At 42.8% G+C, this 115,343-nt stretch carries 109 protein-coding genes, 2 pseudogenes and 1 CRISPR repeat array (1 of these 112 running past the window's edge); of the genes and pseudogenes, 84 read left to right on the top strand and 27 right to left on the bottom strand.

Going from position 1 to position 115,343, the window contains the following annotated elements; genetic code table 11:
* Positions 1-110 precede the first annotated feature (110 nt).
* The 3 genes and pseudogenes from DFP79_RS13555 to DFP79_RS13565 form a co-directional block, all read left to right on the top strand.
* Positions 111-623 (top strand): SEL1-like repeat protein, encoded by a 513-nt coding sequence (locus DFP79_RS13555; RefSeq protein ID WP_133504486.1) that lies wholly within the window; start codon positions 111-113, stop codon positions 621-623.
* Between the two features lie 202 nt (positions 624-825).
* The gene (locus tag DFP79_RS13560; protein WP_133504487.1) at positions 826-1,677 is read left to right on the top strand and encodes a tyrosine-type recombinase/integrase; all 852 of its coding nucleotides are present in this window, start codon (positions 826-828) and stop codon (positions 1,675-1,677) included.
* A 5-nt stretch (positions 1,678-1,682) separates the two neighbouring features.
* A pseudogene (locus tag DFP79_RS13565) lies at positions 1,683-2,786 on the top strand (IS91 family transposase); the annotation flags it as partial.
* A 367-nt stretch (positions 2,787-3,153) separates the two neighbouring features.
* Here DFP79_RS13565 and DFP79_RS13575 read toward each other — a convergent pair.
* Positions 3,154-3,291 (bottom strand): annotated as a pseudogene (locus tag DFP79_RS13575) (IS110 family transposase); the annotation flags it as partial.
* Positions 3,292-3,409: 118 nt separating this feature from the next.
* On the opposite strand from DFP79_RS13575, the gene DFP79_RS13580 reads away from it, so the two are divergent.
* The 4 genes from DFP79_RS13580 to DFP79_RS13595 all read left to right on the top strand — a co-directional run bounded on the left by DFP79_RS13580 (position 3,410) and on the right by DFP79_RS13595 (position 5,297).
* Positions 3,410-3,868: a hypothetical protein gene (locus tag DFP79_RS13580; RefSeq protein WP_133504488.1), complete on the top strand. Its 459-nt coding sequence runs from the start codon at positions 3,410-3,412 to the stop codon at positions 3,866-3,868.
* 167 nt (positions 3,869-4,035) lie between these two features.
* Entirely contained in the window at positions 4,036-4,341 is a 306-nt protein-coding gene (locus DFP79_RS13585; protein WP_133504489.1) for a hypothetical protein, read from the top strand.
* 117 nt (positions 4,342-4,458) lie between these two features.
* Entirely contained in the window at positions 4,459-4,902 is a 444-nt protein-coding gene (locus tag DFP79_RS13590; RefSeq protein WP_133504490.1) for a GNAT family N-acetyltransferase, read from the top strand.
* Positions 4,903-4,943: 41 nt separating this feature from the next.
* Entirely contained in the window at positions 4,944-5,297 is a 354-nt protein-coding gene (locus DFP79_RS13595; protein WP_133504491.1) for a VOC family protein, read from the top strand.
* Positions 5,298-5,648: 351 nt separating this feature from the next.
* Here DFP79_RS13595 and DFP79_RS13600 read toward each other — a convergent pair whose 3' ends face one another.
* The gene (locus DFP79_RS13600) at positions 5,649-6,224 is read right to left on the bottom strand and encodes a DoxX family protein (protein ID WP_133504492.1); all 576 of its coding nucleotides are present in this window, start codon (positions 6,222-6,224) and stop codon (positions 5,649-5,651) included.
* Between the two features lie 477 nt (positions 6,225-6,701).
* On the opposite strand from DFP79_RS13600, the gene DFP79_RS13605 reads away from it, so the two are divergent.
* The gene (locus DFP79_RS13605; RefSeq protein WP_133504493.1) at positions 6,702-7,130 is read left to right on the top strand and encodes a GFA family protein; all 429 of its coding nucleotides are present in this window, start codon (positions 6,702-6,704) and stop codon (positions 7,128-7,130) included.
* A 184-nt stretch (positions 7,131-7,314) separates the two neighbouring features.
* Here the strand turns inward: DFP79_RS13605 and glnK are convergent, their stop codons facing one another.
* Complete coding sequence (gene glnK, locus DFP79_RS13610; protein ID WP_133504494.1) at positions 7,315-7,653, bottom strand: P-II family nitrogen regulator; 339 nt, start codon at positions 7,651-7,653, stop codon at positions 7,315-7,317.
* A 127-nt stretch (positions 7,654-7,780) separates the two neighbouring features.
* On the opposite strand from glnK, the gene DFP79_RS13615 reads away from it, so the two are divergent.
* Positions 7,781-8,155: a hypothetical protein gene (locus DFP79_RS13615; protein ID WP_133504495.1), complete on the top strand. Its 375-nt coding sequence runs from the start codon at positions 7,781-7,783 to the stop codon at positions 8,153-8,155.
* Between the two features lie 79 nt (positions 8,156-8,234).
* Here the strand turns inward: DFP79_RS13615 and hemE are convergent, their stop codons facing one another.
* The 3 genes from hemE to DFP79_RS13630 all read right to left on the bottom strand — a co-directional run bounded on the left by hemE (position 8,235) and on the right by DFP79_RS13630 (position 10,796).
* On the bottom strand, positions 8,235-9,335 hold the full coding sequence (gene hemE, locus DFP79_RS13620; RefSeq protein ID WP_133504496.1) for a uroporphyrinogen decarboxylase: 1,101 nt from the start codon (positions 9,333-9,335) through the stop codon (positions 8,235-8,237).
* A gap of 161 nt (positions 9,336-9,496) precedes the next feature.
* Positions 9,497-10,315 carry a DUF2927 domain-containing protein gene (locus DFP79_RS13625; protein WP_133504497.1) on the bottom strand — a complete coding sequence of 273 codons (819 nt, stop codon included), beginning with the start codon at positions 10,313-10,315 and terminating at the stop codon, positions 9,497-9,499.
* Entirely contained in the window at positions 10,257-10,796 is a 540-nt protein-coding gene (locus DFP79_RS13630) for an NUDIX hydrolase (protein WP_133504498.1), read from the bottom strand. Before DFP79_RS13630 ends, DFP79_RS13625 begins: the two co-directional genes overlap by 59 nt.
* 367 nt (positions 10,797-11,163) lie before the next feature.
* Here DFP79_RS13630 and astE point away from each other — a divergent pair, with 367 nt between their 5' ends.
* The 46 genes from astE to DFP79_RS13860 all read left to right on the top strand — a co-directional run bounded on the left by astE (position 11,164) and on the right by DFP79_RS13860 (position 56,828).
* Entirely contained in the window at positions 11,164-12,210 is a 1,047-nt protein-coding gene (gene astE / locus DFP79_RS13635) for a succinylglutamate desuccinylase (protein ID WP_133504499.1), read from the top strand.
* A gap of 61 nt (positions 12,211-12,271) precedes the next feature.
* Positions 12,272-13,417 (top strand): zinc ABC transporter substrate-binding protein, encoded by a 1,146-nt coding sequence (locus DFP79_RS13640; protein ID WP_133504500.1) that lies wholly within the window; start codon positions 12,272-12,274, stop codon positions 13,415-13,417.
* Between the two features lie 96 nt (positions 13,418-13,513).
* Positions 13,514-14,491, top strand: a complete 978-nt coding sequence (locus tag DFP79_RS13645; RefSeq protein WP_133504501.1) for a KpsF/GutQ family sugar-phosphate isomerase — start codon at positions 13,514-13,516, stop codon at positions 14,489-14,491.
* Positions 14,492-14,557: 66 nt separating this feature from the next.
* Positions 14,558-15,415, top strand: a complete 858-nt coding sequence (gene kdsA, locus DFP79_RS13650; protein ID WP_133504502.1) for a 3-deoxy-8-phosphooctulonate synthase — start codon at positions 14,558-14,560, stop codon at positions 15,413-15,415.
* A complete protein-coding gene (locus DFP79_RS13655; protein ID WP_133504503.1) occupies positions 15,415-16,005 on the top strand; it encodes a KdsC family phosphatase in 591 nt (196 codons plus the stop codon). The genes kdsA and DFP79_RS13655 overlap by 1 nt, the downstream gene beginning before the upstream one ends.
* A gap of 14 nt (positions 16,006-16,019) precedes the next feature.
* Entirely contained in the window at positions 16,020-16,793 is a 774-nt protein-coding gene (kdsB, locus tag DFP79_RS13660) for a 3-deoxy-manno-octulosonate cytidylyltransferase (protein WP_133504504.1), read from the top strand.
* 46 nt (positions 16,794-16,839) lie between these two features.
* Positions 16,840-17,583 carry a hypothetical protein gene (locus DFP79_RS13665; protein WP_133504505.1) on the top strand — a complete coding sequence of 248 codons (744 nt, stop codon included), beginning with the start codon at positions 16,840-16,842 and terminating at the stop codon, positions 17,581-17,583.
* A 168-nt stretch (positions 17,584-17,751) separates the two neighbouring features.
* On the top strand, positions 17,752-18,684 hold the full coding sequence (locus DFP79_RS13670) for a type II secretion system protein N (RefSeq protein ID WP_133504506.1): 933 nt from the start codon (positions 17,752-17,754) through the stop codon (positions 18,682-18,684).
* Between the two features lie 16 nt (positions 18,685-18,700).
* A complete protein-coding gene (gene gspD, locus DFP79_RS13675; protein ID WP_133504507.1) occupies positions 18,701-20,572 on the top strand; it encodes a type II secretion system secretin GspD in 1,872 nt (623 codons plus the stop codon).
* A gap of 74 nt (positions 20,573-20,646) precedes the next feature.
* Positions 20,647-21,234: an LPP20 family lipoprotein gene (locus DFP79_RS13680; protein ID WP_133504508.1), complete on the top strand. Its 588-nt coding sequence runs from the start codon at positions 20,647-20,649 to the stop codon at positions 21,232-21,234.
* 278 nt (positions 21,235-21,512) lie between these two features.
* Positions 21,513-21,908: a flagellar basal body rod protein FlgB gene (flgB, locus tag DFP79_RS13685; RefSeq protein ID WP_133504509.1), complete on the top strand. Its 396-nt coding sequence runs from the start codon at positions 21,513-21,515 to the stop codon at positions 21,906-21,908.
* Positions 21,909-21,910: 2 nt separating this feature from the next.
* Entirely contained in the window at positions 21,911-22,360 is a 450-nt protein-coding gene (flgC, locus tag DFP79_RS13690; protein WP_133504510.1) for a flagellar basal body rod protein FlgC, read from the top strand.
* A 10-nt stretch (positions 22,361-22,370) separates the two neighbouring features.
* Entirely contained in the window at positions 22,371-23,081 is a 711-nt protein-coding gene (locus tag DFP79_RS13695) for a flagellar hook assembly protein FlgD (RefSeq protein WP_133504511.1), read from the top strand.
* 13 nt (positions 23,082-23,094) lie between these two features.
* Positions 23,095-24,768, top strand: a complete 1,674-nt coding sequence (locus DFP79_RS13700) for a flagellar hook protein FlgE (protein ID WP_133504512.1) — start codon at positions 23,095-23,097, stop codon at positions 24,766-24,768.
* Between the two features lie 155 nt (positions 24,769-24,923).
* Entirely contained in the window at positions 24,924-25,661 is a 738-nt protein-coding gene (gene flgF / locus DFP79_RS13705; protein ID WP_133504513.1) for a flagellar basal-body rod protein FlgF, read from the top strand.
* A 24-nt stretch (positions 25,662-25,685) separates the two neighbouring features.
* A complete protein-coding gene (flgG, locus tag DFP79_RS13710) occupies positions 25,686-26,471 on the top strand; it encodes a flagellar basal-body rod protein FlgG (protein ID WP_133504514.1) in 786 nt (261 codons plus the stop codon).
* Between the two features lie 18 nt (positions 26,472-26,489).
* Positions 26,490-27,158 carry a flagellar basal body L-ring protein FlgH gene (gene flgH, locus DFP79_RS13715; RefSeq protein ID WP_133504515.1) on the top strand — a complete coding sequence of 223 codons (669 nt, stop codon included), beginning with the start codon at positions 26,490-26,492 and terminating at the stop codon, positions 27,156-27,158.
* A 34-nt stretch (positions 27,159-27,192) separates the two neighbouring features.
* A complete protein-coding gene (locus tag DFP79_RS13720) occupies positions 27,193-28,287 on the top strand; it encodes a flagellar basal body P-ring protein FlgI (protein WP_133504516.1) in 1,095 nt (364 codons plus the stop codon).
* Positions 28,288-28,301: 14 nt separating this feature from the next.
* The gene (gene flgJ, locus DFP79_RS13725) at positions 28,302-29,318 is read left to right on the top strand and encodes a flagellar assembly peptidoglycan hydrolase FlgJ (RefSeq protein WP_133504517.1); all 1,017 of its coding nucleotides are present in this window, start codon (positions 28,302-28,304) and stop codon (positions 29,316-29,318) included.
* A 120-nt stretch (positions 29,319-29,438) separates the two neighbouring features.
* Positions 29,439-31,418: a flagellar hook-associated protein FlgK gene (gene flgK / locus DFP79_RS13730; protein ID WP_133504518.1), complete on the top strand. Its 1,980-nt coding sequence runs from the start codon at positions 29,439-29,441 to the stop codon at positions 31,416-31,418.
* Positions 31,419-31,429: 11 nt separating this feature from the next.
* Positions 31,430-32,644 carry a flagellar hook-associated protein FlgL gene (gene flgL, locus DFP79_RS13735; RefSeq protein ID WP_133504519.1) on the top strand — a complete coding sequence of 405 codons (1,215 nt, stop codon included), beginning with the start codon at positions 31,430-31,432 and terminating at the stop codon, positions 32,642-32,644.
* A 17-nt stretch (positions 32,645-32,661) separates the two neighbouring features.
* Positions 32,662-34,203: an HD-GYP domain-containing protein gene (locus DFP79_RS13740; RefSeq protein WP_133504520.1), complete on the top strand. Its 1,542-nt coding sequence runs from the start codon at positions 32,662-32,664 to the stop codon at positions 34,201-34,203.
* Between the two features lie 210 nt (positions 34,204-34,413).
* Positions 34,414-35,232 (top strand): flagellin N-terminal helical domain-containing protein, encoded by an 819-nt coding sequence (locus tag DFP79_RS13745; protein ID WP_133504521.1) that lies wholly within the window; start codon positions 34,414-34,416, stop codon positions 35,230-35,232.
* A gap of 486 nt (positions 35,233-35,718) precedes the next feature.
* Positions 35,719-36,534 carry a flagellin N-terminal helical domain-containing protein gene (locus DFP79_RS13750; protein WP_133504522.1) on the top strand — a complete coding sequence of 272 codons (816 nt, stop codon included), beginning with the start codon at positions 35,719-35,721 and terminating at the stop codon, positions 36,532-36,534.
* A 60-nt stretch (positions 36,535-36,594) separates the two neighbouring features.
* Positions 36,595-37,044: a flagellar protein FlaG gene (locus DFP79_RS13755; protein ID WP_133504523.1), complete on the top strand. Its 450-nt coding sequence runs from the start codon at positions 36,595-36,597 to the stop codon at positions 37,042-37,044.
* Positions 37,045-37,080: 36 nt separating this feature from the next.
* Positions 37,081-38,475: a flagellar filament capping protein FliD gene (gene fliD / locus DFP79_RS13760; protein WP_133504524.1), complete on the top strand. Its 1,395-nt coding sequence runs from the start codon at positions 37,081-37,083 to the stop codon at positions 38,473-38,475.
* A 19-nt stretch (positions 38,476-38,494) separates the two neighbouring features.
* Positions 38,495-38,878, top strand: coding sequence for a flagellar export chaperone FliS (gene fliS / locus DFP79_RS13765; RefSeq protein WP_133504525.1), 384 nt, complete (start codon positions 38,495-38,497; stop codon positions 38,876-38,878).
* 20 nt (positions 38,879-38,898) lie between these two features.
* Entirely contained in the window at positions 38,899-39,213 is a 315-nt protein-coding gene (locus DFP79_RS13770) for a hypothetical protein (RefSeq protein ID WP_133504526.1), read from the top strand.
* A gap of 2 nt (positions 39,214-39,215) precedes the next feature.
* A complete protein-coding gene (locus tag DFP79_RS13775) occupies positions 39,216-41,300 on the top strand; it encodes a motility associated factor glycosyltransferase family protein (RefSeq protein ID WP_166637711.1) in 2,085 nt (694 codons plus the stop codon).
* 10 nt (positions 41,301-41,310) lie between these two features.
* Entirely contained in the window at positions 41,311-42,336 is a 1,026-nt protein-coding gene (gene pseI / locus DFP79_RS13780) for a pseudaminic acid synthase (protein ID WP_133504528.1), read from the top strand.
* Positions 42,318-43,298, top strand: coding sequence for a PseG/SpsG family protein (locus tag DFP79_RS13785; RefSeq protein WP_133504529.1), 981 nt, complete (start codon positions 42,318-42,320; stop codon positions 43,296-43,298). Before pseI ends, DFP79_RS13785 begins: the two co-directional genes overlap by 19 nt.
* A complete protein-coding gene (locus DFP79_RS13790; RefSeq protein ID WP_133504530.1) occupies positions 43,298-43,831 on the top strand; it encodes a GNAT family N-acetyltransferase in 534 nt (177 codons plus the stop codon). The genes DFP79_RS13785 and DFP79_RS13790 overlap by 1 nt, the downstream gene beginning before the upstream one ends.
* Positions 43,832-43,839: 8 nt before the next feature.
* Positions 43,840-44,079, top strand: coding sequence for an acyl carrier protein (locus DFP79_RS13795; RefSeq protein WP_133504531.1), 240 nt, complete (start codon positions 43,840-43,842; stop codon positions 44,077-44,079).
* Positions 44,079-44,828, top strand: a complete 750-nt coding sequence (locus DFP79_RS13800) for an SDR family NAD(P)-dependent oxidoreductase (RefSeq protein WP_133504532.1) — start codon at positions 44,079-44,081, stop codon at positions 44,826-44,828. Before DFP79_RS13795 ends, DFP79_RS13800 begins: the two co-directional genes overlap by 1 nt.
* Before the next feature lie 8 nt (positions 44,829-44,836).
* The gene (locus DFP79_RS13805; RefSeq protein ID WP_133504533.1) at positions 44,837-46,174 is read left to right on the top strand and encodes an AMP-binding protein; all 1,338 of its coding nucleotides are present in this window, start codon (positions 44,837-44,839) and stop codon (positions 46,172-46,174) included.
* A complete protein-coding gene (locus tag DFP79_RS13810) occupies positions 46,174-47,235 on the top strand; it encodes a LuxE/PaaK family acyltransferase (protein ID WP_133504534.1) in 1,062 nt (353 codons plus the stop codon). Before DFP79_RS13805 ends, DFP79_RS13810 begins: the two co-directional genes overlap by 1 nt.
* Positions 47,225-48,352, top strand: coding sequence for an acyl-CoA reductase (locus DFP79_RS13815; RefSeq protein WP_133504535.1), 1,128 nt, complete (start codon positions 47,225-47,227; stop codon positions 48,350-48,352). The genes DFP79_RS13810 and DFP79_RS13815 overlap by 11 nt, the downstream gene beginning before the upstream one ends.
* 61 nt (positions 48,353-48,413) lie before the next feature.
* A complete protein-coding gene (locus DFP79_RS13820; RefSeq protein ID WP_133504536.1) occupies positions 48,414-49,367 on the top strand; it encodes a thiamine pyrophosphate-dependent dehydrogenase E1 component subunit alpha in 954 nt (317 codons plus the stop codon).
* Positions 49,351-50,421 (top strand): alpha-ketoacid dehydrogenase subunit beta, encoded by a 1,071-nt coding sequence (locus DFP79_RS13825; protein WP_208111440.1) that lies wholly within the window; start codon positions 49,351-49,353, stop codon positions 50,419-50,421. The genes DFP79_RS13820 and DFP79_RS13825 overlap by 17 nt, the downstream gene beginning before the upstream one ends.
* Positions 50,422-51,600, top strand: coding sequence for a DegT/DnrJ/EryC1/StrS family aminotransferase (locus DFP79_RS13830; protein ID WP_133504537.1), 1,179 nt, complete (start codon positions 50,422-50,424; stop codon positions 51,598-51,600).
* Positions 51,600-52,538 carry an NAD-dependent epimerase/dehydratase family protein gene (locus tag DFP79_RS13835; protein WP_133504538.1) on the top strand — a complete coding sequence of 313 codons (939 nt, stop codon included), beginning with the start codon at positions 51,600-51,602 and terminating at the stop codon, positions 52,536-52,538. The genes DFP79_RS13830 and DFP79_RS13835 overlap by 1 nt, the downstream gene beginning before the upstream one ends.
* A complete protein-coding gene (locus tag DFP79_RS13840) occupies positions 52,531-53,472 on the top strand; it encodes a GDP-L-fucose synthase family protein (RefSeq protein ID WP_133504539.1) in 942 nt (313 codons plus the stop codon). The genes DFP79_RS13835 and DFP79_RS13840 overlap by 8 nt, the downstream gene beginning before the upstream one ends.
* The gene (locus tag DFP79_RS13845) at positions 53,462-54,781 is read left to right on the top strand and encodes a glycosyltransferase family protein (protein ID WP_133504540.1); all 1,320 of its coding nucleotides are present in this window, start codon (positions 53,462-53,464) and stop codon (positions 54,779-54,781) included. The genes DFP79_RS13840 and DFP79_RS13845 overlap by 11 nt, the downstream gene beginning before the upstream one ends.
* A complete protein-coding gene (locus tag DFP79_RS13850; RefSeq protein ID WP_133504541.1) occupies positions 54,778-55,737 on the top strand; it encodes a hypothetical protein in 960 nt (319 codons plus the stop codon). The genes DFP79_RS13845 and DFP79_RS13850 overlap by 4 nt, the downstream gene beginning before the upstream one ends.
* 5 nt (positions 55,738-55,742) lie before the next feature.
* A complete protein-coding gene (locus DFP79_RS13855; protein WP_133504542.1) occupies positions 55,743-56,147 on the top strand; it encodes a hypothetical protein in 405 nt (134 codons plus the stop codon).
* A 15-nt stretch (positions 56,148-56,162) separates the two neighbouring features.
* Positions 56,163-56,828 carry a class I SAM-dependent methyltransferase gene (locus DFP79_RS13860; RefSeq protein ID WP_133504543.1) on the top strand — a complete coding sequence of 222 codons (666 nt, stop codon included), beginning with the start codon at positions 56,163-56,165 and terminating at the stop codon, positions 56,826-56,828.
* A gap of 41 nt (positions 56,829-56,869) precedes the next feature.
* Here the strand turns inward: DFP79_RS13860 and DFP79_RS13865 are convergent, their stop codons facing one another.
* The 6 genes from DFP79_RS13865 to DFP79_RS13890 are packed head-to-tail and all read right to left on the bottom strand — an operon-like array spanning position 56,870 to position 63,657.
* Positions 56,870-57,751 (bottom strand): hypothetical protein, encoded by an 882-nt coding sequence (locus DFP79_RS13865; RefSeq protein ID WP_133504544.1) that lies wholly within the window; start codon positions 57,749-57,751, stop codon positions 56,870-56,872.
* Complete coding sequence (locus tag DFP79_RS13870) at positions 57,738-59,294, bottom strand: sulfotransferase domain-containing protein (RefSeq protein ID WP_133504545.1); 1,557 nt, start codon at positions 59,292-59,294, stop codon at positions 57,738-57,740. Before DFP79_RS13870 ends, DFP79_RS13865 begins: the two co-directional genes overlap by 14 nt.
* The gene (locus DFP79_RS13875) at positions 59,291-60,199 is read right to left on the bottom strand and encodes a hypothetical protein (protein WP_133504546.1); all 909 of its coding nucleotides are present in this window, start codon (positions 60,197-60,199) and stop codon (positions 59,291-59,293) included. The genes DFP79_RS13870 and DFP79_RS13875 overlap by 4 nt, the downstream gene beginning before the upstream one ends.
* A 3-nt stretch (positions 60,200-60,202) precedes the next feature.
* Positions 60,203-61,081 (bottom strand): hypothetical protein, encoded by an 879-nt coding sequence (locus DFP79_RS13880; RefSeq protein WP_133504547.1) that lies wholly within the window; start codon positions 61,079-61,081, stop codon positions 60,203-60,205.
* Between the two features lie 16 nt (positions 61,082-61,097).
* Entirely contained in the window at positions 61,098-62,018 is a 921-nt protein-coding gene (locus DFP79_RS13885) for a hypothetical protein (RefSeq protein WP_133504548.1), read from the bottom strand.
* Position 62,019: 1 nt separating this feature from the next.
* Positions 62,020-63,657 (bottom strand): sulfotransferase domain-containing protein, encoded by a 1,638-nt coding sequence (locus DFP79_RS13890; protein ID WP_133504549.1) that lies wholly within the window; start codon positions 63,655-63,657, stop codon positions 62,020-62,022.
* A gap of 534 nt (positions 63,658-64,191) precedes the next feature.
* Between DFP79_RS13890 and DFP79_RS13895 the strand changes: the two genes are divergently transcribed.
* Genes DFP79_RS13895 through DFP79_RS13905 form a run of 3 tightly spaced genes read left to right on the top strand, consistent with a single transcriptional unit; the run spans position 64,192 to position 67,411 of the window.
* Positions 64,192-65,706 (top strand): B12-binding domain-containing radical SAM protein, encoded by a 1,515-nt coding sequence (locus tag DFP79_RS13895; RefSeq protein ID WP_133504550.1) that lies wholly within the window; start codon positions 64,192-64,194, stop codon positions 65,704-65,706.
* Complete coding sequence (locus DFP79_RS13900) at positions 65,706-66,422, top strand: sugar phosphate nucleotidyltransferase (RefSeq protein WP_133504551.1); 717 nt, start codon at positions 65,706-65,708, stop codon at positions 66,420-66,422. Before DFP79_RS13895 ends, DFP79_RS13900 begins: the two co-directional genes overlap by 1 nt.
* Positions 66,419-67,411, top strand: coding sequence for a GHMP family kinase ATP-binding protein (locus tag DFP79_RS13905; protein WP_133504552.1), 993 nt, complete (start codon positions 66,419-66,421; stop codon positions 67,409-67,411). The genes DFP79_RS13900 and DFP79_RS13905 overlap by 4 nt, the downstream gene beginning before the upstream one ends.
* Here DFP79_RS13905 and pseF read toward each other — a convergent pair.
* Genes pseF through cysC form a run of 4 tightly spaced genes read right to left on the bottom strand, consistent with a single transcriptional unit; the run spans position 67,393 to position 70,777 of the window.
* Positions 67,393-68,097 carry a pseudaminic acid cytidylyltransferase gene (pseF, locus tag DFP79_RS13910; RefSeq protein ID WP_133504553.1) on the bottom strand — a complete coding sequence of 235 codons (705 nt, stop codon included), beginning with the start codon at positions 68,095-68,097 and terminating at the stop codon, positions 67,393-67,395. The genes DFP79_RS13905 and pseF overlap by 19 nt on opposite strands.
* Positions 68,094-69,269 carry a UDP-4-amino-4,6-dideoxy-N-acetyl-beta-L-altrosamine transaminase gene (gene pseC / locus DFP79_RS13915; RefSeq protein ID WP_208111441.1) on the bottom strand — a complete coding sequence of 392 codons (1,176 nt, stop codon included), beginning with the start codon at positions 69,267-69,269 and terminating at the stop codon, positions 68,094-68,096. The genes pseF and pseC overlap by 4 nt, the downstream gene beginning before the upstream one ends.
* Positions 69,262-70,257 carry a UDP-N-acetylglucosamine 4,6-dehydratase (inverting) gene (gene pseB, locus DFP79_RS13920; protein WP_133504554.1) on the bottom strand — a complete coding sequence of 332 codons (996 nt, stop codon included), beginning with the start codon at positions 70,255-70,257 and terminating at the stop codon, positions 69,262-69,264. Before pseB ends, pseC begins: the two co-directional genes overlap by 8 nt.
* Positions 70,250-70,777, bottom strand: coding sequence for an adenylyl-sulfate kinase (gene cysC / locus DFP79_RS13925; RefSeq protein WP_133504555.1), 528 nt, complete (start codon positions 70,775-70,777; stop codon positions 70,250-70,252). Before cysC ends, pseB begins: the two co-directional genes overlap by 8 nt.
* A gap of 185 nt (positions 70,778-70,962) precedes the next feature.
* Here cysC and DFP79_RS13930 point away from each other — a divergent pair, with 185 nt between their 5' ends.
* From DFP79_RS13930 to DFP79_RS13955, 6 genes are all read left to right on the top strand, one after another.
* Positions 70,963-71,589 (top strand): NUDIX domain-containing protein, encoded by a 627-nt coding sequence (locus DFP79_RS13930; RefSeq protein ID WP_133504556.1) that lies wholly within the window; start codon positions 70,963-70,965, stop codon positions 71,587-71,589.
* A complete protein-coding gene (locus DFP79_RS13935) occupies positions 71,579-72,562 on the top strand; it encodes an acetyltransferase (RefSeq protein ID WP_133504557.1) in 984 nt (327 codons plus the stop codon). Before DFP79_RS13930 ends, DFP79_RS13935 begins: the two co-directional genes overlap by 11 nt.
* A gap of 48 nt (positions 72,563-72,610) precedes the next feature.
* Entirely contained in the window at positions 72,611-73,069 is a 459-nt protein-coding gene (locus DFP79_RS13940) for a DUF1249 domain-containing protein (RefSeq protein ID WP_133504558.1), read from the top strand.
* Positions 73,070-73,138: 69 nt separating this feature from the next.
* On the top strand, positions 73,139-73,720 hold the full coding sequence (locus tag DFP79_RS13945) for a YqiA/YcfP family alpha/beta fold hydrolase (RefSeq protein WP_133504559.1): 582 nt from the start codon (positions 73,139-73,141) through the stop codon (positions 73,718-73,720).
* Between the two features lie 110 nt (positions 73,721-73,830).
* A complete protein-coding gene (gene parE / locus DFP79_RS13950; RefSeq protein WP_133504560.1) occupies positions 73,831-75,729 on the top strand; it encodes a DNA topoisomerase IV subunit B in 1,899 nt (632 codons plus the stop codon).
* A 122-nt stretch (positions 75,730-75,851) separates the two neighbouring features.
* On the top strand, positions 75,852-76,460 hold the full coding sequence (locus DFP79_RS13955) for a UPF0149 family protein (RefSeq protein ID WP_133504561.1): 609 nt from the start codon (positions 75,852-75,854) through the stop codon (positions 76,458-76,460).
* On the opposite strand, the gene DFP79_RS13960 is transcribed toward DFP79_RS13955, so the two are convergent.
* The 3 genes from DFP79_RS13960 to DFP79_RS13970 all read right to left on the bottom strand — a co-directional run bounded on the left by DFP79_RS13960 (position 76,454) and on the right by DFP79_RS13970 (position 80,928).
* Positions 76,454-77,065, bottom strand: a complete 612-nt coding sequence (locus DFP79_RS13960; RefSeq protein ID WP_133504562.1) for a rhomboid family protein — start codon at positions 77,063-77,065, stop codon at positions 76,454-76,456. The genes DFP79_RS13955 and DFP79_RS13960 overlap by 7 nt on opposite strands.
* On the bottom strand, positions 77,041-79,578 hold the full coding sequence (locus tag DFP79_RS13965) for a reprolysin-like metallopeptidase (RefSeq protein ID WP_166637712.1): 2,538 nt from the start codon (positions 79,576-79,578) through the stop codon (positions 77,041-77,043). The genes DFP79_RS13960 and DFP79_RS13965 overlap by 25 nt, the downstream gene beginning before the upstream one ends.
* Positions 79,579-79,731: 153 nt before the next feature.
* Positions 79,732-80,928, bottom strand: a complete 1,197-nt coding sequence (locus tag DFP79_RS13970; protein WP_133504564.1) for an amino acid aminotransferase — start codon at positions 80,926-80,928, stop codon at positions 79,732-79,734.
* A 381-nt stretch (positions 80,929-81,309) separates the two neighbouring features.
* Between DFP79_RS13970 and DFP79_RS13975 the strand changes: the two genes are divergently transcribed.
* The 9 genes from DFP79_RS13975 (at position 81,310) to cas6f (ending at position 91,978) form a co-directional block, all read left to right on the top strand.
* On the top strand, positions 81,310-82,500 hold the full coding sequence (locus DFP79_RS13975; RefSeq protein ID WP_133504565.1) for a methyltransferase: 1,191 nt from the start codon (positions 81,310-81,312) through the stop codon (positions 82,498-82,500).
* 131 nt (positions 82,501-82,631) lie between these two features.
* Complete coding sequence (locus DFP79_RS13980) at positions 82,632-83,495, top strand: BrxR family transcriptional regulator (RefSeq protein WP_133504566.1); 864 nt, start codon at positions 82,632-82,634, stop codon at positions 83,493-83,495.
* A 127-nt stretch (positions 83,496-83,622) separates the two neighbouring features.
* Entirely contained in the window at positions 83,623-84,600 is a 978-nt protein-coding gene (gene cas1f / locus DFP79_RS13985) for a type I-F CRISPR-associated endonuclease Cas1f (RefSeq protein ID WP_133504567.1), read from the top strand.
* Positions 84,597-85,727, top strand: coding sequence for a CRISPR-associated endonuclease Cas3'' (locus DFP79_RS17990; protein ID WP_208111442.1), 1,131 nt, complete (start codon positions 84,597-84,599; stop codon positions 85,725-85,727). Before cas1f ends, DFP79_RS17990 begins: the two co-directional genes overlap by 4 nt.
* 27 nt (positions 85,728-85,754) lie before the next feature.
* Positions 85,755-87,992 (top strand): P-loop NTPase family protein, encoded by a 2,238-nt coding sequence (locus tag DFP79_RS13990; protein ID WP_208111443.1) that lies wholly within the window; start codon positions 85,755-85,757, stop codon positions 87,990-87,992.
* 8 nt (positions 87,993-88,000) lie between these two features.
* A complete protein-coding gene (csy1, locus tag DFP79_RS13995) occupies positions 88,001-89,281 on the top strand; it encodes a type I-F CRISPR-associated protein Csy1 (protein WP_133504568.1) in 1,281 nt (426 codons plus the stop codon).
* Positions 89,278-90,273, top strand: coding sequence for a type I-F CRISPR-associated protein Csy2 (csy2, locus tag DFP79_RS14000; protein WP_133504569.1), 996 nt, complete (start codon positions 89,278-89,280; stop codon positions 90,271-90,273). The genes csy1 and csy2 overlap by 4 nt, the downstream gene beginning before the upstream one ends.
* Positions 90,274-90,313: 40 nt before the next feature.
* Complete coding sequence (gene csy3 / locus DFP79_RS14005) at positions 90,314-91,357, top strand: type I-F CRISPR-associated protein Csy3 (protein WP_133504570.1); 1,044 nt, start codon at positions 90,314-90,316, stop codon at positions 91,355-91,357.
* A 15-nt stretch (positions 91,358-91,372) separates the two neighbouring features.
* Positions 91,373-91,978, top strand: coding sequence for a type I-F CRISPR-associated endoribonuclease Cas6/Csy4 (cas6f, locus tag DFP79_RS14010; protein ID WP_133504571.1), 606 nt, complete (start codon positions 91,373-91,375; stop codon positions 91,976-91,978).
* A 130-nt stretch (positions 91,979-92,108) separates the two neighbouring features.
* Positions 92,109-94,837: direct repeats of the CRISPR family, unit length 28 nt; unit sequence GTTCGCTGCCGCACACGCAGCTTAGAAA.
* 45 nt (positions 94,838-94,882) lie between these two features.
* Here cas6f and DFP79_RS14015 read toward each other — a convergent pair.
* Positions 94,883-95,581 (bottom strand): pirin family protein, encoded by a 699-nt coding sequence (locus DFP79_RS14015; RefSeq protein ID WP_133504572.1) that lies wholly within the window; start codon positions 95,579-95,581, stop codon positions 94,883-94,885.
* Positions 95,582-95,736: 155 nt separating this feature from the next.
* Between DFP79_RS14015 and DFP79_RS14020 the strand changes: the two genes are divergently transcribed.
* On the top strand, positions 95,737-96,645 hold the full coding sequence (locus DFP79_RS14020; RefSeq protein ID WP_133504573.1) for a LysR family transcriptional regulator: 909 nt from the start codon (positions 95,737-95,739) through the stop codon (positions 96,643-96,645).
* Between the two features lie 42 nt (positions 96,646-96,687).
* The gene (locus DFP79_RS14025; protein ID WP_133504574.1) at positions 96,688-97,617 is read left to right on the top strand and encodes an AEC family transporter; all 930 of its coding nucleotides are present in this window, start codon (positions 96,688-96,690) and stop codon (positions 97,615-97,617) included.
* Between the two features lie 93 nt (positions 97,618-97,710).
* Here the strand turns inward: DFP79_RS14025 and DFP79_RS14030 are convergent, their stop codons facing one another.
* From DFP79_RS14030 to DFP79_RS14050, 5 genes are read right to left on the bottom strand one after another with little or no spacing between them, the layout of a single operon-like run.
* Positions 97,711-98,754 carry a Gfo/Idh/MocA family protein gene (locus DFP79_RS14030; protein ID WP_133504575.1) on the bottom strand — a complete coding sequence of 348 codons (1,044 nt, stop codon included), beginning with the start codon at positions 98,752-98,754 and terminating at the stop codon, positions 97,711-97,713.
* A 37-nt stretch (positions 98,755-98,791) separates the two neighbouring features.
* Positions 98,792-99,481 (bottom strand): YceH family protein, encoded by a 690-nt coding sequence (locus tag DFP79_RS14035; protein WP_133504576.1) that lies wholly within the window; start codon positions 99,479-99,481, stop codon positions 98,792-98,794.
* A gap of 3 nt (positions 99,482-99,484) precedes the next feature.
* Positions 99,485-100,288 carry a sterol desaturase family protein gene (locus DFP79_RS14040; protein WP_133504577.1) on the bottom strand — a complete coding sequence of 268 codons (804 nt, stop codon included), beginning with the start codon at positions 100,286-100,288 and terminating at the stop codon, positions 99,485-99,487.
* Positions 100,289-100,323: 35 nt separating this feature from the next.
* Positions 100,324-100,773, bottom strand: a complete 450-nt coding sequence (locus DFP79_RS14045; RefSeq protein ID WP_133504578.1) for a DUF1801 domain-containing protein — start codon at positions 100,771-100,773, stop codon at positions 100,324-100,326.
* A gap of 59 nt (positions 100,774-100,832) precedes the next feature.
* On the bottom strand, positions 100,833-101,978 hold the full coding sequence (locus DFP79_RS14050) for a MalY/PatB family protein (RefSeq protein ID WP_133504579.1): 1,146 nt from the start codon (positions 101,976-101,978) through the stop codon (positions 100,833-100,835).
* 384 nt (positions 101,979-102,362) lie between these two features.
* On the opposite strand from DFP79_RS14050, the gene betI reads away from it, so the two are divergent.
* From betI to galU, 6 genes are all read left to right on the top strand, one after another.
* Positions 102,363-102,944 carry a transcriptional regulator BetI gene (betI, locus tag DFP79_RS14055; RefSeq protein WP_133504580.1) on the top strand — a complete coding sequence of 194 codons (582 nt, stop codon included), beginning with the start codon at positions 102,363-102,365 and terminating at the stop codon, positions 102,942-102,944.
* A 65-nt stretch (positions 102,945-103,009) separates the two neighbouring features.
* A complete protein-coding gene (locus DFP79_RS14060; RefSeq protein WP_133504581.1) occupies positions 103,010-103,942 on the top strand; it encodes a choline ABC transporter substrate-binding protein in 933 nt (310 codons plus the stop codon).
* A 240-nt stretch (positions 103,943-104,182) separates the two neighbouring features.
* Entirely contained in the window at positions 104,183-105,028 is an 846-nt protein-coding gene (choW, locus tag DFP79_RS14065; RefSeq protein WP_133504582.1) for a choline ABC transporter permease subunit, read from the top strand.
* 3 nt (positions 105,029-105,031) lie between these two features.
* A complete protein-coding gene (choV, locus tag DFP79_RS14070) occupies positions 105,032-106,228 on the top strand; it encodes a choline ABC transporter ATP-binding protein (RefSeq protein ID WP_133504583.1) in 1,197 nt (398 codons plus the stop codon).
* 248 nt (positions 106,229-106,476) lie between these two features.
* Complete coding sequence (locus DFP79_RS14075; RefSeq protein WP_133504584.1) at positions 106,477-107,763, top strand: MFS transporter; 1,287 nt, start codon at positions 106,477-106,479, stop codon at positions 107,761-107,763.
* A gap of 260 nt (positions 107,764-108,023) precedes the next feature.
* Entirely contained in the window at positions 108,024-108,854 is an 831-nt protein-coding gene (gene galU, locus DFP79_RS14080) for a UTP--glucose-1-phosphate uridylyltransferase GalU (protein WP_133504585.1), read from the top strand.
* A gap of 102 nt (positions 108,855-108,956) precedes the next feature.
* On the opposite strand, the gene DFP79_RS14085 is transcribed toward galU, so the two are convergent.
* Positions 108,957-109,745 (bottom strand): inositol monophosphatase family protein, encoded by a 789-nt coding sequence (locus tag DFP79_RS14085; protein WP_133504586.1) that lies wholly within the window; start codon positions 109,743-109,745, stop codon positions 108,957-108,959.
* A 404-nt stretch (positions 109,746-110,149) separates the two neighbouring features.
* On the opposite strand from DFP79_RS14085, the gene DFP79_RS14090 reads away from it, so the two are divergent.
* Complete coding sequence (locus DFP79_RS14090; protein ID WP_133504587.1) at positions 110,150-110,869, top strand: RNA methyltransferase; 720 nt, start codon at positions 110,150-110,152, stop codon at positions 110,867-110,869.
* A 94-nt stretch (positions 110,870-110,963) separates the two neighbouring features.
* Here DFP79_RS14090 and gndA read toward each other — a convergent pair whose 3' ends face one another.
* Positions 110,964-112,487 carry an NADP-dependent phosphogluconate dehydrogenase gene (gene gndA, locus DFP79_RS14095; RefSeq protein WP_133504588.1) on the bottom strand — a complete coding sequence of 508 codons (1,524 nt, stop codon included), beginning with the start codon at positions 112,485-112,487 and terminating at the stop codon, positions 110,964-110,966.
* Between the two features lie 445 nt (positions 112,488-112,932).
* On the opposite strand from gndA, the gene DFP79_RS14100 reads away from it, so the two are divergent.
* The gene (locus DFP79_RS14100; RefSeq protein WP_133504589.1) at positions 112,933-114,489 is read left to right on the top strand and encodes a phosphoenolpyruvate carboxykinase; all 1,557 of its coding nucleotides are present in this window, start codon (positions 112,933-112,935) and stop codon (positions 114,487-114,489) included.
* 163 nt (positions 114,490-114,652) lie between these two features.
* A protein-coding gene (locus tag DFP79_RS14105) for a TatD family hydrolase (RefSeq protein ID WP_133504590.1) crosses the window boundary here: on the top strand, positions 114,653-115,343 show its 5' portion. It continues 77 nt past the right edge of the window; only the first 691 of its 768 coding nucleotides appear in the window; it begins with the start codon at positions 114,653-114,655; its stop codon lies off the right edge, out of view.

Consider the following 115,343-nt stretch of genomic DNA (forward strand, 5'->3'; position numbering starts at 1 on the left):
TAAACAGCGGTGGCCTAACCTTGAAATCGAGGAGTGGTAGCCATTAACAAGTACATGCACAGCGACTCGTAAACTCGCGCGTGCTGTAAGCGTTATACGCAAGGAGAAATATGCGAGTTTTATTCGGAATAGTATTTCTAACCTTTTCCGTATTAGCTATAGGAAAGGAGAAGTGCGATCTAGAGTCAATCGGACTCGATTATCAATCTAGTGATATAGAAGTATATTTCTATACAGGTACATGTCATTACCGAAACGAAGACTACGGTTTAGCTGTTAAGAACTGGGAAAAATTGTCCCTTATTAAAGAGAATTCTGCTAAGGATGAGGAGCTGAAGATTGATGTCCTTAACAATCTCGGATATATGAAGTTCTTTGGCTTTGGAACACCAAAGGATCAAGATACAGCTATCAACTATTGGAAAGAAGCTATTTTGCTCGGTCATTACGAGGCGGAATATCACTTATGCCACGCATATGCAGATAAAAAAGAGCCTACATTTAATCTCGCTAAGGCAAAGAAGCATTGTGAAAAAGCCAAGTTAATTTATAAAGGCCAAGATGAACCTGATAAGGATATATTGTCAGATATAGAAACCTATCTTAATCAAATAAACGAGTAGGCGTATAACAAAGCCATCGTAGGGACTTCTTTTACGTCGCTTTGTTTATGTGCTTGAATAGCACATAAACAAACCAACTTCAAAGTCGCCCCACATGGCGGCGTTGAACTAAGCCGCTTCGCGGAGCGTTCTTTGAATACCCAAAATTAGCCGTTAGCGACCAAACTTAACTGTCCTGTTAATTCATTATAGGAGAGTTCATATGTCTGCGTTACATCAAAAAATCATCGATACAATGACCCTTGAAGGGTTATCTCCCCTGACTCAAAAGGCCTATCTTTATCAGATTGGTGAAGCCTCACGCTATTTTAACCTACCGCCCGACCGTATTCGGCGGGCAGATATACAGCGTTATATCCTACACCTTATACGGGATCGGGGCTGGAGTTGGTCAAGTTGCCGACAGAGTGTTCATGCTCTGAACTTCTTGTACCAGAAGGTGCTGTCTAGAAACCGTTTAAGAGTTGCTTTACCTCACCCCAATAAACAACAGCGTATTCCTGATCTTCTTTATCCAAACGAAGTACTTCGAATGATCTCAGCCTGCGAACGAGGAAAGGCGAAAGCAGCGATGATGCTGGCTTATGCCACAGGTATGAGAGCGGGAGAGGTAGTTAGGCTTAAAGTGCCTGATCTCGATGGTAGAAACAGCAGCATTAAAATCAGAGAAGGAAAGGGAAAGCGAGATCGCTACGTGTTGTTTCCAGAAGGGCTCAAAGCTCCCCTTAGAGAATACTGGAGGGTGTTTCGTCCGACAGATTATGTTGTTTACGGATTGGATAAGGATCGAAAAATCGATACCTCGACTCTGAGACGAGGTCTTAAGCTTGCAGCGCAACAGGCAGAAATAAATAAAGAAGTACGTTTTCATAGTTTGCGCCATGCGTTTGCGTGCCATCAACTATTAAGAGGCATGCCTCTTCCCAGACTTCAGATATTACTCGGTCATCAGGCCATCCAGACTACGTTCAGGTATTTACAATGGATTGCCATGATGGACCTAAAGGAAGAGTCGTCAGAAGACTTATTGAGACCTCTGGAGACAACGCAATGAAAGGTATGGAAAAGGTTAACCTTGCTCAGCTGGTTCAGCATTGTCGACAAAACCAAACCCTATGTGCAAGCCCACGGCAATGGCAGGTGCTTCATCACATTGAAGACTGCCGAACTGAAAAGATGGGAACAGGACAATACGAATGCCATCATTGTGGGTATCACTGGTACTGGCATCACAGCTGTCGAGATCGTCATTGTCCTCAATGTCAGACCAAAGCGAATGAAGATTGGGTAAGAAAACAAACAGAGCGAAGTGTGCCGGCGCCGTACTTCCATATCGTGTTTACTCTGCCTCATCAGCTCAATGAATGGATCAGCCAGCATGATAGAGTCATTTACCACGCCTTGTTTCACTCAGCTTGGCAAACCTTAAACGTGCTCGCGATTCGAAAATATCATGGTAGAGCAGGGATGACGGCCGTGTTGCATACTTGGGGGCAAACGTTGGCACGACATGTTCATCTGCATGCACTCGTGCCAGCCGGTGTACTGGGGACGCAATCTTGGAAGCGAGTCAACAAGTCGTATTTTTTACCCGTCAAACTGATGTCGAATCGATTTAGAGGGCTCATGGTGAGTCAGCTACGTGAAGCACACAAGCAAGGCGAATTGGAAGGTGTTACACAGCAACAGCTTACTTCTAAACTAAATGAACTTATGTCTGTTCCTTGGGTGGTGTATTGCAAATCCGCACTGGAATACCAAGAGACCCTGAACCGCTACCTTGCTCGTTATACGCATCGTATTGGCCTGAGTAATCACCGTATTCAGTCTTGGGATGGCGAGCATGTTCGCTTATCGTACAAAGACTACCGAACGAATACACAAAGCCAGATGACACTTACTCCCGAAGAGCTGCTAAGGCGGTTTTTGCTTCACGTTCTGCCAAAACGCTTCATGCGAGTAAGACACTATGGCTACATGTCGAATGCGATCCGACGAAAGAGCCTATTAAAAGTACGAGAGCAAGACACGCCCCGTCCTGAAAAAGATAAAAAGGAGCCGGAAGAAAAAAGCACCCAGCAGGAGTCTCCGGTAACGGGATGTCATTGCCCAGCTTGTGGGGATTCATCCGCTCACTACATAGGTGACGTCACCTCGAACCGTTGGAAGCGAGAAAGATTAAGAACAGGTAGCTTACTGGACACCCACCTAGTTTTTTTGATCTTGTTGACCTCACCGGACGCGTTGTTCGGGAGGATAAAAGAGGGTCAATCGATCTATCACTTTCGCCTATTTTACAAAGAGTGGGCATTTCTCACGAAAACTGGATAACGATTGCAACTCAGTTCGAATCAACCTCAAGCAGTATTGTAGGAGCGGAAGCGAGCTTAAAGGAATATTCGCACTCAAATCCTAAAGCCAGAGTAAACCGAAGGTGCACAAGGCTACTCGCGTAAGGTTTTAAATCGATAGATTTGATTGTGGAGCAGGAAAGTGTTTCGTGATTCTATGTAGTGGATGTCTTGCGTGTTTTGTTAATGGTTATTTTGGCACTAGAGATACGGCTGAAGTGGATGGGTTGAGCACCTCGTTGTTCTTCAATATAAGCGATTTCGACAAACTCTTTGTGAGTGTCCAAACCGATAAATAATATGCTATGGTCAGACATTCTAGCCTCCATTATTTAGTTGTATAAACACTAATTATGGCTCTGGTTTTACACTAACCCACGGAATCGGAGGCTAGCCCTCGTGAGGAGTCATTATGTCTATACCAAGGAGGAGTAAGTGAAGAAGTTTCTCAAGATTGTTGGAGTAGTAGTTGTTGTGATTATAACAACATTCGCAATTCTGGCTTTTTTGATGTTTAACAGCATCTCAGATACTAACGAAAAGGCAATTCCATTTATTGAAGAGAGTATGCCGTTAGTAACGACATGGAATATGGATAACTTTGGTGAGTTACTAACCCCAGAAACTTTGCAAAACCTAAGATCTGAAAGAGGCCAAAAAGTCATAACTTCTCTCTCAAGAATCGGAGACTTGAAAAGTTTCAAAAAGCCCACTTTTGTTAAATCCACCTCAAGCGCAAATTCTGAAGGAACAGGAGGGAAAACAGCCATTTATACGGTGGAGGCTGAGTTTGAGAATGGTCAAGGTTTGTTTACTTTTACGCTATTGGAATCAGAGTCAGGTTATCTAATTCACGGGATACATCTTAACTCAGACTTTTTTATGGAACAGTAGTGGTAAATTGGTATAACAAGGCAATAAACGAGGACGCATTGTCACTGCGGCAGGTTTTCAACGTGTCGTGAATACAATGGATTAAGCAGTTTTAGGCTGGTCACGGCTAACAAGTCAATGTTGTCGGACTCGCTAACATTCGCTACAAATTGAAGCGTTAGGTGCCTATGATAGATCTGCACAACAAAGTTCTTCTAGTGTCTCTTAAGCACATAGATGAAAACGAAAATGTAAGATATGACACATTCTTTGGCGTTGTTAATATATTTAATGACAATACTGTTGTTGTTGTTGATAAAGTTGGTGGTGGTCAAATCGATTTGCCATATGCTGATAGCCATTTCGAGCCTGCGACGGATGAGTGGTACGAGCTTAAAAATGGTGATTGGTCCGACGAAATTGATTTCATCGTCCAGATGGATGTTTTTGCAAATGATATTGCTTACGATAAATATGGTGCTAAAAACACCTAACAAGCGCCTCAACAAAGGACGTAAAAAGCTTGGCTTGCGCCACTTCGTTCCTAATTTTAGCCAAGCATTTTACGCCTGTTAGGCGGGCTTTAGCTGTATATGTCATGGGAGGTTAAAGTGGACGAATATATTGCGCTTGATCTGCTTACTCTATCCAAGCTTTCTGAAGAGGCAGATAGGCCGATAGATGTAAGTAAATATAGAGCTGCATTGGCTTTGGCAAAACACGCTGGTCTACTATTCGAATGTCGAAAAAATAGCGAACTTCGAGGTTACTTTACACTCCGAGAGCTAACCAAGGGCCTGTGGTTTGTTCCAATGTTTGTTGTGCATCCAAACCATCGAAACAAAGTGGTGTTTTGGTCGCTATTCTCACAGTTGAAGACATTCATAACTAAGCATCATGTGGTTACCTTGATAAGCAATGTTTATCGTAATAATGAGTTGTCTAATAACTTTCACAAGAAACTTGGTTTTTTGGTTACACGTGAAAATGAGCGTGGGTTTGAGTATACGCTCGAAATAAACGAGACGTTGCGAAAAAAGTGGCAAGAAGTTTAGGAAATACAAGTTAATTTGGCGTTATGTGGCAGGGAGGAGCTATGACCCCAGTAGCAGTTCTTGTTTATGTCCCCGATGTGGAGGCAGGGCTTCAGTGGTATCAGCAAGCGTTCCCAGAAGCTGTTCCAACTCATCTTCCAGACTTTGATTTCACGATACTCGATGTAAACGGGTTTTCTCTTGAAATCGTTCAATCTGATAACAAGGTTTCTGAGGGTAAAAAGGGAACTGTACTCTATTGGTCTGTGAGTGACTTTTCTGTTGCATTATCTCGTTTCGAAGCGCTTGGAGCCTCTTTATATCGTGGTCCAATGGAGATCGAAACTGGGCTCTCTATGTGCCAACTCGAAGATCCCTTTGGAAACTTAATCGGTCTACGTGGGGCAACCACATAACATAACAAAGCGTTTAAGAATTTGATTGTAGGGCTGAAAAATGTTCCGTGATTCTATGCAGTGGGTGTCTGTTAGTATGCATGATTTCTTTAAATAAGGTTAAGGATGTCAAAAAACCTTAAATGCCAAATGTTTGGTTTTTTACATGTTATTTTCTCAAAGTAGAAAGCTCAGGCTTACAGTAAAAGAAAATATAGGAAAGTTATTAATCTGAGAGTATTTAATTGTTGGTAAATAAAAATATTTGACCTTTTTCATAGAAAGATCCAATCCAATAGGGAGTCTTTCTATGAAAAAGGTAGAGCCGTTAACAGGCTAACTAATTATCGTGACCTAAATTCAGATAATAAATCAGAATTGCTTCTTCATCAGACGATCTATAGAGAAATAGCCACCACCAAATGCCGCAATCAGTAATGTTCCTACCGTCCAAAATAGAGAGGCTAAATAGGCTTTTAGTTGCACTAAATGCAGAAATTTAACGCCACCATCACTCAATCTTGAAATGCCTTCTGGAGTGAAAAAATCGCTACCTGCTTGAAGGGCTTCTATGCCTGCTGGTGTTAAAAACGCATGACCATAAGGGTGCGAAAAGTGAAACCACAAAGTGATTGCCAACATCACGGCATTGGCGATCGCAACAGGTCGAGTAAGAAAACCTGCAACAATAAACATCCCTCCAAAAAACTGCATAACCGCCAATAAAGGTGACCACAACCAACCTGGATAAAAACCAAGATGTTCGACAAAACCGACTTGAGCGAAAGGGTCGAGTATTTTTGGCCAGCCTTCAATAACCAACATTCCCCCAAAGATAATACGGAATATTAACCATCCGTAAGGTTGGGCAAACTGATTATATAAAGTACTCATAATAGGCAAAAACAAACGTTCCTCGCTACTCTGAAATATTGATACGTTAGACATATCCTTTCCTCCTTATAATTAATACTTGTAATGAGATTAGCACTTGGCCTTTGAAAAAATACTGATTCAAATCAAAAATTCCAGATGCAATTTATTGTTTGAAAACATACTGATTCAAATCAAAAAATCTAGATGCACTTTATTGTTTTAAAACGTTTTTTGATTTCTTAACACGGTTTAATCTGATTATTAAAGTGTTTACAAAAGGGCGAAGTTGGCCTAAAAATATGAGGGATATGTAAACTGTTTTTGCGTAATACAGGCGGCCATAACTTTGCTTTATTGGTTAAGTTGCATCAAAAAAGGAGCGGCTCGTTTGCAGTGGATCACGGCTCCAGTTATCTAGCAGGCTCACAGGTTATATGAGTCATTAAATACTGGTAAAAGCACGTGACATTTTTTATACATACAACGCTTAACAAGGCCAAGCACAATCGTGCAATGCGGTGTTAAGTGTAAGGGTTACAAGTGACTAATATGATCGGAAAATGTCTTTGTGGAAAAGTCCAATTTGAGATACTTAGGGAGATGCCAAACCTCTACCAATGCCACTGCTCTCTGTGTAGAAAAGTAACGGGTACTTCGGCAAATGCCGCTACATTTATAGAGCTAGAAGAATTTAATTGGCTGAGCGGCCAAGAACATATTCGATCATATGTTAAAGATACGGGGTTTCGCTCAGATTTTTGCCTCTCATGTGGTAGCCCTGTTCCCAACGTGCTCACGAATACCGATATGTATTGGGTTCCAGCGGGGTTGCTGGAAGAAACAGACGGGTTTAAAGTCGTTCAGCATATATACTCAGAATCTAAGGCGCACTGGGATGTGATTTGTGGTGGTGAAGAACACGCAGAAATGCCAAGCTTAGAATCGCTTAACAAGGCATTGAAGCAGACAAGCAGCTAAATGCCGCGGTTAGCCATGAGTAAAACAGACCACCCATAACTTTGCGTTAATAACCGACGGGGATGCTCAATACGTCGGTTTAGCACCTCCCCCTTACTTAAGAGGGAGGCTGGGAGGAAGCGTATAAACACTGGATTTAAAAGTTGAACCTATTCACAAGAAACGCAGCAAGCGTAAAGAGCACTTAGACTGCGTCAGATCCTGTTTCACCGGTACGTATACGTATAATTTGTTCTAGGCTAGTAACAAAGATCTTACCATCGCCAATCTTACCTGTATTCGCGCTTTTTTGAATGACTTCAATTGCGTGATCAACTTCATTGTCGTCTACAGCAAGTTCTAATTTCACCTTAGGAAGGAAGTCGACAACATATTCGGCGCCACGATACAGTTCGGTATGTCCGCGTTGTCTGCCAAACCCTTTTACTTCGGTTACAGTGATACCGCTGATTCCTATTTCTGACAGTGCTTCACGAACTTCGTCTAATTTGAACGGCTTCACAATCGCTGTGACTAACTTCATTACCTATCTCCGAGATATCCAAAAATTATGCAGTTAAAAATATCACTCAATTTAGGACTTCGCCACCAAAGTTAATACATTGAACTATATTTAATGCCTGAAGGATAAAAATAATAGAGATAGAGCGATGAATCACAGCGAATTTATCAAGTTTGAAGCAGGGATTGACGACTTTGTTGGCGATCTTAAGTCAGAGCTAAAACAGAATGCATTACAACTGACCAAAGTGTCGGTTCCTCAATGTTTGGCCAGCTATCGGGTGGCGAATACGAAATGTGATGCACATCTTAGATTGGTGTTAATGGGGTATCCCGAGGGAGGTGCGATTGCCCGAGTCTCATGGCTGGGTGTTAAAGGACAAGAACGGACGTGTTGTTATGTAAACGATGTATTTGAAGCGGTCACGTTAAAAGCAAACGGTCGATGGGCAAAAAGTAAACGCAACCCGAGGGAGAGTTGCATGAGAGAGCTGGCCTGTCTTTTAGAGGAAAGACAACGGTAAAAAAGCAGTCAGTCTGATATGGCGGTTTCAATTAACCGCCATATCAGCGTACTCAGAATCGATATATGAACTTTGAATGCTAAAGATCGTTAAGCGAGTCTAGGTCGTCGTATTTTGTTTCGTGGTATTGGCGACCAAGTTCGTGAACCGCATCAATGAGGTATTTCGGGTGGTCTGGATTAACAAACTGGTGAATACCATGGCCAAGGTTAAAGACATGGCCTGTGCCTTGACCAAATCCTTCGAGGACTAGACCGACTTCTTTTTCGATGACATCTTTGTCGGCATACAGTACGCAAGGATCAATGTTTCCTTGAAGTGCGACTTTGTCTCCTACTCTGGCACGAGCTTCTGCTATGTCAGTCGTCCAATCCAACCCTATTGCGTCTGGGCCTGTCGCTGCCATATTTTCAAGCCATTGACCTCCGTTTTTTGTGAACATAATAACAGGGATTTTGCGACCTTCATGTTCACGAATCAATCCATCCATGATTTGTTTCATGTACATTAACGAGAATCGCTGATACATCGGGCCGCTTAGTACGCCTCCCCAAGTATCAAATATTTGAACCGCTTGTGCGCCTGCCTTAATTTGCCCATTTAGATAATCGGTTACGGATACCGCTAGCTTGTGCAATAAAGCATGTAATACGTCGGGAGTCTGATACATCATGGCTTTAATATGACGGAAATCTTTGCTGGATCCGCCTTCAACCATGTAGGTAGCAAGTGTCCATGGGCTGCCGGAGAAGCCAATCAATGGAACTCGACCATCTAGAGCATTACGAATTGTGGTGACCGCTCGCATTACATAGTCTAAATCAGACACGGTGGCGATAGGCAAAGCATCAACGTCTGCTTTTGTGCGAACTGTGTGTTTGAACTTTGGACCTTCGCCCGTTTCGAAGTACAAACCCAGACCCATAGCGTCTGGGATGGTGAGGATGTCTGAAAATAAGATTGCTGCATCCAGTTCGTATCTTTCTAATGGTTGAAGTGTGACTTCACACGCAAAGTCCTGATTTTTGCATAAACTTAAAAAGTCTCCTGCAGTGGCGCGCGAGGCTCTGTATTCAGGGAGATAGCGTCCGGCTTGGCGCATCATCCATACTGGGGTTGTATCTACTGGCTCTTTTAAGAGTGCGCGTAGAAAACGGTCATTTTTAAGCTCAGGAAACATTCAATCACTCCGACTATTGCGTACTCTTAAGTGGTTGTTTTAAGAGTCGCCAGAAAAATATGTCGGCATTTTACCGTAACGACATAAAAAAGCAGAAAAATAATAATAATTTATGACACAAATTAAGAGTATCCCCATTATTTTTCAAAAAGTATGCGGTTTTATTCTCCAAGGTAGCGTTTTAGGCTGTACTCTTGAACCTTACTAGTGGCTTCTTCAATGTCTCTAGTTTGGTGCAGATCTCGCATTATGAGAGGGAGAACGGCTTTGGTTTGGTTGACATTAAGCCCGGTTGTGAGCCTTGGTGAGTACAATGTACGCAGTAATAGATAATCAAGTGGGCTGAGATATTGATCCGTACTTACGTCATTAAATATGGAAGGGTACACCTCATTGGAGTCGTTGGGTAAACCAAGAAGTTGAGTGATCTCTTCAACAATACAATCAAGAAATCGTGCTTTTTGTCGTGCATAATCGACGGGTATGATGATGACTCCTTTGACAATTTCTCTGCTTTTATTCAGCGAGAAATTACCGAGACAGACGGCTTCATTTAGCGCTTTTCTAATTCTGTTAGGGTCACCAATATATTGCCTTACTTTGTCTTCCATTTGCTTGTAATAGGTGAAAACGGCAAATAGATTGGCCTCATTACGGTTTAGAGTGAAGTCAATGGGAACACCGGTAATATGAGACAGATGTTGTGCATGGACACTTAGGAGCTCTTTTTGAAAGGCAGAGTCGCCTGCATTACTGTCGAAAAATATCTTGATGGGTTGCTCCCAGCGAACCAGTTTGGGGTTCGCTGTTTCCTTGTATTCTCGCTCCAGAGCAATTTTTATAAAGCTACTTTCGATGTATGAATCGTGCTGCCATCGTTCGATAGAGGCTGCGTTATTTGAAAGTAAGCACGCCCATAAACTACAAAGGGTCAGAAGGATGGGCTTGAGTGTGTTTTTCTGCGTATTGTTTAAAAGCATCGAGAGAGTCCGGTGTGAACGACAACCCTTCAGGGTTGCTGAGAATAAAATCAACCGACATCTCTTCAACCGCAGCGACTTCTTTGGGTTGAAGTGTCAGTTCCCCGTGTTTTCTTTTGTCATAGCAGGCAGTGTAAAGCTTTCCCCATATTCGATAGCCTTCACCTTCGGTAAAAAATACACCTTGCGAAGTTAATGGGATGGATATGCCTAACTCTTCTTCTAGTTCTCTTGTTGCGCACGATTCATAGGTTTCACCACTCTCAACGACGCCGCCTGTCGTGATGCCAAAATAACCGGGACAAAATGCTTTATCGTCGGTTCTTTTTTGAACAATTAGTGTGTTTTGAGGTGTAAAAACTAAAACGTAAGTTACTCTGTGAATATCGACGCCAAATCTCATTTTCTGACGAGATACTTCGCCTATCACGTTATTTTCTTTATCAACCAGTGCAATGATTTCTTCTTTAGCTGATGTCAATGTTAAGTCACTATTAATGTAGGTTGAGATCTTTGCACGACGATTACGCTCTCCAATACATTGTTCAAAATAGACTTGTCTTGGCTTTACTCGTGACTTCGTGCAATGGTCTCAGGTTGTATTTGTTGTTTAGGCTTGTCGGAGTGATCATGATTCACTTTTTCAGCACGTCTTTCTAAAGAGTATATATATTTGGCAAATATTGAAAGGAAACGGGCTTACGGAGTGTTGAGAATTTACTTTCTATAGCGCTGATTTTGTCTGCTTTCCTAATTGCGACAAAGATTTATGTCAAATCTACCAGAGTGTATGTTGCAGAGTTGGAATTTTGTAGGATTTATATCTCTGATTACTTGGAGCGTTTTTAATGTTGTATCCCAATAATGATTTTCTAAAGTATACGCTCGAAAACCCTGAAAATTGTGACCATAACGTTGGTGTATTTAATCATTTTGATGTCATTAAGGATGCGCCGGGCGTGTTGCGCTTCGAGCCAAATTTGACGGCAAAACCTGTTGAGGATGCTAAGCCAATCAGTTTGGTTTTATCAACCGGGATACACGGTAACGAAACAGGGCCAATGGAGCTGGTCAATGATGTGGTTAAGGATATCCTGAACACAAAGCTTAGGTTAGCGGTACGATTGTTGGTGATCGTGGGTAACCCTTACGCTGCGCTAAAGGGAACGAGGTTTTGCGATGTAAATTTAAATCGTCTCTTTTTGGGCGCCTATGAAAAGTATTCGGGGCTTGAAGTTGCAAGAGCGATTGAGCTTGAGAGGTGCGTCACGCAGTTTTTTGAAAAAGCGCCTCAAGAGCACGTTAGGCTACATTACGATTTGCATACGGCGATCCGAGGCTCGAAATACAAGAAGTTTGCTGTTCACCCGTTTGTTAGTAAGCGGCATTATGACCCTTCTCAGTTCTCATTCTTAACGGCGTGCGGTATCGATGCGTTACTGCTATCACATCAACCCACTACCACTTTTTCATATTATAGCTATGCGATGCATGGCGCTCATGCATTCACTGTTGAGCTTGGTAAAGTGCAACCGTTTGGTTGCAACGACTTGTCGGAGCTTAAGCACATAGACGCCGGTTTGAGGGCTCTTATTGAAAAGGCATGCTTGGTTCAGAGTGATGAAAAACCGATGAAAGTCTTCAAAATCATCGACGCACTTATAAAAGATTCGGAAAATTATCGGTTGAATATTGATGCAGAAGCGGAAAATTTTACCTTGTTCGATAAAGGTACTGTGCTGGCCCAATCAGAAAAGGGAATGTATCAAATAGAGCAAGCGGGGGATGCCATAGTATTTCCGAATACAAATATACCGTTAGGCCAGAGAGCTGGCCTTGTTGTTCGTGAAGTAAAAAATAAGGATCTTTTTTGTGAACCTAGGGTTGGGGCTTGAATTGCCAGAATAAAAAACGTAGTGTTATGTTATAACGTTTGAAAATATCTGGAGTGTTAACATGAAAAAAGCATTTGCCGCATTAACTGCAATGGGTTTATCTAGCGCGGTGATCGCGGATCCTATCGTGGTTACGAGTGTAAAACCCGTGAGCATGATTGTTTCAGCAATTGCGGGCGATCACGCAAAAGTTGAGCAAATAGTATCGAATAATGCTTCTCCACATGATTTTGCACTTCGACCTTCTGATCTTCGAAAGCTCTCTAATGCTGATTCTATCGTTTGGGTCGGCCATTCTTTAGAGCACTTTTTAACGAAACCCATTGCGAATTTAGGTGAATCTAAGGATATAGAGTGGATGGATTTAAAAGGTGTCCATCTTCAAAATTTTGGTGAAAAACACGAGCATCATCATGACGAAGACCATGATGAACATCACGAAGACCATGATGAGCATCACGAAGACCACGATGAGCATCACGAAGACCACGATGAGCATCACGAAGACCACGATGAACATCACGAAGACCACGATGAACATCACGAAGACCATGATGAACATCACGAAGGCCACGATGAGCATCACGAAGACCATGATGAGCATCACGAAGACCATGATGAACATCACGAAGACCACGATGAACATCACGAAGGCCATGATGAACATCACGAAGACCACCATCACGATCACAGTGGGGTGAACCCTCATGTATGGATGGATCCTCACAACGCGATAGTGCTTGCCGAGGCAGTAAAAGATCAGTTAAGTAAAATTGATCCAGATTCCGCTTCTTATTACGAAGAAAACTTCCATGAATTTGAGGAAAGCGTAGAAGCTGCTGAGCACAATCTTGAGCACGAGCTTGAGGATGTAAAAGAAGTGCCTTATGTTGTTTTCCATGACGCGTACGGGTATTTCGAATCCCACTTTGGTCTTAGCAACGCGGGTGCAATTACATTGAGCCCTGAACGTAAACCGGGTGCGAAAACGGTCGCGGATATTCGAGAGCGCATTCAAGATCACCAAATACAATGTATTTTCAGCGAGCCTCAATTTAGCCCTGCCATTGTTGAAACCTTGATTGACGGCACAGACGTTAAGACTGCGGTATTAGACCCACTTGGCGGAGATGTGAAAATGGGCACGAATGCATACATTGCATATCTTAAATCGTTAGAAAGCGCATTTATAAGCTGTCTAAAATAGTTTATTTTTAAACGCAATAGCCAAGACCCAATTCGCCTAGTCGAGTTGGGTCTTGGTCTGTATAATACCGCCAACTCTAAAACCATGAGATGGCTTATGAATCCTAGCTCTCAAGCATTGCGTTTAAGCGATGATGCAATTCTCGACAGTGCCAGAATTACTCTGGATACCCAGGCAAAGGCGCTAACTGGGTTGTCTCAACGAATTTCAAACGAATTTTCACAAGCGGTCAAAATGATATTAGCCACGACAGGGCGTGTCATTGTGTGCGGCATGGGGAAATCAGGCCTAATTGGCAAGAAGATTGCGGCCACCCTAGCCTCTACTGGAACGCCTTCGTTTTTCCTCCATCCTGGAGAAGCTTTTCATGGCGATCTAGGCATGATTCAGCAAGAAGATCTTGTACTTCTAATCAGTTACTCCGGTGAAACGGAAGAAGTTATACGTTTGCTCCCTTCCTTGAGTAATTTTGGTAATCCTCTTATAGCGATTGCTGGAAACCCTTCCTCTACTTTGGCGACTCATTGTCAGTGTTTTTTAAACATCGCCGTAGATCGAGAAGCTTGCCCAAATAATTTAGCACCCACTACGTCCACTACACTTACGGCTGCAGTTGGTGATGCGCTTGCTGTAGCGTTAATGGAATGCCGAGATTTTCAGCCGCAAGATTTTGCACGTTTTCATCCTGGTGGGAGCTTAGGTCGAAAGCTGCTGACTCGCGTAAAAGATTTAATGCATAAAGAAAATTTGCCAACTTGTCCTGCTGATATGCCGTTATCGGAGGCTATATCTGTTATGACAGCAGGGCGAATGGGCGTTGTATTGATTCAAGATAATGACCGCATTGAAGGCATTTTTACTGACGGAGATCTGCGTCGAGCTTTGCTAAAAAAAGGCGAGAACATTATGTCGAAGCCTATGTCAGATTTGATGACAGCAACTCCGAAAACGATTCATCAAGATGTGATGATCGTTGAAGCGGAAGAACGAATGATCGATGAGAAGATTACATTACTTGTTGTCGTGAACGATTCTGAATCTGTTGTTGGGCTATTAGAAATTTACGATCGCTAGTTGACTGTCGGACGACGGCAGCTTCCTAACGAATTCACCCAGTTTTATATTTTTAGAGAATTAACCATGGCTCAAACAAGCAAAGTAATTCGAATTGGCAACAAGGTAGAAGTTGCGAACCATCTACCATTTGTACTTTTTAGTGGCGTAAATGTGTTGGAATCTCGCGATCTGGCAATGCGCGTTGCGGAAGAGCATGTGAAAGTAACAGAAGAATTGAATATTCCTTATGTATTCAAAGGATCATTCGATAAAGCAAACCGTTCGTCGATCAACTCTTTTCGAGGCCCAGGCTTAGAAGAAGGGTTGAAGATCCTTGAAGAAATCAAAAACACCTTTGATGTTCCCGTGATAACAGACGTTCATGAGGTTGAGCAGTGTGCTCCGACTGCCGAAGTGGCTGACGTTATCCAATTGCCTGCATTTTTATCTCGTCAAACGGATCTAGTAGTTGCGATGGCGCAAACAGACGCTGTCATTAACATTAAAAAAGCTCAGTTCTTAGCGCCGCATGAGATGAAACACATTTTGACCAAATGTCAGGAAGCCGGAAACGATCAATTGATGTTGTGTGAGCGTGGCACAATGTTCGGGTATAACAACTTGGTGGTTGATATGCTGGGCTTTGGAGAAATGAAGAAGTTTGATTATCCTGTGATGTTTGATGTAACTCATGCATTACAACGACCTGGCGGTCGTTCTGACTCCGCAGATGGTCGTAGGGCACAAGTAACTGAATTGGCTCGTGCTGGTATGTCTCTTGGGTTAAGCAGCATGTTCCTTGAAACTCATCCATCACCGAACGAAGCGCGATGTGACGGCCCATGTGCATTGCCACTTGATAAGCTGAGCGCATTTCTTAAGCAAATAAAGCAACTTGATGAGTTGGTTAAAACTTTCGAAGAATTGGATACGAGCGCTTAATGGACACACAGCTTCTTTCGCAGTACCACGAAATTTCCGAAGACCCTTCGTTGATAGAGACACTTCGAAGCGTATCTTTGGTGATTTTTGATGTGGATGGCGTTTTAACGGACGGCGGGCTTTTGTATTCAGAATCAGGGGAATGCATTAAGCGTTTCAATGTCAAAGACGGCGTGGCGATGAAGTTGCTGCCTAAGTGGGGCGTAGAGGTTGCGGTTATTACGGCAAAAGATTCTGCCCCGCTGCATAAGCGCATGAAAGATTTGAATGTAAAACATTTTTACCCCGGGTGTCATGATAAAGCGGCCGCATTTACTGAGCTAAAAAGCAAACTTGGTGTAGAGTCTCAAACGGTTGTTTACATTGGAGATGACGTAATTGACTTGCAGGTAATGCCGTTGGTTGGAATGTCTATTTGTCCAAACGATGCGCATTTGTTAGTGAGACGTCATTGTGATTTGACGTTAAAGGCCGCGGGTGGCACTGGTGCTGCGCGTGAACTGGCGGATTTGATTCTGGCAGCAAGGATGCCTTTAGAAGATGCCTATGAATTAGCGATGCAACCTGCGTTCGAAGCAAAAGAGAATTAAGAGACTTTTACATCATGAACAACGACCTTCCAGATTTTCACATTGTCATACCTGCGCGTTACGATTCGCAGCGTTTCCCTAAGAAATTGCTGCAAGATTTAGGGGGCAAGCCCGTTTTACAATGGGTTTTTGAGCTTGCTACCAAAGCAGGGGCAAAGAGCGTTACTATCGCTACGGATCATGACTCTATTTATGACGCAGCGGTGAAATTTGGCGCAGACGTTTTGATGACACGAGATGATCATGAAAACGGAACAGAACGACTTGCAGAGGTTGCAATCGCTAAAAACTGGGGCGATTCTGAAATTGTGGTCAATGTACAAGGTGATGAGCCTTTTTTGCCGATTGAGCTGATTCACAGAGCCGTTGCCGCGTTAGCGAAGGACTCGGTGTCTGAAATGGCGACCGTTGCTTGTAAGATTGAGCGTTCAGACGATCTCTTTAATCCCAATGTTGTAAAAGTCGTTCTTTCTGATAATGGTCGAGCGCTGTATTTTAGTCGTGCTCCGATACCGTGGAGTCGAGAAGATTTCACTATGTTGCAGGTGCCTGAATCATTGTCAGACGACTATGCCGCCTATCGGCATGTTGGGCTGTATGTGTACCGTGTTGGGCTTTTATCTCGCTATGCGAGTATGGCTGTGTCTCCTTTGGAAAAGTGGGAAAAACTAGAGCAGTTGCGCTTTTTACATCACGATGTAAGTATACAAGTAGCGATTGCAGAGTCTCTTCCGCCACATGGCGTAGACACAATTGAAGATCTTGAAAAGCTGCGCTTAGAGCTTTAATAAGCTCTAAATCTTGGTAGCGAGAAAGAACGAAAAGGAAGCAGTAATGATCTCTCGTAGAGTAATAACACATACTATATGGGTTGCTCTGGTGTTGTGTGCGTCAGTTGCTTGGTATTTGCCACTGAATTACTGGTATCCCTTGATTCAGGGCGTTGCCCCTGCGAGCGTCTCTATCCAGTCTTTAGATGGGCATTGGTGGCAAGGAAAAGCGCGACTCACGATTCCCAATTTAAAGGGGAGTGTTGATATCAGTTGGAATGGATTGCCATTTCTAAAACAAGCTGACGTTCAAGCTGAGCATAACCGATTTCAGATACTGGGTGACGTTCAGGCGACGACAGAAGGTTTCTTATTAAACATCGACTATGCCCGAATCAACGCAGATATCGCCAACTCCGCATTGTCCGCACAAAAGGTGGGATTGTCTGGTATGCCCATTTACCTTGATAAATGGCAGCTAAACTGGGAGTGGGGGGCAATGATCCCGGTCTCTGTCTTTGGTGAAGGCAAATGGGATTCTGGCAGCATATTCTTTAAAAATGGCAATCGCTCTCAACAAGCAAACGTAGATCATTGGCAATTGTTAGCAAGCACTTCAGCAAAGCAGCCACGCTTTGGTTTACTCAATGCTTCCAGCGAGAAAATGATCGATGTAAAAACGCTTGAGAACAATGAGGTTGAGCTGTCAATAATGCCCAGCTTTTTGAAAGAGCTTGGTATTAAGTGGAACGGAGATCCTAGTTATCCTGCATTTGTGCTTGTTCAGCCAATTGGCTTTACCATGTAACCGTGTTAATGCTCAGCTTTATAATTTAGTTGTAAAGTATTGCTCTTGATCGTTTATAAATTATCGACATGTTTGAAAGATGGAAGTAAAGTGGTTTCAGTTAAGATGGCTCTTAGAGTCAGTGATATCAAGCTGCAACTGGGAATAGTAAGTTGAGGATTAACTAACGTGTTATCGTTGCTCATAAATGCAACTAAATCGATCATGATTTTTAGTAGCGTCACGCTCATCGCATGGCAAGCTGGTAAGTGGGTGACTGTCGGCACGGTTGGCCATGATGAATTATACTTGCCAAAAGTTTACGAACCTACGCGACAATCGAACGAGAACTCGATTCCTACACCCTCAAAAGATATGTTTGGTGTGCTTCCTACTGTTAAAAAAGAAGCATCATTAGACAAAACAATTAAAAAGACTAAATTGAATTTGCTCCTTAAAGGAGTATTTCCTGCGTCAGAAAAGTCGAACGGAATGGCTATTATCACGTCAAAAGGCGCGAAAGATACGCTGTACAAAGTAGGCGAGAAAATTTCTTCAAATGTTAAATTAAACGAAGTCTTTGATTCATACGTTATTATCGAGCGCTCAGGCGTAAAAGAGAAACTTACCTTTCCAGATGCGTCCAACAGTCTGTTTACATCTAGCTCAGACGGCGAAACCTTACCTGCAATTACACAAAATCGTGCTCAGTCAGCTGTGCTGCCCGGAAGCGCAAGGTCGGCCTATCAATCTATGTCAGGTGATGTGAAAGAGTATGATCAATCATCGAAACGACGCGACCCGTTAATCGAAGATTTGAATCAAATGACAGTAAAAGAATTGATCGATAACTATGAGAGTAAATTTACACAAGACCCTCAAGGCTTACTAAATTCAACAGGGTTAGAAGCAACAGGCAGCTCTTATAAGGTTGTCGCTGGCAGTCCCTTAACTCGCATTGGGTTGAAAGTGGGAGATGAGATAGTTTCAGTTAACGGTAAAACGGTCGGTAATGTATCTCAGGATGCTAGTTTGGCCAGTGTAATGCGATCTCAAGGGGTCGCTCGTATTGAAATGCGTCGCGGAGCACGACGCTTCTTTGTCAATTATCCTGTGAGATAGGAAAAGGATCGTATCTGTGATTAATGTAGTAAAGAGAGCGTTACTTGTTTCGCTATTGTGTCCGATATTGGCTTTTGCGCAAACTTGGAAAGTTAACCTTCAAGATGCGGATATAAATTTGTTCATCCGACAGGTGTCTGAAATTACCGACAAGAGCTTTATAATCGACCCTCGGGTAAAGGGTAGAGTCACCGTTATTTCTAATGCGGATCTAGATAAAGATTCAGTGTTTAAACTGTTTTTATCGGTTTTGTCGGTTCATGGGTATGCTGCGATCGAATCCGATGAAGGAATTAAAATTTTACCTCAAAACGTGGCTAAGCAAGGTGGTTTGACATTTGATAAAGATGGTCGGACTGCCGGTGAGCTTTTGGTTACGCGCGTTATCCCAATTACGAATGCGGTGGCTTCAGAACTTGTTCCTATTCTACGTCCTCTTATTCCTCAATACGGACACCTTGCCGCAGTAAATGAAGTGAACGCTCTGATTATTAGTGATCATGCGGCCAATATTCGAGAACTAGAAGACATCATTTCTCGTTTGGACAGCACGGTAGAAGGCCAAATACGTGTCGTTAAACTACAGCATGCTTGGGCAGGTGATCTGATCGAAATGCTGAGTCAGCTTGTGGAAGGTGCAGAATCAGGTAATGGTAGAAAGAGCTCTAGTTCTAATTCGAGTAAAATTATTGCGGATGAGCGTACAAACCGATTGGTGCTAAAAGGAAAAGAAGCGACATTGGATCAGATAGAGGGGTTGATACAGCAGTTGGATCAGCCGTCTGATTCTACCACTCGTTTGAAAGTAATACCGCTTCGCTATGCGGATGCAAAAACGACAGCAGAGCTTATCACGGGATTGCTCAGCGCTGAAAAAACAGCTCAAAACTCAGAAAGACCTGAAAGCTCTTTCGTTCAGGCTGATGAATCCTTGAATGCGCTTGTAGTCAGCGCAGAGCCTAATGTGATGGCTGATATAATGGGAGTTCTTACGGAATTAGATATTCCGAGAGCGCAAGTGTTAATCGAAGCCATCATTGTTGAAGTTAAGATGGAAAGCTCAGATGCGCTGGGTTTTCAATGGTTGTTTGGCGATACATCTGATTCGACGACGCCAGTTTTAGGTACTAATTTTAGTGCCGCTGGTGGAAGCTTGAGTGATATTGCGACATCGGTTGTGGCAGGTACGCCAACGTTATCTAACGGCATAACCGTGGGAGCGGCGTCGTTTAACAGTGACGGTGATTTGAATATGGCGGGGATACTGCAGGCCATACAGAGCAATTCCAACTCAAACTTGTTGTCTACCCCTAAAATTATGACACTTGATAATCAAAAATCTAAAATTCTTGTAGGGGAGACTCGTCCGTTTCAAACGGGGGGATATTCTGATTCCAGTAGCAGTGCTTTTGTGACCACGTCCCGTGAAGACATCGGTTTGACCTTGGAAGTAACGCCTCATATCAATGCAGACAATGAGGTTAAAATGGAAGTGAGTCAAATCGTAGAAGCCGCCTCGCCAGAAGCAAGTTCTCTGGGTACGATTACTACCAAACGAGAAATCGAGACAACGGTTATTGCAGGTAACCGTAAAACCATCGTTCTAGGTGGATTAATAGAAGATAATGTTGTTGAAGTTGAACAAAAAGTACCGTTATTGGGAGATATTCCAATTCTTGGGGCGCTGTTTAGAAGTACGTCCTACGAAAATAATAAGAAAAATTTGCTGGTTTTCATTAGGCCAACTATATTGCGCAATGCTGTTGATGCGGAGCAAATGGCGCAATCAAAATACAATTCGTTTAGATCAATTGAGCTTCAGATGCCAATTGAGGCGACGCGTGCAGATTCATTAGACGGTTTGTTTAACAATCCGTTGGTTCAATAATAGTCTTTGTGGTTTAGTATTATGCTATGAGCATAATTCAATGATTAACGGTGCTTGCATAGAGGGATATGGAAATGAAATTAAAGTTTTTGGGTTTGGGCCTTGTTGCTCTTACTGTCGTTGCTTGTAGTTCAACAGAAGTTAAAGAAGAAGCTGCGCCTGTAGCCGCTTGTATTTTTGCTGATGGCTCAAATCAAGCTGCGCCTGAGTGGGTGTGTGGTGCTCCTATTGAAGGTATGAGTTTGTCGGCCGTCGGATACAGTGAAAAATCAGCTGCGGGCTACAACTATATGAAGCAAATGGCAGCCACATCTGCGCGAGTTGAGTTGGCACAAGTGTTGAGTGTTGATGTTCAAAATATGGTGAAGCAGTATGTGGAAACCACTGGAGCAGGTGAATCAGAAACAGTGGATCGCGTAAATTCTGTAGTGACTAAGCAGATCACTGAGCAATCATTAATCGGCTCTCAGGTCGTGCGTCAAATGCCTACGCCATCAGGCGGTATTGTTGTCGCAGTAGGTTTGGACCCTGAACAGGCGGGTTCACTTTCTGAGTCGATTCTGCGTACATCAATGAAGAATAACGCCGCTTTGTTTCAAAAAATTCAAGCTGAAAAAAGCTTTGATGAGTTAGCCGCAGAAATCGCGAAACGCCAATACTAAGATGTGACTCTCAGTGGCACTTTGCCATTGATGTTGTATCCGAAATTTTCTATAAGCCTTGTGGTGATTCCACAAGGCTTTTTTATTGCCGCTTTTTGCCACTGTATTCATTTAATCTGTTGCCGCTTTACCGTTTTTATATCTACTTAATGCGATAAGTCCGCATGAGCAGTGGTTTTTGGAAATTGGCATTTTAATTGCTTTGTTAAAGATAAAATTCGGTTTAGAACCTATTAGAAAGTCATAAATTGGCTGGTTTAGATAAATTTGAGGGTAGTATGGCAATCACATTTCAACAAGCTTTTGCAGGACATGATGAAACGCTTAAGTTTCGCAGTGCAAGAGCATCTGTTTTAGCGAACAACATTGCGAATGCAGATACCCCTCATTACAAAGCCAGAGATATTACATTTGATTCTATGCTGCAAAGCGAAGTTAATCGTTTGGATTTAGCGGGCAGTGATGATCAGCATATCGCTGGCTCTAGCACATTTGGAACAGATGATGCTTTGCTCTATAGAAACCCAAGCCAACCGTCGTTAGACGGCAATACAGTTGATATGCAGCGAGAGCAGGCAGAGTTCGCTCAAAACGCATTGCAGTTTGATACCAGCTTTTTGTTTTTAGAACGAAAAGTGAGTGGTATGAAAAAAGCAATTTCTGGAGGTCAATAATCATGTCATTAAATAATATTTTTGCGATTTCCGGTTCTGCAATGAGCGCACAAACGATTCGTTTAAATACTGTTGCCAGTAATATTGCAAACGTTGACAGTGTTGCTAGCTCTGTTGATGAAACGTATCGCGCACGCAAGCCTGTTTTTTCTGAAATGATGGAAGAGTCTATGCGAGCTCGTGGGTGGCGAGATGTTTCAGATGATGATCTACAATCTGGTGTGGGTGTGCATGTCGCAGGGATTGTTGAATCCGATGCGCCCTTGAATCCACGTTATGAGCCGGACCATCCAATGTCGAATGAAGAAGGCTATGTGTTCTACCCGAATGTTAATCCAGTCGAAGAGATGGCCGATATGATGTCCGCAACACGCTCTTTTCAGACTAATGTTGAAGTAATGAATTCTGCGAAGAGTATGATGCAAAAAATGCTGACTCTTGGGCAGTCCTAGGAGATAAATAATGGCTGATACAACTGCAACAACGGGGCTGAATTCGTTAATTTCGCAATACGGTACTGATTCGGCAAAGATTAAAGCGGGTATTACGACGGACTCTAGTGCAGAGACATCGTCAAGTGATTCGCTTGCTGACAAAAATGTGTTTATGGAGCTTTATATCGCTCAATTGAAAAACCAAGACCCGACTGAGCCTCAAGAGACGGGAGATATGGTTTCTCAGATGGCGGAATTTAGTTCACTAGAGCAGCTGACAGAAATGTCTTCGAGTCTTACCTCTATGTCAGAGGCTTTGGTGTCCAGTCAGGCGCTGACTGCTTCAACGTTGGTGGGTAAGTATGCTTACGTTGATCAAGATACTATTTCATACGATGGAAGTAATTCCGCTAGTATTAAGGTGTCTATTCCAACCGACTCAACTTCTACTTCTATCAGTATTACTGATTCTAGTGGTAATGTAATAAGAAGCGGCAGTCTTGATTCTGATGGTAAGTATACGTGGGATGGTAAAGATGATGCAGGAGAAGATGTTGCTGCGGGTGATTATAATATTGTCGCAACCTCAAAAAATGTGTCGGGTGAATCAACTCAATTGACAGCGCAAGTTGCCAGTCGAATTAACGGTGTTAGCTTAAATGGTACTGATGGTACATCACTGAATATTAATGGTTATGGCACACTAAAATTAACAGATACAATCGATATCATCGGTTAAGCGGAGAATTGTTATGGGTTTTAATACAGCACTTTCAGGAATTAAAGCATCCGCTGACTATTTAGGAGTCACGGGTAACAACATAGCGAACGCTGATACAACGGGCTTTAAAAAATCTCGAATTGAATTTGGTGACTTGTACAATACCAATGTTATAGGTTCAGGCAGTAGTAATACCATTGGTAGTGGTGTCAGTGTGAATAACATTGCACAAGATTTCTCTGCTGGTAACTATAATGATACAGGGAATAATCTTGATGTAGCTGTAGATGGCAGTGGTTTCTTTGTTATCGACGAAGGTGGTGTGCAAACCTACTCCCGAGCTGGCGATTTTAAGTTAGACGAAGATGGTAACCTAGTTACTAATGATGGTGGCTTTGTTCAAGGTTACAATGCGGTAAATGGTGCTATTGGTGGTACATTAGAAAACCTACAAGTGCCTACTGAACGTATAGCGCCTCAGGCAACGACAGAAGTAGATATTCAGGTGAACCTTAATTCATCGGATGAAGATGTACCGGCTTATATTGCTCAGTCTTTTGATCCGACTGATCCTGATACTTATACTTATGCTCAAACAACAACTCAAACTGATGGCGCGGGCGATCAGCATGTAATTACACTGTACTATGCTAAAAGTGAAGACCCAAATACTTATCAAGTCTATGCAACTGTTGGTGGTGAGCTTCAAGATTCTACAGGTACAGATTGGCTTGCTGCGGATACATTTGTTACATTCGATGATGCTGATGGCACGACTAGTGGTACGGCATATTCCGCAATATACAGTGGTAACACTGGGCCGGGGGTGGGGGATATTGGTACAACCTTAGCTTTCACAATTACTGGTACTGATGACGACGGCGATACGCTAACACGAACGTTTGATCCCGCTGTAGCGGGTGACGTAACAACTCCTGAAGGTAATGCTCGGGAAAGCTTTGATCCAGATGATCCTGAAACATATACCTACAATAACACTAATACAATTTATGATTCATTGGGTGAGTCGCATACTATAGGTTACTATTTTATCAAACAGGGTGAGAATAACACTTGGGAATTAAAGGTGACCGTTGATGGTGAATCAACGGATTCAGATGGAAACCTCTTTTTGCCTGAGGATACCATTGTTCAGTTTGATTCAAGTGGTAATTTGACTGGGACTTTTACAGGCTATGAGCCTTATACAACGCCAGTGCCTGCAACGGATTTAACTATAACAGGCTGGGATCCAACAAACTTAGCAGGTGAGATAGAGCTTTCGTTTACGGATTCAACTCAATATGCAATTACGAGTACAGATACGTTCGGGCAAGACGGGTATGCGGCAGGTGAGTTGCAAGGGGTGAGCTTCGACGAGGATGGGTATCTGATTGCTACTTATACTAATCAGCAAACAGCAACGTTAGGGCAGATCGCGCTAGCAACCTTTGATAATACGGATGGGTTGTCTCCTTCTGGCAATACAGGTTGGGTGGCAAGCTCTAGTTCTGGGGCGGCAAATATCGGCAAGCCGAATACAGGAACTTTGGGAAGTATTAAAGGGGGGTCGCTTGAGGAATCAAACGTTGACTTGACCTCCGAGCTCGTTGCGTTGATTGAAGCTCAGCGAAATTACCAAGCGAACTCTAAGACGCTAGAAACAGAAAATACTGTAACTCAGACGATTATTAACCTTCGTTAAGCTCTAAACGTTTTATATCGAAGAAATTTAAACCGGCGAAAGCCGGTTTTTTTATGTCTATGGTTTGTTTTTAAAGTGTTTTTTAAAGATGGCATGGGTTTTGAATAATGTATTGTTAATTGTTCGATAGATAACACTGTTAATTGGAGTACGTGATGGATAGAGCTTTGTATTTGGCCATGAGTGGAGGCACTCAAGTGATGAATGCACAAGGTATTCACGCGAATAATTTAGCCAACGTCGCAACGACAGGTTTTCGAGCAGATTTTGAACAGGCTCGTTCTATGCAGGTTAATGGTGATTATTACCCTTCGCGGGTGTACGCAATGACAGAGAACCCCGGAACAAGAATGGAAAGAGGGGTGATGATTGAAACGGGTCGGGATATGGATATTGCGATACAAGGCGATGGTTTTATTGCCGCTATGGATGAGACAGGCCAAGAAGTATACACACGTGCTGGAGACCTTCAGCTAACGCCTTCTGGACAGCTTGTTACCGGAACGGGGTTGCCTGTTCTTGGGAGTGCTGGCCCCGTTTTCCTTCCGCCTTTGGATGCGCTGCATGTTGGAGCGGATGGAACTATTTCGTTTATTCCTCAAGGTGGCGATGCGACACAAACGACATCAATAGGGCAAATTAAACTTGTAAATACGGACGCTGAAAACCTTACCAAAGGAAATGATGGGCTTCTTAGAACTAAGAATGGTGAGCCTCTCGATGCAGATAACAATGTAAAGGTGATTTCTGGCTTTCTTGAAGGCAGTAATGTTAACGCCGTAGAAGAAATGACGGAAATTATGGAACTTGCCCGTCGTTTTGAGATGAATATTAAAGTGATGGATTCCGTTAGACAAAACGCCACAGCATCGGCGAAAGTCTTAGAGCGCTAGTAGAATTAAATAGGTAGTAGACATATGCAAACAGCACTTTGGACAGCAAAAACCGGCTTAACGGCAATGGACAAACAGCTAAGTGTAATATCTAACAACTTAGCAAACGTATCCACAACAGGCTTTAAAAAAGAACGTGCGGTGTTTGAAAACTTAATGTATCAGACGTTAAGAGCGCCTGGCGGCCTGAGTGCACAAAACACTGAATTGCCGTCGGGTTTGCAAGTGGGAGCCGGAGTTCGAGTTACGGGCGTGCAAAAAAACTTCGCTGAAGGTGAGTACAATGTTACCGATAGAAACTTGGATGTTGCCATTCAAGGGGCTGGTTTTTTTCAAATAACTCGAAATGACGGTACGACAGCCTATACACGTGATGGGTCATTTCAATTGAATAACCAAGGCCAGATGGTTGATTCCACTGGTAATCTTCTTGATCCTCAAATATCGTTTGATGCGGACGTCGTTGATATCACGATAGGTGAAGACGGTACGGTCTCTGTTCTTCGTGCTGGTGAAACAGACCAAGAAGAGGTCGGGTCGATTACCATTGCCAACTTCATTAATCCCGCGGGTTTGTATTTCTTGGGCGGAAACCTCTATGAAGAAACATCCGCGAGTGGTGCGCCTATTGTCGGTGTTCCAGGAGAAGATGGGCTTGGAGAGCTTGGTCAAGGAATGCTTGAATCCTCTAACGTAAACTCAGTGGAAGAGCTTGTTACTATGATTACAACCCAGCGGGCTTACGAAATGAACTCTAAGGTCATCTCAACGGCGGATGGTATGCTTGGATTCGTGACTCAGCAATTATAATAATTACGGGCTAGATAAATGAATCGTTATAATTCTCTTTTACTCGCTATTCCTATCTTATTAGCTGGCTGTGCGGCTGTTGAGCCTGCACCCAAAGCAGACGATCCTTTTTATGCGCCAGTTGTACAACCCACCCTGAAATACTCAAAATCGGCGGATGGCGGTATTTATCAAGTGGGAATGGGGGATGTGTTTTTTGGCGATAAGAAAGCGCGAAGTGTAGGGGATATTCTGACGGTGACTTTGTCTGAAAGCACCAGCTCGACTAAAAGTAATGCTGCAAACCTGAGTAAAGAGTCTTCCGCTACTATTGGGAACCCTACCATTTTAGGGGTGCCAATTGGCTTAGATACAACTGTGCCTTCTATTACCTCCGAATTCGCGGGAAGTGCAGACGCAAACCAAAGCAATAGTTTAGTGGGCAGTATTACGGTAACGGTGTTTGAAGTGTATCCTAATGGTTTGCTTGCTATCCGTGGTGAAAAGTGGATTACTCTGAATCAGGGGGAAGAGTATATACGCTTGTCTGGGTTGGTCAGAGAAGAAGATATTGGAGCGGATAATACGGTACAATCTAATCGACTGGCTGATGCACGAATTGCTTATTCTGGTACGGGCGAATTGGCTGCGGGCAGCGAACAAGGATGGTTGACCCGATTTATAAATTCAAAATGGATGCCTTTCTAGCAACGATATACTAAACGAGATTTCGGCAATGATAATGAGATACTGTGTACGCCTTACCCTTTTCATTACTCTGTTGGTGTCACAGTTGTCATTGGCCGATAGAATAAAAGACATAGCTTCTGTCGCGGGCGTGCGTGAAAACCAGCTATTTGGTTATGGTTTGGTGATAGGTCTTAATGGCACTGGTGACAATACTGATTTTACGGATCAAAGTTTTCTGAGTATGTTGAACCAGTTCGGGATTAATTTGCCTGCTGGAACGAACGTTGACGCGGACAATGTTGCAGCGGTTTCCTTGACCACAACGCTTCCTCCTTTTTCTAAACCGGGTCAGCAAATTGATGTGACCGTATCCTCATTGGGCAATGCGTCCAGTCTTCGAGGCGGGACTTTATTGCTTTCAGCGCTAAAAGGAGCTGACGGTGAGGTGTATGCGATAGCGCAAGGAAATCTCGTTGTTGGCGGTTTAGGAGCTCAAGGCGCTGATGGCTCACGATTGTCGATTAATATCCCTACGGTCGGGCGCATACCCAACGGAGCATCGGTTGAAAAAGTTGTTCCAAGCAGCTTTAACCGTGGTGATACGCTTACTTTCAATCTTAATAGGCCGGATTTCACCACCTCAAAACAAGTTGCCGATAAAATTAATGGGCTTTTGGGGCCGGGAGTGGCGACGACGCTGGATGCGACTTCCATTCGTGTGACAGCCCCGCGAGATCCCTCTCAGCGAGTAACGTTTCTTTCTATATTGGAAAATTTGGAAGTTGAAGTGGGAGAGGAACGGGCAAAGATCGTCATAAATTCACGTACCGGCACAATTATAATTGGCCAGCATGTAAAAGTATCACCAGCGGCTGTGACTCATGGTAGCCTGACGGTAACCATCAAAGAAAACCCTGAAATTGGTCAACCAAATGCTCTCGCGGGTGGTGAGACTATTTTAGCGCCTCGTACTGAAATAACGGTGGATGAAGACAGTGGACATATGTTTGTGTTCGATCCAGGAGCATCGCTTAACGACATTGTAAGAGCGGTCAATCAAGTGGGTGCTGCGCCTGGGGATGTGATGGCGATACTTGAAGGGCTGAAACAAGCCGGTGCAATTAATGCAGATTTGGTGGTCATTTAGGCTGAGGTGAGCAGATGAGTCGAATTGGTGCTAATGAATTTTTTGCGGATTTTTCATCGCTGGCGAAATTAAAAACACAGTCGAAAAAAGACCCTGATGCCGCGTTAAAGCAGGTAGCAAAAGAGTTTGAATCCATTTTTATCAATATGATGTTTAAGAACATGCGCAGTGCCAATGAAAATATTGGTACTGATTTGTTTAGTTCGAGCCAGATGAAACATTACCAAGAAATGATGGATTCACAAATGTCCCAAAACCTTGCCAATAATGGCGGTGTAGGGCTAGCGGATGCACTTATTCGTCAGCTGTCTAGATCCAGTGGATTAGAAAAAGCGGACGACGCAACATCGTCAACGAGTTCAGATTCCGATTGGTTAGCGCAATTAAATAAAATTGACTCAGGGCAACTGAATACGATGATCAAGCTCGCTGCGGATAATGCAGCGAGAGATGCGCAAAGCAATAGTGCTCGCCAAGCAGATAGTGTTTCGGGGAGCGAACTTAGAAATAAAACATCTTTGGATGAGCCGTCAAATACTTCAATTCCTGTAAAAGAGGTTGTTTTTGGTTCTCCAGAAGCTTTTGTTGAGCAGTTGTGGCCGCTAGCTAAACAGGCAGGAGAGACTATCGGTGTTGATCCGAAAGCAATCCTAGCGCAAGCTGCTTTAGAGTCAGGATGGGGAAAACACCCAATCGCGAAAGACGATGGCACGGCAAGTTTTAATCTTTTTGGTATTAAGGCGGATTCGAGGTGGTCTGGCGATAAAGCGGTCGTAAACACTTTGGAATACCGTGATGGTGTTGCTAAGCAAGAAAAGGCAGCCTTTAGAGCGTATTCTTCTTTTGAAGACAGTTTTAATGACTATGCGGACTTCTTGAACGCCAGTGAGCGGTATAAAGATGCCCTTCAGGCCGGAGATGATGCCGCAATGTTTGCCGCTTACTTGCAAAAAGGCGGGTATGCAACCGATCCTAATTATGCGAACAAAATTCAAAATATCCTTTCAAGTAAATGGTTTAACAGTCTTTAGCCTATGATTAGGCAGCTTTCGCATCTTAGGATTAAAGTGTTTAAAAATTGGTAAAGTAATTGCATAGCATACCGATATAGTGGTTATCAGCCGCGTTAAATTGCTTTCAGAGGTTTTGCTATGGGTACCAGCCTATTAAACATTGGTCTTTCCGGTCTTCAATCCAGTTCGGCTAGAATATCAACGGTAGGTCAAAACGTTTCTAATGTTGATACCGAAGGCTACAATCGACAAGAAACCTCCACCAGTAGCGTTTTAGGTGGAGGGGTTAAAATAAATGATACCTCTCGTCTGGTCGATCAATTTCGTAATCGACAAGTCTGGTCTGATAACTCTCAGCTTAATTATTACAAAACCTATTCTTCCATGATGGACAATATGGACAATGTTGTTGGAGAGGATAGCGTTTCACTAAATACTTATTTGAGTCAGTCGTTCACTGATTTACAGACTGCAAACAGTGACCCTAGTTCAAGCTCCGCTAGGAATACAGCGTATTCTAGTTTTGAGGGACTTGTTGAGCGATATAATGAGATGGCCTCGATCATCGAAGATCAAAAATCAACAGTGGATAAACAAATTACTGCTGTCGTTGATGAGGTCAATGAAATAACCAGCCAAATTTCTAGCTTGAATACTGAAATCCTGAAGCAAGAAACTCAAACGGGTACGACTGCAAATGAATTGAGGGATCAGCAAGAGCTGCTTGTGACGAATTTGTCGAGCTATCTTGAAGTTGAAGTGTCATATGATGACAGTGATTTAATGACAGTAAAGCTTGCTGGAAGTACGCCGCTTGTTCTTCAGGGGCGCTCTAACGATATTTTGCTAGAGAATGAATCATCGACCTCGGATAGCTTAACTTTAAAGGTTGATTTTGGATCTCATGAGGTGGGAGGTTCGACAGAAGATATCGGTGGAGGGTTAGGCGCGCTTATTGATTATCGTGATGAGTTCAGTCAAGAGGCTGAGCGTACATTGGGGCTGCAAGCTTTAGTCTTGGCGGATTCTCTAAATGCTCAAAATAACCTTGGCCTAGATGCAGATGGTAACTACGGTAACGATCTGCTGTCGACTGGTGAAATCGCAGTGGCAGCTAGTGATGATAATGGGTTTAGTAGTGGTGATATTAAGGTAAGAGTTACTGAAGGTGCTTCGAATGAGCTGACTTTGAACTCGTACGAGCTTGAAATGATTTCGAGCACTCAATTTGTTGTGAATACCTATGATTCAAATGGAAAGGTGGTCGAACAATCTGACATTGTGGATACGACAACAGCGACACCGAATTCGGATGGCTATTTCGAAGTTGACGGTTTCGGAATTGAAGTAGAATTTGATGCTGGAGGAACTTATTCAACGGATGATAAGTTCTCCTTTATACCTACTGAAAGCGCTGCTAAGAATCTTGAATTGACGGCAGTTAACGGTGACGATTTCGCACTTGCTTCTCCTATTTCTGTATCTAAATCGTCTTCTAACTTATCTGATGTCGAAATCAGTATCTCAGCAATCACCAACTTAGATCCTGCAACTTCTGGGTTTAGTGCTAGCGAAGGGCTGGATGCATCAGCTCCTCAGTCTATTGTCTTTACGCCAGACAGTTCTACCTATGAAGTTCGAGACGGTGCAGGAAATACTTTAGCGACTGTCGCTGGCGTTACGGACTATACTAACCTTCTTGATCAGGCGGGTCTTGCAGACAGTGCGGGTTATGATATCTCCGTATCTTCGGCTCCTAAAGCTGGAGATGAGTTCACCATTGAATTCAATGTGGACAGCGAGAACGACAATTATAATGGTTTGTTGCTAGCCGAGGTTCAAAATGCGTCTTTGGTAGAGGGAAGCGCAACGTTAACAGAGGCTTACTCATCTTTTGTGACAAGCGTTGGTAGTTTAACGTCGACTTTATCGTCTAACGAGGCTGCAGCTGAGACTGTGTATAACCAGTCGGTTAACAGTAAAGATCAGATTTCAGGTGTTAGCTTAGATGAAGAAGCGGTTAATCTTCTTCAATACCAACAATCTTATTCAGCCGCTGCTCAAGTTATTTCGGCAGCTAGAACGACATTCGATACACTATTAAGTGTAGTGGGTTAAAGGAGATCGCTATGAGAGTGACTAATCACACAATGTATACGCAAACGGCGCAGTCATTGCTTAAAGCGAATGAACGCTACCTTAAAATTAATGAAAAAATTGCTGAAGAATCCAATATCGTACGCCCAAGTGACGATCCTAATGGGGCTGGGCAGGTACTGAACTATCAAGCAGAAAATGCACTCAATGATCAATATGAAAAAACAATGACGTTGGCAAAAAATGCACTGGATTATGAAGAAGTGTCATTGGAAAGCTTAAATACGTCTATGGATAGCGCAAATGTTTTGCTAATACAGGCTCAAAACTCAGCATACAGCACTGCAGACCTTAGCTCTATAGCAGATGAGCTTTCTTTGATTGTTGAGTCTATGGCTGATTTAATGAACTCCAAGGATGCTGGCGGTAACTATATATTCTCTGGTTCTGATTCTTCTAGCCCTACTATGTCATTGAATGGGTCAGGGGAGTATGTATATGGTGGGAATGAAACGCAAAATAAGGCTCAAATTGCCGACGGTGTTTCAATTCCTGTCAATGATACTGGAAAAAAGATTTTTCAAGATGTCTGGACTCGCAACACATTTTCAGCTTCTGTTACAGCGGGCGGTGCTACATTAACGTCGTTGGTTGATGATCAGGATGCTTACAATCGATTTGTTGATGAGAACTATGATGCAATAACACCTGCAAATAATACTTATACCCTCACAAGTACAGTAGGAACGCCGAATTCATATAGTTTTACGGACGCAAGCGGAAATGTAGTTGATTCCGGTACCTATCAGGATGGAAACGAGATCAACGTTAATGGAATGTCGTTTTCTTTGGATAGTGCAGGGGCGACAGTGTCTGTGACGCTTGATACGCCTACACGAGATAATGTTCTCAATGAGTTGAATGATACGATATCTGTATTACAGGACCCTAATGCAACTGATGCAGAAAGAACGGCTGCGTTGAGGAACGCTACTGAGAGCATAGAGAATACTCAAGAGACTGTGGGTACGGCGATATCAGAGGTTGGCTCTAGAAAAAATACAATTAGTAGTCGAGAAAGTTATATAGCGTCAAAAGAAATTTCAAATGAACTTGCGATGAATGAAATTGCTGGAATAGATGTGAGTGAAGCGGCGACTGAGTTACAGTCGGCTAACTCTGCAATCAGTGCGACTCAATCTTTATTTACACGACTTGCAAACTTGTCTTTATTTAATAGTCTTTAATTTTTTAGGGATTTTGTGTGTCGATAAAAGATGTAGATCATTGTTTCGGAGTAGACATAAATTTTGGATATTTCGATTTATCTGAGATTTTAGACGCTATCAGAATAAAAGATGATGTGCTGAAGGATTCTCGAGTCACAGGCTTGGTCAAGAAACATTCAAAAAAACATCAAATTGTTAACGTTGTTATGCGTCAGGTGGCGCTAGATGAACTGAAACCTTTGTTAAATGATTCCTTTCTATCTTATGACCCTTATTTTAAAGAATCATCTATTGCCGGATCTCAGCGAGAGCGAAGATATGACGCTGAAGAGCGGTTTTTGCTTTTATGCCTCTCTATTGCAATGGGGAAGTCTGTCCGAAGTATACGTCGTCTAAACAAACGTTATAATTCCAGCTATCTGCGTGAGATGTATCCAAAAGGCGTAAGTCTTTATCGTTATCTTAGAAGGATGCTAAATGATCAAACTCGAGATTACATAATGGATTACAAATCGGGTAAATACGATGAGCTGCCTCAAGAGGACGCTGTAGAGGGTGCTCCCCGAACGCGAGAAGTGAATAGCGATACTGAAGAGATGTCTTCAGATTCTCAGTCGGCAACTGTATTAGCAAAAGAAAAGGTTATAAGAACTTTACCTTTCAGAGAAGAGGTAGACTCTGCGTCAGATTTGATGGAAGAGGGTTTGAGGCTGATCCAAAGCCTTTTCGAATCTGTTCGTCGTGGAGATGTATCAGAGTTAGCCCAACTCGAGCAACTATGTAAGAAAATTGACCATTCATATCGCCGCAACCCCTACGCACTATTGGTTTTAAGGCACATCAAAAATTCAGATAACTACTTAGCACAACATATGATGGGAGTAGCCGTTTTGTCTTGTCACATGGGGCACGAGTTGGGGTTGTCTTCGGATTATATACAGGCCATTACGTTAGGCGGATTGCTAATGGATATAGGTAGATCAAAACTACCTAAAGAAATGATGAATAAGGCTTCAAAGCTGACGGAGATGGAATTAGGACTCTTTCATAAGCATATTGATTTTGGGCAAAGAATTTTGTCAAGGTTTGAAAAGTTACCAAAAGTTGCTTATCTCATGTTAGCAGATCATCATGAAAAGCCTGATAGCACAGGCTACCCTAAAAACAAAGAAGGCTCTGAAATAAGTATTTACGGAAAGATTGGTGCGATTGTGGATGCCTATGATGCGATGACGTCAGAACAGACTCACAAAGCTTCAATGGGAGCGATAAAAGCCCGCCAAATTTTGTTAAAGGAAAGTGGAGTGTCCTTCGACAAAGAAATTACGGCTGTATTTATTAGGAGTATAGGCGTTATTCCGGTGGGCAGCTGTGTTCAGCTATCAAACGGGAGGATTGGTTTTGTTATGACTCTTAACAAAAAAAAGGAACCGTCCTTAGTGCGTCAGGTTTACAGCTTGTCTAGCAACACATTGATGTCTGCAACCGATATGCAGGTTGATGTAGTGGACGTAGAAGTTGTCAAAGAAGTTAACCCCTCCAACTTTAATATTCAATTTACTCGCTATATTTTCTAATATTTTCTAAAGATATTCTCCTAGTTGACGATAAATTTTTCATCGAACTAGCATGTCTAATTTTCGCGATAGAAAATCTAAAAAAAGTTAAAAAAACGTTAAAGCTTTTTTAAGATGATCCGATAAATAGAATATGCAAAGGGCAACCAAATAACTAACTAAATCAAACGGTTGCTATAAAGAAAAGATTCAAATTCTAGGAGAATTATCATGGCTTTATATGTAAACACAAATACCTCTTCTTTGAATGCTCAGCGTCAACTTACCAACTCTGGTAATGCGTTGGACACTGCATATCAGCGTTTGTCTTCTGGTTTGCGAATTAACAGTGCAGCAGATGATGCGGCAGGGCTTCAGATTTCAAACCGTTTGACTTCACAGATTAATGGTTTGAATCAAGCTGCTCGTAATGCAAATGATGGTATATCTCTAGCTCAAACAGCAGAGGGTGCGATGGATGAAACAACAAGTTTGCTTCAACGTATGCGTACCTTGGCTGTTCAATCTGCGAATGGCTCCAATACTGATTCTGACCGTGTTGCAATTCAAGAAGAAATTACACAGCTAACCGCTGAAATTAACCGAATTGCTTCTACCACAACGTTTGGTGGACAAAATCTTTTGGATGGCACTTACAGCGGTGTTTTTCAGGTGGGTGCAGACGCTAACCAAACGATTTCTTTTGCGATCGGCGGAGCGGACCTAAGTACATTGGGGGTTGCGACGCCATCTGTTTCAACTGCTGCTAATGCTCAACAACTAATTTCAGATATTGATAGTATGATCAGTACTGTAGACAGTACTCGTGCTGAATTAGGTGCCGCTCAAAACCGCTTCACTTCGACAATTAATAATTTGACAAACATTTCTGAGAATGTTTCTGCTGCACGTTCACGTATTCGTGATGCGGATTTTGCGACAGAAACTGCGAACTTAACAAGTGCTCAGATTCTTCAACAAGCGAGTTCGACAATATTGTCTCAGGCGAATCAACGTCCTCAAACTGCCTTGTCTTTACTGGGAGGCTAATTTTAAAAAATAAAAGCGGCATAAAAGCCGCTTTTATGAAGAGATAATTCGAATACGGGAGGTAAGAGGTTTAGGCGATCGTATTCGAATCTTTTCGCTTCTCTCTCCTAGAAGTGATTTTGGCTAAGTGTTGGCGCACTTAGCCTTTTTTATGGGGATATTATCTCCATACGTAATTTCTTTTGCACCTCTCGTGCCAACCTTTTATAGAGGTTGAAAATCTATATCTGACTTTGGTTTAGGGTTGGAGGCAGGTGATTTTTTATATTTCTAAGTTACTGATATGAAAAAGGTTGCCAATCTATATGGATATTTTTTGCCTCATTGGGCAAAAAAAAGTCTTTTTTTTCTAAAGCTATCTATTTTCGGGTCGTTATCTTTAATAAGAGGATTTTAAATTTGTGTATATTTTGGAGGTTGGCGCCTTCGATACACATAACGAGTCTGTTTTTACAGACTTAAAATGGCGAAAATTAGGAGGCTGTTATGGCTTTATACGTAAATACTAATACTTCATCATTGAACGCTCAGCGTCAATTGACGAATTCGGGTAATACCCTCGATACTGCATACCAGCGCTTGTCTTCTGGTTTACGCATAAACAGTGCGGCAGACGATGCAGCGGGTTTGCAAATTTCTAACCGTTTAACTTCACAGGTTAATGGTTTAAACCAGGCTGTGCGTAATGCGAATGATGGTATCTCTCTTGCTCAAACGGCAGAAGGTGCAATGGATGAAACAACCAGTATGCTTCAACGTATGCGTACTTTGGCTGTTCAGTCTGCGAACGGATCTAATACTGATTCTGACCGTCAAGCATTGCAAGAAGAGATTGGTCAGCTAGCAGCGGAAATCGACCGAATTGCTTCTACCACAACTTTTGGTGGTCAAAATTTGCTTGATGGTAGTTATACTGGCAGTTTCCAAGTTGGTGCAGACGCTAACCAGACGATTTCTTTCGCGATCTCTGGTACGGATATGAGTACTTTGGGTGTTGGTTCACCTTCGGTTTCAACCGCTGCGAATGCTCAGCAGTTGATTACAGATATTGATAGTATGATTAGTACTGTAGACAGTACTCGTGCCGAACTTGGTGCAGTACAAAACCGTTTTACTTCTACTATTAATAACTTGAGCAACATCTCTGAGAATGTATCGGCTGCTCGTTCTCGAATTCGTGATGCTGACTTTGCGACAGAAACTGCCTCGTTGACTAGCGCGCAGATTCTACAACAGGCTAGTTCAACAATTCTATCTCAGGCTAACCAGCGTCCTCAAACTGCGCTATCATTATTGGGTTAATTGGGTAGTTCTCAAAAGCTGGGGCTGCGCTCCAGCTTTTTTGTTTTGTAGGAGGTTAAAATGTCTATTAGTTCAGATGTGTCTAAACAGGCCTTTAGTCAATTGCAGGCTTCTCAAGAAGCTCAGGCTACAACGGCTAGAGACTTTAAAGAAGCTTATAAACGAGACTCTCAAGTAGTTCAGAAAACAGCCGATACAGATCATACCGCATCGGATAATAAAGAATCGGGTGAAAATCATACAGGTGACGAATCTAGCAATATTTCTTCTCAGCTTGAAGATCTAAAAGCTGAAGAAGTAAATCAAAAAATGCGTCAACTTAATGTTTCGATTTCGTTTGAAACCTCCGAAGATGGTGAAAGCAATATTGTAAAAGTTCTAGATAGGGAAACTGGCGAAACAGTTCGCCAAATTCCAACGGAAGAATTTTTAAAGATTTCAAAGAGAATCGATGAGATTTTTGATGAAGTAAGCGACCTGAAAGGTAGCTTGGTTAATAGTGAAGTATAATTTAGCCTAGATGTTCAAATTGAAGAGAGAGGGCTTATGTCAGTTTCGTCGTTAGGAGTTGGGTCTGGTTTAGATCTGCAGGCTTTACTCGATAATATGGTAAGTGTTCAACGTGACACAAAAGTTTCGGCATATAATGAAAAGATCAGTGACTATAAGTCTGAGGTCTCTGCTTATGGTGCGATAAAATCTGCACTCGAGACTTTCCAAGAAACGGCAGACAAGTTAAATGATACTGATTTGTTTACTGGACGAACTGCATCGCTTACTCAGCCAGACTCTGGAGACTTAGTTTCTGTAACAGCAAGCGAGGATGCTTCCAATGGATCTTATGAAATATCTGTATCTCAACTTGCGCAAGGTAGCCGAAGTGTTAGTGGAAGCGGATTATTCTCATCAACTGATGACGTAGTAAGTGCAATAGGAGGGGATTTAACCTTCACCGCTGGATCCGAAACATTTACTGTTTCTGTTGGAGCTGGAGCTACGCTTTCTGAACTTCGAGAACAAATAAACGACGACGAAGATAATTTTGGTGTTTCTGCAAACCTTGTGGATGATGGGAGTGGAAATGTTTACCTCACATTAAATTCAAGTGTTACAGGCAGTGGTAATGATTTGGTTGTTACAAATACTGACGAAACGCTAGATTCAGTTTCATCAGTTGCTACAGGTACAGGGAGCGCTGGTTTAAGTATTGGGTCAGAAGATGGTGCTCAGGATGCTATTATTACGGTTGATGGGATTGATATAAACAGTGACTCAAATACCTTTGAAAACGCTATATCAGGGCTTACTATTAAGGCGTTAGCTGAGTCTGAAACGGGCAGTGATAGTAGTTTAGAGACCGCATCTGCCTCTATTGATTTCGATACAGATTCAGTTCAAGAGACGCTTGAGAGCTTTGTTGAGTCTTACAATTCACTTTTATCGACATTCGAAAAATACACAGGGACAGGTGATATATTAAATGGAAGTAGCCTTGTACGAGGTATGGAATCGGCCCTTAACTCAGATCTAATGACTACGTTTGATGATGCAGGTAGTTTATCATCCATATTTGATATCGGCATAGAGATGGATGACGATGGTAGCTTATCTCTAAATTCAACTGATTTTGAAGAGGTAATGGAGTCTAGCTTTGATGATGTAGTCACTCTATTTGCTGGAGACACCGGGATTGCTAACATCATGTCTGAGTATTTGGAGGATTTTACAGGATCTGGGGGGCTTGTTGAAAGCTTAAGTAGCTCTGCTCAGGAGTCCGCCGACGATACACAAGAGACCCTCGAATCTTTTGAATATCGTATGGATTTATATGAAGAACAATTAAAAACAAAGTTTTCGAATTTGGATACGTTGCTTGCAGGTCTCAATAACAGTGGTACGGCTTTACTTACAAGCCTAAGTAACTTATCAAATCAATCTTAAGCTTTAGAAAGAGGTGAAAATGTACGGAAATAAGGGCATCCAAGCTTACAAACGAGATTCTCTAAAGTCTGACTTGGCGAGTGCTAGTCCTCATAGGATTATTCAGCTTCTTATGCAGGGTATTCTAGAACGAGTGGCGCTAGGGAAAGGGTGTATTGAACGTAAAGATTTTCAAGGGAAATCGGCTTCCCTTGGCCGAGCGATTGAAATTATAAACTCTCTTAGAGATGCTCTTGAACGGGATGCTAACCCCGAATTGGTTGATAACTTAGATGCATTGTATGAGTATATGATAGACCGTATTCACGCCGCCAGCCTTGAAATGAACACCGAAATTTTAGACCATGTGTCAAGCCTTATGCTAGAAATAAAAGGTGCTTGGGATCAAATTGCAGACGCTTAACTCGTTCTGTCGGGGAGTTTATGTACGTATTAAATAAAGATTTACCCGATAAAATCAAAAAACTGTATGCTTTCCATGAAAATTTAGTTAACGCGTTAATAGAAGACAACATTTCGAAAGCGAATGAGATATCCAAATTTATAGATGTTGAACTAAGGTCTATATCAAGTGAGCAGCTTCGTCGATATGAAAATGAGCTACGTCTCTACCTTGAACAACACTTGAAAATAATCCAATCCGTTGAAAAGCTTCGCTCTGAGAGTTTAAAAGAGCGTGCCGAGTTGTCAAAAAAACGAAAATCAGCTGGTAGCTATATGGAAACAAAAAAGCTATGAACATGAATCACTCTAGTACTAGTAAAGAACAGCTTATTAAGCGTTTTCATCAGGGCGTAGAGCTATTAAAAGATAACGATCAGGTTTTTACTGACCGATACATTCGAAATGTCGAAGTTTTCAAAACCTATTTTCCAGATATTTATCAGGTGATGGACGGTTACTCTCCTATCAAGAAATCGGTGTTTCTTGAGGAAGATGGAGGCCTAAATTTATTTGATACCGAAAACGAGACTGTTTTGTTTACAGATCAGCCATTCTCGATGGTTATTGATAACGTTAAGGCACAACTAAAAAAACCTCATCGGACGGAATTAAAGATAGGGAAGGGCTCTAATAAAACCCGTCATGAATTTTATATGGATAAGTTCTCTGCGTATTTGGATAAATCTTATGATGAGGTTTCCGCACAAGAAAGTATGCCGGAATATGTCCCTTCTATGCTCATGTTTGGCCTCGAATTTGGCTATAACCTTTATTTCCTGTACCAAGAAGTAGACATACAGAACTTATACATATATGAGCCGGATTTAGATTTTCTCTATTATTCTTTGTTTACGATAGAGTGGCTGGATATTGTCGAAAAGGCGAACCAATTAGACGCTAGGATACATTTATCAGTAGGTATTACAGAACAGGAATTTGTCGACAAATATTATCCTTATATATTTAGAAAAGGGCTTTATTTGGCGCCGGTTACTTACATGTACTTTTCTCTATCATTTAGAGAAATGAAAGATGCCGCAAAAACTTTTTCGGAACAATACGCTCGGCAGGTCTATGGTTGGGGTTTTTTTGACGATGCGATGATTGGCGTTTCTCAATCGATTGCAGCGCCTTCAAATAAAGAGTTTTTTACATCTCATTATCAACCTAATGATCGCTCTTTACGTGATATTCCTATTTTTATTGTCGCTAATGGACCGTCACTCGATCAAAATATAGATTTTATTCGTCAACATCGAGACTCGGTAATATTGGTATGTTGTGGAACAACAATCAATACCTTGCATAGATTAGGTATTAAGCCTGATTTTCATGTTGACGTAGAAAGGATGCGAATTACTGTTGATAAGATTGAGTTAGTGCCTGAAGAGTTTCGAAAAGGAGTTGCGGCACTTACGGCGAATGTTATTCATCCGGATTTCTATAAGTTATTTGACCGTGTAGGAGTAAGTTTAAAGCCAGGGGAAGTCGCATCGACTATTATGCAGAAGTTAGCGAAGAGTTCTGATCTCGAGTTACCCTTGCTATTTAATTCCGCTCCGATTGTGGCAAATACCGCACTTGCGTACTTTACAATGATGATGTTCAGGAATATCTACCTTATTGGTGTGGATTGTGGTTTCAAGGATAAAGATCATCATCATTCTATTCACAGTGGCTATTATAAAGATGGAAAAAATACTCATTTAATACATTACTATCATAGACGCCTTGACGAAGTTGAAGGGAATTTTGGTGGTGTTTTTTATACCGACTTTGTTTTTGGAAATTCCAAACTTTATTTGGAAACAGCTGTAGCATATGCAAAAAAGACGGACAGAATGTTCCGCTGCTATAACATGTCTGATGGTGTAAAAATTGAAGGTAGCATCCCTCTTAGGCCAATTGACTACCTCCCTTCTTCCCCCTTAAGGGATAGAAAAAGCATAATTGATAAGATATTTAGTACGCATTTTACTGGTAGTGAAAGCTTAGGAAGTTTATCAGAAGAGTTTGCTAGAATGGAGAGTGAGCTAGATTCATTATTTGCTTACATGAAGTCTGGTTGGGTGGACAGTGAGGATTTAAGTCGGGCTGCTGTTATGAGGCGTTTGGCGGAATTTAATGACTCAATAGGCAACTACTACAATACAGACTTCCATGCTATATATGAGTTAGTTATAGGTTCGTTCACTTACTTCGCATGTTATATGTCACTATTTCTATATCAAAATGAACATGATTCATCTGTGCTTGAGGATACTCAGGTTATGTATGACCATTGGTGTGATTTTGTTGATGAAATGAAAGAAATGTTTCATGACGTCCACGAGTTTATAGACAAAGGTGACAGCGCTTTAATGGCGAAATATAACGCGTAGAGAAAAGTAAATGTTACTAGATATCAAAGGTCCATTTGTAATTGCCGAACTATCCGGTAATCACGGCAAGAGCTTCAATGTTGCGAAGCAGATGATTTACGCCGCCTATGAGTCTGGGGTGGACGCAATTAAGCTGCAAACCTATACGCCAGATACAATGACACTTAATGTATCGACAGGTGATTTTCTCATTGGCGAACAAGATAGTCTTTGGAAAGGACGAAACCTTTACGATTTGTATGGCGAAGCAGCAACACCTTGGGAGTGGCATAAAGAGCTATTTGATTATGCGAAGTCTCTTGGTCTTATTGCGTTTAGTTCACCCTTTGACTTGAGCGCAGTCCAGTTTCTAGAAAGCTTGGAGGTACCGTTATATAAAGTCGCTTCATTTGAGCTTACTGATCTTCCTTTAGTGAGGGCGATTGCTAAAACCGGTAAGCCAACTATTATGTCGACAGGTATGGCTAGTATTGACGACATACAAGATGCGGTAAATGAGTTTCGTAAATTTAGTGAAGCTAAGCTCACGCTTTTAAAGTGCACTAGTACCTATCCTGCAAGAGTTGAAGATACCAATCTTCTGACTATTCCTGATTTAGCGAAGCGCTTTGGTTGTGACGTTGGCCTATCTGACCATACTCGTGGTATTGGAGTGTCCGTTGCCTCTATCGCATTAGGGGCAACTGTTATAGAAAAACATTTTGTCTTAGATAGAACCGCGGGAGGCGTGGATGCCGAGTTTTCAATGGAGCCCGCCGAAATGAAGTTGCTTGTAGACTCTGTTAAGCAGGCATATTTTGCGTTGGGCTCTGTTCATTATGGTGGTTCTGAGGCGGAACAAGCGGCTAAAAAGTATCGACGCTCTATCTATATTGCTAAGGATATTAAGGCTGGAATGGAACTGACGTCAGATAATATCAGAATCGTACGCCCTTCTTTGGGCCTTGCTCCTAAGCATTGGGACGAAGTGCTTGGGCGCAAAGTGTCTAAAGACCTACAGGTAGGACAAGCATTGTCGTGGGATCTTCTGGAGTAAGTGTCGTTATACGTGCCGATGCATCTCAAAGCATTGGCATGGGGCACAGGGTTAGGTGCTCTGTACTAGCGGATGTTTTTAAAAGAAAGGGCGCCGATGTACGTTTTGTTACTCGGCCAGACTGCGTTTATGATGAAGCTGATTTGCTTATAAAAGACGAAGCGTCTTGGCTTTCTATTTCATCGCAGGCAGACATCGCTGTCGTTGATCACTATGGATTTGATCGAAATATGATTGCTCAAACTTATGAGTCCCAACCGAACATGCTTGTTCTGGACGATAATAATAACCGTGGTGCTCTAGATGCGCGATGGTTGTTAAACCCACTCACCCTTTCCTATAACACTTCCCGTATTCAGCACCCCTTTGTTGGCCCTAAATATGCGTTGCTGCGGCCTCAGTTTGCAGTGCTTAAAAATCTCAATGTAGAGCGTCGAAAACTACTCTTAACGTTCGGTGGAAGCGACCCATTAAACCTGACGCTTCCATTTATTAAATCATTGTTAAGAAAAGGCTTTTCTTCCAACGACATGCTCGTTATGGTAGGAGGATTAGCTGAGCAGAGAGATCTTATCTGTTCACTTTGCGATGAGCGCTCCATTGAGCATTATGTCGATACGTCTCGTGTTGCTTCTTTGATGTCCATTAGTCGGTACGCATTGTCTGCTGCAGGCGGCACATTGTTTGAATTAGCCTGTATGGGGGTTCCTAGTTACTTTATTCAAGTTGCTAGAAATCAAAAAGAGGCTCTGCAGGAGCATACAGCATTGGGGTGGTGTACCTCGGCAGACTTTTCTCAAGGTTTTAGCGACGAGGATGTTTCAAATGTCGTTGATGGTGTTATGTTGAACTGGAATCGTCCTACCATATCAGACCAAGAGAGTATCGCGCGTTGTGCCGTTGATGGAGTGGGTTCTTCTCATGTTGTTAACCAGATGTTATCAAATTTAAGAGATAATTAATGAATTCGTTCTCGCGCTATCAAATTTTATTTCGACCTGTCGTTAAAGAAGATATAGAGCAGTTGAGGCTTTGGCGAAATCGAGAAGACATCCGTTCTGTGATGGCAAGTGATAGTGTTGTAAGTGAAGAGCAGCAGTCTGTTTGGTTTGCCTCGCTTAGCTCGTCGTCTAAAGTGCACTTTAGTTTGAGCTTTCGTGGTGAACTAATCGGTTATGCAAATGTGACCTTTAAAGACAACCTTGCTGAAACCGGGTTGTATATTGGCCACGATAAATATCGAGGTACATTTTTATCTTTTTGTGTCGGCTTCGGTTTAAGTGAGTGGTGCTTCGAACAATCGAATATTGAAGAGATTAAAGCGACGGTTTTATCGACGAATGAGGCGGCTTTGAGGTACAACGAATCTCTGGGTTATCAAAAAAAGAAAGAAGAAGGTGGGTGGGTGTATTTAACGAAGTCCCTGACGGAGCTTGAAGGGGCTAAACTAAAGTTATCCTCCCTCCTAGAACGTTTCAATGATCAAAAATCATAAGTAATAAGATGAATAATACACATAAATTAGTAAGCGCATTTGAAAGTAGTTTGAATATTGAAGCAGGCCTTGTTGTTGATTCACTTGAGTACAATACAATACCTCAATGGGACTCGGTCGCTCACATGGTGCTAATCGCTGGGCTGGAGAAAGAGTTTGGTGTGTTGTTTGATATGGACGATATTATCGAAATGAGTTCAGTAAAAATAGCAAAAGAACTTCTCACGAAGCATGGAATTGAATTTTAATGGGAGAGCATGCTCAGAAATTGGGAGCGTGTGTCCTGATTACTGGCTCGACAAGCGGTATTGGCCTCGCATTGGCTGAGTTGCTTTCGGGATTAGGTTATGTCGTTGCGATAAACTCAAGGTCGTCCTCCGCCTGTGAAGCGCTGGCAAAAAAGTTAAATGGCATTGCTCTTCCATTTGATGTAACTGATTCAGCTCAACTGGATCTCAGTTTTAGATTGCTTCATCAACAATTGACTAAAAATAGCATTGAGCTGAAAGGCTTTGTTCATTGTGCTGGTAGTATGAATTCTGCACCATTGCACGCTATTAAGGCAGACAGCCTGAACACACTTTATCTCGAACATATTGAGTCGGCAGTGATGCTGTCCAAATGGGCGTCGAGACTGATGATCAATGTCGCTGACGCCGCAATGGTTTTCATGTCGTCTATCGTTGCAAAACAAGGTAGTGAAGGTCAAGTAGCTTACTCTACAATAAAGTCTGCGGTTTCGGGATTGGTGGCGTCGCTCGCAAAGGAGGTTGCGCCCTACGGCATCAGAGTAAACGGTGTTGAACCTGGCGTTATCGATACTCCGTTGATTCACGAATTAAGTGAAGAGCGTCGATTAGATATCGTTAATAACACACTTTTACAGCGATTAGGTTCACCCGAAGACGTGGCAAGTGTTATACAGTTTCTCCTTAGCGAGCAGGCAAAGTTTGTTACCGGACAAATGATTGCTGTCGATGGCGGTTTAAAACTTTGAGGTGATGTGTGAAGTTGCTTGAAAGGGTTACTCAACATAGTGGTACTGCTTTAATTCTGGAAGACACAAAAGTGTCTTATTCAGAATTAAATGCGCTGATTGCCTCTGAAGAGCGAAATGTACAAGCTGGTGAAGTCTGTGCGTTGGTTATGAGAAATAATCTCAAGTCAATCGTCTCCTACTTAGCCTGCTTGAAGACAGGCGCACCTGTTATTTTATTGAATGACTATAACCAGTTGCAGAATATCCAAGACAGTCTTTCCCCCGATAGAGTATTTGATGGTAGTATTTGGAAAGAGCTAAGTTCAAGTATAAAGTCTCAGCCTCATCCTGACTTGAGGCTTTTACTGTCTACATCTGGCAGTACTGGGTCGCCAAAAATGGTGAAGTTATCAGGTCAGAATCTTGATGCGAATGCTGATTCAATTTGCGATTACTTATCAATTTCTTCATCAGACAGAACGATTACATCACTGCCTTTAACCTATTCTTTTGGTTTGTCTTTATTGCATAGTTACTTGTGGGCTGGTGCCAGTCTTGTGGTGACAGAGGCTGCAATTACTGAACGTAAGTTTTGGCAAGCAATGAAGGCGTACAATGTCACGTCTTTTTCTGGAGTGCCTTTCCATTACGAGACGCTTTTAAAACTTCGGTTCATATCAATGGATCTGCCGCATTTAAAGGTTCTCACTCAAGCCGGAGGAAAACTCAATAATTCGTTACTTGAACAGTTTGCCCAGTATGCTGAGGAAACGGATCGTCGTTTTTTTGTGATGTATGGCCAAACCGAAGCGGCTCCCCGTATTGCTTATTTACCTCCCGAGAATCTCATAGATAAAATTGGCTCGATCGGAAGGAGCATCCCAGGTGGACACCTTTATTTAATTGATGATGACGGTAGTTTGATCGAAGACGATAATGTTGAGGGAGAACTAGTGTATGAAGGGCAAAACGTCATGATGGGCTATGCTTCTAGTCGTCATGAACTTGAGTCTGTACCAGACTACAAGCCTCTCAAAACTGGAGATCTGGCTTACAAAGATAATGACGGTTTTTTCTTCATACAAGGGCGAAAAAAACGCTACATAAAAATGCAGGGGCGTCGTTTTGGGCTAGAACATCTTGAACATTTACTTCATGTAATAAGTGTTACTGCTATTTGTATTGGTCAAGAAGATTGTTTACGAGTTTTTACTGTAAACGAAAATATGAAAGAGAAAGCGAAAGAGCTATTGCTCTCAATGTCTATTCATCCGATGTACTTTAAAATTATTGTACTTGATTCGATTCCCCACAAAACAAATGGGAAAGTCGACTATCAGGTGTTGAACGGGTACCTGAAATAATGCAGGACTGGACCGAAATTAATCCACTGCACCTATCGCGTGTAGAGAAAAAAGCCTGGTTATTACCTCAGTTAAATCAATTAACACAATTACATTCAGAAAATTGCGAACGTTACGCAAATATCTTGAACGGCACAGGGCTGCCGCTTGTTGCGAGTGAATTTGATGACGTACCTTATCTAGCGGCTAGATTGTTTAAGCTTCTTCGCTTATCTAGTGTCGAAGAGGGTGATGTTTTTAAAACGTTAACGTCCTCCGGAACAACATCGCAGGTTAAATCGCAAATCGTCTTAGATAAGCAAACTGCCAGCTTGCAGACAAAGGTGCTGGTCAAATTATTATCATCGATAACAGGAAAAAGTCGCCGGCCAATGTTGTTAGTAGATCGACAAGGTCTTACTAATGATAAAAGCGGCTTCTCCGCGCGAGGGGCAGGTGTTCAGGGGTTGTCTTTTTTGGGGCGAGATCATACTTATGCCTTGAATGAAGATTTAACGCCAAACTGGGAGCGGATAGATCAATTTATCGAGAAGTATAAAGGTCAGTCTGTACTTATTTTTGGGTTTACCTTTATGGTTTGGCAATACTTTGTGACGGAGCTGTTAAATAGAGGAGATCGATCGCTTTTTGATAATGCCATTTTGTTTCATTCCGGAGGGTGGAAGAAGCTACAGGACAAAGCGGTTGATAATCACACGTTTAAATCCACAACACGCGAAATTCTTGGTGAGTCGGCAGCGATACATAACTTTTATGGCATGGTTGAGCAGATAGGCAGTGTGTTTGTTGAATGCAGTCATGGGCACCTGCATGCTTCTGCATATTCCGATATTATTATAAGGAATCAAAACACGTTGGAACCTGCAGCATTTGGAGAGCAGGGTCAGATTCAAGTTATGTCGTTTATTCCTCGGAGCTATCCTGGACACAGTATTTTGACCGAAGATCTTGGGCGACTTCTTGGTGAGGATGATTGCTCATGTGGTTGGAAGGGGTGCTACTTTGAAGTGATAGGTCGCCTTCCAAAGACAGAGATTCGAGGATGTAGTGATGTCTTCTAATATAACGTTGTTTGCGGGTAGTCAAAAGGTAGAAGATCGCTCGAGTGCGGTCATTATGCCTTTTGATTCTAGTCGAGTTTTATTTCTTTCGCAGTTGTCAGAGGCTTTGCTCCAAGGCAACTACAGTGCTCCATTAAAGGCGTTAGGTTTTTGGCTGAGAGAATCACAAATCAAGGCGTGGAAAGAAGAATATAAGCCAAATGATCATTTACTATTAGCGCCAATTGGCCGCGTCTTTATTGTCTCCCCTTCAAATGTCGAAGGTCTGTTTGCCTATAGTTGGTCGCTTTCTTATTTGATGGGTAACCAAACTATTGTTCGTGTTAGCGCAGCTATTACCTCAGACCAAAAAAAACTTTTTGACCTGTTTAATCTGATTGACGAACAGACGAATGGTGAAGCACTAAATAACCAAGCCTTCCTTAGCTACGATAAACACAGCGACTGGACACGAAAATGCTCAGATTGGTGTCAATTCAGAATGCTGTGGGGAAGCGATCAAAGTATTGAAGATATAAGACGAGTAACGCTACCTGCTCAGAGTCAGGAGAGGGTGTTTCCAGATCGCTATTCCATCAGTGTTCTACACCTTGAAGAACAAGACATTCCAATTATTTCAGGTTTAGCAGAAAGTTTTGCGAGAGATGTTATTACCTTTCAGCAACAAGCTTGTGCGTCTCCAAAGTGGGTGATTTGGTATAGGACATCTAAAAAAATACAAACCCTTTTTTGGGACGCAGTAGAGAAATTTATTGTCGGCAGTTTTGCGAAAAACGAGACTTTCATGTCTGCTCAATACTTATGCGCATTTGGTGCTGAAGTTGAAAGAGTAGGGGGTTTGTCTATTGTCAATTATAGAGAAATTATTAATGATGGAGTGGCTCTTCGTGGAGTATTAGGCCAGTTTGATCAAAGCTGTATTTCAGAAATTGGTCGTGCGTTTCCTCAAAACCTCCAGAGCATTTCCCATTATGGGTTATCTCATGAATCCAAATTGGAGTTGTCTAAAACGTCTCAGGTTAGTCAATTCTGTAGACTTGGCGAGGCACTAACATTTACAAAAAATTGGGATGGGGTTGATTTAATTACAGTTTTTTCAAGAAAAGTGAGATTATAACTAAATATTTTATTTAGTTAGTCGATATTCTATTTTATAGAAACTTAAAACGAGAGCAGTTATGGCACCTTATTCATCCATAGAAGCACGGCTCTACGCTTCCATTGCATTGACTCGAAGAGTAGAAGAAATTATTGCGGATATATATCCGAGTGACAAAATTAAAAGCCCTGTCCACTTAGCCATTGGGCAAGAATACATTGCATCTTCAGTAATAGACCACTTACGTGAAAGTGATTTCGCTGCTGGAACATATCGTGGTCATGGTGTCTACCTATCCAAGGGAGGAGATGTGAACGCGCTAATGGCCGAGCTTTATGGAAAGAAAACAGGCTGTGCTAAGGGGCGAGCTGGGTCGATGCACCTTGTGGATTCCTCTAAAGGCGTTGTTGGAATGTCTGCCGTTGTTGGAACCGGAATCCCTGTTGCTGTAGGGCACGCATTGGCTATTAAGCAGCAAGGCAGAGATGATGTCGTTGTTGTATTTATGGGAGATGGTGCAACCGAGGAAGGTTGTTTTAGCGAGAGCATTAACTTTGCTGCCCTACAGAAATTACCAATTTTGTTTGTGGTAGAAAATAACCGCTTAGCTATTCACGAACCTCTAACTAAGCGCTGGGCTGCGGACACCTTGACCGAGCGTGTTGCTACTTATGGCATTCCTGCGAAGAGGTTTAAAGAACCAGATGTCCTTGCTATTCACGCTCATGCAGGAGATCTTATCGATACAATTAGGAAAGGAGCGGGTCCTGCTTTTATGGAGTGCCATACTCATCGTTGGTTTGAGCACGTTGGCCCAAATGAGGATTACGATCAAGGCTATAGAAGCCTAGAAGAAGGTAAGGAATGGCGAGCTAAAGATGTCTACGTCACATTGGGAAAACAACTGTCGAAAGATGAGAAATATCGCATTGATAAAAGCATTGAGGAACAAGTAATGGCGGCAGTTGAATTTGCCGAAAACAGTTCATTCCCATCGCCAGAGGAGTTGTATGACTATGTCTATGCTAACTAGTCGTAGCGCACGAGTCTTAAAATATTTCGAGGCGTTGTCTGAAGGTGCATACCAGGCGATGGAAGAAGACAGTCGAGTTTTTATGATGGGGCTTGATATTGACGATCATAAATCGATCCAAGGCTCTACAAAAGGCCTATTAGACAAGTTTGGCTCTGAGCGTATTTTTACTACTCCTCTGTCTGAAGATGCTATGACGGGGGTCGCAATTGGTGCCGCGATGGCTGGGCAGAGGCCTATACATGTACATATTCGCATGGATTTTCTATTGTTATGTATGAATCAATTGGTAAATATTGCGGCTAAGAGCCACTACATGTATGGCGGAACAGTTCAGGTACCGATGGTAATTCGAACCATGATTGGTAAATCATGGGGGCAAGGAGCGCAGCACTCACAGGGGTTGCATTCTCTGTTCGCACATATCCCTGGAATGAAGGTTGTAGCCCCGTCCAATGCATACGATGCGAAAGGGCTTACAATTCAAGCTGTTAGAGACAATAACCCAGTTTTGATTATGGAGCATCGACTGCTCTATGGAAGTGAAACTGTTGTGCCTGAAGAAGCTTACGCTGTAGAGTTTGGTAAGGCTCGAGTGATGCGAGAGGGCAAAGACCTGACCATTGTTGGCGTATCTAATATGGTAAACGAGGCCTACCGTGCTGCTGAATTATTAGCTGAACAAGGGATTGAAGCAGAGGTAATTGATCCTGTTACTATTTCCCCCCTCGATTTTGAAACCATTGAAAGATCCGTAAATAAAACAGGTCGTTTGCTCGTAGTAGACAATGCTTGGTTGAATTGCGGCGTATCTGCTGAAATCGTCGCTCGGGTTGCTGAAAGTGAAATAATAGAGGTGAAGCCCAAAGTTAGGCGGATGGGATTTGCTGAAACAACTTGCCCAACAACGCCAACATTAGAAGATGCTTTTTATCCAAATCCTAAAACCATAGCAATGTCTGCATATCGGCTAGCTACAGGAGAAGATGGTTGGATACCTGATAGCAAGCGCTGTGAATTAGCATATCAATCTCAGTTTAAAGGACCGTTTTAAATGTCATACGATTTGGCTGCCCCCTCATGGGGGCAAGAAGAGTTAGATGCTCTACAAACTGTAATGGATTCAGGTTTTTTTACCATGGGTCCTAAAGTTGCGGAGTTTGAACGTAAGTTCGCCGATTACCATGGAAAAAAGTATGGAATCATGGTGAACTCCGGCTCTTCTGCGAACTTAATTTCAGTGGCTGCGTTGTTTTTCACCAAAGAAAACCCTTTGCGACAAGGCGATGAGGTATTAGTACCTGCTATTAGTTGGGCTACGACTTATCATCCTTTGCAGCAGTATGGATTAAAAGTACGTTTTGTCGATGTTGAGTTGGAATCCTTGAATATGGATGTAGCTCAAATTGAACGGGCAATAACACCGAACACTAAAATGATTCTTGGTGTAAGCATCTTAGGTAACCCCGCAGCGCTTGATGTCATGCGAAGTCTTGCTGATAAGCATGGTCTGTACTTTATGGAAGACAATTGCGAGTCGATGGATGCAGAGCTGAATGGTAAAAAAGCAGGAACATTTGGTGATTTAAACACTTTTAGCTTTTTCTTTTCTCACCATATCTCGACTATGGAAGGAGGAATGATTCTTACCGATTCGCAGGAACTGTATGAATTATGTCGTAGCCTCAGAGCACATGGTTGGACTCGAGATTTGCCAGAAGATTCAATATTGTTCGAGCGTTCGGGCGATGATCTGTTCGAAGCGTATCGTTTTATTCTTCCTGGGTATAATGTTAGGCCGACTGAACTGAATGCAGCAGCAGGGCTTGAGCAGTTGAAAAAATTGCCTGATTTCACGAAAGCGAGACGTAAGAATCTAAAGTTATTCCAGTCGTTATTTGAACATGATGATCGGTTTATAATCCAAAAAGAGAATGGCAGCAGTTCGTGTTTTTGCTTCACAATCATCTTGAACCCCGAAAAAAAATTAGATCGAAAAACTATTTTCAAAGCGCTGTCTGACAACAAAATAGGTTTTAGAATTATCACAGGTGGAAATTTCCTTAGGCATGATGTACTCAAGTACTATGACTACAGTGAGGCTGCGCCTATAGTCAACGCTAATATTGCCCATGATTATGGTTTCTTTGTTGGTAATCACCCTTTCGATCTTAGCTCTGAACTAGAGTTGCTATATCAAGTTCTAGATCGCGCAGCACAGGAGAGTATGTAATGTCGCAGAATATTTTAATCACAGGTGGTGCGGGGTATCTTGGTTCTATTTTAGTACCTCGACTACTTGAACTTGGACATAAGGTGACTGTGCTTGATAATTTTATGTTTGGGCAGGATTCCTTAAATGCAGTGGCGGCGAATCCAAACTTCAAAGTTGAACGCGGAGATTGTCGAAACGAATCAACAATGAAATCATTGGTAAAAATGGCTGACACGGTTATTCCTCTTGCCGCTTTGGTCGGCGCTCCATTATGCTCCCGTGATGAAATTGGTACAGTAACAACTAATCGCGATGCTGTTGTGATGCTTACTAAACTGCTAAGTAAGAATCAAAAAATCCTGATGCCTATAACCAACAGTGGTTATGGAATCGGCGAGTCAGGGAAGTTTTGCACCGAAGAGTCGCCTCTTCGCCCTATTAGTCTATATGGAAGATCCAAAGTAGAAGCGGAAGAAGCGGTACTTGCACATGGATCTGCTATTAGTTTTAGATTGGCGACTGTCTTTGGTTTTGCGCCTCGAATGCGACTAGATTTGCTGGTTAACGATTTTGTCTATAGAGCAGTAAAAGATAGAGCATTGGTGTTATTTGAATCCCACTTTAAACGCAACTACATTCATATTCGAGATGTAACGAAGGCATTTGTTCACGGACTAGAACACTTCGATAGCATGTCTGGTGAAGCTTACAACGTTGGACTATCTGATGCGAATTTGTCTAAGTGGGAGCTTTGTGAGCGAATTCAAAAGCAAGTACCCGGTTTCACTTTTTTAGAGGCACCTATCGGAGAAGATCCAGACAAGCGTGACTACATTGTTTCGAATGATAAGATCGAAGCAACAGGGTATACGCCTGATCATTCTCTTGACCAAGGAATTGCCGAGTTAATAAAAGGGTATACGATGATATCCAACTCTAAGTTTAGTAATGTCTGATTTTTTTGACTTGGCTGGAAAGCGTGTTTACGTAGCTGGCCATACAGGGTTAGTGGGTGGAGCGCTTATCAAAGCGCTCAAGACGTACGATATTGAGCTTATTCTTGCATCGAAACAGGAATTGGATCTTCGGGAGCAAAATCGTACTCGAGAGTTTATTTTTGATAATAGGCCAGATGTTGTTTTATTGGCAGCTGCTAAAGTTGGAGGAATTGAGGCAAATCGGACTCAGCCTGTCGATTTTTTGTACGACAATATTATGATTGCGACTAATGTTATCAAGGCTTCGGCGGATGCAGGTGTGGAACGCTTAATGAATCTCGCCTCAAATTGTTATTATCCACGTAATGCAACGCAGCCGATCCTAGAAGAAAGTTTGTTGACCGGTCCTTTTGAACCGACAAATGAAGCTTATGCGACAGCAAAACTAGCCGCAATGCGTCTTACACAATACTATGCGTCTCAATTCGGTAAGTCCTTTTTTACCTTGGTGCCGACTAGTTTGTATGGCCCTGGTGATCATTTTGATGATGCCCGCGGACATGTCATACCTGCTCTCATAAATCGGTTTCACAAAGCGAAGGAAAGTAATACTCCAACAGTTACACTCTGGGGATCTGGTGCACCAACACGGGAGTTTTTGTTTGTGGATGATGCTGTCAAAGGAATGTTATTTTTCCTCCAAAATTACTTTGAAAAAGAAGCGATCAATCTTGCTGGAGGGAAATCTGTTTCTATTCGAGAGCTTGGAGAAAGCATCTCATCGATCGTAGGATATGCTGGAGAGTTAGTGTGGGATACGTCTAAACCTGATGGCATGCCGCATAAATCTCTAGATAGTGAACGATGTTTTTCTTATCGCTGGCGTCCTGAAACGTCATTAGTTAATGGATTGAAAGAAACCTATCGATATTATCTTAAACATGCTGACTAAACCTAGAACATTTTTTGCTATTCATCGCTTCGAGTCAAAGTCTTATGAAGACTCAGCAGGGAAAATAGAAATACGAGAGCCTATGGTTCAATCAGGGCGACTTGGAGAACATGAAACATTTCATTTTGGCTGGGATGAGATAGATTGTCTTGATTTAATAAATCAATCTATTAAAGTCGCAAAGGCTCAAGCAGGCAATGCTCCAGTTGTTATTTATGGCGCAGGAGCTCATACGACTCAGCACTGGTATCTTTTCTCATCGCTCAATATTGTTGCTGTCGCAGATAAAAATGAGTCGCTTTGGGGAAGTTTTTTAAAAGAAAAGCCAGTTATAAGCCCTAAACAAATTTCGGATTATTCGAATCATGTTGTGATCTCTAGTAGAGCATATGAAGAAAATATTCGAGATGAATTGCTGAAAGCTTATCCTACTCTGACTCTTTTCCAGTTGTATGGCAATGACTATATGGAGAAGCGTTTGGTGCTTTGGGCAAATACATTGCGCGAAAAGGTACTGCGGTTTCAGCCTGATTTGCTTGTTCATACGCCTACGCACGTTAGAGAGAACTTGCCATCGCAATTCTTTCTTGAGTTGAAACAGCAAGTTCCAAATATGAAAATCCTAACAGTATGGTGGGATTATGATGAAACGAATATTGAAGCTGGTTATCTTGAATACGAGCGTCAGGTATTAGAGTACGCTGATTTAGTAATAGAAAACTCTAATGGTACGCGATTAGAACGCATGCATAGAAATGAAGCACCTTACTGTTCGCACCTAAATTCTGAAAAGGTTATTTTTCACCCTAGCTGGTTTGATCCTAGTTTGTTTTATAATAGTGGTGAAGAAAGAGACATTGATATTGCACTTTTTGGCAGTCGAGTTGGAGAAAGAGGAAGGTGGATTGACTTTCTTGAGGACACGTATGGAGATAGGTTTAGGCATATTGGTGGAGTTTCAGGAGAGCATCGTAATCCAATTCCTATATCTGAATACGCGGCTTTGCTAAGGCGTACCAAGGTAGTAGTAAACACGCAAACTTACTCTTTTCGAAGTCAATGTAAAGGGAAGGTTCGGGAAACACTGCAGTGTGGCGCCATCCTTATGGAGGAGGAAAATAGCGAGACACCATTAGCATTTCCAAATGATGATTCTATCCTATACTTCGATAGTTTTGAGGGGCTTAGGGATAAGATCGACACCTTAATTGAGCATTATTCGAAATACAAGCAGCCTCGCAATGAGATTAATTGGGTCGCATGGACTGAATATCTACTAGAAAACCTGTTTGGAAGTGAGAATTTATGATGTCAAAAGAAACACTAATGGTTCGTTTTCCGAACTTCTTTAGACAGTGCAACTTTCACTGTCCATATTGTACTGCCGATGTTGGGGCTGACAATATTCGTTATAAGTGGCCTTATAGAGATAATCATAGAAAAATTTTAGAAAATCTTTTGAAGCTCGATAAAATGTTAAATATCCGTTTAGGTCCTGCTGGTGAGTTTTTTGTTAGTAAAGATTTAGTGGAGGATGCTCGATGGTTGACACAACAGAGCAACGTAGAAGCAGTAAATCTAATAACGAATATGGGCTTTACAGAGAAACAATATAGTAAATTTTTCGAAGGCTTTAATCTTGATAAGGTTGCACTAACAGTTTCATATCACCCTACTGAAATAAAAGATACAGACGTTTGGAAAAAAACGATACTTACATTAGCTGAGAAAATGCCTGTATCTATTGTGCTTGTTGCTTATCCTCCGTTGGTGCATATGTTGCCAATGATCCATGAAGAGTTAAAAGAATTAAATATTCCTATATCGGTTAATGGTTTTATTGGTAGCTTTCAAGGTGAAGTATACCCTTATGCTTATACTGAAAAACAAAAAGAATTCTTAAAAGATATTAGCTTTTCTAGACATGAATATGAATTCTGGATTAATGGAATAAAGCCAGGCTTATGCAATGCCGGATATAAGTCAATATTCATTGATATAAAAGATGGAAAGGTCTATTCGTGTGGAATGCCAAAGAATATTTCACTTGGAGAGCTATTAGATGGACCAAATATAGATCTATTAGACGGGCCTTTACCTTGTATGAATAGTAAGTGCATGTGCGATTCAGAAAATTATAATCCGGTCGTGTTTGATGAATACTATGACCGTACTGGAATTGCATTGCGACAATATGAATACAAATTCAAAGAAATAGCGATGGAAAACCCACTTATGGATGAATGGAATATAGCTTATTGGTAGCAATCATGAATGAAAATTTATTCCCCCCAATTGAAGATGAATTTATCGAACTTACTGAGTTTTTTTGGTGTTTGAAATCTAAGGCCCTAGAGAATGATTTTCTAAAAAAAAGTATTGAAAAATTCGGAGTTAGTATAGATAAAAAATACCCTATTCTTCCAAAAGACAAAGACTCCTCAGATGTTTGGCAAGATTATATGCAACGTTGGGAAGAAAACGAAAGAGAAGTGAGTGTACTTTTCTCTGAATATGTCGCAGCCCATAAATTTTCAGAAACCTCTGTTGAGGATCGGCTTTGGAGAGACTTCTCTTTAAGAGACGATTGGCCTACTTGGGTATTAATTAATTATCGCCAGATGCTAAAACACTATTCTAAATCGACAAATTACATAGAAATTAACAGTATATAATGAGAGGGGTTCAAAATGGATATTCATGCGATTGCAGATGACCTAGACAATTGGGTTACGAATCACCCTTGGGCCAAAGGAGGGTATGTAGATCCGAGTTCTACTCGAGAAGAGAGAATTGCATATCACTCCAACAAAAGTAGCACAAACCCAATTCAACAAGTGAGAGAAGAGATTCTCGGTTTAGTCGAAGTAATGCTTGGTTTGAAAAAAAGGCAAAAAATTGTTGAAATTGGTTTTGGGGAAATTGGTGGAACACATCGACTTTTTAAACAGCTTTTCGATGAAGTTCATACTATAGAAGTTAGAAATGATGTTGTGGATAGGCATGTGCATGAGCAAATGGAAGGAGAGCTTGGGAACAGTCATTTTTATATTGGTCCTTCCAATGATCCTGATAACTATTTGAATGTTTGTAGAGCTGTTGTACAGTGCGATGCGCTATTTATTGATGGGCATCATTCTCGAAATATAGTCGAATCTGATTGGCGAATGTATCATCATCTTGTGAGGGAAGGCGGGATTATTATTTTTCACGATACCATTGTTGATTTTGAAGGAGAACGAGAAGTAGCCGGTCTAGTTGAGGATCTTAGTCATGGAAATATCAATGGCAGGAAACATGAGTTTTCTCATATTCATAAATCTGTTGACGTAGGTATAAGCTACTATATTGTCTAGAGCTATTTTGGGAGGTGTACTAAAGCATCTCCCTGATTTAGTTAGTCAAAATAATCGTACTGAAACGTTAGGTCTGGCAGCGCATATCCAAGTGTTTTTAAAAAAACGTATAGTTCTTTAGACATCACAGAAGTAAATCCTTCTTTTTGCCAGTCGTGCCAAGATTCGAAGGAGTGATCTAAGTGCGAAGATGTACTCTTATGTTGATTGATCGCACCAGAATCAATAAGAGGTCGCATATCTTCAGTTGAGTACTTTAAACCAGTGATGTCTTCACAGGTTTGTATAGCGTACATGATATCAGTGGTCATTTTCTCCATTTGAATCGTGCGCATCAACGGACCGTATCGTCTTAAGTCTTGGGCTAGATTAAACAAAGTATAACAGCTAGTGAAAAATGCTTTTTGTTCTATACTGTGTTTATCAAACCACTCCAGTTCTAACACGTGTGGGAACCTTGAACAAAATAACTCGAAAAATGTAGAATAATGAGTGCTTAACTCTGGAACTGCTTCTGCTTGAATCACACCACTCATATGGCTTTTTATAAACTGGAAGGGGTTCCGAACTAGGTGAAAAACCTTAGGTGATATAGCGTTGAAGTCCTCCTTATAATAGAGTTCACGCGGTACAAAGGTATGTACGTTGCCGAAAACTGCTTTACTAGGAAAGCTTCGTTCGTATATAGCATAGAGCTCAGACAGTGACAGTTTTTTTAACTCAAGGTTTGTTCTTCCTCTTGTTAGAGGGTCCAATCTTTCGCCTGAAATTCCACGTGTTCTTTCCGCTTCAAAACAGCCTTCAATTACGGAATCTATTTCGTATGTTCCGTGGGCAACGAATACATCGCTATGAGTAGACAGCGCAAAAGCGAGCCATCTGCTTGCGGAATATCCATAACTAACAACGCTAAATCGATTCATGATGTACCTCATTCCAAATGAGCTGCTTTATAAAGTGGTTTCTTTTTGCAAAAGAGATCATGCTTTCTATCGTCGCTTCATGAGTCGGTATCGCAAACACTTTTCCATCAAACGAGGCTAACTCTTGTGATGTGTGGATTTTTTTGTTCTTAAGAATTAAACCAGCCTCCAATTGGTCATAAAGCTGGACATTTTCTGCTTCAAGTATACCTCTAGGAAGTGCTCGTTGCAGGTTTTCGAAATCATACGAGATTCCCCAGAGCGCAATAGAGGCATGCTCTTTGAGGTTTGAGACAAGTTTTTCGATAAATTCAGAGGTGTGTTCGTTTTGATTGCTCATATTATTGTTGTTCAGCTTTTTGAAGGCGTGATCAATAAGGTCTGAACTCGATGAGGTTAGTTCTACGAATAAGCTGTCGTCATTAAAGGTTGCGCGCTCTATTTTGCTGTTTTTTTGCCATGTTCCCGTATAAAACTTGTACTTTGATACATCTATATTCGATTTGTTGAATGCAAAAGTCGCGAGCATTTCATCTCTGACGACTAAAGGTGCTCCGTTACGAATACTTTTTGAGATGATTTTCTGTTTTTCGTTATAGTCGCTTTCGCGAAAGTGCTCTATTTTTTGGTATCCAAGTTCGTCGAGTATGTGATTAAAGCCGTATGACTTAAAAAGCTCAAGATGTTCGTTAACGAGATTATGTTTCCAGTCCCCAATCACGCCTTTATTGACCCTAAAATTATGTCGATGATAAAGAAAGGTGTTCTTGTGGTCCATCGATTTCCATATAGATGCTTTTTGTTCTAGTGTAAGCAGAACACCAAGATACTCACAGATACCAGAAATAGTCATTATTGGATCTGTAATAAGCTGTTCCCAATGGACACAATAATAATTTTCTTTTATATCGAGAAATTCATCCCAATACTTTTTTTGATGCGATATTAACCCTTCACACAGTTTTAAGTCAGAGAATTTAGACAGAGATATTGATAATCGAATACTCTCTTCATCTCCTAAATGCTGGTTACTTTGAATGTACTCGCTGCTTAAGGCGTTAATGGAATGATTCGCAGAATTAAATATGTCTAAAGGATTTCGAATGCTAGCGAAGTGGAAGTGATTTTTACTTAGATTTAAAAGGGTCCTCGGATATTCGTGAGAATGTAACGTATCGCTACGATAGGCGAGAACAGAGGGAACTTTGTGTGTAATGAGGATATCGCCTTTCCCCATAATTCCAATATACTTTCGGACAAAGTAATTTCCCTCGCTGTCGAACCACTGAGGACCTCCGTTGATGCTTCTAAACTCACCGTTTATGATGATATCTTTTTCATCATATCCGGATTTGGAAAGTGCATCGAGGTAGCAATTATAAAGATTTAAATCGTTATCATTGAGAATGTTTTGTGCGGCTTGTCGCTCTTCGCAATCATTTAGTGAGCCAGAAATTAGTTTGATTTTATGAATGATAGAATTAAGCAGGGCGTAGCCAGATCTCGGCTGTCCAGACAGGATAATACGTTGCTCTATGCTCATAAACCGCTACCTTCTATGATTCTTTGAACTTCCGTCAACATTGAAAATGCGGACTGATAGCCAATGCTTAGCGCTTTAGCTCTTTCGTTATAATTGCCTTTTTCGTATTCTTCTACGCAATAATCAATAAAGTTGCCTGAAGCGGTTAAGGTGAAGTCCTGTATATCCGCTCTGATATCTGTTTGTTCACTTACGAGCAATGACTCATTAATTAAATGGTAAAAAAAACGCGATTGAGATGGATAGGGCCATTCACGAAATTGTTTTAAATTTAGGCAGATTTTAGCGCGCGAGATCAAATCATTTCTATGGAATGGAGCCGTTAAAGCATGCACTGACTCGACATAAAATCCACGTTCCTTTAATTCATTTATGATCGTAGTTCGGTACTCTGTCTTTGCTCCAGTGAAGAGGAAATCAATATTCTTTTGCTCATCACTTCTATGTATAACTTGCTTAAAATTAGGTACATAATAATGCGGGAAATAAAGCACTGGAATAGAAAGATTGTCTTCATAGTCTGATTTAGCAACATCACTAAAATGCCATATTGCACTGGCGTATTGACACGCGTCTAAAAAATTATTGTACCTTTCAGACCAGTATTCACTATCGAAGTAGTAGGAACTGCCATCTTGAAAAGAAAAGTTGTTGAACGTATTTTTCGTCAAGAACTCAGTACCGACTATGATAAGCCTTCCATCATTTTTGACTAAATGATCAATTTTTCTCACATATTCAGCGTCAAAATTCTCAATTACTACATTAACGTGACCGGGACAAAGCTCTTTCTCAATATCCGCAATATGCCCTGCTAACTCCAAAGCACTTTTAATTAGCAAAAAGGTATCGCCTACATTGATACCGAAATTCCAGTGATTACCGTATATGAGCTTGAAGTGCATTTTCTATCCTAAAAAATCTAGGTTGTATCCATTCTTTTTATAAATACATAAATCACTTTCATCTAAAATATGATGAAATATATCTTTCTGTAGTTTAGTCCAGTTTGTGTAGGTATCTTCTGCCTTACTACTGGCTTTTCTTCTATGAGAGTTGAGAGCGCCTCCAGAGATAAAGCTTTCCAGTGACTGATAAGAATATTGAAGTCCCGTAATCATTTCACAATATTTCTTAAGGTATTCAATATCCGATGTCATCTCCTCCATAAGAATGTTGTCAATGACTCCCTCAAAGTTGTGTAGGTCTTGCTGTTGTCGTTTTATGGTATAACAGCTTAAAACATGTCCTCGGTGTTCCATGTTATTACTATCAAAGTCTGGAAACTGCTCTGGAAAGGACTCGAACTCTTCTAAAAATTGCTTCTCAAAAAATGAGGAGTAATGATTGTGTAGTTCTTCTGCAAATAAATGGGCGTCAGTGACGAGTTTCGTATGAGATGCAATATAGTTGATAGGGTTTCGGATCAAATTAAAAACAGTCAAATCCATTTCATGGATCTCGGGCTTATTGTAGAGTTCATGTAAAACAAAGCTATGAACGCATCCATAGTTTTCGAAGCCCGGGAACTCTGTTTTAAAGTGTTCATATAGTTCTTTTAGAGGCGTTGTCTTTATAAAGCGCTCAGCTTCTCTTCCTCGTGTAACCGCATCTTTGTTTATTGGGGCGCTTAGCAGAGCTTTTTCGCTCTCGTAAGAGCCGTTTACGACCGAGTCTAGTGGATAGCTTCCATGGGCTACAAATGTGCGTTTGTTCGAAGCTAGTACAAAACTAAGCCATCGAGTTGCGGCAGGCCCATTAGCAGTAACACAATAATTTTTTTTCACGAAATACTCCTAAAACTTAGACCTTCAAAAAAGATAAAATGTCATTTATATAATGAGTAACTGGCATGTTTTGAGCGAAGTTACGATGTTGATTCAATGCTACTTCGTTGTATAGGTCATCCTCAATAAGTTCAATGACACTTGCACATAACTCTTCGCGATCTTTTTCAATGATAAAGTTTGATAGATCGCACTTTACTGGCGTTGTTTCCGATATGATGCAAGATTGATTTGTAAGGTGAAAATGCAATCTTGAGTTTGAAGGGTGTTTCCAACTCTCTTTCTGCTTTAAATTTAATGCGACTTTAGAACGTCTGGTCAGGTCTTCCCTTAAGTAGGCTGGTGTTGTTGTATCACACTTAGTTATTGAAAGTCCGCTTTGCTCCAATTCTTGTAGTATATCTAGCCTATATTGGGTAAGTACGCCCGTAAAAACAACGTCATAGTCTTTTTTGACCAAAGATGGGAACGGCATTTGGAGCGATGGTAAATAAGTGTGAGGAAAGTACATAACAGGCACATCGGGAAAAGCCTGTTGATAAATATCAACCTGATGCTCGGATAAATGAAACAGCCCGCGACAATGTTGAAGAATGCGTAGAAAACTCTCGTAACGCTCTTTCCAGTAGCTAGGTATTTCATAATGGCTTTTATTCGCCTCTGAATTTGAGAATTGATTAAATGAATTTTCGGTTAAGAACTCAGTCGCAATTAGGTAAATGTGTGTCGAACGATCATTACATTTGCTTTCTAGCTCTTCTACATTTTCACTATTAAAACCTTCGACCAATATATTGGTTCGCCCTATGACAACTTCTGTACTTAGGCAGGTCGAGATCCCCGCTTGTAGCAAAGTATGTTGTACTAAAAAGTAGCACTCGGGAATTCGGTTGTTTCGAAAGTGCTGCCCGTATACTAAGTAAACTAAGTGATCCATATTAAACTGCGCTTATATCTAAAAATTTAATTTTAATGTGGCGGCAATATTGTTTGATTGATTGGCGTGTTTCGTAGCTAAGTGCCATTGGTATTACGATTGTTTCTTTCTGGCTCGTAATATCATCAGGAGACAAGACCGTTTTATTGAACTTCTGTTGTCCCTTTAATCTACGATCTACCAAGTTAATGTTAGCCTTGCTGAGGATATGTAACGTGTTTGGGTTTCGTTCTATCCAACTGTCAAAATCAGTTCCGATTCCCCAAAGTGTAATATTTATATCTGGGTTGTTCTTTAGAAAGTTTTCTAGTCGAGAGAAGGTGTTCTTATGTGTGCCTAACGCGACGTTAAGAAAGGCTGTGACATCATTTTCGGGATAATGAGTGCGAAGCAGTTGCTCTAGATGCGCGTCAGAGTCTAACGATTGAATTTTGTTTATCATCGAGCAAAGTAAGTCATTTTTTTCTGCTGCAAAGGTTTGAAACTCTCTTAATATAGGTTCATCTTCTAAATCACTGCGCTCAATTGATACTCTTCCTCGCTCTGGAAAGGACGTAAATGAGAATTCAGATGCGTCGATATTGGATTTATTAAATGCGAATCCAGCTAAGTTCTTATCCTTGATTTCATATGGTTTACCACTGTCCCAATAATGTTGAATTTGTTTTTGGTACTCATTTTGCCGTTCTGGCACGCAAGGGAAGTCATATCCTAGTCTAGAGAATAGCTCTCCTCCGCCTAGTTCTTCAAAGAGCTTAATATGCTGAGGGATGATGCTGTTCTTCCAATCTCCAACAACGCCTTTGTTGATGCGAAAATTGTGCTGGTGATGAGAGAGTAAGTTCTTATGGTCTCTAGGCTTCCAAATATCTTCCGCTTCCTGAGCCGATACTTCTTGATTAATTAAGGAGCCGATATATTGTATCGTCGATATTGGGTCTAATATTAAGTCTTCCCACCTATAGTGCTTGAAGAATTGGGCCACAGTGAAGTAACGATTCCAATAATCAATTTGATATTTTATTAGGCCACGGCAAACCTTGGGGTCGGACAATTTACTTAAACCAATTTCTTGACGTATTGCTTCCTCATTTACATCAGTCATAAATCGGCTAATGTATTCGCTTGTAAGGGCATTAATGGAATGTGCAGCCGAGTTAAACACGTCGATTGGATTTCTGTAAGAGGTCAACCAATTACGCTGTCGCTCCCCATATGTAGATACCCAAGACTCAGGAGATTTTGTCGAATGCATAATAGGGTAATAGTCGAATAGTGCTTTTGGATATCGAACAGCGAGAAGAAAATCTCCTTTGTCTTTAATACCAAAGTACTTCCTAACAAAAATATCATCTGGATAGTCTGGGTTAACCCATTTAGGGCCACCAACAATGAGTTGAAATTCACCATTAAATAGTAGTGATTCCTGCATGTTATATCGACTAAAAAAGCTCACATACTCTCTATTGAGTTGCTGACTCAAAAACGGTAAGACTTTGTTCAGCCTTGTTTGTGCTACATCATGCGCGACAGGAATATTTTTCAGACGATGAATTTCATTTAGAATAGACAGCATCAGCGAAAAGCCTGTCCGCTGAAGGCTAACAACTACCGAAGAAGTACTGGCATTCTCGATCATTATATTGAACGTTCCTTAAGCTATTTAAACTACATTATGTATTTACGGCAGTTCGGACAAAACTATGAGTAAAAATGTATATTTTTCATGTTACTGAGCTGTAGGAAAGCGACGAATAAATCCACGGTTTCAGAGTGCGATGATCAGCTTTATTTGAGATAAATACCTAATGCTAATGGTAAAAAATTAACAAAAGGCTTAGTTCTCAATGACCAAGTTTAGATGTGTCTTAAATGCGCTCAAAAGGTGACTATAACTTTTTGTATAGTCGGTTAGGTAGCCACTATCGCTGGTCGTACTGAATTTCGAGAAACGTGTTCATGACTTCTCTAAAGCGTAAATAGAGTTACATAGTTTTCATATAATTGATACCCTAGATGTCTGATTTTGAAAGAGTTTGTAAGTTGCTTTTGTGTGGGTGAGGTAAAGTTTTGATTTGATCTGCCGACAAATCTCAAGAAAGCTTGAAAGAGTAACAGAAAGGCCGTTGTATAAACTGGGCTATATGTAAAATTGCTAGGATGATAGTGTGCAATGAACAATAATCGAGTGCTTGTCGTTAATCCAGGTGGTAGAGAAAAAATCTATCAATCACTTGGTAATAATCTTACTGCAATCGAACCGCCTTTGTGGACACGGTTGATAGCGGGTTATCTACTGGACCGAGAGGTGCCGATTAGTATTTTAGATACTGAAGCGGAAGGAATGGGGGCTATACGTGCCGCTGAGCATATTGTGGATGGCGATTTTAGTCTAGTTATTATGGTTGCCTTTGGGCATCAGCCATCCGCGTCAACCCAAACTATGGTCGGCGCGTCAGCATTAATCGATGAAATTAAGTTGCGTTCTCCGAATGTACCTATATTGTTGGTAGGTGGTCATGTTTCAGCTCTACCAACAGAAACGTTGGAAAAAACACAAGCGGATTATGTGTGTCAGGGTGAAGGTACGATTACAAGTTATGAACTTTGGTCTTATCATATTGGTCAGATGCCACTGAATGAGGTTCGTGGCCTCGTATATGTGGACAGTCAGAGATGCGAGATTGTGTATAATGAAAAAGCACCAATTTCTGAAGATCTAGACAAAGACTTACACGGCAATGTTTGGCATATGTTGCCAATGGAAAATTATCGAGCTCATAATTGGCAATGCTTTGGAGACTTGGATTCAAGGCAACCTTATGCGTCTATTTATACTACGCTTGGTTGCCCGTTTAAGTGTGTTTTTTGTTGTATAAACGCACCTTTTGACACAAATCGCTATAGAACCCGCTCTCCCGACTCTGTCATTGCAGAAGTCGAACATTTGTATACGAATTATGGAATCAAAACATTCAAAATTATTGATGAAATGTTTGTTTTGAAAACTCGTCATTATACGGCTATTTGTAAAGGGCTTGCTGCACTGCCATTTGCAGATGAACTAAATATATGGGCGTATGCTAGAGTCGATACTGTTAGAGATAACCAGCTCCCGCTGTTGCGTAAAGCGGGAATTCGATGGTTGGCATTAGGAATTGAATCGGGTAGCGAAGTGGTACGTGACGGTGCTGATAAATCTTTTTCTCAAGATGATATTCGTTCAATTGTGAGGTCTATTCAAAACGCCGATATTAATGTGATGGGTAACTTCATTTTTGGGTTGCCTGACGATGATAGTACTGCGATGCAGCAGACATTAGATCTTGCTATTGAGCTACAGTGTGAGTTTATCAATTTTTACTCTGCTATGGCATATCCAGGTTCCCCTCTATACGTGCAAGCGAAGCGGCAAGGGTGGACCCTTCCAGAAACTTGGTCTGGCTTTTCTCAACACAGTTACGACTGTTTACCTCTACCGACAAATCATATCTCTGCTACCGATGTTCTAGCATTTCGTGATGATGCCTTTCATGCCTACTTTGAGAATGAAGAGTACTTAACGTTTATAAAGCGGAAATTCGGTAGTGAGACAAGTGAGCACATAGAAGAGATGGCGAAGACACGACTTTCGCGAAAACTAATCGATGATAGAAAGTCTCGTATTTCTACTAAGGATATTTCCTAGTGAAATCACAAACAATGCCTGTACTTATTGTTCTAGCCGGAGGGCTTGGGACGCGGCTGAAATCAGTGGTTTCGGATCAACCTAAAATACTCGCACCGATAGGAGAGCATCCTTACTTGTACCATCTATTGAGTTGGGCTGAGTCAAAAGGAGTTTCTCACGTACACTTATGTCTTGGATACTTAGCGAAGCAGGTTATTGATTGGGTTCAAGATTTTAATTCAAGTTTAAAGATAACATGGCAGGTAGAGGGTCGTCAGTTAGGCACGGGAGGGGCGGTGCGAGAGGCTCTTTCGCACTTTGATATCTGCTATTACAATGAAGTGTTGGTTTGTAATGGCGATACTTTTATCGACTTTAATATGCCAGAGTTTCTCCACTTATCTCGCATGTCTGGTGGGGGAATGCTGACAACTTTAGTTGAGGACTCGGCAAGGTACGGCACTGTAAAAAAGGACGAGTACAATAACTTAAATCAGCTTATCGAGAAAAGCGGGCTTCATCAGTCGGGAGAAGTTAATGCGGGATGGTACTATTTTTCATTACCGCATATAAATCGATTAAAGAAGTCTAAGGCTGTGTCTTTAGAGAAAGACTATCTAATGGATTCAAATACGTTGCCGATAACCTGCGTATGCAAAGGTGAAAACTTTTTAGATTTCGGTACGCCAGATAGTTATAAGGTGGCGCAATCCTTGTTTAAGGAACATATATGATTATTACCCGTACTCCTTTTCGTGTCTCACTGTTTGGTGGAGGAACTGATTATCCGGCGTGGTATCTCGAAAATGGAGGTGCAGTCATTGGAACAACTATAGATAAATATTGTTATTTAAGTATTCGAAAGTTACCGCCTTTCTTCGAGCATAAGCACCGAATAGTGTACTCGAATATAGAAAACGTAACAGAGGCCTCTCAGATCGCACATCCAGCTGTTCGCGGTGTCATGACAGAATATCCAACAGACTATGGTATTGAAGTTCATCATTTCAGTGATCTGCCTGCTCGTTCTGGTTTAGGCTCAAGTTCGGCATTTACCGTTGGTCTTATTAATGCGATCCGAGCATTAGAAGGTAAAATCTCAAGCGCTCAATTTCTTGGTAGAGAGGCTATTCGAATAGAGCAAGAGATTATCAAGGAAAAAGTGGGTTCGCAGGATCAGATTTGGGCTGCTCATGGAAATACAAATTTTATTAAATTTAATCAAAGTGGTCGAATAGATGTGTCCAAACTGATTATGCGTCATGGCAGCCATAGTTTATTGAATGATCACATTCTTTTGTTTTTTACCGGTTTTACTCGTATTGCGGAAACGATCGCTGTTAAGCAAATTGAGAATGTTAAGCGTAAGCATCAACAGTTGAAAACATTGTATCAAATGGCATTAGAAGCGCGTTCGGTATTGCAGTCAAAAGAGCCTGAATTTCATCAAATAGGTTTGATGCTCAATGATGCGTGGCAACTAAAGCGTGAACTCGCTGATGGGATATCGACTCCCGAAATAGATGACATCTATGAGGCGGGTATTCGTGCTGGGGCTTTAGGGGGAAAATTACTCGGTGCAGGTGGCGGTGGTTTTATGATGTTCTTCGCTCCTCCAGAAAACCATAACGCTATTCGTAAGGCTTTGTCTAACTTAATACATGTTAACTGCAATATTGGTAGTGAAGGAAGCAAAGTTGTCACCTATGAGCCTAGCTCATAGGTGTGCTTTTGTATGAATAGACTTTCTAACCTAGCCCAATCTTCTTCAGTGTCTAAATCTTGTATTCGGTGGCGTGGAAGCATAACTGGCAACGCCAGCTCAGAGAAAAAATCTGGGTTTTCAAGCCACTGCTCCTTCGTCCCCCAATAAAATTGTCCTGCGTCGTGAATAGGTTCTTCCAAGTCTTGTGAACGCGATGCAATGTACTCAGGAAACATTGGTTGAAGTTTTCCCCCTTTTCTACTTAATGCTCGTTGAATAGGGAAGTCGTAAGTCGTGGCTGAAAAACTTAAAGGGAGGTTTTTTAACGCTTTATAGCCCTCTATTATGTCTTGAGCTTGTAAAAGTGGGCAGGTTGCATATATCAAGCACGCATTTTCAATCGACATTGAATTGCCTAATGCGTGTAGTGCATGTTGCATCACCGGAGTGGTCCCTGTGAAATGATCTGATAATGTATTTGGTCTTATAAAAGGAACCTCGGCTCCCCAATTTTTAGCGACCGTTGCTATCTCTTCATCATCGGTGGAAACGATGACTTTATCAAACAGCTGACTATCTAAGGCAGCTTCAATAGAGTAGGCAACAAGAGGCTTTCCGTTTAGTTGGCGGATATTCTTACGCGGTATGCGTTGTGAGCCGCCTCGTGCAGGAATGACTGCAATGTTGACACTAGCTGAGCTCATCCAATACAGGCCTTATCAATGGCATTGCTAAGTACTGCAACCACTCTTTCTTGATCATCTAATGTAAGAGCTGGGAAAAGTGGTAAGCTTAGAGTTCTAAAATAATAATCTTCGGAAATAGGGAAGTCTCCCCATTGAAAGCCCAGCTTCTGAAAATAGGGCTGAGTGTGTACTGGGATATAGTGTACCTGGGTCCCAATACCAGCTTCTCTCAAAGCAGTAAATACCTGTTCGCGTTTTTCGATGAGCGCTTCAGGCAGTAAGATAGGAAATAAGTGCCAGCTTGAGGAAGCGTATGTTGCTTCTCCTGGAAGACGAATAGGCAAATGTCTTAATAACTTATAATAGTTCTGAGCAAGGTCTCTGCGTTGTTCGATAAATAAGTGAAGTTTATTAAGCTGCGATAAACCCAGGGCGGCCTGAAGTTCAGTCATGCGATAATTGAAGCCTAAGCTCTGTTGCTCATAGTACCAACCACCAGGAGAAGGTTCATTTAAGTCTTGGGGGGCTCTTGTTATCCCCTGATTTGCCAAGCAATGCATTTTTTTAGCAAGCTTCGGATTATTCGTTACAGCCATACCGCCTTCTGCGCTTGTCATGACTTTTACGGGGTGGAAGCTAAAGATACAAATATCGGAATATTGGCTGCCGACGGGCTTTTCTTGGTATTTTGCTCCGACGGCATGGGACGCATCTTCGATAATCTTGAATTTATAGGTGTCAGCTAGCCTTGCTAAGGCCTGCATATCACAAGGGTGGCCTGCAAAATGCACCGGGATAATGACTTTAGGAAGCGTGTTAGATTTTTTAGCCTCAATCAGTTTGCGCTCTAATTGCTCAGGACATAAATTATACGTAATGGGGTCGATATCAACAAAGTCGATTGAAGTATTGCAATAAAGAGCGCAATTAGCGCTGGCAATAAAGGTATTAGGAGTCGTCCATACGTAGTCACCAGCAGCCACTCCTAGAGCGAGACAAGCGACATGAAGTGCTGAAGTGGCGCTGTTTGTTGCAACACCAAATTTGCAATCGCTTAGAGCTGCCATTGCGTTTTCAAATTCAGAAACAACAGGTCCTTGAGTTAAATAATCTGACCTTAGTGTGTCGCAAACGGCCTTAATGTCAGCTTCGTCAATGGATTGACGTCCGTACGGGATAAAATCAGGCACCGTTTTCAAAGCCTTTAATGTCTTCTATTGAAAGAAAATGTTCATTTGTTCCTGATTGGTATTCGAACCCTTGTCTTACTAGCTCTCCTTTTTCTCCAATCATATTTTCGTCGTATTTCAGGTCATCACGATAGAACTTTATACTTGGAGCGATAACGTAGTGGTCTTCGAACTCAAACGTGTGGTATGAATCATCAGTTGGACACATGACTTCATGAAGTTTTTCGCCAGGGCGAATACCAATGTCTTCAATTGGTAGGCCGGGAGCATATGCCTCTGCTAAGTCCTTTATTTTAACAGAAGGAATTTTTGGAATGAAAATTTCTCCGCCATGCATACGTTCGAAATTTCTGAGAACAAAATCCACTCCCATTTGAAGTGTGATCCAAAAGCGGGTCATTTCAGGGTGGGTAATTGGAATGCTTTTGGCGCCTTCGGCGACTTTCTTTTTGAAAAGAGGAACCACTGAACCTCTGGAGCCAACCACGTTACCATAGCGAACAACGGAGAAACGAGTTGGGCCTTTACCGACCGTATTATTGGCTGCAACAAACAATTTATCGGAAGCGAGTTTCGTCGCGCCATAAAGGTTAATTGGCGCTGCAGCTTTGTCTGTCGAAAGCGCAATGACTTTTTCGACATCATTAGCTATCGCTGCAGCGATAACATTTTCTGCGCCATGTATGTTGGTCTTGATGCACTCCATCGGATTGTATTCAGCAGCAGGAACTTGTTTCAACGCTGCCGCGTGAATCACAAAATCAACGTCCCGCATAGCCTGTTTTAGCCTATCTTTATCGCGAACATCTCCAATAAAGTAACGCATACATGGCTGATCGAACTCTTCCTGCATTTCATACTGTTTGAGCTCATCGCGTGAGTATATAATGAGACGTGCGGGCTGATACCGTTCTAACAGCGTTTTGACGTACTTTTTGCCAAATGAGCCTGTTCCGCCCGTTATCAAAATGCTTTTGTTATCAAACATGTTGTGAGTTCCGTGATAAAAACGTTAACGTAGTGTTTACCATATCATTGAGATCTTCTATAGCGGTATCAAATATGAGCTCAGGATTCAAAGGGGCCTCGTAAGGGGCATCTATGCCTGTCATTCCTTTAATTTTTCCTTGTTTGGCCTTCATGTATAGGCCTTTGGGATCACGAGTTGCGCAAACTTCGACTTTAGTTGATAGGTAAATTTCAAAAAAATTACATTCTTCAAACAACTGTCGGGCACTCTCTCGGTCATTAATATAGGGCGATATAATGGCGCAGATAGGGATGGTTCCGGTATTGCTGATAATTTTAGCAACGTGAGCCATCCGCCTTATATTTTCGCTTCGGTCTTTTGGTGTCAAAGATAAGTCGCTGCATAGCCCCTTTCTTAGTTCGTCACCGTCAAGTATATAGCTACCAACGCTTTGCTGGTCGAGTTTTTCTTTTAGTGCCTGTGCAAAAGTAGATTTACCTGACGCAGAAAGGCCTGTTATCCAAATACAAGGTGTCATAGATGCTGCTTCTCTAATACTTCTGTCCCAAGAATAATAAAACAGATACATACTTTATAATAAAAATCATCAACTTAGTATATTCAATAGCTTTAAGGTTCGACATAACCCGCTTTAACATTTCAGCTACTAATGTGCCGTGTTAGACTTGACCAGACTATCACGGATTTTATTGAGTTTCTAAGATGCCAATCAAACGAACATACTTTCAACAAGATGTTGAAGTTGTAAATGACGAATGTGTTTACGACGGTTTCTTCAAAATGCACAAACAAACCCTTCGCCATAAAAAGTTTAACGGCGAGTGGAGCGAAACCTTTACCCGTGAAATGATGGTAAGGGATGATGCTGTATGTGTACTGCTGTTTGACCCTATTCAAGATAAAATACTACTTATTGAACAGTTTCGCCCATGCTTGCCAAAAAGCGATTCGCCATGGTTGATTGAGCTTGTTGCTGGAATGGTCGAAGAAGGAGAGCACGACGAAGAGGTTGCTCGTCGTGAATCTTTCGAAGAAGCAGGCGTCGAAGTAAAACGTTTAGAGTACATGTTTAAATTCGTTCCCTCTCCTGGTGGGCTAGTTGAATATCTTCGTATGTATGCAGGGGAATTTGATGCCTCAAAAGTTGATCTTAATCGATCTCATGGACTCGATTCAGAAAATGAAGATATCAAGTTGCACCTGTTTTCCAGTCAGGAGGCCATTGCTTTATTGGACGAAGACATTGAAAACGCAAGTACTATAATGGGATTACAGTGGTTCGCTCTTAATAAACATAAACTAAAGAATTTGTGGGTTGATGAAGTTTAGCTCTATTTTACAAAATGTATTGGGTCGCTTCCCGTTTCTGAGGCCTGTTGTAGGCGTCATTTCATTTTTATTTATGTGCTTGAATGTACTGTTTTGGGCCGGTGGCTTGCATATTGTTGCGTTGGGTTTTTTGTTCCGCCGCCGTTTTAGTGATTCTCAGGTAAATAGCGCATGTAACCGATTCTTTGCTGGCTGGATTCGTACCAGCTATTGGTGGTTTAACACGGTGTTGGGGGTTGAGTGGCAGTTTGATAAAAATATGAAGCACGACCCAGAAAAATGGCATCTGTCTATTGCGAATCATCAAAGTTGGGTGGATGTCTTTGTTATCTTATCTCAACTTGAAGGGAAAGTGGTGCCGCCGCGAGTGTTTATGAAGCAAGCTTTATTTTGGATACCGCTTGTCGGAACAGCGACTAAAATAATGGGGTTTCCTTTTATGAAACGTCACAGCAAGGAAAGGCTAAAAAAGCATCCCAAATTAGTAGGGGAAGATCTAGAAACCACTCGACGTTCTTGCAAACGATTCGCCAAAACGCCGAATACCGTACTAAGCTTTGTTGAAGGAACTCGCTATACTGACCGAAAGCATCGCCAACAAAGCTCGCCTTACAGCCGTTTATTAAAACCCAAAGCGGGTGGGATTGGCTTTGTTCTACAAGCTATGCCGGGGAAATTTGACGATATCATTGATATTAATGTCGTATACCCCCATAAAAGAAACAGCTTTTGGGATTTGTTGTGCGGAAGGTTGGAAACTGCAAAAGTGTCTGTTCGCAGCATTGCTATTCCGGATTTTCTAAAAACTTCTGATATAGATCCGCTAGAGCGTGATAGAGAAGCTTTTTTTAATTGGTTCAACCAATATTGGCATGAGAAAGACCGAAGATTAAATGCAGAAATGGTAGCCTGGGAGCAGGAATTAGCAGGAGATAAATGCAGCCAAACTAGGGAAAGTTCTGCGGCAAAGTGATGTTTACATCACTTTTTCATAGTTAGAGACTTTTACACTGGATAGGCGATGACAAAACAACACTACGTTCCAAACCTCGCAGAGCTTCAGCTATTGGGCGAATTAAACTATCGTCGAATAGGTAAAGTGCTGCGCACAAAAGAAGAGGAGCGTGAATGGCACTTCGCCATCGATACGTCTGGTCATCAGCGTAGTTGTCTGAGCTTATATTTGAAACAAGAAAGTCGCTTTACGTCTGAATTTGTTTTGGCATTTATGCCCGAGACGAAAAGCGACTTAATGTTTGATGCAAAATTAAAAATGATCATTCGCCTTTATCACGATGTTGGGTTGGCTGAAATTACAGACGGTCATCGGCAATTTAAGGGGAGCTACCCTTACCCTAATGATGAAATGCACCACAAAGATGAAAAATTCCGACTGAATCAGCAGCTCGCTGACTTGCTTGAATTGTGTTTAAAGCACGGACACCGTTTGGACGATGTGCCTTTCATTCAGATGGCCTAGTTCAATAATGATGCTAATTGACCTAACGTAACTCGCCTAATTTAACCTTAAGATATTTCCTTAACTCCTATGACACTGATTTATGTACATGGTTTCAACAGTTCTGAAAAGTCGTATAAATCACAACTGACTAAGCAAGCCATGGCATCGATAGGAAAAGAAGCAGACTTCCTGTGCCCTAGGCTTCACTGGCAACCTAAATTAGCGATTCAGCAATTAGAATCCTTAATAGAAGATAAGCTGAGCACAAACAGACGTGTGGCGTTAGTCGGCAGTTCTCTAGGAGGCTTTTACAGTTTGTATTTGTCTGAAAAGTACGATCTGAACGCTGTGCTGGTTAATCCAGCGGTTGAAGCGCCAACGTTGCTGCAAGAGTTGCTTGGTGATCAGAAGAACCCATACACCAATGAGCAATACATTTTGACTCAGCAGCACATTGAAGAGCTGAAGTCGATTGATGTCGCAGCGCCATCGGGGAAGCGCATTTGGCTTATGCTTCAAGAAGGTGATGAAGTGTTGGATTATCAGGCGGCATTGAACCGATTTAAAGTGATTGAACGCGTAACTCATGAAAAAGGCGGAGATCACAGCTTTGTTGGTTTTGATCGTTTTCTCAATGCCATTTTAGAATTTACCAACGTTTTAGATTGAGCGCCGACTTAACGCGTTCATTTTGCTTTCCTAGCGACATTGTCATTTATTCAAAATGACACCTTTGGTAGACTCCCTCCTAGAAATTTTTTTTGGAAGTAATTAACCGTATGTCAGTAAAAGAATACAACGCAGGATCGATAGAAGTACTAAGCGGGCTGGAACCAGTACAAAAGCGGCCAGGTATGTATACAGAAACCTCTCGACCAAATCACTTAGGTCAAGAAGTCATTGATAACTCAGTCGACGAAGCACTAGCAGGACATGCGGATAAAATAGAAGTCGTTTTATACAAAGACGGCTCGTTGAGTGTTGAAGACAATGGTCGAGGCATGCCCGTAGACATTCACCCAGAAGAAGGGGTGTCGGGGGTTGAGCTGATATTAACGAAATTGCATGCAGGCGGTAAATTCTCCGGAGACAATTATCAGTTCTCAGGAGGGCTTCACGGTGTGGGTGTGTCCGTTGTTAACGCCTTATCCAACCAACTGGATGTTTGGGTTAAGCGTGACGGTAAGCAATACCATATAGCGTTTGCTGATGGATTCAAAACATCAGAACTGGCTGAAATTGGCACGGTCGGTAAAAAAAATACAGGGACAAAAGTAAAATTTAAGGCGGATCCAAAGTATTTTGATTCTCCTAAATTTTCGCTCTCACGCCTTCGTCACTTATTAAAAGCAAAGGCGGTATTGTGTTCTGGACTGCACGTCGTATTTGTTGACCAGTCAGGCAGCGAGGAAACTCGCGAAGAATGGTTCTATCAGGACGGCCTAAAAGATTATCTCGCGCAAGCGAACAAAGGTTATGAACTGCTACCAGAAGAACCTTTTATTGGATCGTTGATCGAAGCCGCTCAGGGCGTTGATTGGGCTGTGCAATGGTTACCTGAAGGTGGCGAATTAGTGACAGAAAGTTATGTTAACTTAATTCCAACAGCGCAGGGCGGTACGCACGTCAATGGTTTGCGTACCGGACTTTTGGAAGCAATTCGAGAGTTTTGTGATTTCCACAGCCTGCTTCCTCGCGGAGTCAAACTTACTGCAGAGGACGTATGGGAACGTTGTAGCTATGTTCTTTCCGCTAAGCTACAAGAACCACAGTTTTCTGGCCAAACGAAAGAGCGATTGTCGTCTCGACAAATTGTTCCTTTTATCAGCGCAACAGTAAAAGACGCGTTCAGCTTATGGCTAAATAAACACGTTGAAGACGCACAAAAAATAGCAGAAACGATTATTTTAAGTGCGCAAAAGCGCCTTCGTGCCAGCAAAAAAGTGGTACGTAAAAAAATCACTCAAGGCCCTGCTTTGCCCGGAAAACTGGCCGATTGTGCGGGTCAGGACTCAAGCCGTGGCGAACTTTTCTTAGTGGAAGGGGATTCTGCAGGTGGCTCAGCAAAACAAGCGCGAGACAAAGAATTTCAGGCCATCATGCCCCTAAGAGGTAAGATCCTAAACTCGTGGGAAGTAGACCAATCACAAGTACTGGCTTCTCAGGAAATTCACGATATATCTGTCGCGCTCGGTGTTGATCCCGGCCAAGAGGATTTAACCGGTTTACGCTATGGTAAAGTCTGTATTCTTGCCGATGCAGACTCAGATGGTCTTCATATTGCCACGCTATTGTGTGCGCTTTTTGTGAAGCACTTCCCAGCCTTGGTTAACGCTGGGCATGTCTTTGTTGCAATGCCACCGTTGTATCGAATAGACATCGGAAAAGAAGTTCACTACGCGTTGGATGACGAAGAGAAAGACATTATCATCCATAAGATCGAGGTAGAGAAAAAACGCGGTAAGCTGGACGTACAGCGTTTCAAAGGATTGGGTGAAATGAACCCTCCGCAGCTGCGTGAAACCACTATGGCGCCTGATACAAGGCGACTGATTCAGCTGACAATGGAAGACCCACTAGAAACGGGCGAAGTATTGGATAAATTACTGTCTAAAAAACGCGCGAGTGACCGAAAAGACTGGCTTGAAACATACGGAAACTTAGCCATTGTTGATTAAATGACACGGGCAATAGCGGGTCCCTACGTAGAAATTGAGTAACGAAAAGCGATTAGCGATACGTATCTCTTGCTATACTTAACAGTATAAAAGAGTAAACAAGGATTCTTACACGAGTGATTATGTCTGACGAAAGCAACAGCAATGAAAGTGTCGAGGCGCTGTATTCGCGCCTTGATCATTATCTTTCTACTTTAGGTTCTGATCGATCCATTATGGGGGTGTCTGAGCTGGATGGCTTTTTGACGGCTGTAGGGTGTGCGCCAGATTCTCATATACCTAATGATTGGCTTTGGGCAATTTGGGGGCCGGAAGACGAGCAGCCTTCTTGGGAATCCAAAGAGCAAGAAGAAGAGTTTCTCGGTCTCGTAATGATCATGTACATGGAATCAGTCAATGGCTTAATTCAAGGCGACTTGCACCCCGTGTACCTTGAGCACACTGCGCCCGATGGCAAAGTAAATGTTATGGTCGAAGATTGGTGTGTAGGGTTTATGCGAGGGGCGCATTTACTCGGCTTAAATTACTCAGCAGATAAAGACTTTATTGACGAAGTAATGGCTAGTGTTCGCTTATTTGGTACAGAAAAAGGCTGGCAAAAGTTGGAAGGAATGACCGACGAAGAGAGCCAGTTTTGGCGCAGCGCGCTCGAAGAATCTATTATGCGTTTAGCTCAATTTCATCACCCAGAAATCGAGATCATACCCACCGGTGCTCGTATCGTTCACTGATTACTATTCTTTATCGACTTGGCACGCTTCAATGTTGGATTAAATACATGTTGAAGCAAGCCAAGTACTGTTCCCCCTACAAAAGCCACCCAATGTTGTGCCTTTGCTCCTATGTAACCGTTTGCACTCAGATAGTCGGGCGTTTCTGAAAACAACAGCGCCAAGCCTAAGCAAAAGAGACAGACCGCTTTTATTAACCTCGGGTATGTGGTGAGAACCACTAACCCGAAACTACAAAGGCCAATGGCCAAACTCGAAGAACCTGAATAAAACCAAATATCGTCGCGTAAATACAATGAGCAATCGATCAGAGTGATAAGGGAAAGAGTTGCAATAGACCAGAGCCTTAAAGAGATTTGCTTGTGTGAGACGACAAATATGCAGAGCAGCCCAATGCAGTTTGTAAACGCATGCATGTAATTTAAGTGGGTAAAGTGGCCGCTGATTAGACGCCAAGGTTCTGAGAAAAATGTCTCGCTCGACAATCTCCAGTGATGCTGCCAATCCTCTTCAAAAGGCAACATCACCGTAACCATAACGGCAAAAGTAGCGTAGAAATAAACCGCGTTCGTTTGGTTATTTACGGTTGGCTGTGTTTTTGACAAAGAGGCCAAACCGTTTTATTAAAGCGAATGATGTCGTTAATCATGTTTTTTCGATCGTTCATTTCAGCGTCTGATCGTATAACATCGCTTAACGATAGATTGATTGTTCCACAAAGCTGTTTTGCTTTTTCAAACTCTTCTGCGTTTACCCCCGGTAGGGGTTCTCCGCGCCCACCCTGAGTAATTAAACGATAATCTTCTGTGTCTGTGACTCGTTTAAGTTCTTTCTTAAGCCACGTTGAACTCTCTGTCTGAGCATCAACTGTTGTGCAGCCTGTCGATATCACACCAATTAAGGTTCCGATAACGGTAAGTCGAAAAAATTTACTATGCTTAATCATAATTCTTATCAACACTAACAAAATTAATGGTGAATAAAAAAGCATCGAAGTAGATCCTAATAAAAAGGTGCTGCTAGAGCTACTAGAACTAGTTGAACCACTATTCTGTGCATTATCAGAAATCACTAAAGGAGGTACGCTACGAGGAGTGCAGGACTGACTATTAGTCGCTTCTGCCCCATTTAAAGTAAAGGTGCATGGAGACAATGCAAAGAAAGCATTGTTACTACAACGGAGCATAATATACCGATTGGTGACGTTAAGGTTAGGTACCAAAATGGTCGCTTGTCCAGTATTTTGAATATCTTCAGCGAGCACATGGTCACCTGTTTCGGAGAATGAAGAGTTTCCTTGATCTGCAAGGAGTACATCGACATTCGAACAATTTACAGGAGACGATGAAGTGTTTGCGACATTCCAGCTTAAGGTAATAGTCTCTCCAGAAGTCGCCTCAACATTAATGTTTGGAGACGAAATGTAAAAGGGGCCTGAGTTCGAATCCACCGTAACGATTTTATCGTCGTAGTTTGTTCCGATTGGAGAGCTCCCTCCTGAACTTTCTTGTCTCACCGTTAACCTGAAATTTAACGTTCTGCTTGTATTCGGATAACTCTCTCCAAGCGAGAGCTCTCCATCCACTAAGTCTTCAAGTCTTGGAAGATAACGCGTTGAGCTGTCTACGGCTTCCCAAGATCGGAATAATGGTCGTGTTCCGTTATCGACCATGGTGGCAACCGAGCTGGAGGCGCTACCTGTATCCATTTCTTCCCAAATATACGTTAGGTTGTCGTTTTCTGTATCGGTGGCACTGCCTGTAAGAATAAAAGGTGTGTTGGCTGGGACAGTTATGTCATCACCCGCATCAACAGAGGGTGCAGTATTTGATTGAGAAGTAAACGTACCGCAGCTTGAGCCTGTCGTGCTGGCTAAATACTGATTAATTTCATTGATGCTGTATGCATGAAAGTGGGGGGTAGAATTATCTTGTAGGTTAAGAGCCCCACAAATGCCTGCATATGCCATGATAGTCGAGCCACTGCCGGGTTCTACTGCCGAATCTTGATTTCTATTTCCAGAGCAGCTGCCTATTGTACCGTTAAAGGTATGTTCGGCACCAAATTGATGGCCAATCTCATGAGCCACGTAGTCGATGAAGAACGCATCGCCTGTAGGGTTGCTTCTTCCAGTAACGCCTTCTGCTTTGTAGTCGTCATCGCATACGACTCCGAGCTGCGCAAGTCCGCCACCGCCAGTATTAACTACATGCCCTATATCATAGTTGTCGCTGCCTATTGTTTGGTTCAAAAAAGCTTGATTTACGTCGATGTCGTTACTGTTATTGTTAAAAGGGCCTGCATTAGCACTGCTGACGATTGTGTTCGTACCGGATACCAGTGTGAAGGTAACACCTAGATCTTTTTCGTACACTTCGTTTAATCGGTTGACCATGGAAGTAATGCCTGCGAACGCCCCTGATTGTCCTCCATAAAAGTTGGTAAACTCATAGGCTGCAGAGACTGCCAAGCGGTAAGTTTTAAGCGTCGGAGTGTAAGCAGCAGTGCGTTGTAGTGTGGTGTTGCTCTGTGTGTTATTCCGAAGTGCTGTGTCGTTAAATGTAGGATCTAATCCTTGACTGCTACGCGCATAATAGCTGGCGTAGTCGCTTGTATTTCCGACGTGTGTCGGGTCGAGCGTAACTTGTCCTTCCAGTGTGTCGAATAGCCCTCGAAACCCCAATAAAGACACGTCAAAACGGCCAGTCAGCTCAGGGTTGTTAACCGCATGGCCTTTGAATTGGCGCATGTCTGGGAATTGTTCTGCCACAGTTGAGCTCAAGACAGAATAGGGCGTTAAGATATAATCAATAGACTGACCATCGGGAAGAGGCAGGTCAACACGATATTCATTTAAGCTGGTATCTAAAAGGTATTGCTTCAACGCGTTGTTATCGGCATTAAGCGGGCGGAGGCTTTCCGCTTGGACCAATTTACTTGCAGTGTGGCCAGCCAGTGATCGAGCTACTGAACTTTTTTTAGAAAGACTTCTGTCTTCAAAAAAAGCAGTACTTGGCGAAGCGAGCGCCAGCGTACTTCCTAGTAGAACAAACGCTCCACATGCTATTTTTAATAAATCGAAAAGTGACTCATTTTTTGTACGCCAAAATGTAAACACACTGCTTCCTTGAATATTGTATGACAGCAGAATAATACGATTTAAGCGGAAGCGGGGCAACAAAGATGCAAGTAAACACTCGAAGCGCATCTTAACCTGAACTCTGGGGATGAATTCAGCAACTCGCTACGAGTGTTTATTTATAATGCAGGATTAACCGACGACTTTAGCGATGCTGTCACACAAGTAATCAATGTTTTGATCACTGACCCCGGCAATACTCATACGGCCAGTATCCGCAATATAAATAGAGTATTCAGAGCGAAGCTGACGTACTTGCTCAAACGTCAAACCTGAGTAAGAAAACATGCCGCGCTGCTGTTCAATAAAGCTGAAATCTTTACTCACGCCCGACTTAGCCAGTTTTTGAACTAACTGAGAGCGAAGACCGTTAATACGGTCACGCATTTGAGTCACTTCCGTCTCCCAAAGAGATTTCAGCTCAGGGTTAGACATAATCGTATGAACTAGCGTTGCACCATGCGCAGGAGGCATAGAATAGTTCGCTCGAATCGCTTGGCCAATGATAGAGAACGCATTCTTCGCTTCTTCACCCGTAGCGGCGATCACACTTAAACCGCCGCAACGATCACGGTAAACACCAAAGTTCTTCGAGAAAGAGTTAGCAATCAACATGCTTGGCACGCGTTCCGCCATATAGCGAAGCCCTGCCATGTCTTCTTCAAGGCCGTCTCCAAAGCCCTGATACGCCGCATCAACTAAGGGTAACAAGTTGCGTTTGTTAACCAGCTCCGTTAACGCTTCCCAATGTTCGATTTTCAAGTCAACACCGGTTGGGTTATGGCAGCATGCATGAAGCAGAAGAACATCGCCTTCTTTCGTTTCTGCTTCCAGCTTGCTCATCATTTCGTCAAAACGAACACCATTGGTCGTTGCGTCGTAATAAGGGTATGCAATGACCTCGACACCCGCCGAATCAAAGATGGATTGGTGATTCCCCCAAGTTGGGTCGCTTACCCACAAACGTGCGTCGCTAAGGTTCGCACTGATAAAATCAGCCGCGACTTTAAGCGCTCCCGTACCGCCCGGTGTTTGAGTCGATTGGATACGACCTTGCTTAATCACATCGCTGTCTTTTCCTAACAACAGATCCTGAATAATAGGAGAAAATTCCGGTGCACCGTAAACACCCAAATAGCTCTTTGTGACCTCGTTTTCCACCATAAAAGCTTCGGCTTTTTTAACACTCTCCAAAATAGGCGTGAGTCCCGTGTCATCTTTGTAAACGCCCACACCCAAATCAATTTTTTTAGGGTTAGTATCTTGTTGATGAGCGACAATTAATGCCAAAAGAGGATCGCCTGGAACAGCCTTCAGATGTTTAAACATGGTTTATCAGATTCCTTATTGTTCGATTTCGCGCAAAGCAATGTTATTAAAAACGACACCTAGGGAAGGTGTGAACAAGTCCACTGGTTTCAGCGTGTAGAGAACTCTTCTTTATTCAAGGCCAGTCTTTATTCGAGGCCAGTGCCGCCGTCCAATATTGAGCATATTGGCAAGAAAGTTAACAAAGAATTAAAGAGAGCTTAACCCACGCCCTTTGGGTCTTCCAGAGAAACTCATAGGACTTATTCGTACCTTCCCTAGATTTCAATAGCAGAAAAGGTTCCGTTATTTTGCCCCAATGACGTTAAAATACAAAACCTTATCTGGTTAAACTGAAATACCGCTGTCTATAATTCTTTACACTGCTACAGGCTCATAAACGTGTTCACGAAAAACTCGCCATTAACCGAACAATTCCTCACCCTAGATCGATGGCTTACAAAGACACAACCTCTTTGGCAAGTGGCTTCCTTTGCCTCAATGGATTGGCCGTGGCGAACCGTGTTCCCAGAGCTTACAGCGCATTTAGAAAACAACACCACATTAGGAAGCACGGCTCAATCTATAGAGGCGACTCTATTAGAAACAGTCCGAGACTTTACGCCAGCACCAAAGATACCGCTTCATGACTTTATCGCCACACAGCAGAGCGAATTGCCCAGCTATTTTAAATCCGGCATAAAAGGGCGCAAGTGGACGCAAATTGATCGCTTTTCTAAGCTAGTACCTCAGAGTGATTCAACACTGGAATGGTGCGCAGGCAAAGGTCACCTTGGTAAAGCCATCGCCTACCGTAACTCGACCAAAGTGGTGAGTTTAGAGTGGCAGCAAGCTCTGTGTGATGCGGGCGAAGACTGCGCGCGTAAATTAAACCTCGACCAAACCTTTGTGTGTGCCGATGTCCTAAACAGCGATACGACCCCAACGCTAAAACGAGTGACAAGTGCCGTAGCGCTCCATGCCTGTGGAGACCTGCATAGAATCTTAATAGAGCAAGGGTTAGAGTGTGGAATCGGCGCATTTACGGTTTCGCCTTGTTGTTACCACCTAACCCAAGAAGACATCTATACCCCGCTTTCACAAACGGCGAGGCAATCACACCTGAGCTTGAACAAAAATGACCTCAGGCTTGCCGTAAAAGAAATCGCCACCGCAGGGCAAAGAGAGCAACACCATCGGGCGAGAGAGCTTTCTTACCGATTGGGCTTCGATGCATGGCAAAGAGCCTTTCGCAACACAGACGAATACCTTCCGCTATCGAAAGCACCGGATGCCATCATGCGCCAAGGGTTCGAAGCGTATTGCCAATGGGCGGCCAAAGAAAAGCAATTGACCCTACCGACCAACGCACAACTAACAGGGTATGAAACGATAGGCGAACAACGAAAGAGCAAAGTACTGAAAATAGAAGCCGTAACCCAATACTTTAGAAGACCACTTGAACTCTGGCTCGTACTGGATCGTGCCCTACGCTTAGAAGAAGCCGGATACACGGTCGAAGTAGGAGAGTTCTGCGATAAAAGCACCACACCGCGCAATCTATTGATTCGAGCGATTGATTCGAACAATTGATTTGAGCAATAAACGACAACATCGCCCCGTCATTTTACAAAACCGAACTTGAGTTCCATATAACGCATCCTTTACAGTGTACTTGCCTTGAAAATAGCGACAAAAAAAAGGGACGGCTAAAAGGAGCGTAAATGGAAGGCAAAGCAGTAGGGCACCTAAAACAGCGTGATGGCCACCAACACAACTGGCTGATCGAGCTGATTGTCTTTTGGGAAGGGCAGATCAACGCCACGCGCCTAATTGAAACCTCCCGCATTACTCGTCAAACCGCCAGTGAGTGGATAAAACAATATCAAGACGACACCGACAACACACTGAAATACAGCCCCACTGCAAAAGCCAAAGTCATCTCACAAGACTTTACCCCGCGCTATATTAATCAGACCATAGACGAGTACCTAAACTGGCTTGAGCTTGGAGCCTTACTTTCCGAAGTCTCCAATGAAAGTGAACACTCACATATTTATAGAATAAGACCACCCAACCGGTTTGTCTCACCTCTCGTAATACGACCTTTGATCAAAGCCATACGCAATAAAACCGCAGTCGATTGCGAATACTTATCCGTTAAAAGCGCTGACCCGATTGGCAGGCTCATCTACCCACATTCGTTCGTAAAAGCCGCCAATCGCTGGCACATTCGTGCTTATTGTGAATACCGCAAAAACTACCTCGATTTCGTGCTAAGCCGCTTTCAGAGCGTCGAATACGATGGAAAAACCGCCCAATATTCTCATCAAAATGACACCCATTGGAATACAGAGATCGAACTGATACTCGCCCCAGATTCACGGCTGAACGACAGACAAAAGCGCGTTATTGAGCAAGATTACGGCATGGAAAACGGCCAGCTTGTTATCAAAACACGCGCAGCACTCGTCAAATACACACTCGACGATTTACAGATAAAAATCAAAATGCTCGAAGCCGACCCACAGGCGCAGCAACTGATATGTGTTAACTACCCTGACATAAAACAATGGCTCTATGACTGAATTCAGGTAAAACAGAATCAGACCTGTAAGGTTGCCTTACATGTGTAAATTTACAGTGTTGTGGGAGTGAAGAGCGCGTGAGAGAGTGGATACACGCCATCGAGTTAAGGATTAAAAGGAGTAGAGAATGGAGCAGTTTTCACCATCGGATATGAAAACCATATTGCACTCAAAGCGAGCCAATATGTACTACCTAGAATACTGTCGCGTCATGCAAAAAGACGGGCGTCTTCTCTACTTAACTGAAGCAAAAAAAGAAAACCAGTACTACAACATACCGATTGCCAATACGACCGTCCTTCTATTAGGGACGGGAACCTCCATTACGCAAGCAGCAATGCGAATGCTGTCACAAGCGGGTGTGCTGGTGGGGTTTTGTGGCGGTGGTGGCACACCGCTTCATATGGCCAGTGAGATTGAATGGCTGACACCGCAAAGCGAATATCGACCAACTGAATATCTACATGGTTGGCTGCAATTCTGGTTCGATGACGACAAAAGGCTTGCAGCAGCCAAATGCTTTCAAAACGCTCGAATCGACTTTTTAGACAAGATCTGGACCAAAGACAAAGATCTAAAAAGCGAAGGCTTTACCACACAAGACAGCATGTTATCGAAGGCGTTCGAAACCTTTCATCAACGTACCGAAAATGCCAAAAAACAGTCTGACTTATTGCTAACTGAAGCACAGCTTACCAAGGCGCTTTATAAATTCGCAGCCAATACTATGAAAATAGAAGACTTCACGCGTCAGCATCAATCGACTGACAAAGCCAATGACTTTTTAAATCATGGCAACTATTTGGCCTATGGACTGGCCGCAAGCTGCCTATGGGTGCTGGGCATTCCACACGGCTTTGCCGTTATGCACGGTAAAACTCGTCGAGGCGCTTTGGTGTTCGATTTAGCCGACTTAATCAAAGACGCCATTGTGCTACCTTGGGCATTTGTCTGCGCAGCAGAAAACGCTACTGAGCAAGAATTTCGACAACAGATACTACAAAAATTCACCGATCATAAAGCAATGGACTTTATGTTCGATACGGTCAAAACCATCGCTCTACAGGGTTACTCCTCAGCGCAAATAGAGGAACAAAACCTATGATGGTGACCTTTGTTTCTCAGTGCGAAAAAAACGCCCTCAAAAAGACACGCCGAGTACTTGATGCCTTCGCCAACCGAATCGGCGACAACACATGGCAAACCCTCATCACAGAAGACGGCTTACTCACTGTCAAAAAAATGCTACGCAAAACCGCCAGTAAAAATACCGCCGTGAGTTGTCACTGGATACGGTCAAGATCAAGAAGCCAGTTACTTTGGGTGGTGGGGAGTCGTAAGAAGTTTAATGAAGAAGGTGTGGTGCCAGTGAATACCACAAGACGAAATCTTCTAAAAAGTGAGATAGAAAACGATTGGCATTATCTGCCCTTAATCAAAAGCTTAACTGCCGTCGCTGCCTTGTTGCATGATTGGGGCAAAGCGAGCGCGCTTTTTCAAGAAAAGTTGACACCCAATAGCAACAACACCTTTAAAGGCGACCCAATACGCCATGAATGGATTTCCGTTTTATTGCTGCATGCTTTAGTAGAAAGCTCAGATGGTACAGATGAAGGCTGGCTAACACAGTTAAGTAACGGCAGCCTTAGTGAAAATGAACCGAAACAACCGTTAGCGAATATCACGTCACCACTTGGTTCCTTGCCTCCTTTAGCTCAATTGGTTGCATGGTTAGTCGTATCGCATCATAGATTACCACTGCCTCCTAATCAAAATGACTATAAAGCGGAAAAGGCAGAAAGCATAGAGCAGATGCTCAACCGCATTCAGCAAACATGGGGTTATGAAAATCGCTACGATGAGGCCGAGTACGCTCAGCGTGTTAAAAAGTGTTTTCAGTTTCCCAAGGGGCGACTAAGTCAATCGAGCCAATGGTTTTCCAAGTTAAAACGCTGGTCAAAGCAGCTTCTCGAAAATCAAGTACAAGCGCAAACCTGTATTGAAAATGGCAGCTTTCGACTGGTGCTCACCCATGCCAGATTGTGCCTCATGCTGGGTGATCATTATTATTCGTCACAAGACGCGGCAAAAAATTGGCAAGACAAAACGGGTCTATTCGCCAATACGGACAGAAAAACCAAAGCGCTAAAGCAAAAACTCGATGAGCATCTCGTGGGTGTAGCACATCATGCGACACAAACAGCGCATTTATTGCCCGCGTTTGAAAAATAACCGCCCGTTGCCGAAGAGGTGCAAAGCTTGCGAAAGCCCAGCCCAGTTGGCTTTAAATGGCAGGATAAAGCGGTTCAGAAAATTCAATCTTGGAATACTGAAAAACAACGAGACAAAAAGCACTGTGGTTTTTTTGCGGTAAACATGGCAAGTACAGGCTGTGGTAAAACCTTCGCTAATGCCAAAGTCATGCGAGCCTTGTCGAAAGATCAAAAAAGCCTGCGTTTCATTTTGGCGTTAGGGTTGCGTTCTCTCACATTGCAGACTGGTCGCGAATATCGTGAGCGGGTAGGGTTGGATGAAAGTGAACTTGCGGTACAGATTGGTTCTAGGGCCGTAATGGAACTGGATCAGCGCAACGTACAGACAGACAAGCCGGACGAAAGCGCCTATGAGATAAGTGGTTCGGAATCACAAGAAACGCTGCTCAGTGGGCATATCGACTATGATTGCGCGATCCCAGAAGAAGGGTTAGCAACGGTTCTGACGCAAACTCGCGACAAAGCCTTTTTATATTCTCCTGTTCTAGCCTGCACCATTGACCATATTATGGGAGCGACCGAGACCAAGCGAGGAGGTCGCTATATCCTGCCAACGCTGCGTTTGATGTCGTCGGATTTAGTCATTGATGAAATTGATGATTTCACCTGCGATGACCTCATAGCAATTGGTCGATTAATTCACCTTGCTGGTATGCTTGGGCGAAAAGTCATGATCTCCTCAGCCACCATTCCGCCTTATATGGCAGAAGGCTATTTCAACTCCTACCGCGAAGGTTGGAACCTATATTGTCAAACTCGCGATGCCGAACACACCATTGGCTGTGCTTGGATAGACGAGTTTACGACCAAAGTATCGAATATTGCTTCCCACGAATTAAAAACTGCCATTCCAGAATACCGTCAACAACATGCGAATTTTATTGATAAGCGCGTAGAGCAACTTAACAAACAGCCTGCTCGGCGCAAAGCCTCGCTCGTGGAATGCCACGACATTATCGAAAAGCATCAAACCCAGCGCCAACAAGACGCCACAGTAATTGAAAGTAAACAAGACGCTTATTTCAAAGCTGTATTTGAGCAAGCTTGGCAATTGCATAAAAATCATTATCTAAAAGACGAGCAAAGCAATCTAAATGTGTCATTTGGCGTGGTTCGAGTGGCGAATATTTCACCCTGTGTCGCATTGACCCGCTATTTATTAGAGCAAGATTACCCTGACAATATTCAGGTTCGTGTTATGGCTTACCACAGTCAGCAAGTGATGTTGTTGCGTTCCGAACAGGAAAAGCACTTAGATGATGTGCTTAAGCGCAAAGAAAAAAGTGGCGACGCGCCAAAAGCGTTTAGCAATGACATTATACGCGCTCACCTCAAGAGCATTCGTTCCACTCATCCAGAAGCCAAAAATGTCCTATTTATTCTTGTCGCGACACCAGTAGAAGAAGTTGGGCGTGATCACGATTTTGATTGGGCAGTGGTAGAACCTTCCTCGTATCGCTCGATTATTCAACTAGCAGGGCGGGTAAAACGCCACCGCGAAGGTGAAGTAGAACAACCCAATATTGGTGTAATGCAGTATAACCTCAAAGGCTTACGGCATTCGAGCGATCCGGATCAAGTCGTCTTTCATCGTCCAGGATTTGAAAGTGGCAAAGTCTTACTCAAGACCAAGCGCCTAGACCAACTATTGGATGTGGAAAAAGTACAACAGCGTCTTGATGCGGTGCCAAGAATCCAACAACCAGAGCACATTCACGCAACAATCATCAATAATGCAAAAAACACCAATAAAGCAAAAACCGCCAGCAGCCTTTCTGACCTAGAACATATGATGAACTGGCATTGGTTAGCAAACTACAAAGACAACGGAGCAGGGAAGTTGGGTGGCTGGTTAACACAGCACTGGTTTTTGACCGCCTTGCCTCAAGCATTAACACCTTTTCGTGGTGATGACAGTACCTTAAAAATCTACCTTGTATTTGACGGTCGTCATCAACACCTGACATTTTGCGAAAAAGATGATGAAGGCCATCCTGTTAATCGTGAAAGCGTGCTTAATATTCAACATGCTTCATTGAGTGACGTGGCGCGATCTCGATTATGGCTAACGCGAGATTTTAAAGAGAGCTGTGAACAACTGGCACAGGAAATAGACACAACGCCTTATATCGCCTCATTGCGATATGGGGAAGTGCGATTTAATTTCGACGAGAAAAAACACTATTTGTACAGCGACCAACTGGGATTGGTGGTTAAACCGTAGGAGGGAATATGCAAGATCCGGCGATCAAGGCTTTCTTTGAAGAAAGAAAAGCCGCTTGGTTAAAGAAAAACCTCAAGGCGTCCATGTCTGAGGTTGAGGTCAGGCAAACAGAGCAAGAGTGTGATGATGTCTTCGCGCTTAAAAATTGGCTGCCGAATGCCGCAAAACGAGCAGGGCAGATGTCTATTTCAACGCATCCGTGTACTTTTAGCCACCCTAGTGCTCGAAAGAATAAAAACGGTTACGCCAGCGCGATTATCGCTCACTCAAATCGTGGCGAAGATGGCTTTTTGCGAACGGGCAATATAGACGTGGAAGCCGATGCGTTAGGGAATGCTGCGGCACTTGATGTATACAAGTTTCTCACGCTCAAGATGGAAGATGGTCAGAGTTTGATACAACATATTGAGCAAGATTCAGAGCAATCTAAGTCGTTATTGGATTTATCTAATACCGCCGAAGGTGAGACTTACGAGCAGCTTAAGCAAGGCTTTCTTGCAATGACGTCAGGGGATGACAATGTCATTACCAGCTCGAAAATTAAGCAGGTGTATTTTCCTGTCTCGTCTGATACGACAAACCAAGCGTACCATCAACTGTCTATATTGACACCTTCTGGTATTGTTTTTGAAATGCGTAAACGTCTCGATGCAATGCGTTTTGGTGATGAAATCAAAGCCGCAAGAGAAAAACGCAAAAGCAACGAACAGCACGAAAACTACCGTGAAATTTACGACCTAACCACGATAGGCTACGGCGGAACTAAACCTCAAAATATCAGCGTATTAAACAACCAAAATGGTGGTAAAGCACACTTATTAATGAGCTTGCCTCCTCAAATCGAAAAACGCGATATTCACTTCCCAAACACCGACTTTTTTGCTCAGTCCATTAACTATTTCAAATGCCGCGATACTTTTTTGCGTTTACACAAGCTGTATCAAAGCGATGAAAACAACATGCATGTGCGAGCCGACAGAGATGAAATGTACCAAAATACAGTGGACTACATTATCGAAACCATGTGGCAAGTCCGCTCCGTTGCATCCGAGCAATATCTGGAAACCGTGAGTCAGTTAAATCAAACGCAAACCACTTGGTTATGTGCTCATACTGCTGAGATTCGGGACACCACTGACGACTGGCTAGACGCGATTCTTTCATCGATAACACAATTTGTCTTTCATGGTTATGAGAAAGTCTTAGGTAAAAAAGCCATTAAGTTAGGTGATGCAGAGAAAAAGCACATGGCTAAGATCGTTGAACAAAACAAGGAGATGCTGCGATGAGTGATGTGAAAAAGTTGCTGATGCTCCCACATATCCAAGTGCACAATGCCAACGCTTTATCCAGCCCCTATACCATTGGCTTTCCAGCGATGACGGCATGGCTCGGTGCGGTGCATGCTTTGCAAAGAAAGCTCAACCAGAATGATATTGGCGTTCGCTTTGAGGCGGTTGGTGTGGTGAGTCACGCTGTCAACTTGCAAACTTACAAAGGTAATAACGACTTTGTCTCGTCCATTGTTGGAACAGGGAACCCGCTGGACAAATCTGGGGAGCGCTCATCCTTTATTGAAGAAGCCCGTTGTCACCTAGATGTGTCATTGGTCATAGAGTGCAGTCATATAGAAATTGAAGATCAAGACCAAGCGCTCTCAGCGATTAGTTATATTTTAAATGGCAGTATGAAGCTGGCAGGTGGCGATATCCAAAAATTCACCCAACCCTATTTTATGGTCGTAGAAGAAGGCGATGATGAAAACATGCGCCGTTTTAAACGTGCTCTTATGCCGGGGTATGCGCTTATTGAACGACGCGAACTTATTGTAGAGGCCATGAATGATGGAGCAGACGCACTCGAAGCGCTTATTGACCACCTAGCGATTCACCATACCTGCACTGTATCTCAAGAAGACCGCGAAGAAAAAAGCGAAGAAGAAAATGCAGCAGGCGGAAGCATTGAAAAGGTTGAATGGAAAACACACCGTAAAACGCAAGATGGTAAGTCATTGGGGTGGTTAGTACCTATCGCGACAGGCTTTCAAGGCGTCAGTGAATTAGGAGAGGCCAAGAATCAACGAGACCCAGATACACCACATCGTTTTGCTGAAAGCGTGGTAACACTTGGTGAATTCAAAATGCCTCATCGTTTGAACAGAGTAGAAGAGCTGCTATGGCGCTATCACCAAGAAGGCGACCTCTATCTATGTCATCAATCCTCTCATGAGTATTTGTCCTCTTCATTAAATGAAGATCACGAATACTCTGAATTTGAATAGCTGAAACACAAAATTAACGTTTGAAAAAGGAATATTTAACATGGCTAAAAAAGACAACAACATCGCATCTGTATTGGCATTTGAAAAGAAACTGGTTCCGAGCGACGGTTATTTATATGGAACAAGCTGGGAGTCTAGAAAAGACAACAGCCAAGTAAAACCACTTCGCCTTCAAGAAAAATCGGTACGGGGTACGATCTCTAATCGCCTAAAAGCCGCAGTAAAGAATGACCCCGCTAAGCTCAATGCAGAAGTAGAAAAAGCAAACCTGCAACGTGTCGATGCATGTTCTTTAGGAACAGATCAAGACACCTTAAATCTACAATTTACTTTGAAAGTGCTTGGTGGAATTTTTAAGCCTTCTGCCTGTAATAATGCGTTTTTTAAACAAAGTTATGAAACCGCTGCCAAAGCTTATATTGAAACGCATAACTTCAAAGAACTCGCGAGCCGCTATGCCATTAACCTTGCGAATGGGCGTTTCTTATGGCGCAACCGCGTAGGAGCTGAGCAAATTGAAGTCATCATCTCTGCTAGAAATGGGGAAGTGAATGAAGAATTTACGTTTAACGCGTTTGACTTCAGCACGCGCCATTTTGACACGACTTCAGCTGATATTGACGCATTAGCAGCATTGATCGCAAAAGCCTTAGCCAGCGAAGACGGCTTCTTATTGTTAGACGTGAATTGTTTTGTACAAATGGGTCGAGCTCAAGAAGTGTACCCAAGCGAAGAGTTGGTGCTTGATAAAGGCAACGATAAAAACAAAAAAAGTAAGATCCTGTACCAATTGGATGGTGTTGCTGCTATGCACTCACAAAAATTGGGCAATGCGCTTCGCACAATCGACACTTGGTATGCTGAATTCCAAGATTCAGACTTGTCTGTTGGCCCAATCGCCATCGAACCGTACGGCGCTGTTACTAATTTAGGCAAGGCCTTCCGTACGCCAAAAGACAAACAGGATTTTTACAGCTTTTTCGATGTTTGGGCGCGTGGTGAGCAACTAAGTCGAGAAGAGGACGAACACTATGTGATGGCAACGCTTGTCCGTGGCGGCGTATTTGGCGAAAGTGACAAATAAACACAAGGAAAGGCCATGAACTACTATCAAGACATTACACTTTTACCCAGTGACGATATCGGCATGCACTTTTTATGGTCTAAAGTCATGATGCAATTACATCTGGCTCTAGTCGAGATACAAGATGCAAACCAGAAAGCGCCAGTCGCCAGCAGCTTTCCGAACTATCGTGAAGCTGCACAAAATAAACCGGCTTACGTCGGGAATAAGATCCGGCTATTCGCCACAAACAAAACAGACCTAGAGCGTCTTAATATTCAGAAATGGATGAACCGCCTAGAAGACTACTTGCATATCAAGTCCATCTCAGAAGTAGACCCGAGTAAAGTGCAAGGGTACGAATCTTTTAGCCGACGGCATAAACCCGGAAACGTCGAGTACATGATTCGTCGTCGTATGAACGGATTGGACAAAAGCTACGAGGAAGCCACCGAACATTTTAAAGGCTACAAACTGAGTGAGGACTTTAAACGATTGCCGTTTATACAAATGAAAAGCTTAGTGAAAAACCGAGAGTTTCGTCTGGTGATTAAACGAAAAACCTTAGAGCAAGCCGTTGAAACAGATTTTGTGTTTAATACTTATGGATTAAACAAAGACGTTGCATTACCTAAGTTTTAACCAATAACTGTTGCTCTTTAAAAATTGATATAGAAAACAACGGGTTACGATATAGGGAAAAAACATAGGTAAAAGTAGATATTTTTACCTAACTCTATATTGTGACTCGTTTTTTTGCTGATAAACTATTGTTCGCTGCCGCACACGCAGCTTAGAAAATCAAAGCGTCCCAATTTGGTTTTGGTTTAGAGTTCGCTGCCGCACACGCAGCTTAGAAACACGCGACAAAATACCGGTTTGCACTGAGCCTGTTCGCTGCCGCACACGCAGCTTAGAAACATAAAGTAACGCCAACCTTCTAAAATAGAAGGTTCGCTGCCGCACACGCAGCTTAGAAACCGCGTACACACATTGGTCGGGCGAGAAATTCGTTCGCTGCCGCACACGCAGCTTAGAAATGCAATTACAACACGTTGTGATTTTTCGATTAGTTCGCTGCCGCACACGCAGCTTAGAAAAGTCGCAGACACAACAGTTGGTTATTAATACATGTTCGCTGCCGCACACGCAGCTTAGAAAACATAACGCTATTGAACCAATTAAAACAGTGTGTTCGCTGCCGCACACGCAGCTTAGAAATTTACCTACTATATCGCCAACGTCTTTGTACTGTTCGCTGCCGCACACGCAGCTTAGAAATCATAGCTAGACTCTTGCTGGTCGTCGAGATTGTTCGCTGCCGCACACGCAGCTTAGAAAACGCTAAAAAAAGGCGGGTTAACTCACATGCCGTTCGCTGCCGCACACGCAGCTTAGAAACATGCGAGAGTTAATGCATCGTCGAATTCACCGTTCGCTGCCGCACACGCAGCTTAGAAAGACGGAAACGCCACCGCCACCGCTTCTATTCTGTTCGCTGCCGCACACGCAGCTTAGAAAAGGGCGACAGTGAATGAGATATGGGCAGTGTGGTTCGCTGCCGCACACGCAGCTTAGAAAGCACTCGCGCATACTACCAATACACCCAAGCCGTTCGCTGCCGCACACGCAGCTTAGAAATGTTGTCGTACACAGCGGAAAGGAACCAATGCGTTCGCTGCCGCACACGCAGCTTAGAAATAGCTGGTATTCTGCAATCATTGCCCGATGTAGTTCGCTGCCGCACACGCAGCTTAGAAAATGAAACAATTGCGACGTAAAACCACGACCAGGTTCGCTGCCGCACACGCAGCTTAGAAAGCCAGCGCGTGTAATCATATCTGGTCGAGATTGTTCGCTGCCGCACACGCAGCTTAGAAACGAATAACCCAATCCAACCGCATCAGCGGTTTGTTCGCTGCCGCACACGCAGCTTAGAAAGGACATAAAAATGGGGGGTACTTGAATAAATTGTTCGCTGCCGCACACGCAGCTTAGAAAGTAAAATATACAGATATCTTCATCGCCGTCTAGTTCGCTGCCGCACACGCAGCTTAGAAAAAGCGTTGAGTGTTTTCGAGCGGCGTTTTAGCGTTCGCTGCCGCACACGCAGCTTAGAAAAACAAAGAACGAGCGGAACGTTTAGCAACTCGGTTCGCTGCCGCACACGCAGCTTAGAAAATCATATCGGCATTGCTGGTCACATTCTCAGAGTTCGCTGCCGCACACGCAGCTTAGAAAATTGGCCGAAGCGTTGCGCCGCTTAGAGCTTGGTTCGCTGCCGCACACGCAGCTTAGAAAATCATGTATGCGATTTTCGGTCTCATATTTGCGTTCGCTGCCGCACACGCAGCTTAGAAACGATGTACCTGGTAGTGAAGTGGTGCTTGAATGTTCGCTGCCGCACACGCAGCTTAGAAAATGCATGGGTTTGAGTTACAGCGGAAATTGGCATTCGCTGCCGCACACGCAGCTTAGAAATAGCGCTAGACCGTCTCTTGATTCTTGGTATGGTTCGCTGCCGCACACGCAGCTTAGAAAACCAGGCGATTACTACTTGAATGCAGAAGCGAGTTCGCTGCCGCACACGCAGCTTAGAAATAGTTGCGGGCGTTGTTTTACACAAAGCTAAGGTTCGCTGCCGCACACGCAGCTTAGAAATTGCGTTACTTGTTCGGACGCGCCGTCTTCGAGTTCGCTGCCGCACACGCAGCTTAGAAATAATGTCACCTCAAAGACAATACAATCAATTGGTTCGCTGCCGCACACGCAGCTTAGAAAATTTACTAAAAAGGAAAATTGGGAATCGTTATGTTCGCTGCCGCACACGCAGCTTAGAAAGCCAGCATCATAAGCTGCAATCACTGCCATTCGTTCGCTGCCGCACACGCAGCTTAGAAACAGCAAAAACCGGATCGAAAGCTAACCAAGAAGTTCGCTGCCGCACACGCAGCTTAGAAAGCACTGCATTAACTCCAGTCGACGCACTGGGTGTTCGCTGCCGCACACGCAGCTTAGAAATATTGACCATTGATGTAAGGCAACGACGCATGGTTCGCTGCCGCACACGCAGCTTAGAAATGAATGTCTCCATCCAGCGTGATTACAAAGTGGTTCGCTGCCGCACACGCAGCTTAGAAATTAGCATTTCGCCGCATATTATCTTCAAGGTCGTTCGCTGCCGCACACGCAGCTTAGAAAAGATAGTAATTGGGATAAAGCAAAGGCTTATTGTTCGCTGCCGCACACGCAGCTTAGAAATGTTGCATTGTGCCAAAGGTTTTGCATAAGCTGTTCGCTGCCGCACACGCAGCTTAGAAATAACGTGACGTGTCACGTTATAGGAATTCGGAGTTCGCTGCCGCACACGCAGCTTAGAAATGTTACACGTCCAAATTCGCCTTCAAACAGGTGTTCGCTGCCGCACACGCAGCTTAGAAAAAACTTCGGGAACGAGCATCACGCCGTCGGCTGTTCGCTGCCGCACACGCAGTTTGGTATCAATTCGACTTCTTCCTAACGCTCCCCTTGGTAGGAGGACGGTGACTAGGCTAGATCAAATAAGATGGCTTTGGTGTGCTGGTCTTGGTCATTATGCAAGGTCAGTGTGTCTTCACTTTCGATCATTGCTCCGTCGCCTGAGTTTAGTGTGGTGTTGTCGTTTAGGGTGAGTGTGCCTTCTATTTGGTGGATGTAGTAGCGGCGCTCGCGGTTAGCGTTGACGGTTTCTGTGTTCCCTTTTTCAAGTATTACTTGCATCAGTTGCATGTCTTGTTTGATGGCTAGGGTGCCGTGTTCGCCGTTGGGTGTAACGATAGGGGTAATGCCTGTGTTTTCGCCAAAGGCTTTTTGTTGGTAGCTTGGTTTCCCACCTTGTTTGTTCGGTTGTATCCAGATCTGTAAAAATTTAAGTGTGTCTTTGTCGGAGGCGTTAAATTCGCTGTGGTAGATGCCTGCGCCTGCGGACATAAGTTGGTATTCGCCTTTGGGCAGTTCTTTTATGTTTCCGGCGCTGTCTTTGTGGGCGATGCGGCCTTGGGTTACGAGGCTGATGATTTCCATGTCTCGGTGGCCGTGGGTGTCGAATCCTGTATTCGGTGCGACGGTGTCGTCGTTGATGACGCGCAGGTGTGAAAAGCCCATATGAGTAGGGTCGTAGTAGCTACCAAACGAGAAGGTGTGGTAGCTGTCTAGCCAGCCAAAGTTTGCGTGTCCTCGTTGGTTTGCTTTACGTACTGTGATCATATGACGCTCCGGTGATGCGCACGGTAAGTGCTTGCTGTTACTATTTGAAGAGTATAAAAGCGTGTTCAGAGGGTGAAAAACGGAACATTTTGAGCTTTCATTTCAAAAAAATTGAATGTTAAATGAAGCGGTATTTTAGTTGGGTAGTGTAGTGCATGCATAATTCTATTACGTTAGAAAATTTACGGGTGTTGGAGGCGATTCGTCAGTCGGGGAGTTTCGCTGGTGCAGCTCAGATGCTGCATAAGGTGCCGTCGGCGTTAACTTATACCGTAAGTAAGCTGGAAGACGATCTTGGTTTGTTGTTGTTTGAGCGCAGTAAAAAAGGGGCTCGTTTGACGGCGGCAGGTACGTTGTTGCTTGAACAAGGACGCCCTATTTTGGAGGCTGTTGCTCGGCTGGAGGAGTCTATGCGGGCGTTTGAGGCGGGTTGGGAGCCGTGTTTACGAATTGCACACGATGTCATTTTATCAACCAAGCCTTTGTTACAGGTTGTCGGTGAGTTTTTGGATAAAGAGTTGCCGGTAGAGGTCGCTTACGATTCGGTTGCAGTGGGTGGCGGCTGGGACAGTTTGATCTCGGAGCGCTGTGATATTGCAATAGGTGTGTCGGGAGATATTCCAAAAGGGGAGTTTGAGGTTCAGGAAATCGGAGGGCTGTCATTTTTGTTTGCGATTGCGCCAACTCATCCGTTGGCGTTGCTGGGGCGTCCGATTTCTGCGCAAGATTTGCGTGAGTATCCGTCTATTGTGGTTTCAGACAGTTCAAGAATTTTGCCGAAGGTGAGCACGGGGATTTTTGAGAGTAAGCAGACGGTTAAGGTTCCGGATTTGGCGTCTAAGATTGCGGCGCAATGTATGGGCTTGGGTGTTGGGTACTTACCCACGCATTTGATTCAAGATAAGTTGAAGGATGGTAGTCTGGTTGAGCGCGAATGTGAGATCCCACGTGCGGATTTAACGCTTTATATTGCTTGGCGTAAGACGAAAAAAGGCAAGGGGCTGCGTTGGTTTGTTGAGCATTTAGGCGCGGCGGATTGGGGCTTGTCTCGTAACGAAGGTTAATCTTGTGTCTGTTACAGGCTGTGAACATTAGGGAGTCAGCAGTTGGCGATTATTTTGGCGGTTTTGCCTGTATTTTTGTTGTTGGTTTTGGGTGTGTTTTTGAGACGAATCCGGTTTTTACCGGACGATACGTGGGTTGGGTTCGATCGTCTTGTTTATTGGGTTTTGTTTCCAGCATTGTTGTTCAATAAAACCAGTCAGATAGATTTGCATAGCCCAATGGTGCCAACGTACGCAACGCTCTTGCTAGGCGCGTTGGTGGTGACGGCGGCGGTCAGTTTTTTGGGTGGTTTTTTACTGAAGCTTGCGCCTCCGCAGAATTCGTCATTGCTTCAAGCCAGTGTGCGTTATAACACGTTTATTACGTTGGCCATTGCTCAGCAGTTGTATGGTTCAGAAGGGTTGGTTCTGGCGACCATTGGTGCGGCGGTGTTGATTCCGACGATCAATGTGTTTTTGGTGATCAGTATGGTGTTGATGCACGGCAATAAAGAAGCATCGGTTGTTAAGTTGGTTGTTAAAGAGCTGTTTCGTAACCCGTTGGTGTTGTCGATTGCGTTAGGGCTTAGTGTTAATGCATTGGGTGTATCACCGGTGCTGATCTTAACGGATATGACTCAGATTTTATCGCAGGCCACTTTACCGCTTGTTTTGTTGGCCGTTGGCGCGAGTGTGCGGTTAGAAGCGGTGAAAGATGTCGGGAAGGCGTTTGTCTGGGGAAGTCTCTCTCGAATGCTGGTGTTCCCTGCGGTGATTTTTCTGTTGTGTATTCAATTTGAGGTGAGCGGTTTGCCAGCGGCGATTGTGTTGTTGTTTGGTTTTTCTCCGACGGCAACATCGGCTTATGCGTTGGCTAGGCAGTTGGGGGGCGATGCTCCGCAGATGGCGGCGCATATTACGCTTCAAACGGGGCTGTGTTTGGTGACGATTCCGTTGAGCATTGCGGTTACGCAGTGGTGGTTGGCGGGCTAGCTTTGAGGGGTTTTATAAAGGCTCTCTCTTTTACAGAGAGAGCCTTGTTTTAGTCGTTTTATTGAGTTTTTAAGCCCGATAATGGGTATTAGGTTAGTGTTTGTGATGATGGTGCTCGTGATGGTGATGTTCTAGCTCATCTGAGTCGATTCCTGTTTCATCATCGTCGTAAACAACGCCCATGTCTTGACGAATTTCGTCAAGCGTTGAGAGTAGGTTTAAGGTGTTTTGCCAACTGTGATTCGGGCTTTGTAGCAAACCTTCTTCAAGGCAACGATTCACTTCTTCTATTTCAAATTGGTAGCCTTCACCTTCATAGTCGAATTCAATGGCGTGTTCGGAATCGTCAGATTTAACCAGTGTTATGGTTTTGGCTTTGTACCATTGTGACCCAAACTCAATGTAGCCTTGTGTTCCGGATAATATGGCTCTGTTGGGGGCGGGAGAAAGAATAGACGCTTCGAGTGAGGCCAGTTGTCCGTTTTCCCATCCCAGCATAATTTGTTCAAAGACATCTACGTCAGTGTCCCCAATTACGGCTTGGTTTTGCACGAAGTCCGGGCGACCTAAGAAGAGTTGAGCAAGGAAGACGGGGTAAATACCGATGTCCATAAGTGCACCGCCGCCTAAATCGGGATTGAGTAAGCGGTGTTGAGGATCCGTTGGCCCTTTGAAGTTAAAGCTGGCTTGAATCCCCATTAGGTCGCCAATTTCACCTTCTTCTACCCATTCAATGGCTTGCTCTATCGCCGGTTGGAAACGCGTCCACATGGCTTCCATTACGAAGACTTGATGTGTTTCGGCCAGCTCAAAAAGTGTTTTTGCTTGTGCTTCATTGAGGGTAAAGGGTTTTTCACACAGTACGGATTTGCCGGATAAAATCGCGGCGCGTGCGAGTTCGTAATGAGTGGAGTGTGGGGTGGCGATGTAAACGACGTCTACTTCTTGACTGTTGATCAAGGAGTAATAATCCACCATTGCGAGTTCGATATCGTGCTCGCTGGCAAACGAATCCGCTGTGTCTTTGTTACGTGAAGCGACGGCGGTTAGTGTTCCTGTTTTCGCATATTGGAAATCTTTTGCAAAGGTATGGGCGATGTTGCCTGTCCCTAATATTCCCCAGCGTACTTCGTTCATGGGTCGCTCCTAAATCTTACTTAGCTTGTTTCTTAGATTATAGCTGATCTGTTTGTTCTAGTGTCTCTAGTCGTTGAGTTAATTCCGCTAATTTTGCTTCCAGTTCGTCAATGCGTTTTATGGCGTCGTTAAGGCTTGGGCGTGTCGAGCTGTAAGCGGCGTCTGTCGGAGCGTTTGAATTGTCTTCGTCCACTAAGGTGGCGTCTATGGCTTCTCGCTCTAGGCAGAGGGTACTTTGAAAGCGTCGTTCCCGTTTTCCCGGCTCTCTGGGCAGCATTTCTATAAATGGCCCTCCGGTCATTTCTTTTAGGTTCGCCAGTGCTTGCTCGACTTCTGGCAGGTTGCTAAAGGAATGCAATCGTCCGCTTCGCGAACGCAGTTCGCCGGGTGTTTGTGCTCCACGTAACAGTTGAAGACATACGATTGCGGTTTCGCCTTCGCTGAATTGCAAATCGGAAAACTCGGTGTTGCAGAATCGATGTTGATATTTGGCGACTCGACTGCCAAGGGTGACTTCTGTGATGAGGGCGCGTTCAACCAGTGCATCTACGGTGTCTTGAACGTCAAATTCTGAATAATTTACCACGGGTTCGCGGCTCGATTTTTGGTTACAGGCATTTACCAACGCATTTAGGCTGAGTGGATATTGTTCGGGTGTGGTGATGGATTTTTCAATTAGGCAGCCAATGATTCGTGCTTCCATCGCATTTAGATCATAGTAAGACATCCGTTAATCCTCTTTTACTTCTTTTGATGTTCTAGATTTTGTCCAAAACGGCATGGTGAAAAGTGAGACGACGCTGTTTGGCTCGTATTGTTTTGTATGTGGCAAGCCAATGGAAAGTTGATGATCTCCATATTGGGCAGAATGGGTATAGCTTTGAAAGAGCCTATCCCAAAGGCTCAAAAAGAACGCGTAATTGCTGTTTGCTTCTTGATTGTTTCGGGAGTGATGTATTCGGTGGTGATCGGGTGTCACAATAAAAAGCCGAACCATTTTTTCAATGCGGGCGGGCAGTCGGGCGTTGGTGTGATTAAACAAAGACGCTGCATTCAGTAATATATCGAAAATGAGTACAGACAGTGCCGGAATGCCTAAGAGAACAATGGCGAACGATTTGATAATAAGTGAAACCAGAATCTCCAATGGGTGAAACCGTAAGGCCGAGCTGATATCCAATTCTGGGTCGGTGTGGTGAACGCGGTGCAGCCGCCAAAAAATAGGAATGGTATGAAAGGCTCTGTGTTGCCAGTAGATAATGAGATCTAACAGCACGATGCCAATAAGCGTAGCCAGCAGGGACGGAGCTGCGATGTATGTTAAGAGCCCATCATGAAACGAGTAGGCAACTACGCTCAATAATACGGGCTGAATAATTCGCACAACCAGTATGCCTGAGGTAAACAAGAGTAGGTTGTGTCGCCAACGTGTTTTCCACTTTCGTAAAGTCGAACGCGGGGAGTATCGCTGCCAAACGATCAGCGCGATAAGAACAGCAAAAAAAACAATGGCGCGTAGGGTGTAATCTGTCATTTATTCCCATTTGAGCGTTATGACAGCCCCTATTTTTAATGAATTGATTTTTTTTGCAATGGATATTTTCGCAGAGTGTCGACTTTTAGTTTGCCCAGCATCTCTGCGACCACATTTAAATTGCTGTCGTTGAGCTGTTTAAAGGAAATACAGTGGTCGCCGAAGGACGCTTTTTTAAGGCGTTCTTTAAAGCTAAAGCTCTCATCTTGAATGTCGAAATCATCGAATATCAGGCTTACATGCTTTTGGCGAGCGATCACGCTAAAGGTCCAGTGTTGTCCCAGATAAAATACTGGGACACCTTGCTCTAGGTGAAGGGTCGCTTCTGGCGCGATGATCTGAATCAGGTTTATGAGCTGACTTAGATCACCACGTACTTCAGGCGCGGCTTCACTGATGTAGTTTGTTACTTCGACCACTTCACTCTTTAGGGTGGGAGAGTCGATCGTTTTATTTGCCTCAACCGATGTCGCTTTACCGTGCATAAACACCTCCTAAAGGTGTCGGTTGAGAAAGCGCAACATGCTGTTTTAATGGAGTTTCATTACCTTTTTAAGGTAGATACTGCCTCTGAAATTCGCATCATCGCTTGCTCAAGAGTGGATTTGGTACACCCAAAGTTTAGGCGAATAAACTGAGAGTTGCCAAAGTCTGCCCCCGCAGAAATCCCAACACCGGCTTCGAGGAAGAAGCGGTATGGATCATCCAAATGCAGCTCTGAGGCGTCTATCCATGCGAGATACGTGGCTTCGGATGAGATCATTTTGAGTGGAGAATTGAGTAAAGATTTTTTTATTATTTCACGATTATTCCTTAAATAACCGATCAGTCGTTGACGCCATTCTTCGCCATCTTTGTAGGCTGCCTCTGCGGCCGCAAGACCCAATAGATTAGGTTCGGGGATGACGCATTGTCTGGCATTATTGAATTGCTTGCGAAGTTCATCGTTTGCGATTACTGCAAAAGCGTAACCTAGCCCGGCAACATTGTAGGTTTTGGAGGGCGACATTAGCGTGATCGTGCGCTGAGCCGCATCAGAATTCAAACTGGCAATGGGCGTGTGCTGTTGGTCGTCTAAAATAAGGTCGCAGTGAATTTCGTCTGATACGATGATGAGGTTGTGTTTTTCGGCTAGCGCGTGGATTTTTTCGAGTTCTTCTTTACGGTATACCGTACCGCCTGGGTTATGCGGGTTACACAGCATGATCATTTTTGCTGTTTTTGAAGCACAAGCGGCTTCCAATTTCGCTTCGTTAATGACCCATCGATCGTTTTCAATTATAAGAGGGATGGACTCTAAATTACGGTCGGCTAATTCTGGCGCTTTTGTTAGGTGGTAATAAACAGGCCCCGGCACAATGACGGTGTCGTTTTGAGAGGTAAGCGCTCGTACCGCTAGATGCAAGGCGCAAACCAATCCAGGAAGGTGAATAAGCTGATTCGCTTGAACGTTCCAGTGATAAGCGTTGTGACAGTGCTGGATGATCGTTTTATTTAAAGATTCTGGAATTTTTGTGTAACCCAATACGCCTTCTTCAACGCGCTTTTGAATAGCGCTTTTTATGCATGTCGGTGAATCAAAATCCATGTCAGCCACCCACATAGGAATAACATCGCTGGGATAGCGGTTCCATTTGACACTGTTCATTTGTGTACGATCAATGACCTTATCGAATTCGGTGATGTCCATTTATTTTCCTTTCGTATTTCACTCTGATGACTAATGTTCTTACTTTGAAATATTGATGAAAGAAACTCAATAGCGAATGACAATTCAAAGATGTAAAAAAAGTATGCAAAAAATTAGTACGTTTTTCGAACGGCAGTGGGTCGTTTTTGGTGTCAATCACAAAAATCCGTCTGAGTTAGTATTGATTTAGAGGTGAGAAGAGCGATCTGTCGTCAATCTCATGTAATGATTTTGAGTGATGAACTTCATATTTAGAAAAAATGTTTTTGGTATACGTGTATGGCACTCATTTGAACTCTAAATATATTGTATAATCGCTTGACCGTTACAAAGGAGTCATCCTAGTATAGTTTTTATTGAATAAGTATTTAATAAAGGATGACTATGCCAAAAGTCGGAATGCCAGCGATACGAAAGCCTCAACTAGTCAGAGCTGCGATACAAGTTATTGATGAATATGGTTTTTCTGGCGCTACGGTTGGGGTGATAAGTAAGAGGGCTGGGGTATCTCCCGCCATCATTAATCACTATTTTGGTGGGAAAAACGGTCTCTTTGAAGAAACAATGAAAACCTTAATCAGAGAGTTTTTTGAGTTTCTTAATCAGGAAAGAGACCTCGTAAAAAATTCGACAACGAAAGAAAAAGTAATGTCCGTTGTTCGAGCCAGTATCAATCAGGCACAATCAAAGCCTGAAATAGTTAAGGTGTGGATGGGGTTTTGGGCATCATCAATGCATAGCCCATCTTTGTTTCGTTTACAAAATGTGTATGCGCGACGGTTACAGACTACTCTGGTAATTGTATTAAAAGAGACGTTTGATGATGAGAAGGCCAGAGACATCGCGACAACCGTTGCCGCAATGATTGATGGTATGTGGTTACGCGGCTCTCTCGCTGGAGATCTTGATTGCGATACCGCGGCAAGACACATTAGAGATTATTTAGATTTAGTTTTTGAGCGTTAGTAAAAACGATGGCTCAAAAACTACATTTGAGAGTACTTGTTCTACTAAAAAGAAGAGGAAATATCATGTTGAAGAGAATTACTAAAACTGCGCTTGCTGTCACGCTGGCAGGTTCTGCATCTCTGTCTATGGCAGATTGTTCCACTGTTCGTTTTTCCGATGTTGGCTGGACTGATATTACGGCTACGACTGCCGTTACATCTGCGGTTCTAGAAGGTTTGGGTTACAAGACAAAAACTCAGCTACTTTCCGTTCCTGTTACATACAGCTCTCTAGCAAACAAAGATATCGATGTTTTCTTAGGTAACTGGATGCCGACTATGACGGCGGACATCACACCTTACTTAGAAGCTGGCACGGTAGAAGACCTTGGACCAAACCTTACGGGCGCGAAATACACATTAGCGGTTAACAAAGCGGCTTATGATGCAGGCGTAACGGATTTTGCTGATCTGGCTGAAAACCGTCGTAAATTCTCTGGTCGTATTTACGGTATCGAGCCGGGTAACGATGGTAACCGTTTAATTCAGGACATGATTGACTCAAATGCATTCGAACTGAAGGATTTTCAGTTAGTTGAGTCCAGTGAAGCGGGTATGTTGTCTCAGGTGAGCCGAAGCGTACGTCGTAACAAGTGGATTGCGTTTTTAGGTTGGGCTCCGCACCCAATGAACGCGAACTTCGAGATGGAATACTTATCAGGTGGTGACGATTACTTTGGTCCTAACTTTGGTGGGTCTTCTGTACACACAAACGTTCGTAAAGGTTATGTTCAAGAGTGTTCAAACGTAGGTTCTTTATTAACGAATCTTAAGTTCACCTTAGACATGGAAAATGAAATCATGGGCGCTATTTTGGACAACGGGGAAAATCCAGAAGCGGCTGCAAAGAACTGGCTTAAAGCAAACCCTGGTGCGCTTGATTCTTGGTTAGAAGGTGTTAGCACGCTTTCTGGTGGTGAAGGTTTGCCAGCTGTTAAATCTCATTTAGGTCTTTAAGGCTTGATGAGTGACGCGGTGATGATTAAACATCATTACTGCTGCTAGAATGACTCCGAAGGTTTCAGTGGGCTGTAGTTATGCATTTTTTAGCCTGCTGAAACACCTTCCTGAATATCATTAATGTACTTGCAGCGTTTTTTAAAAGTCGCTTTTTTGCTTTCATTTCAGTTATTGTTGATGTTGAAAGTGCTCGACTGAAGCTGTTTATTCTCTCTACACGAACAATCTGGAGATATTATGGATTGGCTAACGGATAATAAAATCCCTCTTGGCGATTTAATGGAAACCTTTGTTAACTGGTTGGTGGACGCAGCCGCGGTTTTTTTCGATTTTATTGCGATCACCCTTGAAACCATCATTATGGCATTGGTAGACGTATTTGAGTGGATTCCTCCGCTAGCACTGATTGCGATGATCGCTACGGGTGCCTGGTTTTTACATCGAAGTGTCGGGCTGGTTTTGTTTATCGTAGCGGCTCTATTGCTCATTATAAACTTGGGCTATTGGCTTGAGACGATTCAAACGCTTGTTTTGGTTGTTTCTGCGACATTTGTAAGCGTACTTTTTGGTGTGCCAATCGGTATTGCTGCTGCACACCGACCTTGGTTGTATACGGTACTCAGGCCGATATTAGACTTAATGCAAACCATTCCAACGTTTGTGTATTTGATTCCGACTCTGATTCTTTTTGGTCTTGGTTATGTGCCAGGTCTTATCTCTACCATTATTTTTGCGATTGCCGCTCCGATTCGTCTAACGTATCTTGGTGTGAGCAAGGTGCCTAGTGAGTTGCTTGAGGCAGGATTGGCGTTTGGTTGTACTAAATCCAAATTACTTTACCGCGTAGAGCTGCCTGCTGCTATGCCGAGCATCATGGCGGGTGTAACGCAATGTATTATGTTGTCGCTGTCTATGGTGGTTATCGCGGCGCTTGTTGGAGCCGATGGCTTAGGTAAGCCTGTGGTTCGTGCTTTGAATACCGTAAACATCTCTCAAGGATTCGAAGCGGGCGTAGCAATTGTATTGGTGGCGATTATTCTTGATCGTATTTGTAAAACTCCATCTTCCAAAAACGAGGGCTAAGACATGTCTGCAGTGGTTCAAATTGAAAATATTGACATCGTTTTTGGTAATAACTCAAATAAAACTCTTGAGTTGATGGACGCAGGTGGAACACGAGATAACATTCTTTCGCAAACCGGAGATGTTGTCGGGGTACATGATGCTAATCTTCAGGTTAATGAAGGTGAAATCTGTGTTCTTATGGGGTTGTCTGGCTCTGGTAAGTCGACGTTATTGCGAGCGGTGAATGGCTTAAACAAAATTACTCGTGGTAAATGCTTAGTTCGCGATGGCGAGCGCATGGTAGACATGGGCGATTGCGATGAAGCGACGTTGCGTCATATGCGTACTCACCGAGTTTCGATGGTGTTCCAAAGCTTTGCGCTTATGCCTTGGTTAACCGTTTTGGAAAACGTGACCTTTGGCCTTGAAATGCAAGGCATGAGTAAAAAAGAGCGAACTGAAAAAGCGACTCAGCAGCTTAAAATGGTTGGCCTTGATAAATGGGCGGATAAGAAGCCTGATGAACTTTCTGGCGGTATGCGTCAACGTGTGGGTCTGGCTCGTGCATTTGCGATGGATACCGACGTGTTGTTGATGGATGAACCTTTTTCAGCGCTTGATCCGCTAATTCGATCTCAATTACAGGATGAGTTGATTGAGCTTCAAGAACGTTTGAAAAAAACCATCATCTTTGTAAGTCATGATTTGGACGAAGCGCTTAAAATTGGCTCGAAAATCGTCATTATGGAGTCAGCTAAGATTATTCAGGAAGATGTTCCTGAGCAAATCGTATTGAACCCAGCGACGGAATACGTTGAGAAGTTTGTAGCGCATACTAATCCATTGAATGTGCTCCGTGGTAACTCTCTAATGACGCCTGTGGCTGAATTAGAGGTTCGCGATGGCCTGCATATTGCAGGTGATGGCGTATCACTGAAGTTGAACGGTACTATTCTGGACAAAGCGTTTGTTGATGGCAATGAAGTATCTGTTTTGAAATGGGATACGAACGTTAACATTGATACGTTACCAAAAGATGTGGTTCTGTTGGTTCCGCTTGATATATCCATGCGTGATGCGGTTGAGATTCGTTACCATTCTAATCACTTAATGGTATTGGAAAAAGGCGGTGAATGTTACGGTATTTTAGGGGATCATCATCTGTATCATGCGTTGCTAGGTAAGCATTTTGGCAACGATGAAGATGCGGCGGCCTAAATTTATTTCGTTATACCTCTAACAAATAAAAACGGGGAGTCAGTGATGGCTCCCCGTTTTTATTTGTATTATGTTATTTGAACTCTAAAGTTTACGATCATGTCGAGAAATTGCGCTAAATTTAGTGATTGCAACCTTGTGTTTGGTGAGTATATTAGCGCCAAATAAGCCATCTTGATGTACTTCAAGCTGGGCGATCAAGCCTTTATGTGGTTCGTACTTTATGTTTATTACTGTTGGAGTAAGACGTGTTTAAACAAACATTGTTGCCTATTTGGAGTCTTTTATTCGGAATAGCATTGCTTACCGGAGCGAGTGCATTACAGAGCTCGTTAATCGGTATACGTGCGTCCATCGAGAGCTTTGATACGACAGCAACTGGTTTAATCATGTCTTCTTACTATATCGGCTTTATTGTCGGATCTCTTGTTGTACCTGATTGGGTGAAGAACGTTGGTCATATAAGGGTCTTTGCCGCAGTTGCTTCTCTGGCATCTATTACTATCTTAATGCAATCTGTGGTGGTAAATCCTTGGTTCTGGATGTTGATGAGAATGGGAACTGGCATATGTTATGCCGCGTTGTTTATTGTCACGGAGAGTTGGCTAAATGCCATTTCAACAAACACAACACGAGGTCGCCTATTTTCTGTTTACATCATCGAAGTGTGGGCGAGTCAGACGCTGGGGCAGTTTCTTTTGAATGTGGGATCTCCGAGTGGATTTGAGCTATTCATTCTCACATCTGTATTGATTTCATTTGCCCTTGTGCCATTGTTGTTGGTTAGAACGCCGTCACCAACGATTAGTATTCCAGAAAAACTCAATATGTTAGGGCTCGTCAAAAGTGCTCCGCTCGGAGCGACTGGTGTATTAATAGCAGGAGTCACGTCTGGTTCTTTATTAGGCTTGGGGGCTTTGTATGCGAAGTCGATTGGTCTAAATGTCGCGGAAATATCTTTGTTTATTGGAGCGAGTTACCTTGGAGGCATGTTGCTGCAGTGGCCAATAGGCAAGCTCTCAGATCGTCAAGATAGACGATTTACCTTAATGTGGGTTGCGTTGATCGCGACGGGCGTTTCTTTACTTGTTCCATTTGGAAATCAAAACAACGAATTGATGGTGCTACTCGCTGGAATGTTTTGTATTGGCGCATTTAATTTCCCTCTTTATTCTTTAGCATCGTCGCATATAAACGACCAATTGCGGCCAGAGCAAATATTGTCTGCCAGTAGCGGCATCATTCTATTAAATGGCGCCGGCGGTGCAATGGGGCCGTTAATTGCTGCGGCGCTAATGGATGTATTTGAGATCGATGCGTTATTTTGGTTTTTAGCAGCAATGAATTTAGTGGTGTTTGTCGTTGCTGGGTATCGAATTAAAGTTCAGCCTCCAATGGTCATTGAAGAGCAAAGTGATCAAATCCCCGTTGGTATCGCAGTCAGTTCTGTTGCGACCGCAGAAATGTTGGTAGAGGCAGATACAACGAACGTCACGGTCACTGAAGAAGCGAATGAGGTCGAAATAAAATTATAGGCTAATAAGTGCACTAAAAATGTGCGGTTTCGATTTCTTTACATATATTGTTATTATGTACTAAATATATTCTCTGTTGTTTTTATATGATTTAAATATTGTGTTTCCAGATAGCCAAGTGCTTATCCCTAGGGTAGGATAAGTTTACAACTTTTGGATGTGTTCATTTGAAATGAGCCCAATGATGTTATTTTATTTACAGCCAGCTGGCACATCATTTGTATAAAGGCACTAAGGTTTAAGAAAATTAAGGAATATCTATGATTCGTAAATGTTTGTTTCCTGTTGCTGGTTATGGCACTCGTTTTTTACCAGCGACCAAGTCTATGCCTAAAGAAATGCTACCCATCGTGAATAAGCCTTTAGTGCAATATGGAGTAGAAGAAGCTGCTGAAGCAGGTTTAGATAATGTTGTATTTGTAACGGGGCGCGGAAAGCGCGCAATTGCAGATCATTTTGATATTAGCTATGAGTTAGAGCATCAAATATCGGGTACAAGTAAAGAGCAGTACTTAGAAGGGATACGTCATCTTATAAACAATGTGAATTTTTCATTCACTCGTCAGAATAACATGTTGGGATTAGGGCACGCTATTTTAACAGGAGAGCCTCTTGTTGGAGATGAAGCGTTTGGTGTAGTGCTTGCAGATGATTTGTGCATGGGTCTTGAAAATGACGGTGTTATGGCGCAAATGACTAAGCTGTATAAACAGTTCCGTTGTTCGATCGTTGCCATCGAAGAAGTGCCTGAAGATGAAGTTCATAAATACGGTGTTATCGAAGGCGAATTAATGACGGATGGCTTGTATCGAGTAACGGATATGGTCGAAAAACCACCGAAAGAAGAGGCGCCTTCTAACCTCGCGATTATTGGCCGATACATTCTGACTCCTGATATCTTTGATAAGATCAGAAACACGCCTCCGGGAAAGAATGGAGAAGTGCAAATTACAGACGCCATTCTTCAGCAAGCTAAAGAAGGTTGTGTTCTAGCCTATAAGTTTAAGGGTAGACGTTTTGACTGTGGTAGCGTTGACGGCTTCGTTGAAGCGACGAACTACTGTTACGAAAACATATATAAAAAAGGTTAAGTAATCCCATAAATTCTATCGGATTACGTATTAAAATAAAAAAAGCCGAAGCTTATTAAGCTTCGGCTTTTTTTGTTATGACTCAACTCAAATAATAATTTTTTAGTTGAAGTGCTTATTTAGCAACGGTAATAAGTTTTTGATCATTCTTGGGTTTGCACACATAACATGACCAGATGTCACACTTGGAGCGCCATCAAAACCTGAAGCAATACAGCCTGATTCTTTTGCAATGAAGATACCTGCTTGCATTTCCCATTCATGAAGCTCCAATCCCCACGCAGCATCAACGCGACCTGCGGCAACGTTAGCAAAAGTAAGCGCTGGTGCATCTTGCATTACGGCACGGCCGCCTTTTTCTGCGATTTCTTGCAATGCTGCTAGCTGGCTTGCTATGTGAGGTTGAGTCGCTGAAGTGCCTGGGAACTGAGTCGAAACAGTCGCCTTTTCTACTAAACGTTCTTGGCTGGTTCTAATGCGGGAATTGTTGAGGTAAGCGCCTCGCCCTTTAGAGGCGTAAAATTCGTCACGCGTTTTTGGATTAACAATAACGGCGTGCTCTACTTTGTCTGCAACAACATAAGTTATCGTGGTAACAAATCCGCATAGACCAAGTGTAAAAATGTGTTGGCCTTGTATAGCATCAACAATCCATTCGCCTTCTTCACCATTTTGTACAGTGCCTTGTAAGCGAGTGGTAATAGAATCGGTAGGGTATGCTTTTTCTAAAATTTGAACGATCGTGCGTTCAGCATTCATACAAATATTGTTGTAGATCTCAGCAGCCTGTTGACCTTGTTCTTTATCAAACAAGACTTTCTCTTGTGCGTGTTGAATAAAATCAGATGCGGCGCGCGCAGCTTTTAAAGCGACATTAATTTTGGGTTGCATTGAAATACCGTAATAATTGATTCAATAAGTATATGCAGATATCGTCTTTTGAACGACATGTTGCGACAAAGTGTTAAAGAGCGTGTATTTGCTCATTAAATAAAGGCCAAAATGAAGGTAAACCTCTATCGAAAAGCGAATACTAGTAAGAGCAATATTAAAATAGTTTGCTCTTACCTGTTAGAAGTGAGAGTTCATCTAGTCTTTTTTAGCTAAAGCGTACCCGTTTGCTAAAAATGTAGGCGTGTCTCAGGCTTCCGAAATTTGGGTGTGGATTGTAGCCGAGAACAGTCGGTTATACCAGTGAAAACTTGGTTGAAATTTGATCTTATTCGCAGGTGTTTTATCAATCTGCTAGTATGCGCAGAATAATTAACTCAACTCATTTAAGAATCTAGCTTTTCATGACAGAAAATATTCGAATAGTATTAGTCAATACATCGCATCCGGGGAACATTGGTGGTGCCGCGCGTGCGATGAAAAACATGGGACTGTCTAAATTAGTGTTGGTAGCCCCAAAAGTATTTCCAAGTGATGAGGCAATAAGTAGAGCGTCGGGGGCGTCAGACCTTCTAGAAAACGCAATTGTTGTCGATACGCTGGAAGAGGCCATTTCTGACTGTCAGTTGGTGATTGGTACAAGTGCTCGCGAGCGACATATTCCATGGCCTCTTTTAGATCCCAGAGAATCTGCGGAACTCACGTATAAAGAAGGCCTTGAAACTGCGTTTGTGTTTGGGCGTGAAGATCGCGGCCTGACAAACGAAGAGCTTCAACGTTGTCATTATCATGTTCATATCCCTTCCGTTGAGTCATTCAGCTCGCTGAACCTTGCAACCGCTGTTCAAGTTATTGCTTATGAATTACGTATGAAGCATTTATCGTTGGGCGAAGAGCCTATTGTCAGCTCTAAATGGGATCTACCTGCTGCGACAAGTCAGCAAATGGATCATATGCTTGAGCATCTTGAGAAAGTTTTGGGTGATATTGAATTCCTAGATCCAAAAGCACCACGACAAGTAATGACCCGCTTTAGAAGGCTTTATCAAAGAGCGCAATTAGATCAGCAAGAAATGGGAATGCTACGAGGTGTGCTAACTGCAATCGAGAAGCAGTATCGATAGGTTTATATAAAAACTAAAAAGCGGGTGTTTACCCGCTTTTTAGTTTTTAGGATCGTTCTATGAATAAGATAACGGTATTAGCAGTTTAGCGTGCCTAAACTTTTCTTTCTGGACGGCCTTCTTCTTGCCAATGAGTATGAAACTTCTCACCACGAGGACTGTCCACACGCTCATAGGAGTGTGCTCCAAAATAGTCTCTTTGGGCTTGCAGTAAGTTCGCTGGCAATACCTCTGAACGGTAGCCATCAAAGTACGCAAGAGCAGAAAAGAATGAAGGAGTAGGAATTCCTGATTGTGCCGCTAGCACAACTGCTTTGCGTAAGCTTTTTTGTTTTGTTGCCAGTGCGTTCGCAAAGTAGTCATCTAATAAAAGGTTTTCTAAGTTTGCGTTTTCATCGAATGCTATGGCGATTTTTTGTAAAAAGGACGCTCGAATAATACAACCACCACGCCAAATTTTGGCAATACTGCTGAAGTTAAGTGTCCAGTCGTATTCTGCTTGAGCTGCTTTCATAATCTGAAAACCTTGCGCGTAAGCGCAAATTTTCGCGCAGTAAAGTGCTTCTTCAATCGCGTTTTCTACTTCGGTAGCGTCAAGCTCGCCAAATTCTGTTTCTCCGATCAGAGTTTGAGCGGCCATTTCTCGCTCTTCTGTCAGTGTACTCAGTGCGCGAGCATAGACAGATTCGCTGATGATTCCTGCAGGAACACCGAGTTGGGTTGCACTGATGGATGTCCAACGGCCTGTACCTTTTTGCCCAGCGCTGTCGAGGATAAGGTCAACTAACGGTGCACCCGTCTTAGCGTCGTATTGTTGAAGAATATCGGCAGTGATTTCTACTAAATAGCTGTTTAAGACGCCTTTATTCCAACGTTCGAATAGCTTGCCAATTTCTTCTGGTTCATAGCCCAGAAGAGAACGGATAAGATGATATGCTTCACAGATAAGTTGCATATCAGCGTATTCAATTCCGTTGTGTACCATTTTAACGTAGTGGCCGGCTCCGTTTGGCCCTAAGTAAGCAGTACAAGGCTCGCCTTCGGTAATAGGCGCGCCAGGCGTGTTTGATTCTATTGGCTGTCCATCAGTATCTACTTTTGCTGATACGGCTTCCCACATAGGTTGCAAATATTTCCATGAATCTGCATCACCTCCAGGCATAAGCGATGGCCCGAAGCGTGCGCCAACTTCTCCCCCAGATACTGCGGTTCCAAAGAATTTGAGTTTGTCTTTGTATTCCGCTTCACGGCGAATAGTGTCGGTCCATTGACTGTTGCCACAATCTACAACAATGTCGTCTGGTTCCAAACCGGCTTCAATTAGACTTTTACAGACGGCATCGACAGGGTCTCCTGCTGGTACAAGAAGCACAATCACTCGGGGTTTTACGAGTTTGCCTAGCATGTTGGACATGCTGTCACAGCCTAAAATTCGTGGCGTTGTCTGGTCATTTGAACGCTCATGTTCTTCTGTATCAAGAACATCTTTAATTTTTGAAGCGTCCAGATCAAAACCTGCGACTTTATAACCATGATCAGCCAGATTCAGCGCTAAGTTTTTGCCCATGACGCCTAAGCCGACAAAACCAATGTCGCAGCTCTGATTCGTATTTTGCATAGCTTTCGATCAACCTTAATGTGTTGGGGGGTTCGAGAGAAGATAATACCATGATCAACGCAAAAAACGCGGCACTTTAAGTTTCAATTCTGCAAAAAGTAACAAAATATAAATGATAATGGTTATTGATAACGTTGTTTTTCGTGTCTTTTCGAGAAATAAAATTACATATTTGAAAAAAATAAACGGTAATTTTAGTGTATGGTGTGAAAAATTGAGAATAATTTGTTCAAAATTTAGGTTGTGAGCGAGGGTGTTTTTTTAAGATTATGATATATAACGTTTTTTTGTTGTTTTTCATTTTCAAAAAAGAAATAAAATAACATGTGGTTATAACAATATTTTTTTTTAGAAGCTTTTGTTACTATTTGAATAACTTTTTAAGAACGCCAACAATAACAATAATTATAAAACCGAACCCTTTAGTCCAGAGGATAAGCAGAACATGAACCAAAGATCAGATGATGCCATCATTCTTAGAAACCAGACAACCCCGCAACTAGTAGAGTATGCGCTTGAAAATGGTGAAGGGCAGCTCTCAGATAACGGTGCGCTTGTAGTAGAAACCGGTGCTCGCACAGGTCGTTCCCCTATGGATCGATTTATTGTTGAAGAATCTTCAACAAAGGATGTCATTCACTGGGGGCCTGTAAATAGAGCATTCCCAGAAGAAAAGTTTGCTCCGTTGTGGGATCGTGTAGCCGCTTATTTGGATACTAAAACATCGTTTGTATCCGATATTCATGTTGGTGCGGGAGACGTTCATTATCTTCCTGTTATTATGCGCACAGAAACCGCATGGCATCACTTGTTTGGTCGCAATTTGTTTATCCGTCCTGACACTTATAATTCGCAAGACAAAGCAGAGTGGCAAATCTTGAACGCTCCGGGTTTTGAATGTGATCCTGAGCGAGATGGAACAAATTCAGACGGTTGCGTCATTTTGAACTTTGCTGAGCGTAAAGTTCTGATCGCGGGCATGCGTTATGCTGGCGAAATGAAGAAAGCAATGTTCTCAGTTCAAAACTTCTTACTACCTGAAAAAGAAGTGTTGCCAATGCACTGTGCTGCGAACGTGGGCAGTGACAGCGATGTTACTTTGTTCTTTGGGCTTTCTGGTACAGGTAAAACAACCCTTTCAGCTGATCCAGAGCGCTTCCTGATTGGTGATGATGAGCATGGTTGGGGTAAAGATACTGTATTTAACATCGAAGGCGGTTGTTACGCGAAGACCATTGATTTGTCGCAAAAAAATGAGCCTGTTATTTGGAATGCGATCAAATTTGGAACGATTGTAGAGAACGTTGTTTTGGATTCTGAATCACGCGTTGCTGATTACACTGACACCTCGTTAACTCAGAATGGTCGTGCTGGATACCCTCGTGAGCATATCGAAAAACGTGCAGAAGAGAATCGTGCAGGCGAGCCAAATGCGATTATCTTTTTAACGTGTGATTTGACTGGCGTTCTTCCTCCTGTATCGATTTTGAGCAAAGAAGCTGCGGCATATCATTTCCTTAGCGGTTACACTGCGCTTGTAGGTTCAACAGAGATGGGGGCTGGTTCTGGTATTAAATCTACGTTCTCAACGTGCTTTGGTGCTCCTTTCTTCCCGCGTTCTGCTGATGTTTATGCTGATCTTTTGATTAAGCGTATTGAAGAATTTGGCAGTAAAGTATACTTAGTGAATACTGGTTGGACTGGCGGTGCGCATGGTAAAGGCGGTAAACGCTTTAGCATCCCAACGACTCGTGCTGTCATCTCTGCAATCCAATCAGGTGCTTTGATCGATGCTGAAACTGAGTTCCTTGAAAAGCTAAATTTGTCTGTTCCTTTGAGTGTTGATGGTGTTGACACAGTGCTGTTAAACCCTCGTAATACATGGGAAAGTGCGGCAGATTACGATGCACAGGCTGAAAACTTAATTGGCCAGTTTGTTGAGAACTTTAAGAAGTTCGAATCTGTGTCTGAAGATATTGTTAAAGCTGGGCCGTCACTTTAAGTGGGTATGGCAATGATCTCTAACTATTGAGGTCGTGAATGACTACTTGCTTGTAGTTTGAAAAAAAAACCGCACATTTAATCATGTGCGGTTTTTTTGTATGTGGCGTAAGCTAAGGTCAAATCGTCTACAACATGTTTACTAAATTGGGTATTCTATTCGCATGATAGACAGTCATTGCCACTTAGATTTCAATCAATTCGACTCTGATCGCGAACAAATTCTAAATACATGCTTGTCGCTGGGCGTCGAAGGTGTACTTATCCCTTCAACAACGTTGCAGAGCTTTTCAAAAGTGTTGGACTTGGCGCAATGCTACCCCATGATTCGTTCTGCACTGGGGTTGCACCCCTACTTTTTGAAGGGTAAGGTTGATATAGAAACGTCGCTTAGAGAACTTGAGCGATTACTTACCTTGAGAAGTGTTGTTGCCGTGGGTGAGATCGGGTTGGATCTATGGCCGGGTTGTTGCGATATTGATAAACAGGTAGAAATCTTTGAGCGACAATTGATGCTTGCTAAGTCGTTTGATTTGCCTGTGATTTTGCACGCTCGCAAAAGTGAGGATCTGCTGCTTCGATCCATTAAGAAGTTAAAGTTTTGCGGTGGTGGAGTGGTGCATGCATTCAATGGTAGCCAGGCGCAGGCTAATCGCTTTTTAGATTTTGGTTTCGTTCTTGGCATCGGTGGTACCGTTACCTATGAACGCGCAAAGAAAGCTCGTCGGGTACTGGCGTCGCTTCCTGACAGTGCATATGTATTGGAAACAGACTCACCTGATATGCCATTATCAGGCTTTCAGGGTGAAGCAAATATGCCTTATCGTGTTTTGGATGTTGCCAGATGTGTGTCGG

The sequence above is a fragment of the Marinomonas balearica genome, assembly GCF_004362145.1.
In the GTDB taxonomy this organism is placed as follows: domain Bacteria; phylum Pseudomonadota; class Gammaproteobacteria; order Pseudomonadales; family Marinomonadaceae; genus Marinomonas; species Marinomonas balearica.

Excerpts from the sequence above, each read along its gene's own strand:
- DFP79_RS13555 (WP_133504486.1), top strand. The coding sequence starts at position 111 with ATGCGAGTTTTATTCGGAATAGTATTTCTAACCTTTTCCGTATTAGCT.
- DFP79_RS13560 (WP_133504487.1), top strand. The coding sequence starts at position 826 with ATGTCTGCGTTACATCAAAAAATCATCGATACAATGACCCTTGAAGGG.
- DFP79_RS13585 (WP_133504489.1), top strand. The coding sequence starts at position 4,036 with ATGATAGATCTGCACAACAAAGTTCTTCTAGTGTCTCTTAAGCACATA.
- DFP79_RS13595 (WP_133504491.1), top strand. The coding sequence starts at position 4,944 with ATGACCCCAGTAGCAGTTCTTGTTTATGTCCCCGATGTGGAGGCAGGG.
- DFP79_RS13600 (WP_133504492.1), bottom strand. The coding sequence starts at position 6,224 with ATGTCTAACGTATCAATATTTCAGAGTAGCGAGGAACGTTTGTTTTTG.
- DFP79_RS13605 (WP_133504493.1), top strand. The coding sequence starts at position 6,702 with ATGATCGGAAAATGTCTTTGTGGAAAAGTCCAATTTGAGATACTTAGG.
- glnK (WP_133504494.1), bottom strand. The coding sequence starts at position 7,653 with ATGAAGTTAGTCACAGCGATTGTGAAGCCGTTCAAATTAGACGAAGTT.
- DFP79_RS13615 (WP_133504495.1), top strand. The coding sequence starts at position 7,781 with ATGAATCACAGCGAATTTATCAAGTTTGAAGCAGGGATTGACGACTTT.
- hemE (WP_133504496.1), bottom strand. The coding sequence starts at position 9,335 with ATGTTTCCTGAGCTTAAAAATGACCGTTTTCTACGCGCACTCTTAAAA.
- DFP79_RS13625 (WP_133504497.1), bottom strand. The coding sequence starts at position 10,315 with ATGCTTTTAAACAATACGCAGAAAAACACACTCAAGCCCATCCTTCTG.
- astE (WP_133504499.1), top strand. The coding sequence starts at position 11,164 with ATGTTGTATCCCAATAATGATTTTCTAAAGTATACGCTCGAAAACCCT.
- DFP79_RS13640 (WP_133504500.1), top strand. The coding sequence starts at position 12,272 with ATGAAAAAAGCATTTGCCGCATTAACTGCAATGGGTTTATCTAGCGCG.
- DFP79_RS13645 (WP_133504501.1), top strand. The coding sequence starts at position 13,514 with ATGAATCCTAGCTCTCAAGCATTGCGTTTAAGCGATGATGCAATTCTC.
- kdsA (WP_133504502.1), top strand. The coding sequence starts at position 14,558 with ATGGCTCAAACAAGCAAAGTAATTCGAATTGGCAACAAGGTAGAAGTT.
- DFP79_RS13655 (WP_133504503.1), top strand. The coding sequence starts at position 15,415 with ATGGACACACAGCTTCTTTCGCAGTACCACGAAATTTCCGAAGACCCT.
- kdsB (WP_133504504.1), top strand. The coding sequence starts at position 16,020 with ATGAACAACGACCTTCCAGATTTTCACATTGTCATACCTGCGCGTTAC.
- DFP79_RS13665 (WP_133504505.1), top strand. The coding sequence starts at position 16,840 with ATGATCTCTCGTAGAGTAATAACACATACTATATGGGTTGCTCTGGTG.
- DFP79_RS13680 (WP_133504508.1), top strand. The coding sequence starts at position 20,647 with ATGAAATTAAAGTTTTTGGGTTTGGGCCTTGTTGCTCTTACTGTCGTT.
- flgB (WP_133504509.1), top strand. The coding sequence starts at position 21,513 with ATGGCAATCACATTTCAACAAGCTTTTGCAGGACATGATGAAACGCTT.
- flgC (WP_133504510.1), top strand. The coding sequence starts at position 21,911 with ATGTCATTAAATAATATTTTTGCGATTTCCGGTTCTGCAATGAGCGCA.
- DFP79_RS13695 (WP_133504511.1), top strand. The coding sequence starts at position 22,371 with ATGGCTGATACAACTGCAACAACGGGGCTGAATTCGTTAATTTCGCAA.
- DFP79_RS13700 (WP_133504512.1), top strand. The coding sequence starts at position 23,095 with ATGGGTTTTAATACAGCACTTTCAGGAATTAAAGCATCCGCTGACTAT.
- flgF (WP_133504513.1), top strand. The coding sequence starts at position 24,924 with ATGGATAGAGCTTTGTATTTGGCCATGAGTGGAGGCACTCAAGTGATG.
- flgG (WP_133504514.1), top strand. The coding sequence starts at position 25,686 with ATGCAAACAGCACTTTGGACAGCAAAAACCGGCTTAACGGCAATGGAC.
- flgH (WP_133504515.1), top strand. The coding sequence starts at position 26,490 with ATGAATCGTTATAATTCTCTTTTACTCGCTATTCCTATCTTATTAGCT.
- DFP79_RS13720 (WP_133504516.1), top strand. The coding sequence starts at position 27,193 with ATGAGATACTGTGTACGCCTTACCCTTTTCATTACTCTGTTGGTGTCA.
- flgJ (WP_133504517.1), top strand. The coding sequence starts at position 28,302 with ATGAGTCGAATTGGTGCTAATGAATTTTTTGCGGATTTTTCATCGCTG.
- flgK (WP_133504518.1), top strand. The coding sequence starts at position 29,439 with ATGGGTACCAGCCTATTAAACATTGGTCTTTCCGGTCTTCAATCCAGT.
- flgL (WP_133504519.1), top strand. The coding sequence starts at position 31,430 with ATGAGAGTGACTAATCACACAATGTATACGCAAACGGCGCAGTCATTG.
- DFP79_RS13745 (WP_133504521.1), top strand. The coding sequence starts at position 34,414 with ATGGCTTTATATGTAAACACAAATACCTCTTCTTTGAATGCTCAGCGT.
- DFP79_RS13750 (WP_133504522.1), top strand. The coding sequence starts at position 35,719 with ATGGCTTTATACGTAAATACTAATACTTCATCATTGAACGCTCAGCGT.
- DFP79_RS13755 (WP_133504523.1), top strand. The coding sequence starts at position 36,595 with ATGTCTATTAGTTCAGATGTGTCTAAACAGGCCTTTAGTCAATTGCAG.
- fliD (WP_133504524.1), top strand. The coding sequence starts at position 37,081 with ATGTCAGTTTCGTCGTTAGGAGTTGGGTCTGGTTTAGATCTGCAGGCT.
- fliS (WP_133504525.1), top strand. The coding sequence starts at position 38,495 with ATGTACGGAAATAAGGGCATCCAAGCTTACAAACGAGATTCTCTAAAG.
- DFP79_RS13770 (WP_133504526.1), top strand. The coding sequence starts at position 38,899 with ATGTACGTATTAAATAAAGATTTACCCGATAAAATCAAAAAACTGTAT.
- DFP79_RS13775 (WP_166637711.1), top strand. The coding sequence starts at position 39,216 with ATGAATCACTCTAGTACTAGTAAAGAACAGCTTATTAAGCGTTTTCAT.
- pseI (WP_133504528.1), top strand. The coding sequence starts at position 41,311 with ATGTTACTAGATATCAAAGGTCCATTTGTAATTGCCGAACTATCCGGT.
- DFP79_RS13790 (WP_133504530.1), top strand. The coding sequence starts at position 43,298 with ATGAATTCGTTCTCGCGCTATCAAATTTTATTTCGACCTGTCGTTAAA.
- DFP79_RS13795 (WP_133504531.1), top strand. The coding sequence starts at position 43,840 with ATGAATAATACACATAAATTAGTAAGCGCATTTGAAAGTAGTTTGAAT.
- DFP79_RS13800 (WP_133504532.1), top strand. The coding sequence starts at position 44,079 with ATGGGAGAGCATGCTCAGAAATTGGGAGCGTGTGTCCTGATTACTGGC.
- DFP79_RS13810 (WP_133504534.1), top strand. The coding sequence starts at position 46,174 with ATGCAGGACTGGACCGAAATTAATCCACTGCACCTATCGCGTGTAGAG.
- DFP79_RS13815 (WP_133504535.1), top strand. The coding sequence starts at position 47,225 with ATGTCTTCTAATATAACGTTGTTTGCGGGTAGTCAAAAGGTAGAAGAT.
- DFP79_RS13820 (WP_133504536.1), top strand. The coding sequence starts at position 48,414 with ATGGCACCTTATTCATCCATAGAAGCACGGCTCTACGCTTCCATTGCA.
- DFP79_RS13825 (WP_208111440.1), top strand. The coding sequence starts at position 49,351 with ATGTCTATGCTAACTAGTCGTAGCGCACGAGTCTTAAAATATTTCGAG.
- DFP79_RS13830 (WP_133504537.1), top strand. The coding sequence starts at position 50,422 with ATGTCATACGATTTGGCTGCCCCCTCATGGGGGCAAGAAGAGTTAGAT.
- DFP79_RS13835 (WP_133504538.1), top strand. The coding sequence starts at position 51,600 with ATGTCGCAGAATATTTTAATCACAGGTGGTGCGGGGTATCTTGGTTCT.
- DFP79_RS13840 (WP_133504539.1), top strand. The coding sequence starts at position 52,531 with ATGTCTGATTTTTTTGACTTGGCTGGAAAGCGTGTTTACGTAGCTGGC.
- DFP79_RS13845 (WP_133504540.1), top strand. The coding sequence starts at position 53,462 with ATGCTGACTAAACCTAGAACATTTTTTGCTATTCATCGCTTCGAGTCA.
- DFP79_RS13850 (WP_133504541.1), top strand. The coding sequence starts at position 54,778 with ATGATGTCAAAAGAAACACTAATGGTTCGTTTTCCGAACTTCTTTAGA.
- DFP79_RS13855 (WP_133504542.1), top strand. The coding sequence starts at position 55,743 with ATGAATGAAAATTTATTCCCCCCAATTGAAGATGAATTTATCGAACTT.
- DFP79_RS13860 (WP_133504543.1), top strand. The coding sequence starts at position 56,163 with ATGGATATTCATGCGATTGCAGATGACCTAGACAATTGGGTTACGAAT.
- DFP79_RS13865 (WP_133504544.1), bottom strand. The coding sequence starts at position 57,751 with ATGAATCGATTTAGCGTTGTTAGTTATGGATATTCCGCAAGCAGATGG.
- DFP79_RS13870 (WP_133504545.1), bottom strand. The coding sequence starts at position 59,294 with ATGAGCATAGAGCAACGTATTATCCTGTCTGGACAGCCGAGATCTGGC.
- DFP79_RS13875 (WP_133504546.1), bottom strand. The coding sequence starts at position 60,199 with ATGCACTTCAAGCTCATATACGGTAATCACTGGAATTTCGGTATCAAT.
- DFP79_RS13885 (WP_133504548.1), bottom strand. The coding sequence starts at position 62,018 with ATGGATCACTTAGTTTACTTAGTATACGGGCAGCACTTTCGAAACAAC.
- DFP79_RS13890 (WP_133504549.1), bottom strand. The coding sequence starts at position 63,657 with ATGATCGAGAATGCCAGTACTTCTTCGGTAGTTGTTAGCCTTCAGCGG.
- DFP79_RS13895 (WP_133504550.1), top strand. The coding sequence starts at position 64,192 with ATGAACAATAATCGAGTGCTTGTCGTTAATCCAGGTGGTAGAGAAAAA.
- DFP79_RS13905 (WP_133504552.1), top strand. The coding sequence starts at position 66,419 with ATGATTATTACCCGTACTCCTTTTCGTGTCTCACTGTTTGGTGGAGGA.
- pseF (WP_133504553.1), bottom strand. The coding sequence starts at position 68,097 with ATGAGCTCAGCTAGTGTCAACATTGCAGTCATTCCTGCACGAGGCGGC.
- pseB (WP_133504554.1), bottom strand. The coding sequence starts at position 70,257 with ATGTTTGATAACAAAAGCATTTTGATAACGGGCGGAACAGGCTCATTT.
- cysC (WP_133504555.1), bottom strand. The coding sequence starts at position 70,777 with ATGACACCTTGTATTTGGATAACAGGCCTTTCTGCGTCAGGTAAATCT.
- DFP79_RS13930 (WP_133504556.1), top strand. The coding sequence starts at position 70,963 with ATGCCAATCAAACGAACATACTTTCAACAAGATGTTGAAGTTGTAAAT.
- DFP79_RS13935 (WP_133504557.1), top strand. The coding sequence starts at position 71,579 with ATGAAGTTTAGCTCTATTTTACAAAATGTATTGGGTCGCTTCCCGTTT.
- DFP79_RS13940 (WP_133504558.1), top strand. The coding sequence starts at position 72,611 with ATGACAAAACAACACTACGTTCCAAACCTCGCAGAGCTTCAGCTATTG.
- DFP79_RS13945 (WP_133504559.1), top strand. The coding sequence starts at position 73,139 with ATGACACTGATTTATGTACATGGTTTCAACAGTTCTGAAAAGTCGTAT.
- parE (WP_133504560.1), top strand. The coding sequence starts at position 73,831 with ATGTCAGTAAAAGAATACAACGCAGGATCGATAGAAGTACTAAGCGGG.
- DFP79_RS13955 (WP_133504561.1), top strand. The coding sequence starts at position 75,852 with ATGTCTGACGAAAGCAACAGCAATGAAAGTGTCGAGGCGCTGTATTCG.
- DFP79_RS13970 (WP_133504564.1), bottom strand. The coding sequence starts at position 80,928 with ATGTTTAAACATCTGAAGGCTGTTCCAGGCGATCCTCTTTTGGCATTA.
- DFP79_RS13980 (WP_133504566.1), top strand. The coding sequence starts at position 82,632 with ATGGAAGGCAAAGCAGTAGGGCACCTAAAACAGCGTGATGGCCACCAA.
- cas1f (WP_133504567.1), top strand. The coding sequence starts at position 83,623 with ATGGAGCAGTTTTCACCATCGGATATGAAAACCATATTGCACTCAAAG.
- DFP79_RS17990 (WP_208111442.1), top strand. The coding sequence starts at position 84,597 with ATGATGGTGACCTTTGTTTCTCAGTGCGAAAAAAACGCCCTCAAAAAG.
- csy1 (WP_133504568.1), top strand. The coding sequence starts at position 88,001 with ATGCAAGATCCGGCGATCAAGGCTTTCTTTGAAGAAAGAAAAGCCGCT.
- csy2 (WP_133504569.1), top strand. The coding sequence starts at position 89,278 with ATGAGTGATGTGAAAAAGTTGCTGATGCTCCCACATATCCAAGTGCAC.
- csy3 (WP_133504570.1), top strand. The coding sequence starts at position 90,314 with ATGGCTAAAAAAGACAACAACATCGCATCTGTATTGGCATTTGAAAAG.
- cas6f (WP_133504571.1), top strand. The coding sequence starts at position 91,373 with ATGAACTACTATCAAGACATTACACTTTTACCCAGTGACGATATCGGC.
- DFP79_RS14015 (WP_133504572.1), bottom strand. The coding sequence starts at position 95,581 with ATGATCACAGTACGTAAAGCAAACCAACGAGGACACGCAAACTTTGGC.
- DFP79_RS14020 (WP_133504573.1), top strand. The coding sequence starts at position 95,737 with ATGCATAATTCTATTACGTTAGAAAATTTACGGGTGTTGGAGGCGATT.
- DFP79_RS14030 (WP_133504575.1), bottom strand. The coding sequence starts at position 98,754 with ATGAACGAAGTACGCTGGGGAATATTAGGGACAGGCAACATCGCCCAT.
- DFP79_RS14035 (WP_133504576.1), bottom strand. The coding sequence starts at position 99,481 with ATGTCTTACTATGATCTAAATGCGATGGAAGCACGAATCATTGGCTGC.
- DFP79_RS14040 (WP_133504577.1), bottom strand. The coding sequence starts at position 100,288 with ATGACAGATTACACCCTACGCGCCATTGTTTTTTTTGCTGTTCTTATC.
- DFP79_RS14045 (WP_133504578.1), bottom strand. The coding sequence starts at position 100,773 with ATGCACGGTAAAGCGACATCGGTTGAGGCAAATAAAACGATCGACTCT.
- DFP79_RS14050 (WP_133504579.1), bottom strand. The coding sequence starts at position 101,978 with ATGGACATCACCGAATTCGATAAGGTCATTGATCGTACACAAATGAAC.
- betI (WP_133504580.1), top strand. The coding sequence starts at position 102,363 with ATGCCAAAAGTCGGAATGCCAGCGATACGAAAGCCTCAACTAGTCAGA.
- DFP79_RS14060 (WP_133504581.1), top strand. The coding sequence starts at position 103,010 with ATGTTGAAGAGAATTACTAAAACTGCGCTTGCTGTCACGCTGGCAGGT.
- choW (WP_133504582.1), top strand. The coding sequence starts at position 104,183 with ATGGATTGGCTAACGGATAATAAAATCCCTCTTGGCGATTTAATGGAA.
- choV (WP_133504583.1), top strand. The coding sequence starts at position 105,032 with ATGTCTGCAGTGGTTCAAATTGAAAATATTGACATCGTTTTTGGTAAT.
- galU (WP_133504585.1), top strand. The coding sequence starts at position 108,024 with ATGATTCGTAAATGTTTGTTTCCTGTTGCTGGTTATGGCACTCGTTTT.
- DFP79_RS14085 (WP_133504586.1), bottom strand. The coding sequence starts at position 109,745 with ATGCAACCCAAAATTAATGTCGCTTTAAAAGCTGCGCGCGCCGCATCT.
- DFP79_RS14090 (WP_133504587.1), top strand. The coding sequence starts at position 110,150 with ATGACAGAAAATATTCGAATAGTATTAGTCAATACATCGCATCCGGGG.
- gndA (WP_133504588.1), bottom strand. The coding sequence starts at position 112,487 with ATGCAAAATACGAATCAGAGCTGCGACATTGGTTTTGTCGGCTTAGGC.
- DFP79_RS14100 (WP_133504589.1), top strand. The coding sequence starts at position 112,933 with ATGAACCAAAGATCAGATGATGCCATCATTCTTAGAAACCAGACAACC.